The 115343-nt window shown below is 63.5% G+C and carries 102 protein-coding genes (1 of these 102 running past the window's edge); 47 read left to right on the top strand and 55 right to left on the bottom strand.

Annotated features, from left to right (window positions below):
- From AC0ZT5_RS13065 to AC0ZT5_RS13045, 5 genes are all read left to right on the top strand, one after another.
- Positions 1 to 880 carry the 3' portion of an ABC transporter substrate-binding protein gene (locus AC0ZT5_RS13065; protein ID WP_136618300.1) on the top strand. It extends 458 nt beyond the left edge of the window, so only the last 880 of its 1338 coding nucleotides appear in the window; its start codon lies off the left edge, out of view; it ends in the stop codon at positions 878 to 880.
- Between the two features lie 81 nt (positions 881 to 961).
- On the top strand, positions 962 to 1753 hold the full coding sequence (locus AC0ZT5_RS13060) for an ABC transporter ATP-binding protein (RefSeq protein WP_488496769.1): 792 nt from the start codon (positions 962 to 964) through the stop codon (positions 1751 to 1753).
- A gap of 24 nt (positions 1754 to 1777) precedes the next feature.
- Positions 1778 to 3025: an SfnB family sulfur acquisition oxidoreductase gene (locus AC0ZT5_RS13055; protein WP_488496768.1), complete on the top strand. Its 1248-nt coding sequence runs from the start codon at positions 1778 to 1780 to the stop codon at positions 3023 to 3025.
- Positions 3026 to 3086: 61 nt separating this feature from the next.
- On the top strand, positions 3087 to 3647 hold the full coding sequence (msuE, locus tag AC0ZT5_RS13050) for an FMN reductase (protein WP_488496767.1): 561 nt from the start codon (positions 3087 to 3089) through the stop codon (positions 3645 to 3647).
- 114 nt (positions 3648 to 3761) lie between these two features.
- Complete coding sequence (locus tag AC0ZT5_RS13045) at positions 3762 to 4247, top strand: hypothetical protein (protein WP_488496766.1); 486 nt, start codon at positions 3762 to 3764, stop codon at positions 4245 to 4247.
- Positions 4248 to 4267: 20 nt separating this feature from the next.
- Here the strand turns inward: AC0ZT5_RS13045 and AC0ZT5_RS13040 are convergent, their stop codons facing one another.
- The 6 genes from AC0ZT5_RS13040 to AC0ZT5_RS13015 form a co-directional block, all read right to left on the bottom strand.
- A complete protein-coding gene (locus AC0ZT5_RS13040; protein WP_488496765.1) occupies positions 4268 to 4807 on the bottom strand; it encodes a hypothetical protein in 540 nt (179 codons plus the stop codon).
- Positions 4800 to 7685, bottom strand: a complete 2886-nt coding sequence (locus tag AC0ZT5_RS13035) for a sarcosine oxidase subunit alpha family protein (protein ID WP_488496764.1) — start codon at positions 7683 to 7685, stop codon at positions 4800 to 4802. The genes AC0ZT5_RS13040 and AC0ZT5_RS13035 overlap by 8 nt, the downstream gene beginning before the upstream one ends.
- Positions 7682 to 7948 (bottom strand): sarcosine oxidase subunit delta, encoded by a 267-nt coding sequence (locus tag AC0ZT5_RS13030; RefSeq protein WP_488496763.1) that lies wholly within the window; start codon positions 7946 to 7948, stop codon positions 7682 to 7684. Before AC0ZT5_RS13030 ends, AC0ZT5_RS13035 begins: the two co-directional genes overlap by 4 nt.
- Before the next feature lie 9 nt (positions 7949 to 7957).
- Positions 7958 to 9211: a sarcosine oxidase subunit beta family protein gene (locus AC0ZT5_RS13025; RefSeq protein WP_488496762.1), complete on the bottom strand. Its 1254-nt coding sequence runs from the start codon at positions 9209 to 9211 to the stop codon at positions 7958 to 7960.
- Positions 9212 to 9292: 81 nt separating this feature from the next.
- Entirely contained in the window at positions 9293 to 11704 is a 2412-nt protein-coding gene (locus AC0ZT5_RS13020) for a GcvT family protein (protein ID WP_488496761.1), read from the bottom strand.
- A gap of 178 nt (positions 11705 to 11882) precedes the next feature.
- Positions 11883 to 12542, bottom strand: coding sequence for a TetR/AcrR family transcriptional regulator (locus AC0ZT5_RS13015; protein WP_488496760.1), 660 nt, complete (start codon positions 12540 to 12542; stop codon positions 11883 to 11885).
- Between the two features lie 272 nt (positions 12543 to 12814).
- Here AC0ZT5_RS13015 and AC0ZT5_RS13010 point away from each other — a divergent pair, with 272 nt between their 5' ends.
- Positions 12815 to 14254, top strand: a complete 1440-nt coding sequence (locus AC0ZT5_RS13010; protein ID WP_488496759.1) for an aldehyde dehydrogenase family protein — start codon at positions 12815 to 12817, stop codon at positions 14252 to 14254.
- Between the two features lie 94 nt (positions 14255 to 14348).
- Positions 14349 to 14924: a DUF1349 domain-containing protein gene (locus tag AC0ZT5_RS13005; RefSeq protein ID WP_477281722.1), complete on the top strand. Its 576-nt coding sequence runs from the start codon at positions 14349 to 14351 to the stop codon at positions 14922 to 14924.
- Between the two features lie 18 nt (positions 14925 to 14942).
- Here AC0ZT5_RS13005 and AC0ZT5_RS13000 read toward each other — a convergent pair whose 3' ends face one another.
- The 4 genes from AC0ZT5_RS13000 to AC0ZT5_RS12985 all read right to left on the bottom strand — a co-directional run bounded on the left by AC0ZT5_RS13000 (position 14943) and on the right by AC0ZT5_RS12985 (position 20153).
- Positions 14943 to 16160, bottom strand: coding sequence for a glycosyltransferase family 4 protein (locus AC0ZT5_RS13000; protein ID WP_488496758.1), 1218 nt, complete (start codon positions 16158 to 16160; stop codon positions 14943 to 14945).
- 119 nt (positions 16161 to 16279) lie between these two features.
- Entirely contained in the window at positions 16280 to 17803 is a 1524-nt protein-coding gene (locus AC0ZT5_RS12995) for a mercuric reductase (protein WP_488496757.1), read from the bottom strand.
- Complete coding sequence (locus tag AC0ZT5_RS12990; RefSeq protein WP_488496872.1) at positions 17793 to 19124, bottom strand: glucoamylase family protein; 1332 nt, start codon at positions 19122 to 19124, stop codon at positions 17793 to 17795. The genes AC0ZT5_RS12995 and AC0ZT5_RS12990 overlap by 11 nt, the downstream gene beginning before the upstream one ends.
- Before the next feature lie 249 nt (positions 19125 to 19373).
- Positions 19374 to 20153 (bottom strand): helix-turn-helix transcriptional regulator, encoded by a 780-nt coding sequence (locus AC0ZT5_RS12985; protein ID WP_488496756.1) that lies wholly within the window; start codon positions 20151 to 20153, stop codon positions 19374 to 19376.
- 160 nt (positions 20154 to 20313) lie between these two features.
- Here AC0ZT5_RS12985 and AC0ZT5_RS12980 point away from each other — a divergent pair, with 160 nt between their 5' ends.
- From AC0ZT5_RS12980 to AC0ZT5_RS12960, 5 genes are all read left to right on the top strand, one after another.
- The gene (locus AC0ZT5_RS12980; protein WP_488496871.1) at positions 20314 to 22443 is read left to right on the top strand and encodes a hydantoinase/oxoprolinase family protein; all 2130 of its coding nucleotides are present in this window, start codon (positions 20314 to 20316) and stop codon (positions 22441 to 22443) included.
- Between the two features lie 13 nt (positions 22444 to 22456).
- The gene (locus AC0ZT5_RS12975; protein WP_488496755.1) at positions 22457 to 24661 is read left to right on the top strand and encodes a hydantoinase B/oxoprolinase family protein; all 2205 of its coding nucleotides are present in this window, start codon (positions 22457 to 22459) and stop codon (positions 24659 to 24661) included.
- Positions 24658 to 25143: an acetone carboxylase subunit gamma gene (locus tag AC0ZT5_RS12970; RefSeq protein ID WP_488496754.1), complete on the top strand. Its 486-nt coding sequence runs from the start codon at positions 24658 to 24660 to the stop codon at positions 25141 to 25143. Before AC0ZT5_RS12975 ends, AC0ZT5_RS12970 begins: the two co-directional genes overlap by 4 nt.
- Before the next feature lie 78 nt (positions 25144 to 25221).
- Entirely contained in the window at positions 25222 to 26049 is an 828-nt protein-coding gene (locus AC0ZT5_RS12965; protein WP_488496753.1) for an SDR family NAD(P)-dependent oxidoreductase, read from the top strand.
- 216 nt (positions 26050 to 26265) lie between these two features.
- Complete coding sequence (locus tag AC0ZT5_RS12960) at positions 26266 to 27579, top strand: O-antigen ligase family protein (RefSeq protein WP_488496752.1); 1314 nt, start codon at positions 26266 to 26268, stop codon at positions 27577 to 27579.
- 371 nt (positions 27580 to 27950) lie between these two features.
- Here the strand turns inward: AC0ZT5_RS12960 and AC0ZT5_RS12955 are convergent, their stop codons facing one another.
- Complete coding sequence (locus tag AC0ZT5_RS12955; protein ID WP_477281739.1) at positions 27951 to 29216, bottom strand: polysaccharide biosynthesis/export family protein; 1266 nt, start codon at positions 29214 to 29216, stop codon at positions 27951 to 27953.
- 84 nt (positions 29217 to 29300) lie between these two features.
- On the bottom strand, positions 29301 to 29978 hold the full coding sequence (locus AC0ZT5_RS12950; RefSeq protein WP_184873244.1) for a sugar transferase: 678 nt from the start codon (positions 29976 to 29978) through the stop codon (positions 29301 to 29303).
- 600 nt (positions 29979 to 30578) lie between these two features.
- On the opposite strand from AC0ZT5_RS12950, the gene AC0ZT5_RS12945 reads away from it, so the two are divergent.
- On the top strand, positions 30579 to 30854 hold the full coding sequence (locus AC0ZT5_RS12945) for an exopolysaccharide production repressor protein (protein ID WP_095082865.1): 276 nt from the start codon (positions 30579 to 30581) through the stop codon (positions 30852 to 30854).
- A gap of 17 nt (positions 30855 to 30871) precedes the next feature.
- Here AC0ZT5_RS12945 and AC0ZT5_RS12940 read toward each other — a convergent pair whose 3' ends face one another.
- The 6 genes from AC0ZT5_RS12940 to AC0ZT5_RS12915 all read right to left on the bottom strand — a co-directional run bounded on the left by AC0ZT5_RS12940 (position 30872) and on the right by AC0ZT5_RS12915 (position 36757).
- A complete protein-coding gene (locus tag AC0ZT5_RS12940) occupies positions 30872 to 32716 on the bottom strand; it encodes an ABC transporter ATP-binding protein (RefSeq protein WP_488496751.1) in 1845 nt (614 codons plus the stop codon).
- 8 nt (positions 32717 to 32724) lie between these two features.
- On the bottom strand, positions 32725 to 33726 hold the full coding sequence (locus AC0ZT5_RS12935; RefSeq protein ID WP_488496750.1) for a phosphoenolpyruvate carboxykinase (ATP): 1002 nt from the start codon (positions 33724 to 33726) through the stop codon (positions 32725 to 32727).
- Positions 33723 to 35645 (bottom strand): lasso peptide isopeptide bond-forming cyclase, encoded by a 1923-nt coding sequence (locus tag AC0ZT5_RS12930; protein ID WP_488496749.1) that lies wholly within the window; start codon positions 35643 to 35645, stop codon positions 33723 to 33725. Before AC0ZT5_RS12930 ends, AC0ZT5_RS12935 begins: the two co-directional genes overlap by 4 nt.
- Entirely contained in the window at positions 35642 to 36019 is a 378-nt protein-coding gene (locus AC0ZT5_RS12925) for a lasso peptide biosynthesis B2 protein (RefSeq protein ID WP_477281748.1), read from the bottom strand. The genes AC0ZT5_RS12930 and AC0ZT5_RS12925 overlap by 4 nt, the downstream gene beginning before the upstream one ends.
- A gap of 124 nt (positions 36020 to 36143) precedes the next feature.
- Positions 36144 to 36473 carry a PqqD family protein gene (locus AC0ZT5_RS12920; RefSeq protein ID WP_488496748.1) on the bottom strand — a complete coding sequence of 110 codons (330 nt, stop codon included), beginning with the start codon at positions 36471 to 36473 and terminating at the stop codon, positions 36144 to 36146.
- Between the two features lie 131 nt (positions 36474 to 36604).
- Positions 36605 to 36757: a lasso peptide gene (locus AC0ZT5_RS12915; RefSeq protein WP_095082854.1), complete on the bottom strand. Its 153-nt coding sequence runs from the start codon at positions 36755 to 36757 to the stop codon at positions 36605 to 36607.
- A 517-nt stretch (positions 36758 to 37274) separates the two neighbouring features.
- Here AC0ZT5_RS12915 and AC0ZT5_RS12910 point away from each other — a divergent pair.
- The 8 genes from AC0ZT5_RS12910 (at position 37275) to AC0ZT5_RS12875 (ending at position 45737) form a co-directional block, all read left to right on the top strand.
- Positions 37275 to 38405: a nucleotidyltransferase family protein gene (locus AC0ZT5_RS12910; RefSeq protein WP_488496747.1), complete on the top strand. Its 1131-nt coding sequence runs from the start codon at positions 37275 to 37277 to the stop codon at positions 38403 to 38405.
- 90 nt (positions 38406 to 38495) lie between these two features.
- Positions 38496 to 39518, top strand: a complete 1023-nt coding sequence (locus AC0ZT5_RS12905) for a glycosyltransferase family 2 protein (RefSeq protein WP_488496746.1) — start codon at positions 38496 to 38498, stop codon at positions 39516 to 39518.
- Between the two features lie 289 nt (positions 39519 to 39807).
- Positions 39808 to 40209, top strand: coding sequence for a hypothetical protein (locus AC0ZT5_RS12900; RefSeq protein ID WP_488496745.1), 402 nt, complete (start codon positions 39808 to 39810; stop codon positions 40207 to 40209).
- A gap of 145 nt (positions 40210 to 40354) precedes the next feature.
- Entirely contained in the window at positions 40355 to 41218 is an 864-nt protein-coding gene (exoK, locus tag AC0ZT5_RS12895; RefSeq protein WP_488496744.1) for an endo-1,3-1,4-beta-glycanase ExoK, read from the top strand.
- Positions 41219 to 41285: 67 nt separating this feature from the next.
- Positions 41286 to 42617: a UDP-glucose dehydrogenase family protein gene (locus AC0ZT5_RS12890; protein WP_488496743.1), complete on the top strand. Its 1332-nt coding sequence runs from the start codon at positions 41286 to 41288 to the stop codon at positions 42615 to 42617.
- A gap of 67 nt (positions 42618 to 42684) precedes the next feature.
- Entirely contained in the window at positions 42685 to 44127 is a 1443-nt protein-coding gene (locus AC0ZT5_RS12885; protein WP_488496742.1) for a GMC oxidoreductase, read from the top strand.
- Between the two features lie 14 nt (positions 44128 to 44141).
- Positions 44142 to 44591, top strand: a complete 450-nt coding sequence (locus AC0ZT5_RS12880; RefSeq protein ID WP_488496741.1) for a hypothetical protein — start codon at positions 44142 to 44144, stop codon at positions 44589 to 44591.
- Between the two features lie 66 nt (positions 44592 to 44657).
- On the top strand, positions 44658 to 45737 hold the full coding sequence (locus AC0ZT5_RS12875) for a glycosyltransferase (RefSeq protein WP_477281766.1): 1080 nt from the start codon (positions 44658 to 44660) through the stop codon (positions 45735 to 45737).
- 60 nt (positions 45738 to 45797) lie between these two features.
- Here AC0ZT5_RS12875 and AC0ZT5_RS12870 read toward each other — a convergent pair whose 3' ends face one another.
- Positions 45798 to 46820: a phosphoribosyltransferase gene (locus tag AC0ZT5_RS12870; protein ID WP_488496740.1), complete on the bottom strand. Its 1023-nt coding sequence runs from the start codon at positions 46818 to 46820 to the stop codon at positions 45798 to 45800.
- Positions 46821 to 46873: 53 nt separating this feature from the next.
- On the bottom strand, positions 46874 to 48370 hold the full coding sequence (locus AC0ZT5_RS12865) for a lipopolysaccharide biosynthesis protein (protein WP_488496739.1): 1497 nt from the start codon (positions 48368 to 48370) through the stop codon (positions 46874 to 46876).
- Between the two features lie 185 nt (positions 48371 to 48555).
- Between AC0ZT5_RS12865 and AC0ZT5_RS12860 the strand changes: the two genes are divergently transcribed.
- The 6 genes from AC0ZT5_RS12860 (at position 48556) to AC0ZT5_RS12835 (ending at position 56257) form a co-directional block, all read left to right on the top strand.
- Positions 48556 to 49746, top strand: a complete 1191-nt coding sequence (locus AC0ZT5_RS12860; protein WP_488496738.1) for a glycosyltransferase — start codon at positions 48556 to 48558, stop codon at positions 49744 to 49746.
- Between the two features lie 25 nt (positions 49747 to 49771).
- On the top strand, positions 49772 to 50767 hold the full coding sequence (locus AC0ZT5_RS12855; protein WP_488496737.1) for a glycosyltransferase family 2 protein: 996 nt from the start codon (positions 49772 to 49774) through the stop codon (positions 50765 to 50767).
- Positions 50767 to 51717, top strand: coding sequence for a glycosyltransferase family 2 protein (locus AC0ZT5_RS12850; protein WP_488496736.1), 951 nt, complete (start codon positions 50767 to 50769; stop codon positions 51715 to 51717). Before AC0ZT5_RS12855 ends, AC0ZT5_RS12850 begins: the two co-directional genes overlap by 1 nt.
- Entirely contained in the window at positions 51707 to 52657 is a 951-nt protein-coding gene (locus AC0ZT5_RS12845) for a glycosyltransferase family 2 protein (protein WP_488496735.1), read from the top strand. Before AC0ZT5_RS12850 ends, AC0ZT5_RS12845 begins: the two co-directional genes overlap by 11 nt.
- Positions 52658 to 52731: 74 nt before the next feature.
- A complete protein-coding gene (locus AC0ZT5_RS12840; RefSeq protein WP_095082814.1) occupies positions 52732 to 53628 on the top strand; it encodes a UTP--glucose-1-phosphate uridylyltransferase in 897 nt (298 codons plus the stop codon).
- A gap of 235 nt (positions 53629 to 53863) precedes the next feature.
- Complete coding sequence (locus tag AC0ZT5_RS12835) at positions 53864 to 56257, top strand: polysaccharide biosynthesis tyrosine autokinase (RefSeq protein ID WP_488496734.1); 2394 nt, start codon at positions 53864 to 53866, stop codon at positions 56255 to 56257.
- A 357-nt stretch (positions 56258 to 56614) separates the two neighbouring features.
- Here AC0ZT5_RS12835 and AC0ZT5_RS12830 read toward each other — a convergent pair whose 3' ends face one another.
- A complete protein-coding gene (locus AC0ZT5_RS12830; protein WP_488496733.1) occupies positions 56615 to 57700 on the bottom strand; it encodes an acyltransferase family protein in 1086 nt (361 codons plus the stop codon).
- Positions 57701 to 57792: 92 nt separating this feature from the next.
- Positions 57793 to 59700 (bottom strand): propionyl-CoA synthetase, encoded by a 1908-nt coding sequence (locus AC0ZT5_RS12825; protein WP_488496732.1) that lies wholly within the window; start codon positions 59698 to 59700, stop codon positions 57793 to 57795.
- Positions 59701 to 59844: 144 nt separating this feature from the next.
- Here AC0ZT5_RS12825 and AC0ZT5_RS12820 point away from each other — a divergent pair, with 144 nt between their 5' ends.
- Positions 59845 to 60612 carry a DUF2259 domain-containing protein gene (locus tag AC0ZT5_RS12820; protein ID WP_488496731.1) on the top strand — a complete coding sequence of 256 codons (768 nt, stop codon included), beginning with the start codon at positions 59845 to 59847 and terminating at the stop codon, positions 60610 to 60612.
- A 301-nt stretch (positions 60613 to 60913) separates the two neighbouring features.
- Here the strand turns inward: AC0ZT5_RS12820 and dhaK are convergent, their stop codons facing one another.
- The 14 genes from dhaK to AC0ZT5_RS12750 form a co-directional block, all read right to left on the bottom strand.
- A complete protein-coding gene (gene dhaK / locus AC0ZT5_RS12815) occupies positions 60914 to 61900 on the bottom strand; it encodes a dihydroxyacetone kinase subunit DhaK (protein ID WP_488496730.1) in 987 nt (328 codons plus the stop codon).
- A 45-nt stretch (positions 61901 to 61945) separates the two neighbouring features.
- Positions 61946 to 62368: a hypothetical protein gene (locus AC0ZT5_RS12810; RefSeq protein ID WP_457150028.1), complete on the bottom strand. Its 423-nt coding sequence runs from the start codon at positions 62366 to 62368 to the stop codon at positions 61946 to 61948.
- Positions 62365 to 63981 (bottom strand): phosphoenolpyruvate--protein phosphotransferase, encoded by a 1617-nt coding sequence (gene ptsP, locus AC0ZT5_RS12805; protein WP_488496729.1) that lies wholly within the window; start codon positions 63979 to 63981, stop codon positions 62365 to 62367. Before ptsP ends, AC0ZT5_RS12810 begins: the two co-directional genes overlap by 4 nt.
- On the bottom strand, positions 63965 to 64267 hold the full coding sequence (locus AC0ZT5_RS12800; RefSeq protein ID WP_477281789.1) for an HPr family phosphocarrier protein: 303 nt from the start codon (positions 64265 to 64267) through the stop codon (positions 63965 to 63967). The genes ptsP and AC0ZT5_RS12800 overlap by 17 nt, the downstream gene beginning before the upstream one ends.
- Positions 64268 to 64288: 21 nt before the next feature.
- Positions 64289 to 64678 carry a dihydroxyacetone kinase phosphoryl donor subunit DhaM gene (gene dhaM / locus AC0ZT5_RS12795; protein ID WP_111544849.1) on the bottom strand — a complete coding sequence of 130 codons (390 nt, stop codon included), beginning with the start codon at positions 64676 to 64678 and terminating at the stop codon, positions 64289 to 64291.
- Positions 64675 to 65277 (bottom strand): dihydroxyacetone kinase subunit DhaL, encoded by a 603-nt coding sequence (dhaL, locus tag AC0ZT5_RS12790; RefSeq protein ID WP_488496728.1) that lies wholly within the window; start codon positions 65275 to 65277, stop codon positions 64675 to 64677. Before dhaL ends, dhaM begins: the two co-directional genes overlap by 4 nt.
- A gap of 72 nt (positions 65278 to 65349) precedes the next feature.
- The gene (locus tag AC0ZT5_RS12785; protein WP_488496727.1) at positions 65350 to 66993 is read right to left on the bottom strand and encodes a dihydroxyacetone kinase subunit DhaK; all 1644 of its coding nucleotides are present in this window, start codon (positions 66991 to 66993) and stop codon (positions 65350 to 65352) included.
- Positions 66994 to 67073: 80 nt separating this feature from the next.
- Positions 67074 to 68087, bottom strand: coding sequence for an ABC transporter ATP-binding protein (locus tag AC0ZT5_RS12780; RefSeq protein WP_488496726.1), 1014 nt, complete (start codon positions 68085 to 68087; stop codon positions 67074 to 67076).
- Entirely contained in the window at positions 68080 to 69192 is a 1113-nt protein-coding gene (locus AC0ZT5_RS12775) for an ABC transporter ATP-binding protein (protein ID WP_488496725.1), read from the bottom strand. The genes AC0ZT5_RS12780 and AC0ZT5_RS12775 overlap by 8 nt, the downstream gene beginning before the upstream one ends.
- Before the next feature lie 2 nt (positions 69193 to 69194).
- Complete coding sequence (locus tag AC0ZT5_RS12770; RefSeq protein ID WP_488496724.1) at positions 69195 to 69401, bottom strand: hypothetical protein; 207 nt, start codon at positions 69399 to 69401, stop codon at positions 69195 to 69197.
- On the bottom strand, positions 69398 to 70348 hold the full coding sequence (locus AC0ZT5_RS12765; protein ID WP_095082780.1) for a carbohydrate ABC transporter permease: 951 nt from the start codon (positions 70346 to 70348) through the stop codon (positions 69398 to 69400). The genes AC0ZT5_RS12770 and AC0ZT5_RS12765 overlap by 4 nt, the downstream gene beginning before the upstream one ends.
- The gene (locus AC0ZT5_RS12760; protein ID WP_184873362.1) at positions 70345 to 71292 is read right to left on the bottom strand and encodes a carbohydrate ABC transporter permease; all 948 of its coding nucleotides are present in this window, start codon (positions 71290 to 71292) and stop codon (positions 70345 to 70347) included. The genes AC0ZT5_RS12765 and AC0ZT5_RS12760 overlap by 4 nt, the downstream gene beginning before the upstream one ends.
- A 109-nt stretch (positions 71293 to 71401) precedes the next feature.
- Positions 71402 to 72733: an ABC transporter substrate-binding protein gene (locus tag AC0ZT5_RS12755; protein ID WP_184873281.1), complete on the bottom strand. Its 1332-nt coding sequence runs from the start codon at positions 72731 to 72733 to the stop codon at positions 71402 to 71404.
- Between the two features lie 276 nt (positions 72734 to 73009).
- The gene (locus tag AC0ZT5_RS12750) at positions 73010 to 73699 is read right to left on the bottom strand and encodes a PIG-L deacetylase family protein (RefSeq protein ID WP_488496723.1); all 690 of its coding nucleotides are present in this window, start codon (positions 73697 to 73699) and stop codon (positions 73010 to 73012) included.
- A gap of 28 nt (positions 73700 to 73727) precedes the next feature.
- Between AC0ZT5_RS12750 and AC0ZT5_RS12745 the strand changes: the two genes are divergently transcribed.
- The 5 genes from AC0ZT5_RS12745 (at position 73728) to nhaA (ending at position 80943) form a co-directional block, all read left to right on the top strand.
- Positions 73728 to 74618 (top strand): DMT family transporter, encoded by an 891-nt coding sequence (locus tag AC0ZT5_RS12745; RefSeq protein WP_488496722.1) that lies wholly within the window; start codon positions 73728 to 73730, stop codon positions 74616 to 74618.
- 46 nt (positions 74619 to 74664) lie between these two features.
- Positions 74665 to 77127 (top strand): ATP-dependent helicase HrpB, encoded by a 2463-nt coding sequence (hrpB, locus tag AC0ZT5_RS12740; RefSeq protein WP_488496721.1) that lies wholly within the window; start codon positions 74665 to 74667, stop codon positions 77125 to 77127.
- Between the two features lie 407 nt (positions 77128 to 77534).
- Entirely contained in the window at positions 77535 to 78860 is a 1326-nt protein-coding gene (locus AC0ZT5_RS12735; protein WP_488496720.1) for an ActS/PrrB/RegB family redox-sensitive histidine kinase, read from the top strand.
- Positions 78861 to 78945: 85 nt separating this feature from the next.
- A complete protein-coding gene (locus tag AC0ZT5_RS12730) occupies positions 78946 to 79509 on the top strand; it encodes an ActR/PrrA/RegA family redox response regulator transcription factor (RefSeq protein WP_184873286.1) in 564 nt (187 codons plus the stop codon).
- Positions 79510 to 79746: 237 nt separating this feature from the next.
- Positions 79747 to 80943 carry a Na+/H+ antiporter NhaA gene (gene nhaA, locus AC0ZT5_RS12725; protein ID WP_488496719.1) on the top strand — a complete coding sequence of 399 codons (1197 nt, stop codon included), beginning with the start codon at positions 79747 to 79749 and terminating at the stop codon, positions 80941 to 80943.
- Between the two features lie 31 nt (positions 80944 to 80974).
- Here the strand turns inward: nhaA and AC0ZT5_RS12720 are convergent, their stop codons facing one another.
- Positions 80975 to 81475 carry an MmcB family DNA repair protein gene (locus tag AC0ZT5_RS12720; RefSeq protein WP_477281816.1) on the bottom strand — a complete coding sequence of 167 codons (501 nt, stop codon included), beginning with the start codon at positions 81473 to 81475 and terminating at the stop codon, positions 80975 to 80977.
- Positions 81476 to 81831: 356 nt separating this feature from the next.
- On the opposite strand from AC0ZT5_RS12720, the gene AC0ZT5_RS12715 reads away from it, so the two are divergent.
- The 3 genes from AC0ZT5_RS12715 to AC0ZT5_RS12705 all read left to right on the top strand — a co-directional run bounded on the left by AC0ZT5_RS12715 (position 81832) and on the right by AC0ZT5_RS12705 (position 83095).
- A complete protein-coding gene (locus AC0ZT5_RS12715) occupies positions 81832 to 82398 on the top strand; it encodes an NADPH-dependent FMN reductase (RefSeq protein WP_488496718.1) in 567 nt (188 codons plus the stop codon).
- A gap of 97 nt (positions 82399 to 82495) precedes the next feature.
- The gene (locus tag AC0ZT5_RS12710) at positions 82496 to 82792 is read left to right on the top strand and encodes an immunity 53 family protein (protein ID WP_488496717.1); all 297 of its coding nucleotides are present in this window, start codon (positions 82496 to 82498) and stop codon (positions 82790 to 82792) included.
- Positions 82793 to 82909: 117 nt separating this feature from the next.
- Positions 82910 to 83095 carry a hypothetical protein gene (locus tag AC0ZT5_RS12705; RefSeq protein WP_488496716.1) on the top strand — a complete coding sequence of 62 codons (186 nt, stop codon included), beginning with the start codon at positions 82910 to 82912 and terminating at the stop codon, positions 83093 to 83095.
- Positions 83096 to 83233: 138 nt separating this feature from the next.
- Here AC0ZT5_RS12705 and AC0ZT5_RS12700 read toward each other — a convergent pair whose 3' ends face one another.
- Positions 83234 to 83611: a hypothetical protein gene (locus AC0ZT5_RS12700; protein WP_488496715.1), complete on the bottom strand. Its 378-nt coding sequence runs from the start codon at positions 83609 to 83611 to the stop codon at positions 83234 to 83236.
- A 99-nt stretch (positions 83612 to 83710) separates the two neighbouring features.
- A complete protein-coding gene (gene cueR / locus AC0ZT5_RS12695; RefSeq protein ID WP_488496714.1) occupies positions 83711 to 84133 on the bottom strand; it encodes a Cu(I)-responsive transcriptional regulator in 423 nt (140 codons plus the stop codon).
- A gap of 213 nt (positions 84134 to 84346) precedes the next feature.
- Here cueR and AC0ZT5_RS12690 point away from each other — a divergent pair, with 213 nt between their 5' ends.
- Positions 84347 to 84964, top strand: coding sequence for a L,D-transpeptidase (locus AC0ZT5_RS12690; protein ID WP_488496713.1), 618 nt, complete (start codon positions 84347 to 84349; stop codon positions 84962 to 84964).
- A 196-nt stretch (positions 84965 to 85160) separates the two neighbouring features.
- Here AC0ZT5_RS12690 and AC0ZT5_RS12685 read toward each other — a convergent pair whose 3' ends face one another.
- The 6 genes from AC0ZT5_RS12685 to AC0ZT5_RS12660 all read right to left on the bottom strand — a co-directional run bounded on the left by AC0ZT5_RS12685 (position 85161) and on the right by AC0ZT5_RS12660 (position 93162).
- Positions 85161 to 85730 (bottom strand): NifU family protein, encoded by a 570-nt coding sequence (locus AC0ZT5_RS12685; protein ID WP_477218388.1) that lies wholly within the window; start codon positions 85728 to 85730, stop codon positions 85161 to 85163.
- Between the two features lie 192 nt (positions 85731 to 85922).
- On the bottom strand, positions 85923 to 86414 hold the full coding sequence (locus AC0ZT5_RS12680; RefSeq protein WP_184877188.1) for a universal stress protein: 492 nt from the start codon (positions 86412 to 86414) through the stop codon (positions 85923 to 85925).
- Positions 86415 to 86518: 104 nt separating this feature from the next.
- Entirely contained in the window at positions 86519 to 87586 is a 1068-nt protein-coding gene (trpS, locus tag AC0ZT5_RS12675) for a tryptophan--tRNA ligase (protein WP_488496712.1), read from the bottom strand.
- Positions 87587 to 87704: 118 nt separating this feature from the next.
- Positions 87705 to 89312, bottom strand: a complete 1608-nt coding sequence (gene murJ, locus AC0ZT5_RS12670; protein ID WP_488496711.1) for a murein biosynthesis integral membrane protein MurJ — start codon at positions 89310 to 89312, stop codon at positions 87705 to 87707.
- Positions 89313 to 89358: 46 nt separating this feature from the next.
- A complete protein-coding gene (locus AC0ZT5_RS12665) occupies positions 89359 to 92160 on the bottom strand; it encodes a [protein-PII] uridylyltransferase (protein ID WP_488496710.1) in 2802 nt (933 codons plus the stop codon).
- A 33-nt stretch (positions 92161 to 92193) separates the two neighbouring features.
- On the bottom strand, positions 92194 to 93162 hold the full coding sequence (locus tag AC0ZT5_RS12660) for a glycosyltransferase family 25 protein (RefSeq protein ID WP_488496709.1): 969 nt from the start codon (positions 93160 to 93162) through the stop codon (positions 92194 to 92196).
- A gap of 84 nt (positions 93163 to 93246) precedes the next feature.
- Here AC0ZT5_RS12660 and AC0ZT5_RS12655 point away from each other — a divergent pair, with 84 nt between their 5' ends.
- The 3 genes from AC0ZT5_RS12655 (at position 93247) to AC0ZT5_RS12645 (ending at position 96981) form a co-directional block, all read left to right on the top strand.
- Positions 93247 to 95610, top strand: coding sequence for a heavy metal translocating P-type ATPase (locus tag AC0ZT5_RS12655; protein WP_488496708.1), 2364 nt, complete (start codon positions 93247 to 93249; stop codon positions 95608 to 95610).
- A 43-nt stretch (positions 95611 to 95653) separates the two neighbouring features.
- Entirely contained in the window at positions 95654 to 96046 is a 393-nt protein-coding gene (gene copM, locus AC0ZT5_RS12650) for a CopM family metallochaperone (protein WP_477281838.1), read from the top strand.
- Between the two features lie 89 nt (positions 96047 to 96135).
- A complete protein-coding gene (locus tag AC0ZT5_RS12645) occupies positions 96136 to 96981 on the top strand; it encodes an aldo/keto reductase (protein ID WP_488496707.1) in 846 nt (281 codons plus the stop codon).
- Here AC0ZT5_RS12645 and mutS read toward each other — a convergent pair whose 3' ends face one another.
- Entirely contained in the window at positions 96982 to 99711 is a 2730-nt protein-coding gene (gene mutS / locus AC0ZT5_RS12640; RefSeq protein ID WP_488496706.1) for a DNA mismatch repair protein MutS, read from the bottom strand.
- A gap of 213 nt (positions 99712 to 99924) precedes the next feature.
- Here mutS and AC0ZT5_RS12635 point away from each other — a divergent pair, with 213 nt between their 5' ends.
- Together AC0ZT5_RS12635 and AC0ZT5_RS12630 are read left to right on the top strand one after the other, a co-directional pair.
- Positions 99925 to 102204, top strand: a complete 2280-nt coding sequence (locus AC0ZT5_RS12635) for an NADP-dependent malic enzyme (protein ID WP_477225242.1) — start codon at positions 99925 to 99927, stop codon at positions 102202 to 102204.
- Positions 102205 to 102452: 248 nt separating this feature from the next.
- The gene (locus tag AC0ZT5_RS12630; RefSeq protein ID WP_488496705.1) at positions 102453 to 103544 is read left to right on the top strand and encodes a GGDEF domain-containing protein; all 1092 of its coding nucleotides are present in this window, start codon (positions 102453 to 102455) and stop codon (positions 103542 to 103544) included.
- An 11-nt stretch (positions 103545 to 103555) separates the two neighbouring features.
- On the opposite strand, the gene AC0ZT5_RS12625 is transcribed toward AC0ZT5_RS12630, so the two are convergent.
- On the bottom strand, positions 103556 to 104269 hold the full coding sequence (locus AC0ZT5_RS12625) for an antitoxin Xre/MbcA/ParS-like domain-containing protein (RefSeq protein ID WP_488496704.1): 714 nt from the start codon (positions 104267 to 104269) through the stop codon (positions 103556 to 103558).
- Between the two features lie 341 nt (positions 104270 to 104610).
- Complete coding sequence (locus AC0ZT5_RS12620) at positions 104611 to 105603, bottom strand: adenosine kinase (protein ID WP_488496703.1); 993 nt, start codon at positions 105601 to 105603, stop codon at positions 104611 to 104613.
- A gap of 310 nt (positions 105604 to 105913) precedes the next feature.
- Between AC0ZT5_RS12620 and AC0ZT5_RS12615 the strand changes: the two genes are divergently transcribed.
- Together AC0ZT5_RS12615 and AC0ZT5_RS12610 are read left to right on the top strand one after the other, a co-directional pair.
- Positions 105914 to 106822, top strand: a complete 909-nt coding sequence (locus AC0ZT5_RS12615) for a DMT family transporter (RefSeq protein WP_488496702.1) — start codon at positions 105914 to 105916, stop codon at positions 106820 to 106822.
- Positions 106823 to 106933: 111 nt separating this feature from the next.
- The gene (locus AC0ZT5_RS12610) at positions 106934 to 107644 is read left to right on the top strand and encodes a sulfate transporter family protein (RefSeq protein ID WP_488496701.1); all 711 of its coding nucleotides are present in this window, start codon (positions 106934 to 106936) and stop codon (positions 107642 to 107644) included.
- A gap of 7 nt (positions 107645 to 107651) precedes the next feature.
- Here AC0ZT5_RS12610 and AC0ZT5_RS12605 read toward each other — a convergent pair whose 3' ends face one another.
- From AC0ZT5_RS12605 to AC0ZT5_RS12580, 6 genes are all read right to left on the bottom strand, one after another.
- The gene (locus AC0ZT5_RS12605) at positions 107652 to 108650 is read right to left on the bottom strand and encodes a proline racemase family protein (RefSeq protein WP_488496700.1); all 999 of its coding nucleotides are present in this window, start codon (positions 108648 to 108650) and stop codon (positions 107652 to 107654) included.
- A 12-nt stretch (positions 108651 to 108662) separates the two neighbouring features.
- Complete coding sequence (locus tag AC0ZT5_RS12600; protein WP_488496699.1) at positions 108663 to 109466, bottom strand: isocitrate lyase/PEP mutase family protein; 804 nt, start codon at positions 109464 to 109466, stop codon at positions 108663 to 108665.
- 79 nt (positions 109467 to 109545) lie between these two features.
- Positions 109546 to 110400 (bottom strand): hypothetical protein, encoded by an 855-nt coding sequence (locus tag AC0ZT5_RS12595; RefSeq protein WP_488496698.1) that lies wholly within the window; start codon positions 110398 to 110400, stop codon positions 109546 to 109548.
- Between the two features lie 173 nt (positions 110401 to 110573).
- A complete protein-coding gene (locus AC0ZT5_RS12590) occupies positions 110574 to 111236 on the bottom strand; it encodes an HAD family hydrolase (RefSeq protein ID WP_488496697.1) in 663 nt (220 codons plus the stop codon).
- Positions 111236 to 111721, bottom strand: coding sequence for a dUTP diphosphatase (gene dut, locus AC0ZT5_RS12585; RefSeq protein ID WP_488496696.1), 486 nt, complete (start codon positions 111719 to 111721; stop codon positions 111236 to 111238). Before dut ends, AC0ZT5_RS12590 begins: the two co-directional genes overlap by 1 nt.
- Positions 111722 to 111811: 90 nt before the next feature.
- Positions 111812 to 112282, bottom strand: coding sequence for an Lrp/AsnC family transcriptional regulator (locus AC0ZT5_RS12580; RefSeq protein WP_488496695.1), 471 nt, complete (start codon positions 112280 to 112282; stop codon positions 111812 to 111814).
- A gap of 115 nt (positions 112283 to 112397) precedes the next feature.
- Between AC0ZT5_RS12580 and AC0ZT5_RS12575 the strand changes: the two genes are divergently transcribed.
- From AC0ZT5_RS12575 to AC0ZT5_RS12565, 3 genes are all read left to right on the top strand, one after another.
- Positions 112398 to 112646, top strand: coding sequence for a DUF6356 family protein (locus tag AC0ZT5_RS12575; RefSeq protein WP_477281865.1), 249 nt, complete (start codon positions 112398 to 112400; stop codon positions 112644 to 112646).
- Between the two features lie 15 nt (positions 112647 to 112661).
- Entirely contained in the window at positions 112662 to 113462 is an 801-nt protein-coding gene (locus AC0ZT5_RS12570) for a class II glutamine amidotransferase (protein WP_488496694.1), read from the top strand.
- A gap of 187 nt (positions 113463 to 113649) precedes the next feature.
- Positions 113650 to 115023: an amidase gene (locus AC0ZT5_RS12565; RefSeq protein ID WP_488496693.1), complete on the top strand. Its 1374-nt coding sequence runs from the start codon at positions 113650 to 113652 to the stop codon at positions 115021 to 115023.
- On the opposite strand, the gene AC0ZT5_RS12560 is transcribed toward AC0ZT5_RS12565, so the two are convergent.
- Positions 115017 to 115343 (bottom strand): FAD-dependent oxidoreductase (locus AC0ZT5_RS12560; RefSeq protein ID WP_488496692.1); only part of this gene is annotated, 327 nt, incomplete at its 5' end. The two genes, AC0ZT5_RS12565 and AC0ZT5_RS12560, sit on opposite strands and share 7 nt — an antisense overlap.

Genomic DNA, 115343 nt, shown 5'->3' with positions numbered 1-115343 from the left:
GACGTCCGGCATCGTGAACTACATCGCCTCCAAGGAAGGCGGCATCGACAAGCTCAAGGGCAAGAAGATCGTCGTGCTCTATCACGGCTCGCCCTACGGCAAGGAGACCATCCCGATCTACGAGCTGCTGGCGCAGAAATACGGCTTCACCGTGCAGCAGATCGAGGTGCCGCATCCCGGCAACGAGCAGCAGTCGCAGTGGCTGACCATCCGTCGTGCCAAGCCGGACTTCGTCGTCCTGCGCGGCTGGGGCGTGATGAACCCGGTGGCGTTGAAGACGGCAGTCAAGGTCGGTTATCCCGTCGACCATATCGTCGGCAATGTCTGGTCGAATTCGGAAGAGGACGTGATCCCGGCCGGCGACGCCGCCAAGGGCTACACCGCCATCACCACCCAGGCCTCCGGCAACAGCTACCCTGTGGTGCAGGAGATCGTGAAGACGGTCTACGATGCCGGCAAGGGCAATCTGGAAGACAAGTCGCGCATCGGCTCGGTCTACCACAACCTCGGCATCGTCAACGGCATCCTCAATGTCGAGGCGATCCGTGTTGCTCAGGAGAAATTCGGCCATCGCACGCTGACCGGCGACGAGGTCCGCTGGGGCTTCGAACATCTCAAGCTCGATCCGGCCAAGGTCGAGGCGCTCGGCGCCAAGGACCTGTTCCACTCTATCAATGTCAGCTGGGACAATCACGAGGGCGAAGGCTACGTGACCTTCCAGCAGTGGGACGGCAAGAAGTGGAATGTCGTCTCCGACTGGATCGCGCCGGACTGGGCTCTGCTGCGGCCCATCATCGAGAAGTCTGCCGAGGCCTATGCCGCCGAGAAGGGCATCAAGTTGCGCACAGCCGATGACGCCGATGCCGTGACCACCAACTGATCAATCCAACCCGGTCGTCACGGCGAGTTGTCCGCGACGCCCGCCCTTTCTCGGTTTTCGAACCACGGGAAATAAGAGCTCATGCCGAACGATGACGTCATTCTTGTCGTGGACGCCGTCCATGCGACCTACAACCACGCCATCACCGCGCTGCACGGCGTCAACTTCGAGATCAGGCGCGGCGAGATCCTGGCGCTGCTCGGCGCCAATGGCGCCGGCAAGACCACCACGCTGAAGGCCGTCTCCAACCTGCTGCCGGCGGAGCGCGGTCAGGTCAACGCCGGCACCATCCGCTATGACGGCAGCGATGTCTCGCGCCGCCAGCCGGGCGATCTGGTGCGCGCCGGACTGGTGCAGGTGCTGGAAGGGCGGCATTGCTTCAAGAGCCTCACCGTCGAGGAGAACCTGGTCGCCGGCGGCATTGGCCGCAGCGGCCGCCGCGCCGAGATCAACGGGGATCTCGATCGGATCTACGGCTATTTTCCCCGTCTCAAGGAGAAGCGCCGGACCTTGTCCGGCCTCACCTCCGGCGGCGAGCAGCAGATGACGGCCATCGGCCGCGCGTTGATGTCGCGGCCGCGTCTTCTGGTTCTCGACGAACCGTCGATGGGGCTCGCGCCGGTCATCGTCCAGGACATCTTCCAGACGCTCCGGAAACTCAACCGCGAGACCGGCCTGTCGATCCTCGTCGCCGAGCAGAACTCGGCGGTCGCGCTTGGATATGCCGACCACGCCACGGTGCTCGAAAACGGTGTCTCCGTTCTCTCTGGTGCGGCCGCCGAGCTTCGCCAGCGTGAGGATGTGCGGGCCTTCTACCTGGGGCAACAGGCATCGCCGGCCGCCAAACCAGCTCACCTCCATGCCGTTGCCTGAACCGAAATACGAAGGAGCAGTAAAATGACCGTCTCGACCGTCAAGACCGACCACGCTTCCGCCGCCGTGCCGCCAGTCGCAAGGCCAACCGCGTCGGCGCACATCATCAAGGACGACGCCGAGGCGATCGCCATCGCTCACGCACTCGCCGCCGAATTCGCCAGGGGTTCTTCCCGGCGCGACCGCGAGCGAATCTGGCCCGTTGCCGAACTCGATGCGTTTTCGCAAAGCGGCCTGTGGTCGATCAATGTGCCGAAGGCATTCGGTGGTCCCGAATTGTCCTATGCCACCCTCGCCAGGGTGATCGAGATCATCTCGGCGGCGGATTCTTCGATCGGGCAGGTTGCGCAGAACCATCTTGGTGTCGTCGCCGCCATTCGTACGGTGTCGGATGCGGATCAGCAGAAGCTGCTGTTCGCCGAAGTGCTGAAAGGCACGCGTTTCGGCAATGCCTTTTCCGAGTTCGGCTCCAAGCGCGCCGCCGATTTCGAGACCCGCTTCACCGATGCCGGCGATCATGTCGTCGTCAACGGCCGGAAATTCTATTCGTCCGGCGCGCTGCTTGCCCATCTGGTGCCGATCGTGGCGCTCGATGACGAGGGCCGCGCCTGGTATGCAATCGCCGACCGCGCCGCGCCCGGCCTGACGGTGATCGACGACTGGTCGAGCTTCGGCCAGCGCACGACGCTGTCCGGCACCGTCATCATCGACAACGTCAAGGTGCCGAAGACGCATCTGGTGCCCGGCTACAAGGGCTATGACAAGCCGACCGCCGACGGCGCCATCTTCCAGATCATCCAGGTGGCGGTGGACACCGGCATCGCCCAAGCGGCGATCGACGAGACGGTCGGTTTCGTCAGGACTAAGAGCCGCGCCTGGATCGACAGCGGCGTCGACAATGCCTGGGAGGACCCCTACACCATCCAGGCCATCGGCGACCTGACGCTGCGCCTGCATGCGGCGCAGGCGCTGCTGGAAAAGGCCGGCCTGGCGATAGACCGGGGAGTGGCCGAGCCGACCGCCGAGACGGTGGCGCATGCGCAGGTCGTCACCGCCGAGGCGAAGATCCTGTCGACCGAAATCGCCATCGCTGCCACCAACAAGCTGTTCGAACTGGCGGGGACCCGCTCTACGCTGGCCGAGCACAATCTCGACCGGCATTGGCGCAACGCCCGCACGCACACGCTGCACGATCCGGTGCGCTGGAAATACTCCATCCTCGGCAAGTATTTCCTCAACGGCGAAAATCCGCCGCTGCACGCCTGGAGCTGATTTTCCACCGGCGGGCACAGGTTCGCCGCATCAGACATCGATCATCAAGAGGCCCACTGCCATGTCAAATCCAACAGTCGTCGGCTTTTCCGGCAACATCACCCGGCCGTCAAAGACGCGCGCCTTCGTCGATCTGGTCACCAGGGACATCGCAGCCCGTCACGGCCTGTCGGCGAGCACCTATGATATCGAGGATCTCGGTCCGTCGCTGGGAACGGCAAGATGGGGCCGCGATCTCGACAGCCAGGCGCGCCCAATCCTCGAGGAAATCCTCGCTGCCGACGTGCTCGTCGTCGGGTCACCGACCTACAAGGGCAGCTATACCGGCCTGTTCAAGCATTTCTTCGACCTGATCGATCCGGCCGCCCTGCGGGGAAAGCCCATCCTGTTGACCGCGACCGGTGGTGGCGAGCGGCACGCTCTGATCGTCGAGCATCAGCTGCGGCCGCTGTTCGGCTTCTTCGAAGCTTTCACCTTGCCCACCGCCGTCTACGCCACCGACAAGGATTTTACCGACGGCGTGCTCCGCTCCGATGCGATCCTGAAACGTGCGGCCCAGGCGGTGGACGAGGTCGGCTTCGTGCTGGCCAGCCGCTCAGCTGGAAGGATCGCCGCCGAGTAGCATTCCGCCGGCGGATTGCGACGATAATTCCTGTGGGCGTTGGCCTCGCTTACGCGCAATTTACGACCGCCCGCTACATCTGTTCCTGTCTGATTCGTCTGGGACAGGAACGTCATGAGCAAAGCCCTCACATCCTTCGCACTGGTCGCGGTGCTGACCGCCTTGCTCATGGCGTTGAGCTTGGCAGTGGCCAGGCACGGCTATCCCTATGGCGCGATCGGCGTAAGGCGGCTCGATGGCATTGCCGATGCCGGAACCTTCATTCCGCTTGCTGCCGTCTATTTCTTCAGCGCGCTGTTGATGATGATCTTGCCGATCAGGGCGGCCAGCATCGTTCTCACCCATGCCGCCGATGCGGTCTTCTGGACCGTGATCGTGCTGTTTGCCGCCATCGTCGGCTGTCTCGCCGCCAGATGGGCCTTCGGCCAGGGCAGCGCCGTGTGGGCGCTGCTGAACTGGCGGTTCCTGTTTGCAGCAGTGATCGTCGGTTGCCACTTCGTCATGAACGAGCTGCGCCGCAATGTGCTGCTGCGCAGCCTGTTCTTCGTGGTTTTCGCCGCCGCGACACTGGCCTGCCTGTTCTGGTCGTTTTCGCTCTGACCAGCTCGGATAGTAGCAGGCTAATCCAGTGACCCAGCGGCGATGTTGCTGGCTGCCGTTTCCATCCATGTCCAGAGATAGGCGGCAAGCCCGCGATCGACATGAATGCGCAGCCTGCCCTGATGGCGATAGACGATGGCGCTGATACCGGCGAAGGAAAGTGCTGCGCTGGCACTCGCTTGCCTGGGATCGAGTGTCGTCCCGCGCGCGATGAAAGCGTCGAGCGACGAGCCCTCGACCTCGAACACCTCCAGCCCGGCGCTGATCGCCGTCACCGCGAAGCCTTCTCCGTGCCAGCCCGTCGCGACGGGGAGTGGGCCGTTCGACACGACGAGCAGCCGGTCGCGCGCCAGCCGCGCCGCATAGCGGTCGCCTTGCGCCGTGCCGAAGGCACCGACCCCATTTCCGTCCAGGCCGGACGCCCGCGTCCAGGCGTCGAGATCGCCACTGACCAGCAACTGATTGAGGCCGGCGACCACGCGCACCACAAGGCCGGGTGCCGTGATGACCGCCGACGGCCAGTCCGGCGCGACAGACCATTTTTCAGCGAGATCACGCATGCAGCCGCTCTCCTGCCGTGTCGAAGGCGCAAGGGGCGGCAATCGTCGCACTCCTGACCTTGCCGAGGTGCTGGATGTCGATCGTCTCGCCGTGACGTGCCGCGCCGCGTTCGATCAAGCCAAGCGCCACGGCGCGGCCAAGCGTCGGGCTCTGGTAGCTCGAGGTGACAAAGCCCTGGCTGCGCAATCTGCCGTCACTCCGCCTGACGCCATGCGCGCCGGTCGGCAGCGGTGCTTCGCCTTGAGGCAGCGTCAGTCCGACAAGCTGCATGCGGTCGCCGCGCGAAGCCTCGTCGGTGAACAGCGAGCGGCGGCCGACGAATTCGCCCTGGCGTTTGGCGCGCGGACCCTCGACACCGAGATCATGCGGCAGCGTGGTGCCGTCAGTGTCCTTGCCGATGACGATAAAGCCCTTTTCCGCCCGCAGGATCATCAGCGCCTCGAGGCCGATGACGACCGCGTCGAACGCCTGGCCGGCATGGCGCAGATGCGTCCATAGCGGCTCGGCGCGATCAGCCCGGATCGAGATTTCGTAGCTCCTGTCGCCGGTGAAGCTGACGCGGGCGACGCGGACCTCGTCTCCGCCATACGAGCCTTGGCCGACCGCCATATGCGGCAGGTCGGCATCGTCGAGCGAGAGGCCGAGATCCAGCGTTTCGAGCAGTTTCCGGGCGTTCGGGCCCGAAACGGTCAGCGTCGCCATCTCGGCGGTGGCGTTATGGATGTAGACGGCGCCGCGCCCGAAGCGGTCCTGGCGCCATTCCTCCAGCCGCGCATGTACGGCAGCGACATGCGAGGACGAGCACGACACGACGAAGCGATGCTCGTCGAGCCGAACCAGCACGCCGTCATCGAAGACTACGCCGTTCTCCGACAGCATGAAGCCATAGCGGCAGCGGCCTGGTTTCAGCGTCGACATGGTGTTGTAGTAGATGAAATCGACGAACTCGGCCGCCTTGGGTCCGATCACCTCGATCTTGCCGAGCGTGGAACCGTCGAACAGCGCGACCGACTGGCGGGCACGCCGCGCCTCGTCCGCGATAGAGCGTTCCGCATCAGTGTTGCCGCCATAGTGGGCCGGGCGCAGCCAGCCGCCATATTCCTGGAAGACGGCGCCGCTAGAACGATGCACGCTCTCCAGCGGCAATCGGCGCACCGGCACCATCAATTCGCCGCCGCGCGCGCCGGCAAAGCTTGCCAGCGGCACCGGCGTGAACGGCGGGCGATAGGTGGTCGTGCCGACCTCCGGCACCGTGCGGCCGGTGATCCCGGCCATCAGCGCGAGACCCGGCAAGTTGGAGGTCTTGCCCTGGTCGGTCGCCATGCCGAGTGTGGTGTAGCGCTTCAGATGTTCGACCGAGACGAAGTTTTCGCGTGCCGCCAGTTCGACGTCCTTCACCGTGACGTCGTTCTGGTAGTCGATCCAGATGCGTCCCTTCGAGCCGGGCATCGGCCATGCCGCGAGGATGCCGCCCGTCGCTTCAGGTCCGGTGCTGCGCGGCACCGCTGTCGTGATCTGGCCGAGCGATGCAATCGCCTTGCCGGCGCCCGCAAACACCTCCGACAGGGAAACCGCACCGGCTGCGGCGCCTGCCACGGCGATGCCATCGACCGGATCGCCCGGCAGAAAGGCGGCGCGCGCCTCGCTCCAGGCGAGCTTGCCCCTCGCCTGGCCGAAGAGATGAATGGTCGGCGTCCAGCCACCCGAAACCACCACGCAATCGGCATCCAGCCTGGTGCCGTCATCGAGCGTCACGGCTTGGACACGCAACCTGCCATGCGCGGCGGCGAGGCTACGTCCCGCGATCAGCCGGACATTGGCAGGCTCGGCGGGAGTGCTGTCGAGCCGCAGATCGACAAGCGTGACTTCGGCGCCGGCCGTGGCGAGCGCCTCCGCCACTTCATAGGCGCTGTCATTGTTCGTGGCGATGACGATCCTGCGGCCGACCAGCACCGCATGCCGCCTGAGATAGGCGAGTGCGGCATCCGCCGACATGATGCCCGGCAGGTCGTTGTTGGCGAAGGGCAGCGGCCGCTCGATGGCGCCGGTCGCCAGCACGATCTGGCGCGGCCTGGCCCGCCACAACGTGTCCGGCCGTCCGTCGCGATGGCGCTGGTTCAGGCCGACCAGATTGTGGTCGTAGACGCCGAAGGCGGTGGTCGAAGGAAGGATCAGGTGACCGGCCGCGGCAAGCTCCGCAACCGTCTCCTTGATCCAGTCGGCGACCGGCTTGCCGTCGATCTCACCAGCCCGGTGGCCGAGCGAGCCGCCTGGCCTCTGTTGGTCGTCGACCAGCGTGACGGACAGACCGGCGCCGGATGCCAGCCTTGCCGCCGCCAAGCCGGACGGCCCCGCGCCCACCACCAGCACGTCGCAATGGTGGTTGATCTGGTCGGCTGAGCCTAGCGATGTCCAGTCCGTATCGACCTTGCCCAGTCCCGCCATGGCGCGGATGCGTGGCTCGAACATGTGCCAGTCCGGCCACATGAAGGTCTTGTAGTAAAACGCCGCTGGAATGAAGCGAGAAAAGCGATCGAGGAAGGCGTTGCGGTCGGCCAATGCGGTTGGCGTGGCGTTGACGCTTTTCGCCACCAGCCCGTCGCGCGCCGCCTCGGTCGTGGCTCGCGTGTTCGGCGTCGCCGGCACGCTGCCACCGATATCGACCAGCGCGTTCGGCTCCTCGACGCCGGCGCCCCAGATGCCGCGCGGCCGGTGATATTTGAAGCTGCGACCGACGACCACAACATCGCTGGCGAGCAGCGCCGAAGCGATGGTGTCGCCGGCAAAGCTATTCACGGTGGCGCCGTCGAAGCTGAAGCGGATCGGCCGTGACCGGTCTATGGCGCTGCCACCGGTGGCGAGGCGCGAGGCGGTCACGCCGCGTGCTCCCCACCGAGAGCGGTTGAGGACACCACCGTGTGGGTGACGGTGTCACGTTCCATGACGAAGAACTCGCCACAGTTCATATGCACCCAGATTTCGCGCGCCGTGCCTTTCGGGTTGGTGCGCAGATAGAGGTAATCGGCCCAGTGCTCGATCGGCACATCGACGCCATCCGGCCGCGTGTTTCCCGCTTCGCCGCCATAGTGGAACTCGGTCTCGTCGCGCGGACCGCAGAACGGGCAAGGGAAGAGCTGCATGAAGTCCTCTTAATGCGCGATGCCGGAGCCGGCCGCTTCGTCGATCAGCCGCCCGCTGGCGAAGCGATCCAGATCGAACGGACGGCTGATGTCGTTGTGCTTGCCGGTTGCCAGCAATTGCGCCAGCAGCGTGCCGCCGGCGGGGATGGCCTTGAAGCCCCCCGTACCCCAGCCGCAATTGAGGAACAGGCCGGGCAAGGGCGATTCGCCGATGATCGGCGAGGAGTCCGGCACGACATCGACAATCCCTGCCCATTGCCGCATCAGCTTCAACTGGCCGAAGATCGGGAACATCTCCAGCAGGCCGGCAATCACCGTCTCCAGTGTCGGCAGATTGCCGCGCTGCGCATAGGAAGGGATGCGGTCGAGCCCGCCGCCGATGACAATCTCGCCCTTGTCCGACTGGCTGACATAGACGCCTGTGCCTGGCGACAGCACCACCGTGTCGAGGATAGGCTTGACCGGCTCGGAAACGCACGCCTGCAGCGCGTAGGAGTTGATCGGCAGGCGAAAACCGGCCTTGGCCGCCAGCACCGAGGAATGACCAGCCACCGCCATGCCTATACGGTCGGCACGGATCGCGCCACGCGTCGTCTGGACGCCGCGGCAACGGCCGCCCTCGACGATGAAATCGGTGATCTCGCAGTTCTGGATGATGTCGACGCCGAGCCGGTTCGCCGCCCGCGCGTAACCCCAGGCAACGGCGTCATGGCGCGCCGTGCCGGCCCGGCCTTGCCAGATGCCGCCGAACACCGGGAAGCGCGCATCGGCCGAGAAGTTGTAGATCGGCGCCACCCGGCGCACATCCTCTGGCGAAAACAGCTCCGCATCGATGCCGTTGATCTGCATGGCGTTGACGGTTCGCGCCCCAACCTCCATTTCGGCGGTGCTGTGACAAAGATTGACCATGCCGCGCTGCGACAGCATGACATTGTAGTTCAGGTGCGTGGACAACCCCTCGTAGAGCCGGTGCGCCAGCCCATAGAGCTCGACGCTTTCCGGATAATAGTAGTTGGAGCGCACCACGGTGGTGTTGCGGCCAGTGTTGCCGCCACCGATCCAGCCCTTTTCCAGCACTGCAACCCGGCTGATATTATGGTTCTTTGCCAGGTAGTAGGCCGTCGCCAACCCATGACCGCCGCCGCCGATGACGATCGCGTCATAGGACCGCTTCGGCTCGGGCGAGCGCCAGGCAGGCTGCCAGCCGGTCTGGCCAGCCAGCCCCTCCTTGAAGAGCGACAAAGCGGAATAGCGACGGGTCATGGCGTCCCGGGCAGGGCTGATTTTCGGAATAGGGCGGGGATCATTGCATGATCATTTGCGCGGATGCCATCGGTTCGATCGTCATGCCCGCATCGCTTTGCCCAGTGGATCGTATGGCGACGAAGCGATGATGCGCGCACCTCTTTCAACGCCGACGATGTGGGTTGTCAACTGCGTATCGACATCAGCCACCTCACGCTCGACCAGCGCCATGGCGAGGCTCTTGCCGACCGTATGGCCGTAGCCGCCGGAGGTGGCGAAGCCGGCCAGCCTGCCCTTGATCCAGACCGGTTCGTAGCCGCTGGCATCGGCATCCGCCGCGTCGATTTCGAGCGTAACCAGCGTCCGCCGGGATGGAGCCTCCTGCTCTTTGAGAGCCGCCTCGCGCCCGATGAAATCGCCCTTGTCGAAGGCGATCCAGCGGTCCATGCCGGTTTCATCAGGCGTATAATCCTGGGTGAACTCGCGCGACCAGATGCCAAAACTCTTTTCGAGCCGCAGCGAGTTCACAGCGCCGAACCCGTATTCGGTGACGCCGAGGTCGCTGCCTGCCGCCAGCAGCGCGCGGCGCAGCGCCGCGTGCTCATTGGCCTGGCAATGGATCTCGTAGCCAAGCTCGCCGACGACCGAAAGGCGTCCGACCTTCGCCCGCACCAGGCCGACATCCAGCGTCTTGCAGGCAAGGAAGCCGAACGCCTCGTGCGCGACATCCTGATGCGTCAGCCGTTCGAGCAGCCGGCGCGCTTGGGGACCGGCCAGCGAGAAGCCGACGACCGTATCCGAAATGTCGCGGACCGTGACGCCATCGCCCGAATGCTGTTCGAACCAGCGCATATGCCACTGGCGCAGATAATAGGATCCCATGATCCACCAGCTGCCGTCGCCCCAGTTGAAGACGGTAAGGTCGCCTTTGAGCTTGCCGTTTTCGCCCAGCATGGGCGCAAGTTTTGCGTGACCCGGCTTGGGCAGCGCACAGGCAAGCATCCGATCCAGCCAGGCCTCGGCCCGCGGCCCGGTGATCTCGTAGCGGGAGAAGGCCGTGATATCGAGCAAGCCGACGCCTTCGCGCACCTTGCGGCATTCCTGCGCGACGATGTCGAAGGCGTTGGAGCGCTTCAGCGTCGGTGTTTCGACGAACCCTTGCGGGGCGAAATAGAGCGGCACTTCCATGCCCCAGGAATTGCCCCAGCGCGCACCAGTGGCGTCCATGGCGTCATGCGCGCCGGCCGTCTTCAAAGGCCGTCCCGCCGGCAGTTGCTCATTGGGGTAGCTCATGACGAAGCGGCGCGAGTAGAACTGGCCGGTGGTCTGTCTGATGTATTCGCGGTTGGAAGCGAAGTCGCCGTAGCGGGCGATGTCCATGCCGTAGACATCGGCTTCCGGCTCGCCATGGATCATCCATTCGGCGAGCGACTTGCCGACGCCGCCGCCTTGCAGGAAGCCGGCCATGACGCCGCATGCCACCCAGTAGTTGGAAACGCCACGCACCGGGCCGACCAGCGGATTGCCGTCAGGCGAGAAGGTGAAGGCGCCGTTCACCCAGCGCTTGATGCCGGCATTCTCCAGGCAGGGGTAACGGCTGAAGCCGAGCGCCAGCTCGTCGGCAATGCGGTCGGTGTCCTCCTGGATCAGCTCGATGCCGTAGTCCCACGGTGCGCCGTCCATGTTCCAGTGCTTGTGGTTGATCTCGTAGATGCCGAGCAGCAGGCCTTTCTGCTCCTGGCGCATGTAGGTGAAGCCTTCGAGATCGACGATCAGCGGCAACTCTCTGTCCAGCGCCTGGATTTCGGGCAGCGCCTCTGTCACAAGATAATGATGCTCCATCGGCGAGACCGGCAGGTCGATGCCGGCCATCCGGCCGACCTGCTTTGCCCATAGGCCGCCGGCGTTGACGACATGCTCGGCAATCAGCGTGCCCTTCTCGGTGACAACGTCCCAACCGCCGTCGGCGCGACAGTTCAGTTCCAGCACGCGGTTGTGCTCGATGATGTCGGCGCCGCGCCGCTTCGCCGCCTTGGCATAGGCGTGGACGACGCCCGAGGGATCGATATGGCCCTCACGCGCAGCATAGAGGCCACCCAGCATGCCGTCGGTGTTGAGGATAGGGCAGCGCTGCCGGATCTCGTCGACGCCGACCAGATGGACATCGTCAATGCCCATGGTCTGGAAGATGCGGTAGGCGGCCTTGAGCCATTCCCAACGCTCCGGCGCCGAGGCGACCGAGATGCCGCCGGTCATGTGCATGCCGATGCTCTGGCCGGATTCTTTTTCGATCTCCGAAAGCAGGTCGATCGTGTAGGCCTGCAGAGCGGCAATGTTGGGATCGGCGTTCAGCGCATGGAAGCCGCCGGCCGCATGCCAGCTCGATCCGGCGGTCAGCACTTCGCGTTCGATTAGCGCGACGTCGCTCCAGCCGAGTTTCGCAAGGTGATAGAGCACCGAGGCCCCAACCACGCCGCCGCCGATGACGATCGCCCGGTATTGAGATTTCATCCTGTCGCACTCCGCCCGGTTCTCAGCAGCACAATCTACCGGCATTGTACATATGTGTCTAGTACCTATGCGACGTCGACGCACGGAGCCGTTCCGATGGCTCGGCAGGAGCCAAATGGGCTGGTTATTGAGGTGGCGCGCGAGTAGCGTTGTCAGGGCGCGGCGACCGATGGCTGTGTCACCGGTTGGCGGAAACAGTCTTCTCGACGTAGCGCGAGAACGCCTCGACATCCTCCGCCAAAGGCTCCTGGCCGGTGAAACTGCGCAGATAAGCGGCGACGTGAGGCAAACGGCTGCTCATCGGCTCGTTGAGTTCGAGCGAGTAATAGCCGATCTGCATGAAATACAGCACGCGGGCGCGCACGAACGCGTCTTCTTCCTCATAGCCATGGCGCATGAACATGTCGCGAATGGCATCGACGCGCTCCGCATCGGCCTCGTCGAGCGCACGCCTTATGGCAGGCGAGCGCCGGGCCCATGCCCTGATCGCGAAATCGAGCTGGGGATCGAACAGTCTTTCGTCCACCCAGCATTCGAAGATGCTCATCACCCCGCGGATCACGGTCGCGGAGGGCCGCCTGGCGCGTTCGACGATGAACCTGGTGTTGGTCTGCCGCCAGTAGTCCAGCAACTGGTCGAGCAGGTCCTGACGGCTCTTGAAATACCAGTAGAAACTGGAGCGCGAGACGTCGAGCTTCTGGCCAAGCGTCAGCACGCGAACGCGTTCGACACCATCCGAGATCAACGTTTCAAGCGCCAGCTTGAGCCAATCTTCGCGAGTGGCCTTGATGTTTCCGGTGGCGCCGGCGCGCTGGATCGTCGTATCGGTGGCTTCCATAGGCACGACGCATGACACGCTGTATCAGGCAAATCAAGGCTATGGACACATATGTCCAGATCAATTCGGCCTGCGCCGGATGATGCCTCATTGATGTTAGCCGGACTGGGGATCGTATGGCGCTAACGCCGCCGCGCCATCAGCATGATGCCAGGCGGGGGATTTTTGTCGCGGGCGGCTGGCCCACTGCATGCTTTCCCGCAAGGCAATTGTCTGGCAAATACCAATTCAGACAGATGCCGCCGGGCGGCCAACCAGCAGGAAGACAAGACATGACCCTGTTTCGACAGAACCTCATCGATGGCGAATGGGTCGGCGACGCCGGCTCCCGCAACATCAACCCTTCGGATACCGGCGATGTCGTCGGCGACTATGCCTCGGCGGGTGCCGCGCAGGCGGGGCAGGCAATCGCTGCCGCCAAGGCCGCGTTTCCGGCATGGTCCCGGTCCGGTCCGCTGGCGCGCCACGCAGTGCTGAAAAAGGCGTCGGACGAGATCATGGCGCGCAAGGACGAGATCGGCCGTAATCTGGCGCGTGAGGAAGGCAAGACACTGGCCGAAGGCATCGGCGAGACCATTCGCGCCGCCCAGATATTTGATTTCTTCGCCGGCGAAACATTGCGCCTGTCCGGTGAGGTCGTGCCAAGCGTGCGGCCGGGCGTCGGCGTCGAGATCACCCGGGAAGCCGTCGGCGTGGTCGGCATCATCACGCCGTGGAATTTCCCGATCGCCATTCCGGCCTGGAAAATCGCTCCGGCGCTCGCCCATGGCAACACCGTCGTCTTCAAGCCGGCGGAGCTGGTTCCCGAGAGCGCCTGGTCCATCGTCGACATCCTGCATCGCGCCGGCCTGCCGAAGGGCGTGCTCAATCTCGTCATGGGCAAGGGCTCGGTCGTTGGTCAGGCCATGCTCGACAGTCCCGATGTCAACGCCATCAGCTTCACCGGTTCGGTCGGCACCGGCAAGCGCGTCGCCGCCGCAAGCGTCGAGCACATGCGCAAGTTCCAGCTCGAAATGGGCGGCAAGAACCCGCTGGTCGTGCTTGACGATGCCGACCTTGCGGTCGCTGTCGATTGCGCGCTCAACGGTGCCTTCTTCTCGACCGGCCAGCGCTGCACGGCCTCGTCCAGGCTGATCGTGACCGACGCCATCCATGACCGTTTCGTCGATGCCCTCAAGGATCGTATGGGCAAACTGATCGTCGGCGACGCTCTCGACGCGCAGACCCAGATCGGCCCTGTCGTCGACGCGACCCAGTTGAAGCAGGACGAGGATTATATTGCCATCGGCGTCAGGGAAGGTGCCACGCTCGCCTTCGGCGGCGAACGGCTCGACCGCAAGACGCCCGGCTTCTATCTCAGCCCGGCCCTGCTGACCGAAGCCACCAATGCCATGCGCAGCTCGCGCGAGGAGATTTTCGGACCTGTCGCCAGCGTCATCCGCGTCAAGGACTATGACGAGGCGTTGGCTGTCGCCAACGACACGCCGTTCGGGCTGACCTCGGGCATCTGCACGTCGAGCCTCAAGCACGCCACGCACTTCAAGCGCAATTCGGAGGCCGGCATGGTGATGGTCAATCTGCCGACGGCAGGTGTCGACTTCCATGTCCCCTTCGGTGGGCGCAAGGGGTCGAGCTACGGCCCGCGCGAACAGGGCCGCTATGCCATGGAATTCTACACCACGGTGAAGACCGCCTATACGTTCGCAGGCTGATCGGCCAGTGCCGATCATGCCGGGCTGATCGGCCGCCCGGGCCGATCATGCCGGCGACACGGCAACATCAAGGACACCGGACCGGCGCGCGGCGATGACATTGCGAGACCTGACCTGGCTCAATCCGCCGCCGCACCATGCCATCGACGGCGATACAGTTCGTGTGCGCACCGGCAACGAGACCGATTTCTGGCGCGAAACCTTCTACGGTTTCTGGCGCGACAACGGCCACTTCCTCTACCGTAAGGTCGAGGGCGATTTCACCGCCGAGGTCACGGTCGAAGGGCGTTACGAGGTGCTCTACGACCAGGCGGGGTTGATGGTCCGGCTGAGCGAAACGCACTGGATCAAGGCCGGTATCGAATACACCGACGGCGTGATGTATTTTTCCGTCGTCGTCACCAACGATGCCTCGGACTGGTCGCTGGCCACCATTCCGGCCAGCCCGCACGGTGTGCGGATCCGCTTGACCCGTCATGCCGAGACGATCCGCATCCAGTATCTCGATGCTTCCGATGGTTACTGGAAGCCCGTGCGGCTTGCCTATTTTCCGATCTCGAAGGCGATCGATGTCGGCATGATGTGCTGTTCACCGCAACGCGAGGGTTTTGAGGTTACATTCTCGGGCTTTTCGGTCGGCCCGCCGATAGCGCGGGAACTGCACGACTGAAGCGGATGCTTCGGCGCCTCAATCACCACCAGCCTCGTCCAGCCCCAGCCCGTCGCGAACGGCGTTGCGGATGGCTCGCGGGCCGAACCTGGCCCAGACCGCCTGATGCGCGCGGATGCGTTGCTTTGCTCTGCGTTCAGCGTCCAGGCAAAGTCCCACCGCCATGTCGGCTAGCACCTCATCGCTGTCCGAGAGCAGCAACTCCTGGTTCTCGACAAAGCCAAGCCCCTCGGCGGCCAGCGGTGTCGCGATCACCGCCACGCCCCAGGCCATCGCCTCCAGGATCTTGATGCGCGTGCCGCCGCCAGCCGCAAGCGGGATGATGGTGAGATGCGCCCTGGACAGGAGTGGCGCCATGGTTTCGGGGTCTTCGATGAGCTCCACGCCTTGCAATCCGGCCAGCGCACGCACTGCAGGCTTCGGCCTACGCCCGGCAATAACCAGCGTCGCCGCCGGAAAAGCCGCCTGGATGCGAGGAAATATGATGCCGGCTAATCTCTTGGCGGCATCGACATTTGGCGGATAGTCGAGATGGCCGACGAACAGGATCACCGGAAAGCCATTGTCGGCCGCAGCCTCGGCGGGCAGCGTTTCGGGGATATCGCTAGCGTGGGGAATTCCGTTCGGAACGATATCGACCGGCACTCTGTGCGGGAAAAGGGTCATCAGCCTTTCGCGGTCCTCGTTCGAGCAGACCCAGACCCTGTCGACGAGGGAAAGCGCCTTTCCTTCGAGGCGCCTGATGGCAATGGCCGTGGCAAGCCTGGCCGCGGCGGATCGCGCCTTTTCGGCCCGATGCAATTGCCCCGCCAGGTCGGACTCGACATTATGCATGTCGAGGATGAGCTTTTTCGTCAGGGGTCTCAAAGGCTGCAGCAGCTTGTACAGGCCGATGCTCTCGACCACAATTGTGTCCGGGCGGAAGTCTCGAACGAGTGTCTCGAGCCGCGTCAGGGCAGAGCGCAAAATGCGATGTTCTGCCCTTATGCGCCACCAGCCGATCGAACCGGTGCGAGCTTCACCGTCGATCGACAGGGCCTCGATGCGGATCGGCGGATCGACGGCTTCCACAGCCTGCGGCCGCACCGATGCCAGGCAGACGGGTCCGAACGCCGCTGCCGCCACGGCATTGCGGTGGTTGCGCAGATCCGTGCCGGACTTCGGCGGAAAGGCCGGATCGTGCGACACAACCAGCACACGCCGTTCGGCGCTCCAAGGCTCTGTTCCAGACGGCATTCCAGACGGTTCCGCAATCACAAAAAGGGGTTCGACTAGTTTAGCTGAACGGCGCTTTCGTCAAGCGCATGATCCTCTGGGATGTCCGGTGCAAGCTTGATGCCGACGGCCCGCAAGGGTCAGCGCCTGGACCACGCCAGCCAGCGCGCCGACAACCGCTTCCACAGTGAGGTGAACCGGGTTCGCCGGTAGGCGTCGCCGGCCATCTTTATGCCTTGTGCCTGCGTCGGGAAGGGATGGATGACGTCGGCCAGCGCGTGCAGTCCCATACCGGATTTTATGGCGAGCGACACCGCATTGATCATCTCGCCGGCATGGCTGGCGACGACCGTGGCGCCCAGGATGCGATCCGACCCTTCCTTGACGTGGATTTTGACAAAGCCCTCCTCCTCGCCGTCCATGACCGCACGCGCGACGTCGTGCATCAGCACCGTATAGGTCTTGACCGGGATGCCATCCTGGCGCGCCTGTGCCGGATAGAGGCCGACATGGGCAATTTCCGGATCGGTATAGGTGCACCACGGCACGACCAACTGGCTCACCCTCTTGCGCCCGAGGAACAGGGCGTTCTGCACGACGATGCGGGCCGTTGCCTCCGCGATATGGGTGAATTTGTAGTCGAGGCAGACATCGCCCGCCGCATAGACGCGCGGATTTGTGGTCCTGAGATAATCGTCTACCTTGATGCCGTTGGCATCGTATGCCACCCCGGCGTTTTCCAGGTCGAGACCGTCGACATTGGGCGAACGGCCGATGCCGGTGATGATCTCGTCGACGGAAATCGTCGTCGTGTCGTCGTCCCGCAGCAGGTCGGCGAGCTTCTTGCCGCCTGCCGTCCGCACCGCCACGACCTCGGTGTTGAGCCGAACCTCGACCCCTTCGCGCGCCAGCGCATCCGAAAGGACCTGGGCGGCGTCGCGCTCCTCGCCGGGCAGGAACATCGGATCCCGCTGGGCCAGGATGACTTTCGCGCCCAGAAGGCAGAAGGCCTGCGCCGCCTCGCAACCGAGCGGTCCGCCGCCGATGACCAGAAGCCGTGGCGGGCAGGCCGTGAGGTTGAACACGGTCTCGTTGCTGAGATAACCGGCTTCGGCCAGCCCCGGAATTGTCGGCAGGCTCGCACGGGCACCCGTCGCGACCAGCGCCTTCTTGAAACGCAGCGTCTTTCCGGCGACCATGACCGCGTCCGGTCCGGCAAACCGCGCTTCGCCGAAAAAGACATCGATGCCTTCCGAGGCGATGGTCGCGGCCGAATCGGCGCGGCTTATCCGCTGCCGGATTTGCCGCATGCGCCGCATGGCCCGCTGGAAGTCGACGTGAAGACGCTCCGGCGTGTCGCCGCCAAAACTTTCGGCATCGCGCATATCGGCATAGAGCCTGGCCGTGCGGATGACTGACTTCGACGGGATGCAGCCGACATTGACGCAGGCGCCGCCGATCAGGTTGCGTTCGATCAGCGCGACCTTTGCGCCGAGGCCAGCCGCGTCGCGGGCGGCGGTCAGCCCGGCAGGCCCGGCGCCGATGACGACGAGGTTGTAGGGACCGTCCGGCTCCGGGTTCTTCCAGTGCGGTGGATGGGCGTACTGGATCAGCTCGATGTCATTGCGGTCGACAGGGAAGGCGGCAGTCCGGTCACGCGCCATCGCCGTCATCCCTCGACAGCCATCCACCCGTGAAGCCCGCCTTGCGCAAGCCTCGACGGATGTGCTGGTTGGACCGCATCAGTTTCCAGACCAGGCGCGAGCGGTGGTTCTCGATCATCATCACCACAATGCCCTGGTCCAGGCCGTAGTGGCCTTCCGACACCCAACCGTTGCGGCCGAATTTTCGCCGGTTCGCCAGTGTCGGGTTGAAGCCGCTCGGCAGCCGGAAATTGTCGACCACCTCGGGGTAGCGATCCCCGAGATGGCGCAACGCCGCCAGGCAGATCTCCGGCGCGAAAGGCAGTGACGCGGGGTAGGACCATGGTGCGATCGTCCCGTCATCCGGCCCGAACGGCGCGCCGCGCGCGGCATAGCCGGAAAACCGGCGACGCTGTCGCTCCACGCTGGTGCGAAAGCCGCCCGGCCCGTCGCCTGCCGAAAGTCCCCACAGGTTCTCGTCGTAACCCCCATAGCCATAGGGGTTGTGCCGCGCATAGTCGCGGTGGAGGTAGGTCGAGCGGCGGCTGTTTTCGAAATAGTCCGAATTCTTCTCGCGCATGAAAGCGTCGCGGATGCCGGCGAAATCGATCCAGGCATGCGAGAACTGGTGCATGAACAGCGGTCCGCCATAGAGCACATCGTAGCCGTAGATGTTTTCCCATTGGTAGGTCGCGGTCCAACCTTCGTAGCTGTCGTCGGAAGTCGGGCTGTCGGGCGAGGCCATCGACAGCACATAGAGGATCGTCGCTTCGTTGTAGCCTTCCCAGCCATAGTGGAGAAAGCCGCTCTTCGGCTTCCAGCCCTGCCGCAAGGTTGGACTGCTGCCTTGCGCCCATCGCCAGTCGACGCGCCGATAGAGCGCCTCGGCCAGTTGGCGAATTTCGGCTTCCTCGTCATTGTCACCGGAGTAATAGGCGCCGGCGACGAGAATGCCGGCGATCAGCAATGCCGTATCCACCATGGACAGCTCGCAGCGCCAGACGCGCAGGCCGGTTCGCATGTCGAGGAAGTGGTAGTAGAAGCCTCTGTGGCCGGTGACGTCGTCGCCATTGCCTTGCGTGGAGGTCGAGAAGAAGCGCAGTGCCGCAAGGGTCAGCTTCACCGCCGCCTCGCGTGTCATCCAGCCTCGCTCGACGCCGATCGGATAGCAGGACAGGGCGAAACCGACGACGGCGATGCTGGCCGGCGAATTCGGCCGCGACGTATCGGCGACCAGCCCGTTCTCCGCGTTCACATTCTCCAGGAAATAGTCGAAGGCCGCACGCTGGTAGCGATCCAGAAGCTCGTCATCGGACAGCGCTACGGGTTCGGCCCTAAGCAAACGATGCACACTCCACCCTGATGGCCGTAGCCTTCGCCGCTCGCATGGCAATGGCGAGCCCCTGGCAGGTTGTCGCGCATGCCGACCTGTCACTCGGTGTCATGGCTTTCCCATATCTTTCTTGCGTTCTCGTCGATTCGGGCGTTGGCAATCATACGCGTGCAGCGCTCCCTTCGTTGCCCCCGTCACGCAGAATTGTAGCTGCATCCGCCGACGCAGGGAATGTTCCTGCGAATGGGCGCAGCCGCCTCATCGGTCCACCTGGTACTGGAAGAACTGCAGGAACAGTTCCCGCTCGGTGGTGATGTCGAGTTTTTCGTAGATGCGGCGGCGATGGTTCTTGACGGTGCCGACGGTGATGCCGAGGCGCTCGGCGATGTTCGCCGTCGGGTGGCCGGCCAGGATCAGCTGGACCAGTTCCCGCTCGCGCAGCGACAGCTCCGGCCACAGGCTTGCCGGAATGGTCGGCTCCTGCCGGGGCGAGGCGCCGGGGCCGGTCGGCGCCGAGGTGCGGGAGAACTCGGTTCCGCGTGCCTTGATGTCGAGCGCATGCAACGCCACGAATACCGGCAGCCGTTCGTCCAGCAGGGCGATCTCGCTGTCCTTGAATACGGTGGCCGAGCGGTCGAGGAAAATGCCGAGGCACCAGTCGCCGCCATCGGCCAGCATGATGCCGACCTCGTCGCAGATTTCCGACTGCGCCAGGAAGCCGGCAATGTACTGGCCGCGCTTGGCCGCGTCGTCGGCAAGCCGTTTCAGCGGCATGATGCCGAGCCTTCGCTCGCGCCGCCACGACGCGTAGAAGGGGTCGAAGACATAGTAGCTGGCGAGGTAGCGCTGCACCATCTCGTCCGAAAAGCGCCGGTGCTTGACGAATTCAGGCGTCTGCGTCGCCGAATAGCGTGTCACGGTGACGAGGTCGTGCTCGATATCCGCGCCGATCAGGTCGATCAGGCAGTCGATATGCCTGTCCGTGCCGGTGGCGGCGATCGCTTTGGCGAGCGGCGCCCAGATGGTCCCCATGCGCATGCCCTTTTTTCGGCGATGTCGGTCAGCCCGTCATTGTGTCTTTAGGCATATGGCGCGAGGCCACCCGTCGAATCTAGCCTAGCGACAACTTAGACCAGATTCCGAGGCGACCGTGACCCAGCCCAACCTCACCGGCCCCATCGTTGGCAATTCGCCAATCATTGGCAATCCAATTGTCATCGGTATCGACGCTGGCGGCACCATGACCGACACGATCCTTGTCGATCAGGACGGCCACTTCAAGATCGGCAAGTCGGCGACGACACCGAAGAACGAAGCCGAAGGTTTCCTCGCTTCGGCCGAGGACGCGGCGGGCGCCTGGGGCATCTCGCTGGAGCAGCTGTTTTCCGGCGTCAACGTGGTCCTCTATTCCGGCACCGGCATGCTCAACACGCTGCTGTCGCGCACCGGGCGGCGGCTCGGCCTGATCACCACCAAGGGCCTGGAGGACATGATCCTGATGGGTCGCGGCCTGCAGGCCTGGGCCGACTATTCCTACGCCGACCGGCTGCATGCGGTCACCCATCATCATCCCGACCCGCTGGTGCCGCGCCGCCGCACCCATGGCGTCACCGAACGCATCGACCAGTTCGGCGACATCGTGCTGCCGCTCTACGAGCATGAGGTCGCGGTGGCGGCGAAAAAGCTGATCGCCGACAAGGTCGAGGGGATCTGCATCATGACGATCTTCTCGCATGTCAATCCGGTGCACGAGAAGCGCATCGCCGAGATCTGCCGCGAGGAGATCGAGAAGGCCGGCGCCGAGATCACCGTCTACACCAGCCACGAAGTCCGCCCTGTCATCCGCGAACAGTCGCGGCTGAACTCGGTGCTGATCGAGGCTTACGCCACCTCGCGTGGCCGCAAGCAGCTCAAGGGGATCGAAGACGTCTCGAAGAAATACGGCTTCAAATATGGCGTGCAGACGCTGCTCTCCTTCGGCGGCCTGACCTCGATCAATCATCCGCGCCTGCATGAAACCATGATTTCAGGCCCGATCGGCGGCATCCTGGGTGCGGCCTATGTCGGCAAGCTGATCGGCAATGACTCGCTGATCTGCTCGGACATGGGCGGCACCTCCTTTGACATGGGGGTAATCACGCGCGGCCAGACGCGGATCGAGAACGAGCCGCTGATGGACCGTTTCAAGCTCAACGTGCCGACGCTGCATCTCGACACCATAGGTGCTGGCGCCGGCATGATCCTCAAGGTCGATCCGCTGACCAAGAAAGTCAGTCTCGGACCGGAAAGCGCCGGCTCCGATCCCGGCCCGATTTGCTTCGCCAGGGGCGGTACCGAGCCGACCATCGCCGATTGCGACGCCATTCTCGGCCGCCTGAACCCGTATTACTTCCTCGGCGGCAAGGTCGTGCTGCAGGTCGAGAAGGCCCGCAAGGTTTTCGAGGAAAAGTGCGCCAACGTGCTCGGCGTTGGTGTCGAGGAGGCCGCCGAAGGCATGATCGACATGCTGGAGGCCGACGCCAACAACGCGCTGCGCCGCGTCATCTCGGGCCAGGGCATCCATCCGTCGGAATTCACGCTGCTGTCCTATGGCGGCTCTGGCCCGCTGCATCTGGCCGGCTGCTCCAGGGGAATCGGCTTCAAGGATATCATCACCTTCCAGTTTGCCGCCGCCTTCTCCGCCTTCGGCTGCACCACGGCCGATTTCATGCGCCGTCATTCGGTGTCGACGCAGCACGATATCCCCTCGCGCGCCGACGAGGCGACGCTTGCCGCTTTCGGCGCCAAGGTCACCACGGTCTGGAACGATCTGACCAAGGCGGCCGTCGACGAGATGATCGCCGACGGCCATGCGCGCGAGAAGATCAGGACAGTGCCGTTCCTGATGATGCGCTACACCGGCCAGCTCGAGGACGTCGAAGTGATGGCGCCGCTCGCCGAGATCAATTCGGCCGACGACATGCGCAAGGTGCTCGACGAGTTCGAGGCGGTCTATGCCAAGGTCAACCACCGCGTGTCACGCTATGGCGAGGCCGGCTTCACCATCACCGAGCTCGGCCTGATCGCAACCGCCGACAAGGTCAAGCCGGTGCTGCTCAAGCGGCCGCTCGGTGCCTCCAATCCGGCTGCCGCCCACAAGGGCGTGCGCGAGGCCTATATCGGTGGGCGCTGGCACAAGGCCAATCTCTACGAGATGGATCTCTTGCAGCCCGGCCATGAGGTGATCGGCCCGGCCATCATCGAACATCCCGCCACGACGCTCGTCGTTCATCCGCAGGACCGCGTCCATGTCGATGAATGGACGCTGCTGCACTACACCCACGCTTGAGAGGGCGACCGCCATGTTGGACAAACCTGCCTCGGCCCTGCGCCTTCGCGAAAGACTGCTCGATTCCGAGCGGCTGATGGAAGAGACCGGATGCTATGACGGCATCACGGAACTCACGCTGCGCAACCAGGATCCGCTGAAATTCGAGACGCTGCACACTAAGCTGCGCGCCTATTGCGTCTCGGCCCGCGAAATGGCCCGCCGCATCTCGGCTTCGCCCGGTGTGCGCGAGGTCGGCGAGATGGTGGTGGCGATCTACACGCCCGAGGGCGATGCCATCGCGCTCTCCAACGGCATCATGGTGCATGTCCACACGATGAGCCGCTTCATCAAGTGGATGATCAAGAACAACTACGAGGAAAACCCGCGCATCCGCGAAGGCGACATCTTCGCCAACAACGACGCCTTCATCGGCACCGTGCAGGTGCCCGACGTGATGGACGTGGTGCCGATCTTCCATGAAGGCACGTTGGTCGGCTGGGCCGGTGCGGTCTGCCACGAGCTCGAAGCCGGCGGCATCACGCCCGGCGGCGACGTCTGCCTGGCGCAGGAACGCTTCACCGAAGGCCTGTTCGTCTGCGCCGAAAAGATCGGCGAGAATGACGAGATCCGCCGCGACTATGTGATCCGCTGCGAGCGCAATCTGCGCATGCCGATCTACTGGGTGCTGGACGAGAAGGCCAAGGTCGCCTCCTGCATCGACATGCGCGAAAGCGTCAAGCAGCTGATTTCCGAGATCGGCCTCGACTACTGGATGAAGGTGTCGAAGGAGTTCATCGAGGAAGGCCGTCGTGCCCAGCTTGCCCGTACCCGCCAGCTCACCGTGCCCGGCATCTATCGCGGCCACACCTTCTATGGCCACGTCACCGCGGGCAAGCCCGGCTTCCAGCTGCTCGGCGATCCGGACTGGCTCTACAACATCCCGATCGAGATGGAGATCACCACCGACGGCAAGATCACCATGGACTTCGAGGGCACCCAGCCCTGGGGCTACCATTCGATGAACTGCACGCCGGCCGGCATGGATGGCGGCATGTTCGTCACCTTGACCCAGCACATGAATTTCGAAGGCCTGGTCAATGACGGCGCCTGGATGGCGACCGAGTTGAAACTGCCGCACGGCACCTGGACCAACCCCGACAACGAGATGGTGGCCACCGCCACATCATGGGCGCTGCTGCTGCCGGCCTATGGCGTGTTCCAACGGCTGCTGTCGCGCAGTTTCATTGCCCGTGGTTTCGTCGAGGAGGCGTTCGTCGGCCAGGTCAACAGCCCGATGATCGAGATGGGCGGCGAAAGCCAGTACGGCACGCCGTTCGGTATGGCGCATTTCGAATGCGCCGCCGCCGGCTCCGGCGCGCTCGCCATCAAGGACGGTCTCGACACCGCCTATGTCGGCTGGAACCCGGAATCCGACATGGGCAACATCGAGGTCTGGGAACAGTCGATGCCGATGGTCTATATCGGCCGTTCGATCGTGCCGAATTCCGGCGGTGCCGGCAAATATCGCGGCGGCTGTTCCTTCGTCTCGACCTGGCTGATCAACAAGACCTCGCATCTGCGGCTCCACACCTCGGAGCACTCTTCGCGTGTGTTCGACAATGGCGGCATGTGCGGCGGCTATCCGGCGCCGACCTGCCAGAAGCACCGCGCCGTGCGCAATTCCAACATCCATGAACTGGCGGCCAGGGGCGAACCGCTGGCGCATGCGCCAGGCATCGACCCGCATATGTCGGACTACGAGAAGAACATTGGCGGCGACCATGTCGTGGTCGAGGGCCCCTACATCACCTCGCCGCACAAGGAAGGCGATATCTTCAGCCATTCCTACAATGGCGGCGGCGGCTATGGCGACGTGCTGGAGCGCGATCCGCTCAAGACGGCCTCGGATGTCGAGAACGGTTTTCTCACCCGCGAAGCGGCGGACAGCGTGTTCGGCATCGTGCTGAAGGACGATGAAGACGGTTATCCCACGGCCGATATCGATGCGACCGTGACGCGTCGCGCCGCCATGCGCAAAGAGCGGCTGGCGAAAGCAATCCCGGTGGCGGACTGGATCGCCGCCGAGCGAGGCCGGGTCGAGAAAGCCGACTTCGCGCCGGAGGTGAAGAAAATGTATGCCAGCGCGATCAAGCTGTCGTCGCGCTTCACCAAGGATTTCAGTGATTTCTGGAACGTCGACGCCAGGTCGATCTTCACGCCGGGAGCAAAGCCATGACCTCGTACAGCAAGGAAGTCATCCGCGATCTGGCTGCCGGCCAGCTGCCCTGGCCGCAGACCCGGCGCATCATGAGCGCCTACAAGGACGATGACCGCTTCTTCAAAATGGTCGCCGTCTATCAGGACCGCGTCGCATGGAAAGATCCAATCCTGCTGCCGGTCTCGGACCACCTGTTCATCTGCCAGAGCGGCGATGAGCGCATCACCCGCTGCGAGTGCGGCCATTCCTTCGGCGACTACCGCAAGAACTGGAAGCTCAACGCCGCCATCAACGTGCGCAACAGCGAGCAATCCCTGCGCGAGATCTATCCGAACAGCGATCTTCCTGATCCCGAATGGATGGAAATCCGCGAATTCATCTGCCCACAGTGCGGCACGTTGCACGAGGTCGAGGCGGCGGCACCGGGCTATCCGATCGTGCATGATTTCGAACCCGATCTCGAAGGGTTTTATCGCGAATGGCTGGGAAAACCACTTTGACGACACTGATCTTGTGAGCCGCGTCGCAGGCAAGGTAGCCTGGTTGCCCGCACCGAATTGTCTTGGAGACCACGACTGATGACAAACCTTTCCGGCCGCAGCGCGATCATCACCGGCGGGTTTTCCGGAATGGGCTTTGCCATTGCCACGGCACTGGCTGAGGCTGGCGCCAATGTCGCCGTCGGCTCCTACATTGCGCCCGCCGGCGCCGACAAATCCGATGCCGCCTATTATCCCGGCGCGGACGAAATCGTGCGCGTGCGTTCGGCTCTTGCCGTCCATGGCACCAAGGTTCACGCCGCCCATCTCGACGTGCGCGACAGCGACGTCACCAACCAGTTCGTGGCGGAAGCCGAAGCAGCTATCGGCCCCGCCGACATATTGGTCAACGCCGCCGGCACCACCGCCGAGCAGCCGGTCTGCGGCCACTCCGACGCGCTGTGGGACAAGATCGTCGACACCAATCTGACCGGCGCCTTCCGCGTCACCCGTGCCGTGCTGCCCGGCATGATCGGGCGCGGCTGGGGCCGTATCGTCAACATAGGCTCGACCGCCGCCTCCGTCGGCTGGAAGGACAACCCGGCCTATTGCGCTTCCAAGGCCGGCCTGCTCGGCCTGACCCGCTGCGTGGCGCTGGAAGGGGCGGCGCATGGCGTCACCTGCGTCATGATCAGCCCGACCTGGGTCGAGACCGAACTGATGCGCCGCAACGTGGCGCAGGTCGTCGAGCGCGAAGGCAAGGGGCGCACGGCGGAGCAAGCCATGGCCGAAATCGCCAGCGGCAACCCGCAGCAGCGCCTTCTGCAGCCACAGGAGATCGCGGCTCTTGCCATCTTCCTGTGCTCGGATCTGGCCAAGGGCATCACCATGGAAAACATTCAGATCACCGGCGGAGCACTGTGGTAGCGCTGATCCAGGCAGCTGCGGCAGGACGAGGCGACGGCTGATCTCGGCAATCGCCTCGCTGTAAGACAAGGTGACCGGATTTGCCATTGAGCGCAGGGCGCGATAGGTTATATTGCACTGCACAATGGAGACGCCGTTTATTGCACGCCCTTGTTTGCGGATATGCCGGCTGGCCCACGGCCTGCCGGCCTTGGGTCGCGCCGGCGGGACTCTGAGATGAAGATTCCAAAGTCCCTGCTGGTCGATCCCGAGAAGAATTCGGTCTATGGCAGTTTTGCCGTTGCCGTCTCGATCTGGGCGTTTTCCTATTCGGTCATTTTCGGCCAGATCCTGATCCTCGCCTACTATGCGGTCTGGCTGCCGCTCATCCTGGTCGACTACCGGCGGTTCCTGCGGCACCTGTCCAGTGCCTGGCTGCCGCTACTGTTTGCCGCCTATGTCTGCTTCTCGGTCTTCTGGTCGCAGGCGCCCGGCATCACCGCGAGGACGTCGATCCAATATTTTTCCCATATTGCCTGCGCCTACGTCGCGGCGCGCACCGTCAGCGTGCGCACCTTGACCATAGGCGCCCTGATCGGGATATTTGTCGTCCTGCTCTATTCGTTGCGGGTCGGAAACTATTCCGAGGACGTTCTCGACGGTACCTACAACTTCGTCGGCGCTTTCGCCTCCAAGAACCAGATTGGCTTTGTCGCCTCGCTCGGCATCTATTTCTGCGTCGTTTTCATTGCCTTTTACAGGCGCGGCTGGCGGAGCGTCATCCTGGCGGTGCCTATCGTGCTGTTGTCGGCCTATCTGCTCGTCATTGCGCATTCCGCCACCTCGATGGCCTCGATACCGGCAGTCCTGGCACTGGTGGCGCTTCTTACCATGAGCAAGCTGCTGTCGCGGCGCTATCGCCGGGTGATCTTCCTGATCGGCGCCGGCCTTCTGGTCGTGGTCGCCTTCGTCGCCTTGAATCTCGGGCTGATGGACTTCGTCCTTGGCCTCTTCGGTAAGGATTCGACGCTCACCGGGCGAACCTATCTGTGGGAGCAGGGCTGGAACGCCGTGCAGAAAGCGCCGATTCTCGGCCTCGGCTATGCCGCCTATTGGGTGCAGGGCTTCGCCGAAGCCGAGCGGCTGTGGAACGAATTCTACATCACCACCCGCACCGGCTTCCATTTCCACAACACCTATATCGAAGCCCTCGTCGAACTCGGCTTCGTCGGAGCGACGCTGGTCTCGCTGATCATGCTGCGCACGCTCTACGGCCACGTCTCGGCGGTGATCTTCAAGGCATGGCAAGCGGATTCGGTAATTCTCTTCGGCGTGATGGTGCTGCTCCTGATCCGCTCCTTCGTCGAGGTCGAGATTCTCAACCCCTACATCATGGGCTCTTTCCTGATGTATTTCAGCTTCTTCAAGCTGGCGCGGCTGCCGGTCACCCGCACGCGGTGGAGCCCCGCCTTCGAGCAGGCTGAGGCGGCCAAGAGAGAGGCCCCCTGGCCCCGGCATGTGAATGGTCCGGCGGCCGCCAACCCGTCCTGAGTCGATGCATGGCGCTCAAAACTGCGCAGCGGTTTTGACATGCATCAAAACAAAGGCTTGAAGCGCGTCGCATGAATCCCTTCAAACGCGACGCGCTTTATCGTTTGGGAGGCGGAAGCAGGGCCAACGGCGGTTTCGCTCGGGAGCTTTCGCCCAAGCAGGCCTGCCCCAAGGCGGGATCCATCCCTGGCGGGATGGATCAAAACGCCGGATCGTGCTGGGGTTTCCGGGTCTGCTGGCTAGAACAATTCCAGGAAAGTATAAAACGGTTTTCCGGGAAAAGCGCGTAGCGCGTTCCCTTAGGGAATCGCGTCAAAGCAAAGAGTTAGAGCGGTTCGCCGTTTCCGTGAACGGTGAACTGCTCTAGGGGTCTACTGGCTGGTCAGCGGCGCCAGCTTGACCTTGATCACGTCGCCAGGCAGCACCGGCGTATCTTCCTTCGCCGAGATTTCGCTGCTCTTGCCGTCGACGACTCGCACCAATGCGTAGAGCAGGCTGGATTGCTGGTCGCTGTCGCTGGCGACTCTCATCGAGGGATCGCTGGCCTGGGCCATCAGGCCTTTCTGCATATTCACCTTGAGCGCGGCCTCGTTGAGGTCAGCTTCGGTCTGCTGCCGGTCGGTGGCGAGATTTGAACTCAAGGTGTTCTGGGCATCGATGGCGTCCTGCGTCGCCTTGCTGATCGCCTGCTTGGCGGTGAGGATGGCCGTTTCGTAGTCCAGGATCTTGCCCTGCAGGTCGGCGACGGACTGCCGCGAATCCAGCAGCCGGGCGTTGGCGATCAGGCCTTTCTGCGCCAGCGGGCCGATGCTCGTGAGCTGCTGCTGTGCCAGGTCGACCTGCTGCTGCTGGTTGACGATCTTCTTCTGCAGCGACTCGATTTCGGACTGCAGAACCCCCTTCAGATCGCTGAGCGCCTCAAGCTTCAGCTTCAGCGCCTTTTGGTCGGAGGTCAGGATCGTCATCTCGTCTGCGACGATGGCTGGCAGTCTGGGATCGCCCTCAGCCTCCTTCGGCACCTCGAAACTCGCCTTGCCGGCCATATCGGCGTCGATGCGGGCGCGCTTGACGAGCAGCCGAATGCGCTGGTCGTCAGAGATATCGAAATTGCCCTTGGCGGTGACTAGGTCCTTGCCGAGCTGCGGGCCATAGTCGGCGTTTCGCCTGATCCCACCGGCGACACTGATGGCCTTCAGCACTGTCAGCTCTGGCACATAGGGAAATTGGCCGGGGTTCTGGACTTCGCCCGAAATGTAGAATGGCCGGTACTGCGCCATTTCGACAGAGGCTTCCGGCTTGTCCGACAGAGCGAGCTTGCGCTGCAATGCCTGGCCGATCGCCGCTGCGATTTCGGAGGTGGTCTTGCCGGATGCCGGAAGCTCGCCGGCGAACGGCACCGACAGCGTGCCGGAAGGGCCAACCGTGTACTCGCCATTCACCGCCGACCAGTCACGGAATGTGCCTTCGACCGTCTGCCATTCGGCAACGCGGATGGTGAGCTTGTCCTGCGATCCGAGACGGTATTCGTCGGCGGCGGCGATGTGAGGGATGACCAGCGACATGGCAACGCATGTGGCCAGCAAACGCGCCCGCCGCAGCCGGCCGGAAACCGGGCCGCTGCGAAGGGCTTCAAACATATCTGTTTTCAACTGAACGTTCCGATCCGCTTTAGCCCCATCGCCCGATGATGCTTGCCGCCGAATGCCTGGTATCGCGGCCGGTCAGTAAGAACCGCGTGACATCCAGACGGCGGGGACTGTCTTGATGATGATGCGAACGTCCTCGAACAGCGACCAGTTCTCGACATAGTGGCGATCGAAGGCCACGCGGCTGTCATAGGAGACGTCGTTGCGGCCGCTCACCTGCCACAGGCCGGTCAGGCCCGGGCGGGATTTCAGATAGTAGACGGCGGAGGTGCCATAGATCTCGAGCTCGTCACGCACGACCGGACGCGGCCCGACAAGGCTCATGTCGCCCTGCAGGATGTTGATGATCTGCGGCAGCTCATCGAGGCTGAGTTTCCTCAAGACCGCTCCGACGCGGGTGACGCGCGGATCGTTCTTCAGCTTGCGGGTCGCCACCCATTCCGCGTTGGCGTCCGGGTTGGTTGCGAGATAAGCGGCCAGCACCTTGTCGCCATCGGGAACCATGGTGCGGAACTTCAGGCACGGAAAAATCCGTCCTCCGCGTCCGATTCGCCTGTGGCCGTAGAAAATCGATCCGCCGTCGGAAAGTTTGACGAGCAGAGCGATCATAACAAACAGCGGGCTGAGAGCAATCAAGCCAATCAGTGATCCGGTGATATCGAAGCTGCGTTTGAGCAGGCCGCCGATCGGCGGCGGAAAATCGATGTCGACCTGCGAAAAGCCCGCTGTGGCCGACTTGGCAACGTCCCTCATGCCGTAAACTCCATGCGTGAACGAATGGTTCGCCGCAAGATACCAAAAAAATGTTGCAGCGCAACACACAATTTACCAACCGGTTGAAATAGTCGCGTCATGAATTGACTAAATAATAAGCTAGCCATGCACAAATTTCGGGATATTTAGCACATTTGTGACAATAAATGGGCAAACCCTGAAAAATAAGGGCCTTTTTGGGGCGGTTCTTAGGCGGGCAGTCCTATGGGGTAAGGCACGGAGCACAATAGTGCTTTAGCAGAGCTCGATACTCAAGGCAAATCCCGTAAAATACTACTTAATATTGTTTCTTTTACTCAAGAATGGCGACCATTCGAGGTCGGTTCAAATCCCTTTGCGTGCATTGCAGCATGGCCGAATCGATCGCAAAAGCTCAATCAAAAATATCCGGAGTTGCCCTTGCCGCCTACTGCTCGCCTTAATAGAATTGCAAATTATACCTGTCAGAGTGGCGACAGGTAGAAAAGGCCGGAAGCAACCGGCCGAGAGCGGGCGCCTTAACAAGCCCGCATGACAAGGGACGGCGCTCGGGTGGGGCAATCGTTATATAGACCCGAGCCGGTTTATGGGCTGTTGGGTATGGCACTTCCAAAATTCATCGTCGGGATGATTTTCGCTCTTTCAATCGTCGTTGCCTGGTCCTGGCTAGGCGGCGCTTCGATCGGTACGACGCTGATCCGCGTCATCATCTGCGCAATTATCATTCAGGCGGGCTACTTCGTGCTCGTCTATGCCATGATCGCCAGAAGCCCGCCGACGCCGGCCGACATGGCTCGCGACGCGGAGAGAAAGCTGAATGCGCCCGAGGTGGCCGAAGGCGAGAAGCTGGGCAGCGCCAGGCGAAGCCTGCACTAACCAGAAGCCTGCCAGCCTCACGCAACGTTAGCGGGCTGGCTCTCGGACTGTTCGCCCAAAAGCATCCGCGACAATCGGCTGCCGGCTTTTTCCTTCAGCCGCTGATATTGCCCGACTTCGACGACGCGGCCGTTTTCCATCGCCACCACCCAGTCGGCGAAGGCGATCATCGACGGCCGGTGGGCGATGGTCAGGATCGTCATGGTACCGCGCAATCCGTCAATCGACTGGGCGATCAGCGACTGGTTCTGCCAGTCGAGCGCGCTGGTGGCCTCGTCCAGGATGAGCAGGGACGGCTTGCGCAGCAGCGCGCGCGCAAGCGCAATGCGCTGGCGTTCGCCGCCCGAAAGCCGCACGCCACGGTCGCCGACCACCGTCTCGAGCCTGATGTCGAGCCGTTCGACGAATTCGCCGGCGTGCGCTGAGCGCAGCGCGGTCCACAGATCGTCATCGCTGGCTTGCGGCGCGGCAAGGCGCAGGTTGGCCGCGATCGTGTCATGCAGCAGGAACACGTCCTGCGGCACATAGGCCACCTGATCGCGCCAGCGGCGGCGGTTGCCGCCATCGATCTCGACGCCATCGACGAGCATCGTGCCGGCGGTCGGCTCGAGCAGGCCGAGCAGCATGTCGGCGATCGTGCTCTTGCCCGAGCCGGAGGGGCCGATCAAGGCGGTGACCTTGCCGGCCGGCAGGCCGAAGGTGATGTCCTTGACGACCATCTTGGCCGGGTCGTCGCCATAGCCGAAACAGACGTCCCTGATGCTGAGGCCGGTTGCCAGAGACAGCTTGCCGCCTTCGCTGGTTTCGGCATCGCCCGGTTCGCGCTCAGCATCGAAACGCGCCTGCATGCCGCGCATCGCCGTATAGGCGGGCAGATTGATCAAGACCTGCTGGGCCTGCGTCTGCATGTCCATGAAGCGCGGCGCAATTCGCATGAAAACCAGCAGCAGGACGACGATCTCGGCCAGCGACAGGTTGAAGCGGACCAGTGCCACATAGATGAACAGGCTCAAGCCAACGACGCTCGCCACCTGGAACACCGCGGAGCCGATGGTGCTGTTGCGCACATAGTCGACATTGTCGGCCTTCATCTTTTCGAGCGTCGCTTGCAACTGTGCGAAATAGGTCGCCTCGACATTCAGGCTCTTGGCCACCTTGATGCCGCCGAGGAATTCCGAAACCGTCCGGTACTGATCCTGGCGATTGGCGGTCAGCACCCGGCCAAAGGCGGTGGCCCGCGATCGAAACGGCTGCAGCGCCACGAACATCACGATGCCGATAATGACGGCAAACAGCGTCATCACAGGCGAAATGAACACCGAAACCAGCAGGTAGCCGGCCAGAAGCACGGCGATCTGCACCAGCATCAACAGCGAGAAGGCAGCCCCCTGGACGCGGTCGATATCGCCGGTCAGGGCATGGTCGAGGTCCGAACTGCGCATGCGAGTGAAGACGCCCCAGCGTGCCTTGCCGATGCTTTCGAACAGGTTCATGCGCACGCGGTTGATGAAATCGAACAGCAGTTTAGCCATGTAGACCGACTTGAAGCGGTTGAACGCCGCCTGCACGGCAACAAGCCCGACCAGCAGGCAAAGCACCGTCGTCAGTTGCAGCGTTCCATCCGGCACCAGCCAGCGTATGAAATCATTGTTCGGCAGCTTGACCGCGAAGTCCTGTTCGGCGCGTCCCACCAGATGCAGCAGCGGCACCAGCAGCAGGATGGAGATGCCTTCGGTCAGGCTGCCCAGGATCAGGAAGAGCAGCGCCGTCCAGGTTCGCCGCCCGCCGATCTGGGCGATGACGGCGCCGAATGCGGCAACGTCTCGAAACAGCGACAGGCGAAGGACTGAGGACTTCGACATGATTGCGCTCACGACCGCCAACGACCTGCCGTCGGATCTCCAGCCGCCAGATCCCTTTCGATCAGGTCCACGGCCTCACCGATCCTGTCTAGACCCGCCGGGACTTCGAGGCGGCGAACGCCGACTTGGTCCGCCAGCCGCGCGCATTGGCGAAGATGCACTTCTGCAAGGTCGCTAGGCAGGGCCGCGCGGCCGAACCGCGTCACATAGGAGAATTTGATGATGGCTGGGAGGGCGGCGATGCCTGGCAACGGCGTGATGGCGGCCTTTTCGCCGCGCTCAAGGATATAGATCCGAGTCGCAGGCACATTGTCGCCGGAAAAGGCGCCATTCAGGCGATGCTGCATCTTGTCGATCGCCGGATGCACTTGCGGCCGCACCTCGGCTTCTCCGAGCGAGATCGCCGCCGCAGCGTCGGCCGCCAGCTTGATCTGCGGAAAACCCGGAACGATCATCGGCTCACCCGGATTGGCCAGGTCCAGCGCCACGACATCATCGGCAAGCAGGTCATGTCCGGCCCGGATCATCGCGCTTGCCGTCGTCGACTTGCCGGCGCCCTTGTCGCCCATGAAGATGGCGCTCGTGCCGGCGACTGCAATGGCACTGGCGTGCAGGACGAGCAGGCCGCGCCGGTGCAGCAGCAGCGCCATCACCGGACCCAGCAGCGGAAACGCGATCAGCGTGTCGTCGACACCGGGCGCCGGCTCGACGTCGATGCGGCAGCCATCGCTGATCAGGAATGCGCCGACGGCATGCCATGCGAGATATTGCCGCTCCGCCTCGAAGCGAAACTCGGTCGCGGCTTCCAAGCTGGGTTTCAGCAGGTCGATCGGGCCGACGGCGATCACGACGTCCGCCGCCCCAGGCGCCGCCGGCTCCAGTTCGGGCAACGTCACCTCTGACGCGATGGTCAGGCCATAGGCGCGGTAGAAGCGGCGCTCTCTCGTGATCCGGCCATGCGGACGGGGATGATCGCTGTATGAGGCGAGCGGCCCGTTGCGCGCCATCATGCGGGGCTCCCGCTGTGCTGGAGCTGCCGCAGCCAGAGCGACAGCGATGCCGAGCGCCAGACATACTGGACATCCAAAGGCGCCGGTCGATCGGGCTGGCGCAGCAGCCGCGCATAGGCAGCACTCACCTGGGGCAGATTGACGTAGGGCGCAATGCGGCTCGCATCCGAGATCAGCAGCTGTTCCAAGAGGTCGCGGTGGTTGCGCAGCATGCCGTTGACGAGATTGGCGGTGAAGTCGATCTTGTCGCGCCGCCATTGAACCGCTGCCGGCAGCACGCCTTCCATGGCACGGCGCAGCACATAGCGACCAAAGCCGTGGCTGAGCTTTTCCTCACCGGGTAGGCCCAGGCAGAACTCGACCAGCGGCTTGTCCCAGAACGGATAGCGCGGCTCGACGCCGAAATTGGCCGCGGCCTTGTCGAGAACCTCGAAAGCATGCGGGACATAACCGTTCGACAGGATCCAGCGATGGCTCAAGGCGTCGCTGGCCTGGACGCCGGGCGGCATATATCCGGCCCGGTGAAATCGGTCGACAAGCTCGGTGCGCCTGGCCAGATCCGGGTTGATCAAGTCGCGCCAGCCGCGGCCGCGCGGCGCCTGCGCCGGCTTGCGTAGCTTGTTCACGGCGCGGTTTGCCAGGTGTCTCAGCTTCGCGATCCGCCAGGCCGGCCCGTAGAGGGTCAGGAACTGGAGATACAGGCCCAGCGTGCTGTCGCCATAGGTGTCGGAGGCGCTGCGGACCTCACGCCACAAATCCATCCATCTGCCGGCATTGGCAAGTTCGTGCAGATGGCCATGACCTTGTGAAACGACCTCGTCGCCGCCGTGGCCGTCCAGCAGCACCTTGATGCCCTTGGCGCCGGCAGTCCGGTAGATGCCGCGGGTCAATGTCAGGCCCGGCGCCAGGAACGTCCCTTCCTGTTCTTCCAGCACCCGTTCGAATTCGGCGAATGGCGCATAGTTGCCGACTGGAATCAGCGTTCCGTCGACCTTCTGCTGATCCAGCACGGCATCGATGAACGGGCGCTCGTCCATCGACGAGCCCGTCTCGAAAATCAGCGAGAAGGTGGGCAGCCTCGGCTTGCGCCCGGCGGCGTTCTGCAGGCCGGCGACACAGGCGATCGATGAGGAATCAAGGCCACCGCTCAGCATCGCGCCGACCGCGGAGGTTCCGCGCATGCGGTTGCGCACCGATTGCGAGAACAGATGGGCGAATTCCTCAGGCGCATCCGAGCGCGTTTGTCGAGCCGACGGCTCGATCTGCCAGTAACGGCGCAGCGTCACCTGTTGGCCGGTGACGGTCAGGCTGTGGCGCGCCGGCAAGGCGAAGATGTCGGTGTAGGGTGTCGCTTGCGGATCATCGGGAAGTCCGGCCAGAAACCCCGAGATCTGGTGCTCGCTGACATGTCTGCCGACCCCCTCGACGCCAAGGATCGGCCCGATCTCCGAGGCAAAGGCAAAACGCCGATCCGCCGCATGATAGTAGAACGGCTTGACCCCGAAATGGTCGCGCGCGCAAAACAGCAGCTGCCGCTCGGCATCCCAAATGGCGAAGGCGAAATCGCCTTGCAGATGCACGGGGCAGCCTTCGCCCCAACGCAGATAGGCCCGCATCAGCAAGGTCGCATCGGCGACCGATCTGTAGCGGATGCCCAGCCTGGCCAGCAGTTCGTCGCGGTTGTCCAGCCGGCAATCGGCGGTGATGGCGAGCTTGCCGTCGGCCATCGTCAGCGGACCGGGGCCAGCTTCATCGGTGGTGTTGAGCCAGGCGTGGCCAAGCGCGATGCCGGTGTCCAGCCACCACGAATTTCCGTCCGGGCCGCGATGGCGCATGCGCGCCAGCATCTGCTGGATATCGGCCGCCGCGACCGCTGGGGCGGGCCCCTGTCGAAGCAGGATTCCGGCCACGCCGCTCATCGGCTGCCGTGGTCGACCAGATGGGCGAAACCGTCGATCGATCCGCCAAGCACGATATGATTGTCGCTGACCAGCCAGGCATGCGCCTTGAGTTGCTCGCCCGTGCCGCGTTCGATGCCGATGCGTATCTTCGAGGCGTTGCCCTGTCGAGCAAGCATGTATTGACCCGAAAGCGCCTGGGTCAGGCACGTGGCGTAAGGGACGAAACGGGCCGCGGCGGCAACCCCCCAGGCAACGCGCCGCAGTTCGCCCATGCTGGCGCACTGTCGCGCGTCAAGCCGCGTCACCAGGCTGCGAACACGGTTGTAGGACAACAGTGTCAGCCCCAGCCGAACCGCCGCGACCACCAGCAGGCAGCGGCCGAGGAAGATCATTTCCGAGCCGCTCAGGGAGAGAATCCCAAACAGGCTTCGCCGGCCTTGCCGGCGCTTTCTCTGTCTGGGGCTCCTTTCGGTCGCGGGTTCCTGCCGCAAAACCATGGCCTTATGCGGAACCTGCTTAGACAAGTTCCTCATGATCAAGCCTCGCAAGCCCGTTATCGGCCAGGCCCCTCAGCAGTGCCTCGACGTCGGCCTGGCAGCGCTCCGGGTCGACATTGTAGCGCGCAAGCACGGCGCTGCGGATCTCTGCCATCGACCTGGGCTCCTGAATCAAATCCCAGATGAAGGCGCCGACACCATTCAGGCTGTAGTAGATGTTGGATTTCAGATTGAGCAGCGCCAAGCCATCGCCGAACTCGCAAGCCACGGCATCCTTGGTCGCACTGACACGATTGTAATCGGCCAAAACTTGGTCGGCCAACTCCTGGCCGGCTTGCTTCCAGTTCATCCCAAAACCTCGCTTACACTACGCTTCGCAGTTCCAGGCAATGAAAGGGGAGTCGGAGGCAGTGCCCCCGACTCTCTTATTTTTTAAACCCAGAGACCCAACGTCATCACTCTGAGTAATTGCGATAGGCTTCAGGAAAACGTCAGGTCGCCGATCGGCGTATGCGCGGGGAAAGACGCGTCGATCGCCGTGCTGCCGCCGCCGCCCTGGGTGATGGTTTCGATCGAACCATGCACCGTCAGGCTTGGCGTCTCGTATTCTTGCTTTTCAACATTCTGTTCCATTTTACTCTCCAATAAGGACTGGAAACGGCTTGTCGAGTGCCGTCAGCACTTGCATGCTGCAGCGCAATAGCTGCATGGCAGTATTTATGAGTCAAGCCTGATTTACCAGGCATTAATCAATTACGGGTTGCGCGAGCACCTTATGTGTGGGTCATGCCTAAAATATGACGTCTTCTAGACCGATTCCCTATGTTTGGCGACCATGTCGATGCCAATTCTTTAAGCATTTGATTTTGCTTGAATAAAACATTTGCGAAGTGCCTTTATTTTAGGCATTCCTAATAGGGTGAACTCAGCCGGCAAATCCATGGTGAGGCCAGCTGAAAACGCCTTGGTAGGGGCGGTATTTCAACAGCCGTTGTGACCGTCTTTTCAGAAGTGTCGGTAAACGCTCAGGTTGTAAAATTCTGCACTGCAAAAGGAAAGGCTTTACGCCATCAAGGATTTTGGTGATGCTTGCTTCGCACTTGCAGCATACGCGCCGCGCAAATCGCTTTTTTGGGAGACTGTGCGCTAAATGGCCTTGCCGGATGGTTCCTATGAACGACTGCGCGCCGCCGACTGTGCCGACGAGGTTGCCTATGTGCGGGCCTGCCTGCGGTTGTATTTCGCCGGGGCAGGAGCCACCACGCGCGACGTATCGATGCCCGGCCCTGGCGGTGCCAATGTTGCCGACATCGCCAGGCTGAACAAGGTCGCGACGTTTGTCCTCAAGGCCCTGTCACGCGCGCCTGTCAGTGACAGACCGCCCGAGCTTTTCCATTGGCTGGACAGCTACCGCAGGAGGACGGTTTCGATGAACGCGTCCTGCATCATGGACTCCATAGCGATCCATGAGGTGCTGCGCGAAAGCCGGATCGATTTCGTCTTTCTGAAGGGTCCGTTCCAGCAGCAGCTTCTCTACGACGACCACTTCATGAAGCCCTCGGGCGATGTCGACATTCTGGTCTCGCCGGTCGGCTATTTCAAGGCGCGGGATGCGCTGCGCTCGATCGGCTATGAGGTCGCCGGCAAGTCGCGCTCCGTCTGGTGGGTTCGCTTCCTCGGCGAACAGCATATGACGCGCGGCGACGGACCGAGACCTTCCACTGTCGATCTCCACTACCGCCTCCAGCAGCCCGGCTCGCCCAGCCCGCGCGACGCGGACGGGTTTCTGCGGCGAAAGCGACAGGTCGAAATCGCCGGCGCGACGGTGCCGTTCACCTCGGCCCCCGATACGCTGCTTTTGTCCTGCATCAGCGTCGCCAAGGCGCTGTTCAACCGGGAACCCTGCGCGGGCTATGTCTGTGACGTGCGCGCCAGCGCCGGCCGCCTCGACGAGACGGACCAGCGGCTTGTGCTCGACGCCGCGGTGGCGCAGGGGCTGGACGATACGCTGCTGCTTGGTATACGCGCAGCCGATGTACTGCTCGGCGGTGCCGGCACGCTGCTGTCGGAGCGTGCGACGCGCATCCTGTCACGCATCGGCAACGAGGACCTGCTCAGCATGGTCATGGCGCCGTGGCTGTCGTCGCTTCGGTGGCCGCAGCGGCGAACGGTGCTGTGGGAACTGTGCGGTCGCGCGCCGGTCCGCTATCTGGCGGAAGCCGGCTGGGCGGCGTCCGCCGATATCAGCCGCCGCATCTTTGAACGGCCGGGCGGTCGTTGAATGAACACAGATCTGGCGCTGATGGCAATCGGGCATCGAATGGGTACGGGGCGAACACAAATCGGTATCACCTGTACGAGAGGCTAATCCATGTCGATGACGAAATCCCAGGTCTGCGTGATCATCGCGGCCAAGAACGCGGCCGCGACAATCGCCGTCGCCATCGCGTCCGCGTTGCGCGAACCGGAAGTGGCGGAAGTCGTCGTCGTCGACGACGCATCCACCGACGACACCGCGGCCGTCGCGCGATCCGCCGACGACGGCAGCGGCCGGCTTGCGGTGATGCGCCTCGATGTCAATCGCGGCCCCTCCTACGCCCGCAACGCCGCTATCGCCAGTTCGAGATCGCCGTTCATCAGCATTCTCGACGCCGACGATTTTTTCCTCGAAGGCCGGTTTCGCAACCTGTTTGCCGTCGCCGACTGGGATTTCGCGGCGGACAACATCATGCTCATCAGGGATGATGCAACCGGCGACGCGACGAAAATCGTCGCCCCGCAATTTGCCGCGGATCCGGAATTCCTCGATCTCGAGCGCTTCGTCGAAGGCAATATCTCCAGGCGCCGCGTGCAAAGGGGCGAACTGGGCTTCCTCAAGCCGGTGATCAGCCGCGCCTTCCTCGATCGCCATGGGTTGCGTTATGACGAGAACCTGCGGCTCGGCGAGGACTATGAACTCTATGCCCGCGCTGTCGCCTGCGGGGCGCGCTTCAAGGTCATCCGCTCGTGTGGCTACGGCGCCATCGTCCGCGCCGATTCGCTCAGCGGCCGCCACAAGACGCAGGACCTGAAGCGTCTGGCCGATGCCGATCTGGCACTGCTGGCGATCGACAGTCTGCCGGAAGGCTCGAAAGCGGTGCTGAGACGGCACGAGCGGCACGTGCGCGACAAATACCGGCTGCGCAATTTCCTCGACGTCAAGGCCGAGCACGGGCTGGCATCGGCAGCGGCCTACGCATTTGCCAGCCAATCCAACCTCGTCCCCATCGTCCAGGGCGTGGCGTCCGACAAGCTCGAGGCGCTGTTTCGCCGCGTCGGCCTCGTGTCCAGGCACAAGCACGTGCCGCCATTGCGTTTTTTGATGGCCGGCACCAGCACCGGCAAGGAGCGGTGAAACTGTCCGTTTCGTCCGGGTTGACCCGCCGGCGACAAGCTCATCGCGCAAACCATTTCGGTCGGATTTATGAGTTTACGAACTGGGTGGTTGCCTCGCGGCCCAGACGATGGCAGTCTATGTTGCGGTGCAGCAAATTGGACGACCAGCCGAACTGGCCCCCGATCGGATTGGTCTGATGTCTCTCCCTCAGGGGAGCAGGACAGAGCAGTATGAGTTTTTGAGCCCCGGCTGCGGGGATCGGCCAGAAGCCCGGCCCGTTGGCCGGCGATGACAGGAATCTAAGTTCATGGCTTCGATTTTCGGTTTCAGATCTAGGGATCCGGCCCGCGACCGCCAGACCGATGGTTCACGCCTTGATCGCCTGGCAAAGCTGTTTGAGCAGATCGCAGCCGAGATCGAGGCCGAGAGAGCCGGGTTGGAGAATCGCTATCGGACGAAGGCGACCAACGCCGCTTTCCTGGTCGAAGCGATGGAGAACGGCTCCACCTCCGACCGCCGGTCGTCCGAAGTCAGCGCGCTGACGAAGTCGATCCTGAATTGCGAACGCCGCATCGCGGAGCTGTCGCGCCAGAACGGCATGATGAAAGAACTCCGTCATTCGCTGGATACGGTCTTCGACGATAATACGGCGTCCGATTCGGCCATCACCGCCGAGTACACCAGACCTGCGGGCGCCGGCAGAGGTTGAACGTGAGGGTTCGGAATTGTTGCAACAGATTTGATGCGAGGCAGGACAGGGGAGGGTCAAGCAGGAGGTCAAGGTTGGCCCGTTCAGGTAGTGGTTCGAACGTCGACTTTGGGTTGGGGATGCACAGCACAAAGGTGAGTTTGGTATGAATTCGAATCCGAAGACTATGTCGACCATCGCAACCGGCGGAACGCCGTTCACACGCCAGGCCAGACAAGCCGGCCTCAGGCGGTTGAGTGCGATCAGCGCGTTGCTGCTCGCCGCTCTTGGGAGCTTGGTGACGGCCCCTGCCCATGCCCAGGATATTCCGACGTCGCCTTCATTCGTCGATGATTTCACCAGCTTCAATCGCGAACGCTGGTATGTTTCCGACGGTTGGTCGAATGGCAGTCATCAAAACTGCACCTGGTCGAAAGGCCTGGTCGCGCTGTCCGACGGCGTGCTGTCGCTCGGCTTCGAAAAGCAGAAGCTGAAGGACCGCGACTACGCCTGCGGCGAGATCCAGACCAAGCAGCGCTTCGGTTACGGCACCTATGAGGCGCGGATAAAGACCGACACCGGCTCCGGTCTCAATGCGGCGTTCTTCTCCTATATCGGTCCGTCCGACAAGCAGCCCTGGGATGAGATCGACTTCGAGGTCCTGACCAAGGACACCTCCAAGGTACAGGTCAACGCCTATATCGCCGGCAAGGGCAACAACGAGAAGCTGGTCGACGTGGCGGGCGGCACCGACAAGGCCTTCAACGACTATGCCTTCGTCTGGCAGAAGGATAGCTTGCGCTGGTATGTCAACGGCCAACTGGTCAACACGATCACCGATCCGGCGAAATTGCCGACGCATGCCCAGAAGATATTCTTCAGCCTTTGGGGCAGCGACAAGATGACCGGTTGGATGGGAGCGTTCGCCGATCCAGGCCGCAAGCTCACGATGCAGATCGATCGCGTGGCGTTCACGGCCTTGGGCGAGCCCTGTCAGTTTCCAGAATCGCTGGCATGCAGCATAAAGTAGTTGGGAAAGTCGATTTGAACTGGCCGGGCCGAGAGCGGTCCGCTGCCTTGCATGGGAATGAACTCGAATGAATTTGACGGTCTTTGGAATTGGCTATGTCGGTCTCGTGCAGGCAGCGGTGCTTGCCGAAGTCGGGCACCAGGTGGTGTGCGTCGACATCGACGCCAACAAGGTCGAGCGGCTCAACCAGGGGTTCGTTCCGATTTTCGAGCCGGGGCTCGAAAGCCTCGTCAAGGAGAACCATGCCGCTGGCCGCATCAAGTTCACCACCGACGCAGCGGCCGCGGTCAGGCACGGCGAAATCCAGATGATCGCGGTCGGCACGCCGCCGGGCGAGGACGGTTCGGCCGATCTCAAATATGTGCTGGCGGTCGCCGAGACCATCGGCCGTGAGATGGACACCCCCAAGATCATCGTTGGCAAGTCGACCGTGCCGGTCGGCACCTGCGAAAAGGTGAAGGCCAGGGTCGCCGAGACGCTGAAGAAAAGAGGGCGCGAGGACCTGTCCTTCGACGTCGCTTCGAATCCGGAATTCCTCAAGGAGGGTTCCGCGGTTGCCGATTGCATGAAGCCCGACCGCATCATCGTCGGCACCGACAGCGAGGGCACCGAAGCGGTGATGCGCGAGCTCTACGCTCCCTTCAACCGCAACCACGAGAAGATGATCGTGATGGACGTGCGCAGCGCCGAATTCACCAAATACGCCGCCAATTGCATGCTGGCGACCAAGATCAGCTTCATGAACGAGATGGCCAACCTGGCCGAGCAGCTCGGCGCCGACATCGAGGAGGTCCGAAAGGGCATCGGCAGCGATCCGCGCATCGGCTATCACTTCATCTATCCCGGGCTTGGCTATGGCGGCTCGTGCTTCCCCAAGGATGTGCGCGCGCTGATCAAGACCGCTGAAGGCGTCAAGTTCGACGCCAAGCTGCTGCGCGCTGTCGAGGAACGCAACAACGAGCAGAAATCCGTCCTGTTCGACAAGGTGAATCGTTATTTCAAGGGCAATCTCAAGGGCAAGACCTTTGCGCTGTGGGGGCTGGCCTTCAAGCCCAACACCGACGACATGCGCGAGGCGCCCGCCCGCACGCTGATGGAGGCGCTGTGGAACGCCGGCGCCAATGTGCAGGCCTATGACCCCGAGGCGATGCAGGAATGCCAGCACATCTACGGGCTGCGCGACGACCTGTTGTTGTGCGGCACCAAGGAAGCCGCGTTGCGCGGCGCCGATGCGCTGCTGATCGCCACCGAATGGAAGAGTTTCCGCGCGCCGTCTTTCGACGCGATGAAGGATGCGCTGACCACGCCGATCATCTTCGATGGCCGCAACCTCTATGACCCCAAGGTCATCGCCCGCCACGGCATCGAATATCACTCGATCGGCAGAATGGCGGCATGAGGCCGGGAGCGAACAGCCGGAATTGGAATCCGCCGGGCGCGCCCGGCGCGGCAAGGAGTTGTGGCTGATGGTGCTGGACGTAAAGCCCGAGCAAATCACCAGCGATCATTTCGATGTCGTCGCGATCGGTTCCGGCTTCGGCTCGGCCTTCTTCCTGCATGAGTTCGCCAAGCGCCGAAAGGCACGCGTCCTGGTGCTCGAATGGGGCCGGCACAACACCCATGAATGGCAGCTGCAGCAGAATGCCAACACCGACATCGACGACGAGACGACCTACAAGACCAATTCAGACAAGCCGTGGAATTACACCATCGGACTGGGTGGCGGAACGAACTGCTGGTTCGCGCAGACACCAAGGTTCCATCCCAACGACTTCAGGCTGAAAAGCACCTACGGCATCGGCAATGACTGGCCGATCGGCTATGACGATGTCGAGCCGTTCTACTGCGACGCCGAAGACATCATGTCGATCTCCGGCGATCCCGACATGGCGGCGATGCTGCCACGCTCGAAGCCGTTCCCGCAACCGCCGCATCGCATGTCGACGCCGGACCGGATGATGAAGGCGGCGCAGCCCGGCCAGCATTTCGTCATGCCGACGGCTCGGGCGCGTGTGCCGACCTCGCAGCGCACCTCGTGCTGTGCCAACCTGCGCTGCTGGCTGTGTCCGGTCGACGCTAAATTCACCGTCAACAACGGCTTGATGCATGTCTTCGAGCATCCCGACATTTCGGTCTGCCTCGGTGCGGAGGTGCGACGGCTCGATCACGTCGGTGGCACGGTCCGCTCGGTCACGTTCATGCGTGACGGCAAGGAATACCAGGTCAGCGGCGATCTTTTCATTCTCGGTGCCAATGCCATCCAGAGCGCGGCGATCATGCTGCGGTCCGGCCTGGGCGGCGAATTCGTCGGCCGCGGCCTGCACGAATCCTACGGCTGGAATTTCGAGGTCTATCTCGACGGTGTCGACAATTTCGACGGCAGCACCATCACCACCGGCCTGAACTTCGGCCTCTATGACGGTCCGCACAGATCCGAGCATGCGGCGGCACTGGTCTATTTCGAGAACCGCTGGCAGCACGGAATGCGTGCCGAAAAGGGGCGGCTGCGCCAGGCGCTGCCGCTCGTGGTGGTCACCGAAAACCTGCTCGACCACGAAAATTTCGTCACTCTCGACGAAGACGACAACGCCTTCGTCAGCTTTAAGGCGCCGTCGGACTACGCGGTCAAGGGCATGGCCCGCGCGCTGGAGAAATTGCCTGACCTTCTGGCTCCGCTGCCGGTCGAAAAGCTATTCGATCGCGGCATCCGGCCAACCGAATCGCACGTCCAGGGCACGTTGAGGATGGGAACCGGCCCGGCCGATTCGGTCATCGACAGCGACATGATCCACCACCAGTTGAGAAACCTGGTTGTCGTCGGCACCAGCACCTATCCGAGCTGTTCCTGCGCCAACCCGAGCCTGACCGCCGCGGCCCTCTCCCTGAGGGCGGCGAGCCGCATGGCGTAAGAGGAGGGCATCGGATGATGGAAGTTTCCAGACGCTCGGCCTTGGCCATCGTGGCCGGTGGGGTGGTGTCGACGGGCGTTGCCTTTGCCGCCGTCAGCTCGTTTTCCGATGAGGACCTGGTGCGCGTCACCCTCGAAAAATACCTCGGCAGGCTCAACATCCGCATCGAGCATCTGCAGCAGTTCGTGCTGGAGTTCCGCAACCGGAACCCGTGGATATTTCCCAGTGACAAGCTTAGCGACGCCGTCACCCTGGTCGAGGAGCTCAAATTGGGCGCCGTCCGCCGCCTCCTGCCCCAGGAGAAGCGGGAAGATCTGATCCAATTCGATCGCTGGGTCATCGCCGAATTCCATATGCTGACGGACTACGCATGGCGCAGTTCGCCCAATGACCCGATCCGATTTACCGGCTGGCAATCCTGTACCAATCCGTTCGCGAATCTGGAGCCGCCGAAACTCGCCTGACGTCGAAAGCGAGGCGCCGCCGGTGCCTCGAAACGAAATACGATATGCGACAAGGAGCCCGATCCCATGAAAGTCCTTTTTGCAGGTGGCAGCGGCTATCCACCCGAGTTCAGCGGCGGCGTTCAGTCGAGCACCCACCATCTGGCCGAACAGTTGATCGAACATGGCCATGAAGCCGCGGTGCTCGCCGCCCTGTTCGGCGACGGTGTCTTCGGCTTGAAGGCGCGCGCCAAGATGAAGCTGTTGCGGCAGCCGGCGGTCGTCGACAGCTACCCCGGCTATCCGGTGATGCGGGCCTGGTTTCCCTGGGAAGCGGCGGCCTTTGCCGTCGACAGGCTGAAGCCGGACGTGGCCGTCGTCCAGTGTCACAAATCGGTTCCGATCGGCAAGGCGCTGCAGGCGGAGGGCGTGCCTTTGGTCGTCTATCTCCGAAATGTCGAATTCCATGAACTGGGCGGCGATCTGCGCGAGCTGCGTTCCGCGCTTTACATCGCCAATTCCGAGTTCACCGCGCGCACCTATAAGAACGAGTTCGACATCAACGCGACGGTGATCCCGCCGACCATCAATCCGGCGCATTACAGCACGCCGACGACGGGCCAGTTTGTCACGCTGATCAATCCCTATGAGGAAAAGGGTTTTGAGCTTGCGGTGCGTATTGCAGGCGCCTGCCCCGAGATACCGTTCCTGTTCGTTGAAAGCTGGAAGCTGGAAGACGATCATCGGGCGCGGATCGAACAGACGATCGCGCCTTTGGGCAATGTCGTGCTGGAGAGCCGCACCAGCGACATGAAGACGGTCTACGGCCGCACCAAGATCCTGCTTGCTCCCAGCAAATGGGAGGAGGCCTGGGGCCGCGTCGCGTCGGAAGCCCATTGCAGCGGAATCCCGGTCGTCGGCTCGCGGCGCGGCGGTCTGCCCGAGGCGATCGGCTCAGGCGGTGTGGTGCTCGACTACGATGCACCGCTCGCCGACTGGGTCGCGGCCGTCAGGCGGCTGTGGAACGACAGCCAGGAATATGACCGGGTCTCGGGCCTCGCGCGCAGCTTCGCCGGGCGGCCCGAACTGGAACCCGACCGCCAGTTCATCACCTTCTTCTCGATAGTGGACAGGGCGATACAGCAGCGCGCGCGGCAAGCCGCTTAACCCAGGCTCGCGGCGCCAGCCGCGGAGCAACTCGCGGCAAGCCTCATAGCGTCGTGCGGATCAGGCCGGGCGTTTGACCCGGCTCTTCAGCGTCTCGTAACCGCGGGCGCCGAGCAGGGCGCGGGCAAGAGTCTTGGCGGCGCTCTTGCGGCCCTCTTGCGAGTTGATCTGGCGCAGCCTTGCCGGCAGGTTGCGGGCCGCCTGGCCAAGTGCCGGCAGCGACAGCGCGTCGGGAAAACTCACCATATGCGTTTCGACGCACAGCACCGGCTTACCGGACAGTTCGGTGATCCTCAGCGCCTGCTCGTGCTCGCTTTCGATGAACAGGATGGCATTGGATTTGCGGTAGAAATCGGCCTTGAAACTGCCATGCGCACCAAGCCTCTGCCGCTCCGCCTTGCTCGGCAGATCGAGCATGATCAACTGGTCGTATTTGATCTCGTGCTTGGCGAGCCAAGCCTCGGTCAGCGCGCGATATTTCTCCAGCCGGCTGGTGACCAGCCAGCCGATCTTGTGGGTCGCAACATGGAGAGGCCGCGCCTCGCTGAGGAATTTCTCATAGGCCGGGCCATCGTCGTTTTCGGCTTCGGTCGGATCGAGGCACAGCACGCCGTCAATGTCGACGCAGCATTGCGCCAGGAATTTGTGATGCATGAAGTTCCACTGGAACATGCGCGGATGCGGCACGACCTCGAAGACGACATCGGTCTCCTGGTGCTGCGGCTGCAGGCCGAACACTGCGGCAAAGGTGAAGTCGGCCTCGATGCCGGCAGCCTGTATACGGGAGCGCGCGTCGCGCATGGCGTTGCCGCCGGCGACGCTGTCGTCGATCACCAGCACCTTGCGCATTTCGGAGACCTTGCGGTCGAGTGCCGCCCGGCGCTTGGTGATGCCCGACGTGTAGATCCGCCCGGCCAGGAAACTGTCCAGATCGGTCATCGGAATGTTTGCCGCCAGGCTCACCAGCGTCGCCGCGAGCACACCGCTTCTGGGAACGCCGACGACCAGGTCGATGTCGCGCGGCAGCCGGTGCAGGCCCTTGACGATGGCGTCGTTCATGTCGGAAATCGATCGGTAGTGCATGGGGTCAGACCTGGTCCTGCATTGAGTGTCCGTACCTGTCGAGGTCGCGCCAACTATTGCGCCTCGCGTGGTGTTGCCGCGGGCAGCCTTGCCGGCAGCATCTTCAAGGCCTCGCGCAGGGCTTCGCGGCCGGATGCGAATGCCAAGGCGACGACGATGGTGATCAGATAGGCGAGAACGGCGCCGCTGGCCAAGCCAATGACATGCTGCTGCGGCAACAGCGGCTTCATGAACCAGATGGCGGCGAGCGCCAGATGAGCGCCAAGCACGAACGGCGTTGCCGCACGAAGCACGTGGTGCGCCTGCAGCGGACCGCTCTTGCCGACATAGAGCCACAGGAATGGCGTCCTCAGATACTCGCTGATCGCATAGGCAATCGCCACGCCCAGCGCGCCATAGGGCAGGCCGAGTGCGAAGGCCAGCACCGACGTCACGGCCGTTATGATGCCCCAGCGCATGAAATCGCCGGAGCGGCCCTGGCTGACGAAAAGCCATCCCGCCGGATTGTTCAGCGGCTGCAGCAGCCCGGCAAAGCCGAGCGCCAGAAAAATGTCGGCGCTCGCGCGCCACTGCTCGCCGAGCACGAAGGGGATCAGCACGTCCGACATCGCGGTGGCGAAGGCGACGCCGGGAAGTGCCACCAGCAGGATCAGCGGCATGACGCGCAGATAGGCGCTGCGGTAGCGGTCCGGCTCGTCTTTCAGCCTGGACAGCGCCGGAACCATCACCTTCGACAACGGATTGGTGATCTGGCTCAGCGGAAACAAAAGCAGCTTATAGGCGCGGTCATAAAGGCCGAGTTGGGCTTCGCCCCAGTATTTGCCGATCAGGACATTGTCGAGGTTGCGGGCAAAGAAATTGGCGAAGTTGAAGCCGGTGATGCCGGCGCCGAAATGGATCAATTCGCTGATTCCGGCGACCTTGCGCGGCAGGCCGGGACGCCAGCGCGAGCTTGCCCAGTAGCAGAGCGTCGGCAGCACGGAACCGGTCAGCGTGCCGGCAAACAGTGCCCAATAGGAGCGGTCGATGAAAGTCCAGGCGATCGATACCGCGAGCCCCGCAATGGCACTGACGACGTCGATGATGGCCAGCCGGCCGAATTGCATGCGGCGCGTCAAAAGCGCCAGGTGCTGGGCGCCCAGCCCATAGGCCATGATCTGCAGCCCGAACGCCGCCACCAGGCCGGCCACGCGCGGCTCGCCGTAGAAAGCGGCGACCAGAGGGGCGGCACCCGCGAGCACGCAGGCCAGAATCGCGCTGACGGCCACATTGATCCAGAAGAGGTAGTTCACCTCCTCATGCCGGATCCCGCTCTTCTGGATTGTCGCCTGGGTCAGGCCGAAATCCTGGAACAGCGCGATGAAGGCCAGCACCGGCGCGCACATCGCCACGACGCCGAAGTCCTGCGGCGACAAAAGCCGCGACAGCACGATGACGGATATGATCTGTGTCGCGACCCGCACCGATTGCGCCATGGCCGTGACAACCGCGCCGCGCCCAACGGATTTGCGCAGGGAGCCTTCCGGCGGATCGAATGCATTGGCTTCCAAATTCAGGATTCCTGACTTTTGTGCGGATTTCTGAGCCCGAAAAATCCACCACCGCCGCCAACGACAAACTACGGCAATAATTTTGCAGTGCAACAGAAAACGTGGATCGTCGCGCCAAAAATGTTGCGATGCAGCAAGAGCTGTACTAGGCTCTCCTTGGGTGGGCCAACAGCGGTCGAGTTTTCATGCTGCATGTCTTGTACCTTGTGCACGACGTCTCCGATCCGGCCGTGCGCCGGAGGATCATAATGCTCAGGGCAGGTGGGGCCGAGGTCACATTGGCCGGCTTCCGTCGCACCACAAATCCGATTGCGGATATCGAGGGATTGCGGCCGATCGACCTTGGCGCGACGCGTGACGGGCGATTCGGCCAGCGGCTCGCGGCGATCGCCAAGGCCGCGTTCTCGATCGGCTCCAGGCTTGGCGACACGCCCAGGCCCAATCTCATCATCGCGCGCAACCTGGAAATGCTGGCGCTTGCCCGTCGCGCCAGATCCGCCTTCGGTGCATCGGTTCCGATCGTATACGAGTGCCTCGACATTCATCGCCTTGTGCTTCGCAAAGATGTCCTGGGCAAGGCGTTGCGCGCCGTCGAACGCTTCCTGGCCAGGGACGTGAAGCTGCTGGTGACCAGTTCGCCTGCCTTCATCGCCAATTATTTCAAGCCATTCGGCCAGGTCGCGGCGCCGATCGAACTGGTCGAGAACAAGTATTTCGAGGCAGCCGCGATTTTGCCCGGCAGCCCTGAAGCGCCCGTTAGCCCTGAGGCGGTTGAGAGTCCCGTCGGACCGCCATGGCGAATCGGCTGGTTCGGCGCGCTGCGCTGCCGCCGCTCGCTCCAACTGCTGGCCGATTTCTCCCGCCGGATGGAGGGACGCTTCGAGGTCGTGCTGCGCGGCCGTCCGGCCCTGTCCGAATTCTCGGATTTCCATGCTTTCGTCGAATCAGAGCCGTGGCTCTCGTTTGGCGGGCCCTATCGCAATCCGGAGGACATGGCGTCGATCTATGGCGACGTCCATTTTTCCTGGGCGATCGATTTCTTCGAAGCGGGACAGAACTCCGAATGGCTCCTGCCCAACCGCCTCTACGAAGGCTGCCGCTTCGGCGCGGTGCCGATCTCGATGGGCGACACCGAAACCGGGCGGTTCCTCAGCAAACAGGATATCGGCATTCTCTTGCCGGAGGCTTCGCCCGAGGCGCTCGAAGCGACGCTTGGCAAGATGGATGAGCATCGTTTCGCCGGGTTGAAGGCGCATGTTCTTGCCCGCAACCCGAGGACCTGGAGCTACGACCGCAGCGATTGCCGGGCGCTTGTCGAGCGGCTGCGCAGCCTGACCGCCGTATCCGGTTCGTTTGCAGCCGAGGCATTGGCGTAGGATGACTGAACATGGACAGAGGCTGATGACGCAGACTAAAAAACCTTCATCCAGCCTGATCGTTATTCCGTGCCTGAACGAAGCGGCCCATATCGGTGTGCTGCTCGATCAACTGCGCCCCGCCGCGGCAAGGCTTGGCGCCAGGATCATCGTCGCCGACGGCGGCAGCACCGACGGCACGCTGGCTATCGTCAAGGACATCGCAAGCAAGGATCCTCGCGTTATCCTGCTTCACAACGAACGGCGCATCCAGAGCGCGGCGATAAATCTCGCCGTCGGCACCTTCGGCGAAGGTGCCGACTATCTCATCCGCATCGATGCGCATGGCGGCTATCCCGACGACTATTGCGACCGGCTGGTCGAGGAGGCATTGGCCACCGGAGCGGATTCGGTTGTCGTTTCGATGCTGACCAGCGGCAGCAGCACCGTGCAGAAGGCTGCCGCGGCGGCGCAGAATTCCAAGCTCGGCACCGGCGGCTCCAAGCACCGGCACCGCTCCGCCGGAGAGTGGGTCGATCACGGCCATCACGCGCTGATTAGGATATCGGCGTTCGGTTCTGTCGGCGGCTATGACGAGACGTTCAGCCACAACGAGGATGCCGAGCTCGACTACAGGCTGAGACAGGCCGGCTACAAGATCTGGATGAGCGGCAAGACTCATATGATCTACTACCCGCGCACCTCGCTCAGCGGCCTCTATTTCCAGTATCTCGGCTATGGTCGCGGCCGCGCCAAGAATGTGCTGAAGCACCGCGTCATCCCGAAGGTCCGGCAGATGGTGCCGCTCCTGGTGTTTCCGGTCGTGCTGCTGGCGGCGCTCTCATTCCTGCACTGGCTGGCGGCGGTGCCGCTGCTGCTGTGGGCCTCGGTGTGCCAGGGTTACGGCCTGTGGACGGCCATCCGCCAACGCAATGCCGACATCGCGCTTGCCGGCGTCTCGGCGATGGTCATGCATCTTGGCTGGTCGATCGGCTTCTGGCTGCAGCTTCTCGGCCTCGGGTCGCGGCGCAGGGTGGCATGATGGTGAAGCCGGCTAAGAACCTCAGCATCGACATCGGCGTCTGCACGTTCCGGCGGCCGGAACTGGCGGACACGCTGCGCTCGCTCGACGCCATGCAGATGCCGGCCGGGTTCGCTATCAGCATCATCGTCGCCGACAATGACGACACGCCGACCGCCCGGGAACTGGTGACGGTGCTGTCGCGGGAATTGACGGTGCCAGTCCGCTATCAGCATTGCCCGGCGCGCAACATTTCGATTGCCCGCAACGCTTGCCTCGACGCCAGCACGGCGGATTTCGTCGCTTTCATCGACGACGACGAGACGGCCACGCCGCGCTGGCTCGCCGAACTGGTCGCGACGGCGCAAGCGAGCGGTGCAGCCGCCGTGCTCGGCCCGGTCAGGGCGCGTTATCGTCCGGATGCGCCGGACTGGATGCGGCGCGGCGATTTCCATTCGACCTTGCCCGTCTGGGTGCGCGGCGAGATCCAGACCGGCTACACCTGCAACGTTCTGCTCCGCATGGGATCGGAAAGCCTGCGTGGCCGCCGCTTCAGCCTGGCGCGCGGCCAGACCGGCGGCGAGGACACCGAGTTCTTCGACCAGATGCACAAAGCGGGCGGCCGCATCGTCTTTTCGCCCGAGGCCTGGGTTGACGAGGTGGTGCCGCGCTCGAGGGCGGCATTCGACTGGCTCGGGCGCCGACGCTTCCGCGTCGGGCAGACGCACGGGCATCTTCTGGGGCGCAACGCGCGCGGCATCGCCCTGGTCAAGCAGGTCGGCCTGGCGTCGGCAAAGGCCATCTATTGCTTCGCCTCTGCGCTTCCGGTCGTCATCAGTCCGGTTCGACGGAACCGCAGCGTGCTGCGCGGCATTATGCACGTCGGTGTCGTCAGCGGCCTTGTCGGCATCCGCGAAATCCGCCTCTACGGCCAGCCTTCGCCGCAGGAAGGGGGCAAGCGTGCAGCCTGACGTCAGCTTTGTCATCGCCGCCTACAATGCCGAGGCGACCCTTGATCGGGCGATCGCCAGCGCCATCGCGCAGAAAAACGTCAGCGTCGAAATCATCGTCGTCGACGACAAGTCGCGCGACGCGACGCTCGATGTGGCGCGGGCCTGTCCGCAGGATATCGTTCGCGTCGTCGCCCTGGCCAACAATCGCGGTCCCGGCGGCGCCAGGAATGCCGGGCTCGATGTCGCCCGCGGCAGATGGATCGCGGTTCTCGATTCCGACGACGCCGTTTTTCCCGACCGCATCGCGGCCATGATCGCTCGTGCCGAAAAGGCGGGCGCCGAGATTGCCGTCGACAATTTGCAGGTCATTCGCGAGGACGGTGTCGTCGAGGACGCGATGTTTCCGACGCGCTATCTGGAGGATTTGAGCGAAATCTCGCTGGCCAGCTACATCGCCGGCAATGTCGTCTTCGAATCGAAGTTCAATCTCGGCTACCTCAAGCCGATCTTCCAGCGCGCGTTCCTGGACGAAAACGAGCTTCGCTATGATGAAAAACTGAGCATCGGCGAAGATTACATCCTGCTCGCCAACGCTTTGGCCAAGGGCGGCAAATGCGTGGTCGAGCCGACGATCGGGTATGCCTATCATATCCGCAGCGGCTCCATCTCCCGCGTGCTCGAGCTTCACCACGTCGAAGCGATGCGCAAGGCAGATGCCGTGTTCGCTCAAACCCATTCGATGGACGAGGCCGCGCAAGTCGCGTTCGCCCGGCGCAGCCGCAGCCTGCGCAAGGCCGCATCGTTCCTGTCTATGGTTCAGCACATCAAGGCGCGGTCCCCGCTAAAGGCGATCCGGACTGCGCTCAGCGACCCGGCGGCGGTCAGGCATATGGGCATGCCGATCGCCGAGCGGTTGCGAAGAGTAGCGGCACAGTTTGCCGTTGGGGTGGGGAGGTGAAGATGCAGGCACATGAAGGGATTTTTCGTGGCTTGTGAATGGACTGAAGTCGATCTCCTCAGAAGGAATTTGCGATGAAGAAAATCAGGAAGGCCGTGATACCGGTGGCAGGACTTGGAACAAGGTTCCTGCCGGCGACCAAGTCGATGCCGAAGGAAATGCTCCCCGTCGTCGACAGGCCTGTCGTGCAATATGCGGTGGACGAGGCCTTCGAGGCGGGCATCGAGCACATTGTGTTCGTCACCGGCCGCAACAAGGCGGTCATCGAGGACTATTTCGACCTGCATCCGGAATTGATCGGAACCCTGGAGCAGACCGGCAAGAAGACCCAGCTGGAGGCGCTCGAAAGCATGCTGCCGGTGGCCGGCGCCACCTCCTTCATCCGCCAGCAGTCGCCGCAAGGCCTTGGCCATGCCGTCTGGTGCGCGCGCGAAGTCATCGGCAACGAGCCCTTCGCCCTGCTCTTGCCGGACATGGTGTCGTTCGGTGGCCGCGGATGCCTGGCCGAGATCGTCGACCTTTATGCTGAAACCGGCGGCAACGTGATCGCCGTCGAGCGCTGCGATCCGACCGAGACCAACAAATACGGCATCGTCGGCCGTGGCGCCGATATCGGCGGCGGCTTCGAGGTGACGGCGATGGTCGAAAAGCCGGCGCCGGCCAACGCGCCGTCGAACTTCTACATCAACGGCCGCTACATCCTGCAGCCCGAGATTTTCGCGCTTCTGGGCAATCAACAGCGCGGCGCCGGCAACGAGATCCAGTTGACGGACGCCATGGTCCGGCTGTCGCGGGATCAGGCGTTCTTCGCCCAGCCTTTCAAGGGCCGCATGTTCGACTGCGGTTCCAAGGAAGGGTTCATCCAGGCCAACATCGCCTTCGCGCTGGCGCGCGACGACATGAAGGGCCCGATTTTCGAGATGCTTCAGGAGTTCGTCCGGTCGCATGAACGCCAGGAAGAAGCCGCATAATGCCCATGTTTCGGGAGCATTTACAGATGGCTGGCGACGCGGGGCGATAGCTCCCGCGCCGCCTGGCACGAAGTTTGCGTTTTATTGCGCAATGCTCCCGATCTTCGCGGCTGTGCAAGCCCCGGCATGATCCCGAAAAATGACTACCGGTTTTCGGAAAAGATCATGCTCAAACGCTGAAATGGATCCCCATCCCGATCATCGGGATGGAACAGGCTCTGGAATTGGATCGAAGATGAATTACGCCAACTTTCCTCTCGACAAGAGGATGCCATTGCCGAATTCGGACGCAGGAGACGGCGAAGACTTCATCGACATCGAGCGGCTGCTTGGCATGGCCGCACGGCAAGCCAAGGTGGTTGCCGTGTGCGCCGTCATCGGTCTCTTTTTGGGCCTGCTCTATCTGCAGACCACGCCGCCCCAATATCAGTCGGTCTCAAGCGTGCTGATCGACGAAGGCTTGAACAAGATCGTCGATGACATCTCGGCGGCGTCGACAACCATGCAGACCGATTCCGCCATCCTGAGCCAGATCGAGATCCTGACCTCGACGCGGCTTGCCGCCGTGGTCGTCGACAAGCTGAAGCTCGACCAGAACGATGCCTTCCTGAATCCGCCCGTATCGGCTCTGGCAAGGGGCGTCGGTCTGATCCGGGGCCTGATCCAGTATGTTCGCCCCAGCCCCGTCATGCCGGGCGTCGGTGACATCAGCAAGCTCGACCCCGCCACCCGCGATGCCCTGATCGCCACGTCCCGTCGCGACTACGCGATTCTCAAGCTGCAGAACGAGGTGCGGGCGGAGCGCACGGGGCGAAGCTACGTCATCGCCCTCGGCTATCAGTCGACGGATCCGGCGCTCGCCCATGCGATCACCAAAGCCTATGCCGATGCCTATCTCGCCGATCAGCTCGATGCCAGCTTCGACGCCACCGAGCGGGCGGCGGTCTGGCTGCAGGGACGATTGACGGAATTGCGCGAGAGCTCGCAGGCGGCATCGCTCGCGGTCGAGAAGTTCAGGGCCGAACATGGCCTGGCCGCCAACAGCGACGGCCAGCTGATGAGCGACAAGCAACTGTCCGATCTCAACGCCCAGCTCATCGTCGCGCAGGCCGACACCGCACGCGCCAGTGCCCGCTACCAGCAGTACAAGGCGATTGTCGAAAGCGGCTCCGACAACGCTTTCAAGGATGCCGCCATATCAAGCGACCAGCCGAGCAGCTCGGTCATCGCGGCGCTCAAGACCCGCTACCTCACGGTCTCCAAGCGGCTGCAGGACGTCGAGGCGAATTTTGGCGCCCAGCATCCGCAGGCGTTGGCGCTTGCCAAGGAGAAGGCCGACATATCGACGCAGATCTTCGGCGAACTGAAGCAGCTGACCGAAAGCTATCGCAACGAATATGAAGTGGCGCTGGCGCGCGAGACCGCGCTCAGGGCCAATGTCGCGGCCGCGCAAGGCAAGAGTTCCGTCGACAACCAGACGCAGGTCAAGCTGCGGGAACTCGATCAGCAGGCGACGGCGCTCACCACGCTCTATCAGACATTCCTCGGCCGCTACGAGGAAGCCGCGCAGCAGCAATCCTTCCCGGTCGGCAAGATCCGCATCATCTCGGACGCCTCGATGCCGCTCACCGCGTCAAGCCCACGCACGATCATCGTGATTGGACTTTCGCTGGTGCTTGGCACGCTGATGGGCGCCGGCTTCGGCGGCCTGAATGAATTCAACGAACGTTTCTTCAGGACCGGCGAGGAGGTGCGCGACCGTGTCGGGCTGAAATTCCTCGGCTATCTGCCGACGATCGGCGGCAAGCTGAGCAAGGAAGAAAAGCCGGGCGATACCCAGGTGGATGATAAGACCACCAGATCGCTGTCGTCCGCCGAAAGGCGGGCGCGCATGCGGGTGAGCATCGATTCGCCTGCGTCGATGTTCTCCGAAACGCTGCGCAGCGCCAAGATCGCCTTCGACGTCGTGATGGAAGGGCAAGGCAGCCGCGTTATCGGCATCGTCTCGGTGCTTCCCGGCGAGGGTAAGTCGACGGTCGCGGCAAATCTCGCCGGATTGCTTGCCGCCAACGGCGCCAAGACGCTGCTCATCGACGGCGACCTGCGCAACCCCGGCCTCAGCCGTGGTCTCGGCATGGAAGCCGAGCAAGGTTTGATGGAAGCCGTGGTCAACGGCCAGGCGTGGCAGTCCGTTGGCAAGATCGACCGGCAGACGAAGCTGGCCATCATCCCGGCCGTGTCGCGCGGTCACTTCTCGCACACCAGCGAACTTCTCTCCTCGGCCGGGATGCGGCGCTTCATCGATAACGCCAAGGAAACCTTCGAATACATCGTAGTCGATCTGCCGCCGCTCGGACCGGTGGTCGATGCCAAGGCATTCGCGCCGCTGGTTGACGGGTTTGTGCTCGTCACCGAATGGGGGCGCACGCCCCGCGCGATGGTGAGGTCGATGCTGGAATCCGAACCCTATGTCGCCAACAAGATCATCGGGGCGGTGCTGAACAAGGTCGATCTGAAGAAGCTGGCCAAATACGGATCGTTCGGCGGCTCCGAGAAATTCTTCGACAAATATTCAAGCTACTATCTGGAAAAGTCGGAAGTGCGCAGCAAGGCAAAGGCAACGGTCTGACGGGAGTCCAATAGGCCCTTTCGAAAGCGCATTGCGTTGAAACAGGGGCCGGTCGACGCGGCCTGAATCTCCGCTTTATGCATCCCCCAAACGCCGTGCGCTTTGGGCGATGCATTAGAGTAATTCCAGGAAAAGTGTGAAACGGTTTTCCGTCCGGAATTGCGTCAAAACAAAGAGTTAGAGCCGTTCGCCGTTTCCGTGAAACGGTGAACTGCTCTAGCAGCAGTCAGCCTCCTGAAGTGCCTGAATCAGCCTGCTTCGCGGGTCGGTCGATTCCCGTGGCAGTCGGCCGCCCGCTCTGGAAGGCCGCAGTGCCGAGCCGGGCCTCGGAGCCATGCGGACGACGAACAGTCGCGGCTACGCGGCCTTGAGCCGATAGCGGAAAACGGTGCGATCGAGCAGCAGCCGGATGCGTGGTTCGGCCTCGGTCGCCACCAGCCAGCTTGCCGCGATCATTGTCGCGCCGACGATCACCATCGAGAAGAGATGCGGCAGACCCACGCGGACCAGGACACCGAGCAGGGCCGCGCCGACGACGTCATGCAGGAGGTAGAGCGGATAGGTCATCAGGCCGATCCGGCGCCAGCCGCTCCAGGCGAGGTCGAGCCGAAGCGACCACGCCATCAGTGCGACCCCGGCGAGGAAGATGAGGATCGGCGGCGCGAACGGCATCTCTCGCCCGACCTTCAGGATGTGAACGTCGACCGAACTGGCGATCTGCAGCACGCCGCCGCCCAGGAACAGGGCGCAGAAGGCAAGGCGAGCCGTCGTCACCGCCTTGAAGCGCATCAGCCACAACATGACGCCGGTCGCGAAGAAAACGCCGTGATGCACCAGCAAAAGGTCGAGCGTGCGTGTCTCGGCAAGGTCGGCCCAGCCGAGCGGGTAATAGAGGCACCAGAAAAGCGTGCTGACCATGCCGATGGCAATCGCCACCCATTCCATCTGATGGAAGCGGCCAAGCCGCAGCAAGGTCCAGACGATGGCATAGAAGGCGATCTCGATGCCGAGCGTCCAGTAGACGCTGTCCACCCAGGGTGCGTAGGGAACGAACAGGCCGGTGCGAACCAGCCTGTCGACCGCATCGGTCGGCCAGCTCAGGCCGACGATCAAAAGCACGACCGCGGTGACGGGCGCGCAGATCCAGACCGCCGGCGCCAGTCGCTTCACCCTTGCTTCGAAAAACCGCAGCGGCGTCGATGTCTCGGCGCTGAAGGCGATGACGAAGCCGCTGATGACGAAGAAGATCTGAACGCCGACCCAGCCGGATTCGACCCAGGCGCCTATCGCCGGCTGCGCGGCAATGCCGCCCGTGGCGCGTGCCGAAACACCGTCCGGAAACGCCCACACCCAGAAGCCATAGTGGTAGACCATGACCATGACGGCGGCGAGGAACCGCAGGATGTCTACGCCGCCAAATGTGATTTTCTTCTGCTGAGCCATACCGCCTCGCCGGATGGCCCCCCGGTCAAGGATGTAAGGTGGATTGCTGCATCGCACAACAAAAGATTGCGGCGCCGACCGCGACGATTTTGCTAGACGCCGATCCCGCGCTCCTTCAGGGCGGCGGTGATTTCGTCGAGAATCAGCGGATCGTCGATGGTCGCCGGCATCGTCCATTCTTCCTTGTCGGCGATCTTCTGCATGGTTCCGCGCAGGATCTTGCCCGAACGTGTCTTGGGCAGGCGCTTGATCGTCACCACCGTCTTGAAGGCGGCGACCGGGCCGATGCGTTCGCGCACCAGGCCGACCACTTCGCTCTCGATGACACCGGTTTCGCGCGAAACGCCGGCATTCAGAACCACGAAGCCAAGCGGCACCTGGCCCTTCATGGTATCGGCGATGCCGATGACGGCGCATTCGGCGACATCGGGATGGGCGGAAAGCACTTCCTCCATGGCGCCGGTCGACAACCGGTGGCCGGCGACATTGATGATGTCGTCGGTGCGGGCCATGACGTAGAGATAGCCGTCTTCGTCGACCATGCCGGCATCCGCCGTCTTGTAGAAGCCGGGGAACTCGTCGAGATAGGCTTGGCGGAACCGCGCATCGGCATTCCATAGCGTCGGCAGGCAGCCGGCCGGCAGCGGCAGCTTGACCACCACATTGCCCAGCGTGCCGCGCGGCACTTCGTGGCCGGCATCGTCAAGCACGCGAATGTCGTAGCCGGGCATCGGCACGCCGGGCGAGCCATATTTCACTGGCAACAGGCCGAGGCCGGCGGGGTTGATCGTCATCGGCGAGCCGGTCTCGGTCTGCCACCAATGGTCGACCACCGGCACGTTGAGCTTCTGCTCCGCCCATTTGATGGTTTCGGGGTCGGCGCGCTCGCCGGCGAGGAACAGCGTGCGGAATTTCGACAGGTCGTATTTCGGAATGAACCCGCCCTTCGGATCCTGTCCCTTGATGGCCCGAAAAGCGGTCGGCGCGGTGAACAGCGCGACGACGCCATGCTCTGATATCACCCGCCAGTAGGTGCCGGCATCCGGCGTACCGATCGGCTTGCCTTCGAACAGCACGCTGGTGCAGCCATGCAGCAGCGGCCCATAGACGATGTACGAATGGCCGACCACCCAGCCGACATCCGACGCTGCCCAGAACACCTCGCCCGGCTTGACGCCGAACTCGTTTTCCATCGTCCATTTCAGCGCGACCATGTGGCCGCCATTGTCGCGCACGATGCCCTTGGGCTGGCCGGTCGTGCCCGATGTGTAGATGATGTAGAGCGGGTCGGTGGCAAGCACGGGAACGCAGTCGACATTGGCGCCGGCTGCCCGTTCGCGGGCGACGGCATCGGCGTAGTCGATGTCGAAATGCTCTTTCAATTCGCAGCGCAGCTGGTCGCGCTGCAGGATCAGGCAGCCGTCCGGCTTGTGGCGGGAAATCTCGATCGCTCTGTCAAGCAGTGGCTTGTAGGCAACGACGCGGCCCGGCTCGAGCCCGCAGGAGGCCGAAATGATCAGCTTCGGCTTGGCGTCGTCGATGCGGGTGGCAAGCTCATGCGAGGCAAAGCCGCCGAAGACGACCGAATGCATGGCGCCAATGCGGGCGCAGGCCAGCATGGCAAAGGCAGCCTCCGGCACCATCGGCATGTAGATGATGACGCGGTCGCCCTTGCCGATGCCGCGGTTCTTCAGCACCGAGGTCAGCGCAACCACCTCGCGCTTCAGCTCGGCATAGGTGAACTTCTTGATCGTTCCGGTGATGGCGCTGTCATGGATCAGCGCGATCTGCTCGGCACGTCCGCCGGCGACGTGACGATCGACGGCATTGTAGCAGGTGTTGCAGGTGGCGCCGGTAAACCAGCGGCCGTAGACGCCGGCATCGGCATCGAACACCTTGTCATAAGGCGAATACCAGTCGATGGCATCGGCCGCCTCGGCCCAGAACTTTTCCGGATCGCCTTTCCAGCCGTCATAGACCTCGTGATAACGTGAAGCCATCCGACACCTCCCCAGGAATGTTTTTCTTCCCACCAGATAGCGCGCTCTAACCTTGGCCGCAAATGTGCGCCATTGTGCGGCCGGCATCGATCTGGCGCTTGGGGGCAAGCTGCGATGAAATTGCGATATCGGATTGGAGCGTCCGTGCTGGCGTCACTGTCATTGACGGTCGCGTCCGCCGCCTGGGCTGGCGATGCCGCGGCACGGCGCATCATCGGTTTTTCGCCCGACGGCAACTATTTCGCCTTCGAGCAATTTGGAACGCTCGACGCCGGCGCTTCGAACTCCGGCTTTTCGCAGATCGACATCATCGACACCCGTACCGACGCCTTCGTTGGCGGCAAGCCGATCCTCGTCGTCGACGAGTCCGAGGAGGCGACACTGACCCTCGAACAGGCAAGGGCACAGGCCGCCGCTAAGGCGGCGCCCATCCTTGCCAAATATGCCATCGCATCGCGCGGCGAGCAGACGGCTTCCGACAAGTTCACCTTTCCCGATGAGATGGTTGCCTACAATGACATTTCCCGCCTCGAGCAGGTGTCGCAGAAATGGCTTTCGCCGCTCTATGACCAACTCGACATTTCGACCATCCAGCTCGACCAGATCCTGGCCAGCAGCACCACAGACTGTTCAGCGAGTTTCGATGCCACGCAGCAAGGCGACATATCGGGCAAGGCGCTCGGCTTCCGGCTGACGCTACAAGGGCAGGACGGCAAGCCGTTCAAGGTCCTGCACGAGGACAAGGCCGTGCCGGGTTCGAGGAACTGCCCGACTTCCTACAGCCTTTCAGAATCCTACGAATTCACCCCTGCCGGCAAGCCGGCCGTCATTGTTGTGCTGGTGCAGCGCTTCAGCCAGGGCTTCGAGGGCCACGACCGCCGCTTCATTGCGGTGACCGGCCAGCCGCGCTGACAAAGTCGATTGCTCTAGATCGGCAAAGCCACAAGCATGAGGCCGATGCCACCGAAGATCAAAATGGCTGTCGCCAGGGCTTTTCTGTGACGTTCGAAGCTCGTCGGAGCCCGTTCCCAATTGTAACGCATACGCTCTCTCCACAACTCCCGAGGTGTCTTTACCTTACTTAGGGGAAGAAAAGCAACGGTCCGGCCCGGACGGGTCGGGCGCTCCCGCATCGCGAAGAAGACTATTTCTGGGACGATACCTGTTGGAAGCCGGCGGCGGGCGCGTTCCCGCTGCCGGCCTGGCAGCAAGACTACATGCCCCAGCGCAGCGCAGCGGTGTGCACCGGCGCATCCCAGAACGCGGTCGTTTCCGCGTCGAGCATGGTCAGCGTGATCGAGCAGCCGGCCATGTCGAGTGAGGTGACATAGGAGCCGACCAGCGAACGGGTCACCGTCACGCCATGCCTGCCGAAAATCCGCCGCGCGCTGTTGTACATGAGATAGAGCTCCATCAACGGCGTGCCGCCAAAACCGTTGACGAACAGCAGCGCCGGGCCCTTGGCTCCGTCGCTGAGATCGCCAAGGATCGCGGTACAAATCTCTTGTGCGATCGCATCGGCGCTTTTCAAGGTGTCGCGTCGCCTTCCAGGCTCGCCATGGATGCCGACGCCGAACTCCATCTCGCCGTCGCCGATGTCGAAAGTCGGCTTGCCGGCGGCCGGCACGGTGCAACTGGTCAGCGCCACGCCCATCGAACGGGTAGCAGCGTTGACGCGTTCGCCCAACGCCTTCAGCGGCGCCAGCGCCAGGCCATGCTCGGCCGCCGCGCCGACGATCTTTTCGACCACCAGCGTGCCGGCGACGCCGCGCCGGCCAGTCGTGTAGGACGAATTCTCGACGGCGACATCGTCATTGGTGACGATTTGCATGACGCCTTCCGACATTTCAGCCGCCATCTCGAAGTTCATCACATCGCCCTCATAATTCTTGACGATGAACAGGCAGCCGGCGCCGGTGTCGACGGCCTCCGCCGCCGCCAGCATCTGGTCCGGCGTCGGCGAGGTGAACACCTGGCCGGGGCAGGCGGCGTCGAGCATGCCGTGACCGACAAAGCCGCCGTGCAGCGGCTCGTGGCCGGAGCCACCGCCGGAGATCAGCGCCACTTTGCCCGGCCGCAAGGTCTTGCGGCGGACGAATTTATGCTCCTCGCCAAGCACCAGAATGTCGGCATGGGCGGCAACGAAGCCGTCGAGGCTTTCGGTCAGCACCGTGTCCACCGAATTCATAAATTTCTTCACGGCCGTCTCCTCCCGAAATGGGCCTTGTTGAACCGCTCTGACGGATCAGCCACCCTTGCCGGTGATGCTGGTGATCTTCTGGATAAAATCATTCACTGCCCGATCGAGCGCTGCGTTCTGCTTGTCGTCGCCGAAATCGGGCACGATGAGTGAAACATGCCGTGTCTTGCGCATGCCTGCCGCGACAGACATTTTTCCCGGATGCGCCTGATGGTAGGCGGCAAGAAACTGATCGCGCTCGGCCGGGCTGAAATGGCAGACCGAAAAGATCGAAGGCAAATGCTTTGACGGAATCGGGATCGAATAGGCCGGGCTGGAGATCTGCGTGACGAAGCTGCGGTGCTTGCCAAGCGCATCGGCAAGCCGCTGGCGCATGCCGGACGGCCGCTGGTCGATGACATGCGACAGGATCGTCTTATAAGCGCGGATCGCCTCTTCGGAACCGGCTTCAGGTATCTTGTCGATCATGCCGGCTGCGCCTGGATTGAAACATCCGCGATCGCCGCCTTGGCCATGGCGAGTTGCGCCGGAGCGACGGACAGATCGCGCAGGCCGGCCTCGAGCAGCGACGGGATCGCAGCGGGGTCACCGCCGGCGTCACCGCACAGGCTGGCCGGGATTTCTTCGCGCAGGCCAAACGCGGTCACCGCAGCGATCAGCCGCAGCACGGCTGGATGACGGACCGAATTCAGGTGCGCCACCAGGGCGTTGTCGCGGGCGGCTGCCATGACATACTGGGTCAGGTCGTTGGAGCCGATCGAGAAGAAGGCAACCTCGGTAAAGGCCTCGGGCGCGATCGCCACCGACGGCACCTCGACCATGATGCCGAGCGGCGGCATCTTTTGCGCAATGCCGCGCGCGGCAAGCTCTGCCTGCTCTTCGGCGAACATCGCCGCTGCCTGTCTGTATTCCTCCACAATGGCGATCATCGGGAACATCACTTTCAGACTGCCGTGGACGGCGGCGCGCAGCAGTGCCCGGATTTGTACACGAAACACTTCCGGCCGCGCCAGCGACAGCCTGATGCCGCGCAGCCCGAGGAACGGATTGCCTTCCTCGACGGTGAAGCCGGGCACTGGCTTGTCGCCGCCGGCATCGACGGTGCGGATCGTCACCGGCTTGTCGCCGGCCCATTCCAGCACCTTGCGATAGGCGCGATACTGCGTTTCCTCATCGGGCAACGTCTTGCCGAACAGGAATTCGGTGCGCATCAGGCCGACGCCGTCGCAGGTGGCGATGTCGATGCCGTCGACGTCGGACGGGTCAGCGATGTTGACCTGCACCCGCACCGCTATGCCGGTCCTGGTCACCGCCGGCCGTACCAGAAAAATCCCGGCCCGGTCGCGGCGCGCCGAGAACAACGACGACGATTGGCGAAAGGCGTCGATTTCGGCCTTGGAAGGCGACAGCACGATGCCGCCATGTTCGGCATCGAGCAGCGCGATGCCGGCAAGATTGGCGGGCGCGTTGCCAAGATCCACCTCCCCAAGCCCCACAACCATGGGTACGCCGCGCGAGCGCGCCAGCATGGCGACATGGCTCGCCGTGCTGCCCGCCTTCAGCGCGATGCCGCCACCGCTACTCCAGTCGGTTTCGAGGAAACGCGTCGGCGCGATGTCCTCGCCGTAGAGGATGGCGCCGGATGGTGCTTGAACCCCACCATCCTCGGTCAGCGCGCGCAGCACCTGGTCCTTGATGTCGCGTATGTCGGCCGAACGGGCGCGGAAATACTCTTGATCTGAGGTCTCGTAGCCAGCGATTTCCACATCCAGCGCCTGTCGCCATGCCGTATCGGCGGGGTGTCCAGAGGCAATCGCAGCAAAAGCCGGGCCGCTCAACGCGTCGTCCTCCAGCATGGCGATCTGAAATTCGAGGATGTCGGCGGCGTCACCGTCAGCGATTTTGATCAATCCAGCGAGACGGCCCGTCGCGACATCGATTGCGGTCTCGAGCGCAGCCTTCTCGTCGGCAGCATTTTCCTTGCAGGCGTAGGAAATGGCAATCTGGTCGAGGTCAAACAGCGGTCCCTCGGCATACCCGGCCGAGGCCGAAATGCCTTGCATCCTAAGCGGTTCGGACATGGTCCGCGCCTTCGTCGAAATCGCGCCGCACCAGTTCGACCAGCGCGTCGACCGCATCATTGGCGCCGTCGCCGCTGGCGCGGATGTGCAGCACCGTGCCCTTCGGCGCCTTGGTGGCCATCACCTTGACGATGCTCTTGGCGTCGAACCATGGCCCGTTGGCGGCCAGTGCTATTTCCACCTCGGCGGCGAAGGTCTTGGCCAGCTTGGTGAACTTCACCGAAGGACGCGCATGCAGACCCACCTCGTGGGTGATCAGAACGGTCGCTTCGGCGGCTGCGGACATGTCTTTAAAGTTCCCGTTCGTTCACGACGGCGACAATTCGTGCGCCGTCGCCACCACTTCCTTGAGCGAGGCGCCGCCGGACGCCTCGGTCGCCGCCATCACCGCGCCTTCGACGATCGGCGCGTTGCAGACGATAATCTTCTGCGCACGCGGCTCGCCGATCATCTCCACCGCCATTTCGCTGTTGGTCTCGGCGCCGCCGAGATCGACCAGGATGGCGACGCCGGCTTCCGACCAGGCCCTGTCTATGGCGCTCATGATCGCCTCGACATTGGTGCCGAGACCGCCATGGCCGTTTCCGCCGCACCATGCAAGCGGCACTTCGTCGCCCACCATCTGCCGCACCATGTCGGCCGTACCCTCGGCGACCAGCGGCGAATGCGAAACGATGACGATGCCGACATTGCTCATGCGCTTTCCCCGACGGTTTCGGCCACTGTCCGCACCAGAAGCGCGGTCGAACGCGCACCGGCATCCATATGGCCGATCGAGCGGTCGCCAAGGAACGAGGCGCGGCCTCGCAGGGCCTTCATCGGCACGGTCGCTTCGGCGGCCGCGTCGGCGCTATCGGCGATTTCCGCCGCCGTCTTTCCCTGCAGCAGCGCCTCATGCACAGGCTGCAGCACGTCGAGCATCGTCTTCTGCCCGACCTGTGATTTGCCCCGCGCCGCCACGGCTTCGATGGCCTTGCCGAACGCCAGGGTCAGATTGGCGCGATCGGGCGCGGCGGAAATCTCCTTGCCGAGCGCCATGAACAAGGTGCCGAACAGCGGGCCCGAAGCGCCGCCGACCGTCATCACCAGCTTGGTGCCGATCGCCTTGAGCGCCTCGGGCAGCGGCTTGGCAACAAACGCCTCGGCCTCGCTGCGCACGGCCTCGAAGCCGCGCTTCATGTTCAGCCCATGGTCGCCGTCGCCGATCGCCTGGTCCAGCGCCGTCAACTCCTCGGCGTGCGTGGCAATCGTATCCGCGGCCGCCACGATCAGCCTGGAAAGGTTCAACGCCGCCATGTCAGCCAAATTCCTGGTTCCCACCCTGCCGGCAGTAGCGAAAGAATTTCCATTCGACAACTGAAGCATGCGTCAGGCCGCTGCAAGCAGCGCGGCTGCGGCCGCAAAGGCCTCGGCCACCGCATAGGCGCCGGGGTCGACCACGCCCTGCAGCTTGCTGCCGACATAGGCGGACCGCCCGGCTTTCGCCCGGTCCATGGCGGACGTGGCCTCGGCACCGCGTCGAGCCGCTGTTGCCGCTTCCTCCAGGCCACCGGCGTCGAGCGCTTTCAGGGCAGGCTCGAGGGCATCGATCATGGTGCGGTCGCCGACCTCCGCGCCGCCATAGAAAGTCATCCGTTCGAGACCGGCAAGCAGCGCCTTGGCCACGCTGGCGCCGCCGTCCAGGGCCTGCGCTGCCGCGGTGAAGAAGATCGACAGCAGCACCCCGCTGGAGCCGCCCATGGACGTACTCAGAATGTTGCCAAACGCGCCAAGGGTTGCCGCGGGTTCGGCAAGCGGCAGCGTATCAAGCTGCTCGAGCACACTGCGCGCGCCTGTCGCCACCGTCGAACCGGTGTCGCCGTCTCCCGCCTTGGCGTCCAGCCCGTTCAACGTGCCTTCGAGCGCGATCAGCCTTTCGCAGATGCTGACGACAAGGCGCCGGGTGCGGGCATCCTGGCTGGGTTTACGCACCGCGCCTTCAGCGGCTGGTTTGGCGATGGGCACGACGGAGGGTGGAACAACAGGCTTTGCCGGAATCCAGGCGTGCGGACCAACCGGCGCCAGCAGGGCCTTCTCACGCATGGCGTCGAGCCGGATCAGCGACAGCGAGAAGCCGTTCATGTTGAGCGCTGTCATCAACGGTGCGGGGCCGATCGTCAGCTTGATGGTCTTGGCCAGCGGCGAGGCAAGCACCGCATTGGCGACAAGCGACATTTCGAGCGGCGGCACGGAGCCGAGATTGTTGATCAGCAAGGCATAGCTGGCCGCAGGATCGAGCCGCGCCGCAAGCCGCTCCACCATGATCGCGACCAGCCTGTCGGCGCTTTGCACGACGATCCGCTCGACGCCCGGCTCACCATGAATGCCAAGGCCGAGCTCGCCGTCGTTTTCGCCAAATCTGTCTTCGTGCGGCTGGCCCGGGATCGAGCAGGACGACAGCGACATGCCGAGTGAAACAATGTCCTTCGCCGCGGCTCGTGCAGCTGTCGCGACGGCTGTAAGATCGTGGCCTGATTCCGACAGATGGCCGGCGAGCTTGTGCACGAACAAGGTGCCGGCAACGCCGCGCGGCTGGGCAATGTCGGGGAGCGCGATATCGTCGGCGACGATCACCATCTCGACGCGAAAGCCTTCGGCGCGCGCCTTCTCGGCCGCCAGACCGAAATTGAGGCGGTCGCCGGTGTAGTTCTTGACGATCAGCAGGCAGCCGGCCGGGCCGGTGACGGCGCGAATGGCCGCCAGCACCGCTTCGACGCTTGGCGAGGCAAAGATCTCGCCCGAAACCGCCGCTGTCAGCATGCCCTTGCCGACGAAGCCGGCATGTGACGGCTCGTGCCCGGCGCCGCCGCCGGAGACGACGCTTACATTCGTCTTGTCCCAGTCGGCGCGCAAGACGACCTTGATCTCGGGATAGCCGTCGAGGCGCGCGAGGTCGCCGGCGCCAATGGTCCGCAAGAGGCCGTCCAGCGCCTCGGTGACGATCGTTTCCCTGCGATTGAAAAAGTGCTTCATCGAATTCGTCCAGTCCTGTATTCGCAATCGTCAATCAGAAGTTGGTGTCGAACCCTTGGCAGGGAAACCCCGAAAACCGTTCACATCAGCCTTTGTCCGTCGGCACCAAAATAGAGCGGCGAGCGGTAGCGGATCACCACCCTGTCGCCTTGCCCCAGATCCGTTTCGGGATCGGTCAGCGTCACCAGCTTCCGGGTCCCCACCGTCACATGAAGGTGGTTCTGGTCGCCGAGATGCTCGACCCAGTCGACGACGCCGTCGGCATGGCCGTTCGCGGCCTTCTCGATCGACAGATGTTCGGTGCGTGCGCCGATGGTCTTGGTGCCGGCCGGTGCGCCGCCATCGGGCAGCAGCCCGGTCGGCAATAGATTGATCGCCGGCTGGCCGAGCCTAGCCGCGACATGCAGGTTTGCCGGCTCCGAATAGATCGTACGGGGCGAGCCGATCTGCACCAGCACGCCGTCGGCAAGGATGCCGATGCGGTCGGCCATCGTCATCGCCTCGATCTGGTCATGCGTGACATAGAGCATGGTAGCGCCGAGTTCGGCCTGGATGCGTTTCAGTTCGAGCCTGAGATCCGCCCGCAACTTGGCATCGAGCGACGACAGCGGCTCGTCCATCAGATAGATGGAAGGCTTGCGCACCAGCGCGCGGCCGATGGCGACGCGCTGCATTTCGCCGCCCGACAGCTTGGTCGAGCGGTTGGCGAGCTTGTGGTGGATGCGCACCATTTTCGCCACTTCCTCGACCCGGCGCCGGATCTGCTCTTCCGGCATCCTTCGCGCCGGCGAGCGCAGCGGGAAGGCGAGGTTGTCGAACACCGAAAGGTGCGGATAGAGCGAATATTGCTGGAACACGAAGGCGGTGTCGCGCTCGGCCGGCGACAACGTCGTGGCATTGTGGCCGCCGATTTCGATGGTGCCGGCATCCGGCCGCTCCAGCCCGGCGATCAGCCGCAGCGTCGTCGTCTTGCCGGCGCCGGTCGGCCCGAGCAGCACGACGAACTCACCGTCGGCGATGGAGAGGTCGAGACCGTTGACAGCGACATGGTCGCCAAAAGTCTTGCTCACATTCTTGATGTGCACGTCAGCCATGCTGTGCCCTCCGCTCCGAGGCGGCATCGTGGATCGCGGTTCTCACCGCGCGGCCCGATCCTTTCTCGAACAGCGACAGCCGCGCGCTGCTCAGCGTCAGGCCGACATGGTCGCCGGTCGAGAGCCGGATTTCGGCCGGCACCCGGGCCTTGATGATGCCGTCCGCCGTCTCCACCGCGACGATCTGCGTGGTGCCGAGATATTCGGTGCCGTAGATTGCGCCACGCAGCTTGGAGTTGTCGTCGAAGCGGATATGTTCCGGACGGATGCCGAGCGCCATGTCGGCCGGCGCGATATCCTCGCGCACTTCCGGCACCGCGACCTTCGCACCCTGGACGGTGATTTCCTTGGCGCCCTTTGACAGCCCGCCGCCGAAGCCCAGGAAATTCATCGGCGGCGAGCCGATGAAGTCGGCGACGAACATGGTCGCCGGCCGGTCGTAGATCTCGCGCGGCGTGCCGAACTGTTCGATGACGCCATGGTTCATCACCGCGATCTTGTCGGCCATCGACATCGCTTCCATCTGGTCGTGCGTGACATAGACGGTGGTGGCTTGGATGCGGTTGTGCAGTTCGCGCAATTCATGGACCATCAAATCGCGGAACTCGGTGTCAAGGGTCCCCAGCGGCTCGTCCATCAGGAAGCATTTTGGCCGCCGCACGATGGCGCGGCCGAGCGCCACCCGCTGGCGGTCGCCGCCGGCAAGGCCGGAGACGGATTTGTTGAGCAGATGGTCGATGCGCAGAAGCTTGGCCGTCTCTTCGACGCGCTGGCGGATCTCGGCTGACGGCATGCCTTGCGCCAGCAGCGGGAAGCCGATGTTCTTGCGCACGTTCATGTGCGGATAGAGCGCGAACAGCTGGAAGACGAACGCAATGTCGCGCTCGCGTGCCCGCAGCATGGTGACGTCGTCGCCGCCGAGCAGGATCTGGCCGCCGGTTGGCAGTTCGAGCCCGGCGATCATGCGCAGGGTTGTCGTCTTGCCGCAGCCCGACGGTCCGAGCATGACGAAGAACTCGCCATCCTCGACGACGAAGTTGGAATCCTGCACGGCGACGAAATCGCCGAAGGCCTTTCTCAAGTGCTGAACGCGAATTTCGGCCATGGCTATTCCGGGAACTTCGAGACGATGATGAACATCACGGTGCCGGCGAGCATGGTGATGAAGGAATAGGTGTAGAGCGACAGCGCGAAAGGCTGGAACAGCATCAGGAAGCCGAGGGCGATCAGCACCGTGGCGATGTTTTCCATCAGCCCGCGCCTGGCCCAGACCGGCCAGCGCGATTTGCGTTTCTGAAGGCTGGTCAGGCTCATTTGCGCACCGCGCCGAAGGTAATGCCGCGCAGCAATTGCTTGCGAAGCAGGATGGTGAAGACCAGGATCGGCACCAGGAAGATGGTCGTGCCGGCCGCCACCGCCGGCCAGTCCTGGCCGCCCTCGCCGATGATGGTCGGGATGAAGGGCGGCGCGGTCTGCGCCGTGCCCGAGGTCAAAAGGGCAGCGAACGCATATTCGTTCCAGGCAAAGATCAGGCAGAAGATGGCGGTGGCGGCAATGCCGGTGGTCGCTTGCGGCAGCACGGTGCGCCAGAAGGCCTGCAGCCGCGTGTAGCCGTCGATCATCGCCGCCTCCTCGTATTCGCGCGGGATCTCGTCGATGAAGCCTTTCAGGAGCCAGACGGCCAGTGAGACATTGACCGCCGTATAGAGCAGGATCATGCCGAGCGCCGTGTCGGACAGGCCTAGCTCGCGGTACATCAGGTAGATCGGAATCGCGACGGCGATCGGCGGCATCATGCGCGTCGACAGGATGAAGAACAGGAGATCGTCGGCGAGCGGCACCTTGAAGCGCGAGAAACCATAGGCCGACAGCGTTCCGAGGAAGACAGCGCAGAAGGTCGAGCCGAAGGCGATGATCAGCGAGTTGACGAAACGCGGCAGGAAGTTGGACGGGCCGGCGATCACCATGTTGCGCTTGCGCGTGGTCTCGTCGCAGAAGCCGGTCGCCGGTCCCAGCGAGTTGATGTATTCCGGCGTCTGCCGGGTCCGCGTCGTGAACAGGTTGCAGTAGCCCTCGAGGCTTGGCTGGAACAGCAGCTTCGGCGGATAGGCGATCGAATCCGGCGGCGTCTTGAAGCTGGTGGCGAAGATCCACAGCAGCGGCACGATCGAGATCAGCGCGTAGGCGATGATGATCGCGCCGGCGATGCGCTTCGAATTTGCCGAGGGTGCGACGACCGAGTGGGCAGTGGTCAGGCTCATCTCTGCTTCACCTTGTTGAGCGCCTTGACGTAGATGTTGGCCAGACCGAACACCGCGACGAACAGGATGATGGCGAAGGCCGAGGAATAGCCCGTCCGCCAGCTTTCGAAGGCCTGACGCTTGAGCGTGATCGAGGCGACCTCGGTGGTCGAGCCCGGCCCGCCGCCGGTGAGCAGATTGACCATGTCGAACATCTTGAAGTTCTCGATGCCGCGAAACAGCACCGCAAGCATGATGAAGGGCAGTGCCATCGGCAGCGTGATCGACCAGAACTGCCGCCAGTTGGAGGCGCGGTCGACCTCGGCCGCCTCATAGATATATTCGGGGATCGAGCGCAGCCCGGCGAGGCAGATCAGCATCACGTAGGGCGTCCACATCCAGGTGTCGACGATGATGATCGACCATGGCGCCAGCGACACGTTGGAGAGCATCTGGATGTTCGTTGGCGGGATGCCGGTGACGAAGGAAATAGCATAGGCGAACAAGCCGATCTGCGGCTCGTAGAGGAAGCGCCAGAAATTGCCGACCACCGCCGGCGACAGCATCATCGGAACCAGGATGAGCGTCGTCCAGAACGCGTGGCCACGGAACTTCCTGTCGATCAGCCACGCCAGCGTGAAGCCGATCAGCGTCTGCAGCAGGATGGTCCAGAACACGAAATGGGCCGTCGTCTGCATGGCGATCCAGATGTCCTTGTCGGCGAGGATGCGCTGGTAATTGGCAAAGCCGAGATTCTTCACCACCTCGTTCGGGCGGTTGGCCCGAAAATTGGTGAACGACAGATAGATCGCCCAGAACAGCGGGAAGATGTTGATGGCGAGCAGCAACAGGATCGTCGGCGAGATGAACAGCCAGGCGAGGCCCTTGTCGCTGATGCCCCGAACCTTGCGGGCCAACGGTTCCGGGGTCGCCCGGGCAACGTTCTCCGCAGTCCGATTGAGCATGGTCAGTCCTGCTTCGGTCACTTGGGTCGTCTCTGTCATGGAATTTATCTGAACTGCGTCCCGTGCCAAGGTGGCACGGGACGCCTGGGCCTAGCTCGGGAGGAGCCGGTTACATCTTGCCGTCGTCCTGGAAGACCTGTGTCCAGTCCTTGACCAGGCCGTCGAGGGCATCCTTGGCCGAACCCTGGCCGGCGACGACATAGTCATGGAAGCGCTTCTGCGACGCCTGCAGCAGAGGGGCATAGCTAGGCTCGGCCCAGAAGTCCTTCACGATGGCCATCGAGTCCAGGAAGGTCTGCGCATAGGGCTGGCTGGCCGGGAACTTCGGGTCCTTGACCACCGCGTTGAGGCAGGAGTAGCCGCCGAGCGACCACCACTTGGCCTGGACATCCTTGTTGGCGAACCACTTGATGTATTTCAGCGCCGATTCCTGCTTGTCGGAATAGGACACCACCGAGATGCCCTGGCCGCCGAGCTGGGCGAACTGGTCGCCATCAGGCCCCTTGGGGTTGACGAAGTAACCGATCTTGTCGCCGCCGACATTCTCGTCCTTCTGCAGGCCCGGCCAAGTGAAGGCGAAGTTCATGTGCATCGCCACTTGGCCGGATTTGAAGGCATCGACGCCTTCGCCCATGTAGCTGTTCGAGGCGCCCGGAGGGGTGCAGCAATCATAGAGCGCCTTGTAGAACTCCAGCCCCTTCACCGACTTGTCGGAATTGACGAAGCCTTCCATCTCGTAGGGCTTCTTCGGGTTCTCGTACTGGAAGCCGTAGCTGTAGAGCACGTCCATGGCGCCCATGGTGATGCCTTCCGAGCCGCGCTCGGTATAGATCGAGGCGCCATAGACGGTCTTGCCGTCGATCTGCCGCTTCTGGAAGAACTCGGCGATCTGCTTCAGCTGGTCGAAGGTGGTGGGCGGGCCGAGATCCCAGCCGTACTTCTCCTTGAATTCCTTCTGCAACTCCGGCTTGGAGAACCAGTCCTTACGGTAGGTCCAGCCGACGACGTCGCCCATGGCCGGCAGCGCCCAGTAATTCGGCGTGTTCTTCGGCCATTCCGAATAGCCGACGACGGTTGCCGGCACGAAGTCGTCCATGCTGATCTTCTCCTTGTCGAAGAAGTCGTTCAGCTTGACATAGTGGCCGTTCTCGGCGGCGCCGCCGATCCACTGGCTGTCGCCGATGATCAGGTCGCACAGCTTGCCGTGCGAGTTCAACTCGTTGAGGAAACGATCGGCATAGTTGGTCCACGGCACGAACTCGAATTTCATGCCGATGCCGGTTTCCTTGGTAAAATCCTTGGACAGTTCGACAAGTGCATTCGCCGGGTCCCAGGCGGCCCAGCACAGCGTCAGGTCTTCAGCGTGCGCGACATTCGAGACGGCTGTCGACGCTGTAATCGCCGAGGCTAGTCCCAACGCCAGTTTCAAGCTCGATTTCATGCCTTCCTCCCATTTGCGAAACGCGTCCGGATGACGGTTTCAAGAGCTCCAAACCCCTCTCCTCAGGGGCCCAAACATGGCGGCGCGGCAGCGCTGCAGATGTTTAGTAATTTGTTTAGTGATGCAATTTTTACTAAACAACGCAAGCGAATTCGTTGCTGCGCCGCAGCATACTCGCGGCGATGTCTGAAAACGTTGGGAAAAGCGTGGATCGCGGATCGGATGGTCGAGGCCGTGCAGGCCAAATCTAGCCAGACCTAAAGGTCGTCTCGACGCTCAGTCGATCCGTTTGGTGCTCACCACGACCGGCCGGATCGCCGGTGCCAGCGGCAGCAGCGCGCGGATGTCGGCGAAGGGAAACACAGGCTCGAAGCGGAAGGCTTCGGCCAGTGAACCCTGCGCACCGTTGCACTGGCCTGAACGAAAGAGGTTCTGCGTTCGCGCCCCGTCGACGAAGCGCTCGGGATCCTGCGACTGATGCATGCGGATCGCCTTGGCCTTGATGTCGGCATGCGCGGAAATATCGACATAATGCGTCGGCGAAAACCCGGTGCCCCCGAGGGTGTCGGCATGCAGCACCGGCACCGCGAAAGAAGCCGCGATGCGCACGCCGTCCGACAGCGCGCGGTGGTCGCCATGATAGTCGTTCGGCGCATGGGTGATCGCCAGGTCCGGGCCGACCTCGCCGATCAGCGTTTTCAGTGCCGCGATCAGTGCGGCATCGGCCACCAGCGCGCCATCCGGGAAGTCGAGAAAGCGCGGCGTGGCCCCAAGCAGGCCTGCCGCTTGGCTCGCCTCCTTGCGCCGCGCCCGGGCAAGCGCGCCGGGATCGCCCTTGCCGCCCTTGGCCCCATCGGTGGCTATGGCAAAAGTGAGTTCTGCGCCTTGTGCGGCATAGGCGGCCATCGTACCGAACATGAAGATCTCGATGTCGTCCGGATGCGCACCGAGCGCCAATATCTTCAAGCCACTCTCTCCCCGGAAATCAAAAAACGTGACGAACGGTATCCTGCTCGCCCTGATCGCCTATGCAAGCTATTCGGGCAGCGATGCCGTTGTCAAAAGCCTCGGCGGCCAGTTCACGGTCTTCGAGATCGGATTTTTCACGACGCTGTTTGCCGGCTTCTTTCTCTTCTTCACGCGGCCGGCGGGCGAGCGCTGGCGTGATTTCTGGCGCACCAGGCGGCCCTGGGCGGTGCAGGCGCGCGCCTGGGCGGGCATCGCGTCCGGCGTGCTCAGCGTCTACGCCTTCACCACCATTCCGCTCGCGGAAGTCTATGCGCTGGTCTTTCTGGCGCCGCTTTGCGTCACCATCCTCTCCACCGTCGTGCTCCAGGAGAAGGTCGGTCCATGGCGATGGCTGGCGGTGGTCGCCGGTTTTGCCGGCGTCATGCTGGTGGTGCGACCGGGGTTTCGCGAGCTCAATCTCGGCCACCTTGCCGCCTTCGGCGTTGCCTTCCTCGCCGCCGCCAGCGTCATCCTGATGCGCTCGCTGGCACAGCAGGAAAAGCGCACGACCATGCTGGGTGTCCTGATCGGCTACGGTCTGTTGTTCAATGGCGTTGGGGCCGCCGCCACCTCATTCACCGTTCCGGACGGCAAGCAACTGGTGTGGGTGGTGATGGCGGGTGCTTTCACCGCTTGCGGGCAGTTGCTGCAGTTGCTGGCGGTCAAGTATGCGCCTGCCAACCGGATCGCGCCGACGCATTATTCGCAGATCGTCTGGGCCGTGATCCTCGGTGCGCTGTTCTTCCAGGAATATCCCGACTGGCTGTCGCTTATCGGCCTCGCGGTTGTCGGCGGGTCCGGCCTGCTGACCATGGTGCGCGAAGAAGCGCGGCTCGGCACCGTGCGCTGGAACCCGTTTTCCCGCACCCGGCTTTGAACCGTCCCGGTTGCACGGCGACCGCGACCGCTGATATGCGGACGCGATGACGACAAAACCCTTGCCGGAGCTTCCCGTATCCGCCGTGCTGCCGGCGCTGAGTGAAGCGCTGGCCGAACGCAACAGCGCCGTGCTGGTGGCGCCGCCCGGCGCCGGCAAGACGACGCTGGTGCCGCTGGCGCTGCTCGATGCGCCCTGGCTGGGGGCCGGCAAGATCGTTCTGCTCGAACCGCGGCGGCTTGCCGCCCGCGCCGCCGCCCGCCGCATGGCCGAATTGCTCAGCGAGGAGCCCGGCGCCACCGTCGGCTACGCCATGCGCATGGAGAACCGCACCTCGGCCAAGACCAGGATATTGGTCGTCACTGAAGGCGTGCTGGCGCGCATGATCCTCGACGATCCCGAACTGCCCGGCGTCTCGGCGGTGATCTTCGACGAATTCCACGAGCGTTCGCTCGACGCCGATTTCGGCCTGGCACTGGCGCTCGACGTTCAGGGCGCGCTGCGGCCGGATCTGCGGTTGCTGGTGATGTCGGCGACGCTCGACGGCGCGCGCGTCGCGAAACTACTTTCGGGCGCGCAGGTCATCGAGAGCCAGGGCCGCGCCTTCCCCGTCGACATCCGCTATGACGAGCGTCCGGCAGGCACCACCATCGAGGACGCCACGGCCAAGGCGATCCGTTCGGCGCTTGCCGACGAGAGCGGCAGCGTGCTGGCCTTCCTGCCTGGCCAGCGCGAGATCGAGCGCACTGCCGAGCGGCTGGCCGGCAAGGTCGGCGCCGACACCGATATCGTGCCGCTCTACGGCATGCTCGACGGCAAGGCGCAGGACGCGGCGATCAAGCCCGCCCCTTCCGGCCGCCGCAAGGTGGTGCTGGCCACCTCCATCGCCGAGACTTCCATCACCATCGACGGCGTGCGCGTCGTCATCGATTCCGGCCTGTCGCGGCTGCCACGCTACGAGCCGGCCAGCGGCCTCACCCGGCTGGAAACCGTGCGTGTCAGCAAGGCTTCCGCCGACCAGCGCGCCGGCCGTGCCGGGCGCACGCAGCCGGGCGTCGCCATGCGGTTGTGGCGTGCCGAGCAGACGGCGGCGCTCCCCGCCTTCACGCCACCGGAAATCCTTGAAGCCGATCTGTCCGGCCTGTTGCTCGACTGCGCCGCCTTCGGTGTCGCCGATCCCATGAGCCTGGCCTTCCTTGATCCGCCGCCCGCTCCGGCGCTCAACGAGGCGAGGCTGCTGCTGCGGGCGCTGGATGCCGTCGACGAGGCCGGCCGCCTGACGGACGCGGGCATGGCGATGCGCAAGCTCGCTCTGCCGGTGCGGCTGGCGCATATGGTCGCCGAGGCCGCCAGGAGCGGCCATGCCGACGAGGCGGCCATGCTTGCCGTGCTGCTGACGGAACGTGGACTTGGCGGCGACGGCGCCGATCTGGAGCGACGGCTGATGCGCTTTCGCTCTGAGCGATCGCCGCGCGCAACGGCCGCGCGCCAGCTTGCGGAGAGGTTGGCGAGGCAGGCCGGCGGCGCGAGAAACGGCGGGACTGTTTCCGCCGGTGCGCTTCTGATCCACGCCTGGCCCGACCGCGTCGCCAAGGCGCGCGGCGAGCGCGGCCGTTTCGTGCTGGCCAACGGTTCCGGCGCCATGCTCGACGCTGCCGACCCGCTGGCGGGCGAGCCGTTTCTGGTCGTTGCCGACCTGCAAGGCAAGGCGCAGAATGCTCGCATCACGGCGGCGGCGGCAATCGGCGAGGACGATGTCCGCGCTGCCCTTGCCGACAGGATCGAAACAGGCAGGCAAACGAGCTTCGACCGCGACAAGCGCGCCGTGCGTGTGCGCGAGACCGTGCGCCTTTGCGCCATCACGCTTTCCGAGCGCATGCTGCCGCCGCCAACCGGCGCCGACGCCGATCGCGCCATCCTCGATGCCGTGCGAGAGCATGGGCTGTCGCTGCTGATCTGGAACAAGGAGGCGCAAACGCTGCGGGCGCGGCTCTCCTGGCTGCATCGCGGCCTCGGCGCATCGTGGCCTGACATGGCGGATGCCGCCCTCATCGAACGCCTAGACGACTGGCTGCTGCCGTTCCTGTCCGGCGCGGCCTCCTTTGCCGCCATCGATCCGGGCGTGGTTTTGGCCGGGCTGGCCACGCTCGTCCCGCACGACTTGCAGCGCAGGATTGACACGCTGGCGCCGACCCATTTCGACGCCCCGTCGGGCAGCCATGTGCCGATCCGCTATGACGGCGAATGGCCGGTGCTGGCGGTGCGCGTGCAGGAACTGTTCGGCCTCGACCGCCATCCTGCCATCGCCAATGGCACCGTTCCGCTGACGCTCGAACTCCTGTCGCCGGCGCACCGGCCAATCCAGACGACGCGCGACCTGCCCGGCTTCTGGCGGGGCTCCTGGGCCGATGTGCGCGCCGACATGCGCGGCCGCTATCCCAAGCATGTCTGGCCGGAAAATCCGCTGCTCGCCGCCGCCACCAGCCGCGCCAAGCCGCGCGGGACGTAGGTCCTCGACGCAGCACTTTTGATGAAACGCGTGCGGCGACGGACTGCATGCCTTGGCGATTGGCACAAACGCCCATCGCTTCGTCATCCACGGGCGGAGCAAGGAGCGTAGCGACGCAGCGCAGACCCGAGGATCCATGCCGCGACGTTCGAGCGCTGCCGCGGTGCAGAATTCTGCCCCGCTTCGCCCTCTGGCCAAGACCCCGGCGGATCCTCGGGTCTCCGCGTCCGCTTCGCTCCCGCTCCGCCCGTGGATGACGAAGTTGAGAAGCTTCGGCCAATCCCGAATGCTTATGACAGTCCACTGAAACGAACCATGAAATCTCGGCGGTCAACAGGCCTCCAACCCGTGAATGCGCCGATGCAGCGCTACTAGCGTTCACCGGCCAGCGGCTGTAATCCATCACCATGATCAACTTTTTTCGTTCGCCCGATTTCCAGCAGAGCCAGAGACTGCGCCTCAACACGCTGATCAGGCTGCGCTGGCTTGCCATCGTCGGTCAGAGTGTGACGGTGCTCGTCGTCGCCTATGGCCTGAAGTTTCCGCTGCCGGTCAGCCTCTGCTTCGCCCTGATCGCCTGTTCGGCCTGGATGAACCTGTTTCTCGCCTTTCGCTTTCCCGCCGCGCATCGCCTCACCCCGCTCGCGGCCTTCGGCATCCTCATCTTCGACAGCCTGCAGCTTGCCGGCCTGCTTTACATGACCGGCGGCCTCACCAACCCGTTTTCGCTGCTGATGACCGTGCCCGTCGTCATTTCGGCGACGTCGCTGCCCCTGCGCCTGACCGCGATCCTCGGCGGACTGGTGATGACGGCGGCGACCTTGCTGGTCTTTGTCCATCTGCCGCTGCCCTGGCATGAAGGCGCGCCGTTGGAGATGCCGTTCATCTACGTCGCCGGCATCTGGATGGCGGTGCTGTCCTCGATTGCCTTCACCGCCATATACGCCTTCCGGGTGGCCGCCGAAGCGCGGCTTCTGGCCAATGCGCTTGCCGCCACCGAACTGGTGCTGCAGCGCGAGCAGCACCTGTCGGCGCTCGACGGGCTGGCGGCGGCCGCCGCGCACGAGCTTGGCACGCCGCTCGCCACCATCACCCTTGTCGTCAAGGAGATGGAAAAGGCGCTCGGCAACGATCCGAAATACGGCGAAGACGTCAGGCTGCTGCGCTCGCAGAGCGAGCGTTGCCGCGAGATCCTCAAGCGCCTGACCAGCCTGTCGTCCGAGGGCGAGGCGCATCTTTCCCGGCTGCCTTTGACCTCGCTGGTCGAGGAGGTCACCGCGCCGCACCGCGACTTCGGCATCTCGATCAAGCTTCGCCCCGGCGAGCGCATCGGGCCCGAACCGGTCGGGCGCCGCAATCCGGGCGTCATCTACGGCCTTGGCAACCTGGTCGAGAACGCCGTCGATTTCGCCCGCAAGAGCGTCACCGTGAGCTGGAACTGGGACGACACCGCTGTGGCCTTCTCGATCATCGATGACGGGCCGGGCTTTCCGGCCGAGATCATCGACCGTATCGGCGAGCCCTATATGTCGACGCGCCAGGGCACGGAAGCCGGCGGCGGCCTGGGCCTGGGACTTTTCATCGCCAAGACTTTGCTCGAACGCTCCGGCGCGACGCTTGATTTCCGCAATTCGAGCGGCCTTGGCGAGGGCGCCGTGGTACAGATATCGTGGCCGCGCGGGGTGTTCCTCAATCCGGAAATCACCTCGGCCAGTATGTTCGACACCGCCTGAGCGCCTTGCAAGGGTTCGAAGAATTGGACAATGAGGCTCAGGAACTATATCTGCGTAAAATTAAGGCAGCAGGAATTTTGAGACCATGACAGGCGACGAAAACATTGGCGCAATGGTTGAAGGCGAGGACACCTCGCTGCTCATCGTCGATGACGACAAGCCGTTCCTCACCCGACTGGCCCGCGCCATGGAAACCAGGGGCTTCATGGTCGAGACGGCCGAGAGCGTCGAGGAGGCGGTCGGCAAGGCGCGCGCCAACCCGCCCGCCTATGCCGTGGTCGACATGCGGCTCGGCGACGGCAACGGTCTCGACGTGGTTGCAGCGATCCGCGAGAAGCGCGACGATTCCCGCACCATCATTCTGACCGGCTACGGCAACATCGCCACCGCGGTGACAGCGGTGAAGCTCGGCGCCGTCGATTATCTCTCCAAGCCGGCCGATGCCGACGACATCTTCGCCGCGCTCACCCGCACGGCCGGCGAGCGTGCGGCGCCTCCGGAAAACCCGATGTCGGCCGATCGCGTGCGCTGGGAGCATATCCAGCGCGTCTATGAAATGTGCGAGCGCAATGTCTCCGAGACGGCGCGCCGGCTCAACATGCATCGCCGCACCTTGCAGCGGATTCTGGCCAAGCGCGCGCCGCGCTGAGAGACTGTTTGGAAATCCGCTCTGGCGGCCGTCTGATGGCGTTTTCTGCGCTTCCGTTGCTCACGGACCAATGTCCGCTGCGCTACGGTTCTCGAAACCACCATCATATGACTCACCAGAACGAATTTCGAAACAGTCTCTGAGACGCTGAGACAGAGTTCGATGCTTGCCCGGCAGCTGCAGTTTGAGCATCATCACGAACAATGCCTGGCGGGCGGGCGGCATGACGGAGGCGACATGCAGGATTTGAAGCAGCGGCCGGTTTCCGTCTTTCGCGAATTTCTCGACAGCGAGGCGGCCGGCGGCATCGTCCTGATGGCGGCGGCCGCACTGGCTCTGATCGTCGCCAACTCGCCGCTCTCCGAGACCTATTTCTCCGCTCTCCACGCCTATCTCGGCCCGCTCAGCGTCTCGCACTGGGTCAATGACGGGCTGATGGCGGTGTTCTTCCTGCTCGTCGGCCTGGAGATCAAGCGCGAGGTGCTGGACGGCCAGCTCTCGACCTGGCCACGCCGCGTCCTGCCCGGCATCGCCGCAGCCGGCGGCATGGTGGTTCCAGCACTCGTCTACGTCGCGATCAACCGCAACAGCGCGGCAGCCCTGTCCGGCTGGGCGATCCCGACCGCCACCGACATCGCCTTCGCGCTCGGCGTGCTGTCGCTGCTCGGCAGCCGTGTGCCGGCCTCGCTGAAGGTGTTCCTCACCGCGCTTGCCATCATCGATGATCTCGGCGCCGTCATCATCATCGCCATCTTCTACACCAGCGGCCTGTCATCAGCTTATCTTGGTGCCGCCTTCGCCGTCATTGCCGTGCTCGTCGTGCTCAACCGCATGCGGGTGATGACGCTTCTGCCCTATCTCGTGCTCGGCGCCATTCTGTGGGTGCTGGTGCTGAAATCGGGCGTCCATGCCACGCTTGCCGGCGTGGCGCTGGCGCTGACCATTCCGCTCGAACGCTCCGCCGGGATCGGCCACGATCTCGACCATTCGCCGCTGCACCGGCTCGAGCACGGCCTGCACAGGATCGTGCCCTTTGTCGTCATCCCGATCTTCGGCTTTGCCAATGCCGGCGTTTCGCTCGCCGGCCTGAGCTTTGGCGCGCTGGTCGAGCCGTTGACGCTCGGTGTCGCCGCGGGCCTCGTCGTCGGCAAGCTGGTCGGCGTCTTCGGCTCCTCGGCACTCGCCATCCGCTTTGGCCTTGCCGACCTGCCGGCCCGTGCCGGCTGGTCGCACTTGATCGGCATCTCGCTGCTGTGCGGCATCGGCTTCACCATGAGCCTGTTCATCGGCCTGCTCGCCTTCGCCAGCGACGCAGCACTCCAGGACGCGGTCAAGGTCGGCATCCTCGCCGGCTCCTTCATCGCCGCCCTCCTCGGCGCCGCCGTGTTGTTGATGGCGCCGGCCGCGGGTGGGGTGGACGAGAGCGAAGAGTAGCGCTGGCCGTCTGCTCTTGGGTTTCTGCGAACTACTCGCTCTCCCCCTCCAGCGCCGGCACCGACACCCCGGCAAGCTCGGCCGCCAGCAGCCGGGAGGCACCGGCTCGCGCGATCCGCAGCATCAGCGCCTTGCGCGTTGCCGCCGCCATGCGGTGCTCCGGCGCATCGCGCAGGATTTCGGCGCCGTAGCCGTCGGAGAGGATGAAGCCGCACTCCTCGGGAAAGATCTCCGAGGGCACGCCGGGATGGGTGGCGAAGAAGAAGCGGTCGGAATGCAGCCGGTAGTCCGGCCATTTGCGGTCGACCCGGAAATCCTCGACCGAGGACTTGATCTCGATGATCCAGATGTCGCCCTGCCGGGTCAGCGCGACGAGGTCGGCACGGCGGCCGGTGGCCAGCGACAGTTCGGGCAGCACATGCGCGCCCATCTCCATCAAAAGCCGCTGCACGCCGCGCCGCACCAGCATCGCGCGCTCAGACTGGCGGCCGTCGACAAGCGGATTTTGCAGAATCGGCGAGATAATTGGCATGGCGGCACCATGCCAGATTTTGTTCACGGTTTGAACCTGTTTTCACATGGCGATTATATGGTTGACAAACCTAATGCGCTTTAGGGGCGAATGGGTGGCCGGTACGGTCGGGGTGCTTGGTGTTGGGGTAGGCCGTACCGGCCACTGCGGGATCAGGCTTTTGGGATCGTCCCCCGCGCTGCCCAAGTTATAGGCACATTAGCGACAGCTCAACTAAGACTGAAGTCCCAGGCACGCCCTACCCAGCCATAGGGCCGTCGCTGCCCACGATATGCGTGCATTGATCGGCCTGGGGGTGTACCCTTCAGGACTGCGCTACCAGCCGCATACTGGCTTTCTCCCGAGGAGGCATTCCCATGACCGCGTACAAAGTCGGTTATCTCATTGGCAGCCTCGCCAAGGGCTCAATCAACCGGAAGCTGGCCAAGGCGCTCGTGAACTTGGCGCCAGCCGACCTCTCGATGGCCGAAATCCCGTTCAAGGATCTGCCGCTGTACAGCTACGACTACGACGCTGATTTCCCTCCGCCGGCAAAGGCATTCAAGGAAGCGCTCGCCGGGATCGAAGCCGTGTTGTTCGTCACGCCCGAATACAACCGCTCAATCCCAGGTGGGCTGAAGAACGCGATCGACTGGGCGAGCCGACCCTACGGCCATAACTCGTTCACCCGAAAACCGTCGGCGGTCATCGGCACCTCGCCGGGTTCGATCGGCACCGCGCTGGCGCAGCAAAGCCTTCGCGGCGTTCTTGGCTTCTGCAACTCCCCGCAGATGAACTCGATCGAGGCTTACATCCAGTTCAAACCCGGCCTGATCACCGATGAAGGTGAGGTCACCGACGCCGGGACCGAGGAGTTCCTGCGCGACTACATGATGCAATTCCACGGCTTCATTACTCGGGTCTATACCGCCCTGGCCACATAGGTCACAGGACACCGCGGCCAGAAGCCCTAGGCTGCGAATCCATAGATTGGAGAATGCCCACCTTTCCATGCCGATACCGGTCCGGTAGCTTATCTGGATGGACGTTCTGGATTGGTTGGCCCGCTGGTATGAAGCACAATGCAATGGGGATTGGGAGCATGAGTTTGGTCCTTCGATCAGCACCATCGACAACCCAGGCTGGTCATTAGAGATCGACCTTGCAGGGACGGACTGTGACGGGCGGACCCTTGATCCGATCACGCACAACTACGAGCACGAGACCGACTGGTGGGCCTGCTGGACGAAGGACAACGTGTTTCAGGGCGTTGGCGGCCCGCTCCACCTTCGTTCGCTTCTTGAGACGTTCCGCGACTGGGCAATGAACGTCCGCTAGGCTAGGGGGCGTCCAATGAGCGAGAACGCCGATCTTGTGATCCAACCCGGATGCACCCAAAAGAAGTCAGGCATCGGTCCTTGAAAGCCTGAACTTGTGGAGCTTATCGTCGCTTCCATGGGTACGGGTGACGCGACATCGAACAGCAACGAAAGCGAACAGCTGTGGGCCTTCGACCTTGACGCTCTGCGCGAGGCTTTCGGAAAGTCTGTTCAGGAACATAAGATCACGGCGGACGATTGGGCGGAACACGCCAATCAGTTCCTCGAAAACCAAAGAGATCGTCCGCGCGAACCGACTTGATACGCCGGATGGCCGGAGCGATGTTGGGAATGCCCAGCCGCCCGTCTCCATCAAAAGCCGTTGCACGCCGCGCCGCATCAGGATGGCGCGCTCGGACGTCTGACAGGCGGGCTCTGTGGGCCAATTTTGAAACAGGTCTCAATCATCCAGCCAGTATGCTCGAAAACAGCCAGATTGGGGCGCGATCCCAAGCCGCCGCCTGGCGTCGAATTCCATCTCGGACAGCGCCCTGGCTGAGTTGTTCCCGGCCACATCGGGCACGATGGTGTACCCCTCGGCGACCAACTGCAGTCGCATTTCCTCGTAGTGCCTTTTGAAGCCGTTCTTGATCTTGTTCCGCGGATATCGGCGCCCGTGCATGCATTCCTGGCCCAGGATATCGGAATACCGCAGCGCGCTGGCCATTCTCACTTTTTCTTCGAAGATCGGCCTGTAAGGCAACTTGTCCTTGGACCAGCATCGTCCTGCCGACGCGACCAGCGTCGCGGCCAACAGGCCTGCCAGGAACTTCCCCACTCAGGTCCCTTCCGACCAAGGAGATGTGCATTAGCCTCAGTTAATATTACGGCAAACCCTCCCGGTTTCCAAACGATGCTCCCGTTGAACGGGTAGCGCCTATACGGATGTCGAAGCATCCTTGCCGCCGGGCAGCGTAGCCCCCGCCATATCATCCAGGATCGGGCAGTCCGGCCGTTCGTCGCCGTGGCAGGCGTGGATCAGCGTCTGCAGGGTCGAACGCATCGACTGCAACTCGCGCACCTTTTCCTCGATAGCCCTGACATGGGCGGCAGCGATCTCGCGCACGTCATGGCTGGCGCGGCTTCGATCCTTGTAGAGCGCCATCAACTGGCGGCAATCGTCGATGGAAAAGCCGAGGTTGCGCGCGCGGCGCAGAAAGGCCAGCCGGTGGATGTCGTCGCCGGAATAGTCGCGGTAGCCGTTGGCGGCACGCGCAGGGGCGATCAGGCCGATCTCTTCATAGTAGCGGATGGTTTTGGCCGGCAGGCCTGAATGGTGGGCGGCGTCACCGACATTCATGACGATTTTCCTTGATTTTTAAGGGGCTTACGGACGGGGCCATTGATTTTGCTTCACAATCCTGTGAGGCCTGTTGCCGAAATGCCATAGTAATGCGCCTACCAGCATGTAAGCCCCTGCATATAGGCATCGGGCGCTTGGCAAGCAAAGAAAATGCCAGCATGAATGATGCAAGGAAAGCGGCCGACTCGTGCCGCTGAGTTGGGGCGTCTTATGCGCATGAAGTCGTTTGCAATCGCCGCCGCATTGGCGCTTTCCACTGCTATCGCCGGTTGCAGCAGCATCGGCATGCAGATTTTCTCCAACGACTATGGTGCGGTGACCGATGCCGGTTACCAGCTGCCGCGCGTCCCGATCGAGAAGGTGCCGATGAGGTATCATCGGCAAGAGGTGAACTACGACAGCTCGGAAAGGCCGGGCACCATCATCGTCGATACGCAGAACAAGTTCCTCTATTTCATCGAGGGTGACGGCCGGGCTATTCGCTACGGCATCGGCGTCGGCCGCGAGGGCTTCGAATGGCACGGCACCGCCCATATTGCGCTGAAGCGCGAATGGCCGACCTGGACGCCGCCTTCGCAGATGATCCGCCGCCAGCCGGAGCTGGCGAAGTTCGCCGGTGGCATGGAGCCGGGCCTGAAGAACCCGCTCGGCGCCCGCGCCATGTACCTGTTCAACAAGGGCGGTGACTCGGGCTATCGCCTGCATGGCAGCCCGGAATGGAATTCGATCGGTAAGGCAATGTCGTCGGGCTGCATCCGCCTGATGAACCAGGACATTATCGACCTTTACGACCGCACTTCGGTGGGCGCCAAGGTCATTGTTCTTTAGGCCATGATCCCGAAAACCGGTACCGGTTTTCGGCAAAATCATGGTCAGATACAGACGCCATTCATGCGCGGACCGTCTAGGCAACAACGGACGTCCCAAACAGAAAACCGGGCAATTCGGCCCGGTTTTTTGTTTTTTGCGCCCGTTTTTTGCGCTTTATCGAATCTGTTTGCCGGCAAAGAAGCCAGCGGGGCGATCAGGAAACCTGCTCGACCTGCTGCACTTCCGGCACGAAGTGGCGCAGAAGATTCTGGATACCGTGCTTCAGCGTCGCCGTCGAAGACGGGCAGCCGGCGCAGGCGCCCTTCATGTGCAGGAACACCGTGCCGTTCTCGAAGCCGCGGAAGGTGATGTCGCCGCCGTCCTGGGCGACCGCCGGACGCACCCGCGTGTCGAGCAGTTCCTTGATGGTGATGACGAGTTCCTCGTCGGCCTTGTCGTAGAACTCACCCGTCAGGCTGGTCTCGGCCGCGGGGCCGGCCTTGGCCATGACCGGCGCGCCGGACATGAAATGCTCCATGATGGCGCCCAGAATCGCCGGCTTCAAATGCTGCCAGTCGGGGCCGTCCTTGGTCACGGTGATGAAATCGTAGCCGAAGAAAACACCGGTAACGCCGGGAATCTCGAACAACCGGCCAGCCAGCGGCGACGCGGTGGCTGCGCTGTCGGCATCGCGGAAATCGGCGGTGCCTTCCAGAAGCACTTCCTTGCCGGGCAGGAATTTCAGCGTCGCCGGATTTGGCGTCGATTCGGTCTGGATGAACATGGCCGTCTCCGTGCCCGTTTCGGGCAACCAGTTTGGAATAGTTCTAAATAGGCTCTATTGGCTGGACATTCAAGCGAAACGCATCGCCGGAACGGCTGGCTGGCGGAATGTTTTTGCGACCTGCGATGCGCTTTGAGGTGCTATTCAGGTCTGGCCGTTTGCAGGCCGGCATCACCCGAATACCAGCACACCTCAGGCGAGGCTGTCGATCTCCTCGTCCGACAGGTTCTGCGGCACCACGGTCACCGGGATCGGGAAGGCGGCACCCTTGCCGGCCACGGCGCCGACCAGCGGTCCGGGACCTTCCTTGCCGGCGCCGGCGGCCAGCACCAGGATGGCGATGTCCTGGTCCTCCTCGATCAGCTTGTGGATCTCTTCGGTCGGCTTGCCTTCGCGCACCACCATCTCCGGCTCGATGCCAAGCTTCTGGCGTACCTTGTTGGCATAACCGTCGAGCGCGGCGCGCGCCGTGGCATTTGCCTCCTCGCGCATGATCTTCTCGACACCCAGCCAGTGCTGGAAATCGTCCGGCTCGATGACATAGAGCAGCACCAGCGTGCCGCTTGTGCTCTGCGCCCGCTTCGAGGCGTAGGCGACGGCGCGCTCGCATTCCGGCGTGTCGTCGATGATCGCCAGGAACTTGCGGCGATGGCCGGCTTCGCGGCTGAGGCGTTTGGAGACCATGTCTACTTACTCGGTGTCATTGCGGCCGCAATCTGCCACTGCCGCAGACCGGCGGCAAGTCGCCGGCCTTATGCCAGTGTGGTGCAGTGCACCCGATGTTGGGATCAGCCCTGCAGCAGCCCGATGATGTCGCGCACCGTCTTCATCGTCGCTTCGGCCAGTACGCCGGCGCGCTCGCCGCCATCCCTCAGCACCGCGTCGACATAGACGCGATCGTCGGAAATGCGGCGCATCTCGCTGGCGATCGGCGCCAGCTTCTCCACCGCAAGGTCGGCCAGCGCCGGCTTGAACACCGAAAACTGCTGGCCGGCGAACTCTTTCAGCACGTCTGCCTTCGACATATCGGCGAGACCCGCATAGATGCCGACCAGGTTTTCCGCCTCGGGCCGGCTGGCCAGACCGTCCAGTTCGCTAGGCAACGCTTCCGGGTCGGTCTTGGCCTTGCGGATCTTCTTCGAGATCGCATCGGCATCGTCGGTCAGGTTGATGCGCGACAGGTCCGACGGATCCGACTTCGACATCTTCTTCGAGCCGTCGCGCAGCGACATGATGCGCGCCGCCGGCCCGCCGATCACCGGCTCGGTCAGCGGGAAATAGCCGTTGACGGTCTCCTCGCCGACCTGCATCTCGACGCCGACGCCAAGGGCTGCGATGCGATCCGAAAAGTCGTTGTTGAACTTTTGTGCGATGTCGCGGGTCAGCTCCAGGTGCTGCTTCTGGTCCTCGCCCACCGGGACGTGGGTGGCGCGATAGAGCAGGATGTCGGCAGCCATCAGGCTCGGATAGGCAAGCAGGCCGAGCGAAGCGTTCTCGCGGTCCTTGCCGGCCTTGTCCTTGAACTGCGTCATGCGGTTCATCCAGCCGATGCGCGCCACGCAATTGAAGATCCAGGCGAGCTCTGCATGCTGCATGACCCGCGACTGGTTGAAGACGATGTGCTTCTTCGGGTCGATGCCCGAGGCCAGGAACGCGGCGGTGATCGACCGCGTCTGGTCGGCGAGGTCGTCATAGACGAGTTGTGCAGTCAGCGAATGCAGGTCGACGACGCAATAGATGCAGTCGGAGGTTTCCTGCAGGGCGACGAATTTCTTGATGGCGCCGAGATAGTTGCCGAGATGCAGATTGCCGGTCGGCTGGACGCCGGAAAAGACGAGTGGCTTGAAGGCGGTCATCGTTGTTCCCTTGGCTTGTGGAGGGCCGTTTCGCGCGCGGCGAAAGTCTTGCGACGGCGCGCTTATGGACGAACATGACGATCCGATCAAGACCGGTTTTGCCGTCGAGTTATCCGGTCTACTCGTCCGGGTCGGTCTTCGCCACCGGTGGCGTCGCCTTCCCCGATCCCCGCTTGACGTTGCGCCGGATCATGCCGAAATCGGCGCCGCCGGTGGCGAAGGCGGTGATGAAGTAGAGCAGCGCCCCGCCGGCGACGAGCGCCAGAAGCGTCGTCGCCTTGACGACCAGCGGCGCACCCCGGCCGAGCCTGACGGCGAACCAGTGTTCGGCGAAATAGAGTGCCGCCCCCATCACGATCGCCGACAGCACCAGCCGCGGAATGCGCTTCATCAACGGTACGTCGCGGCCCCAATGGCCACGCCTGATCAAGACGCCGAGCAGCATCAGCGCGTTGACCCAGCCGGCGACGGCCGAGGCGACGGCGATGCCGGGCGCGCCCATTTCCGGAAACAGCGTCAGCGCCGTGGTGACGTTCACCGCCACCGAGATGGCGGCGAACATCATCGGCGTGCGGGTGTCCTCGCGGGCGAAATAGCCGGGGGTGAACGCCTTGATCAGCACGAAGGCGGGCAGGCCGAGGCCGAAGATCGCCAGGATCGCCGCCACCGTCGGCGTCGAGTTGTTGGCGGCAAAGGCGCCGCGCTCATAGACCAGCCGCACGATCGGCTCCGACATCACCCAAAGGGCAGCGGCTGCCGGCAAGGTGAGGAACAGCGTGAACTCGACCGAGCGGTTCTGCAGATTGGCCGCCTCGATCAGGTTGCCCGACTTCAGCGCCCGCGACAATTCGGGCAACAGCACGATCGCGACCGCCACGCCGACCACGCCGAGCGGCAGCTGGTAGATGCGGTCGGCATAGGCGAGCGAGGATACCGCGCTGTTCTGCGCCGAGGCGATCGCCGTGCCGATAAGCTGGTTGATCTGGGTGATGCCGCCGGTGATCGCCGCCGGCAGCGCCAGGATCAGCAGCCGCTTGACCGCGGGCGTCATTTTCGGACGGCGGAAGCCGATCGAGATGCCGGCATGGCGCACCGCCACCCAGACGATCGCCAGTTGCACCAGTCCGGCGGCCAGCACGCCCCAGGATAGTCCGTAGCCGACGGTGAGCGCGTCGGAGCCCTTGTACCAGGCGTAGGCGAGCACGCCGATCAGGATGATGTTGAGAAACACCGGCGCCACCGCCGCTGCGAAATAGCGGCGCAGTGAATTCAGCATCCCCGCCATCATGGCGCCCAGCGACATGCAGATCAGGTAGGGGAACATGATCGTCGCCAACGTCACCGTGGTGTCGAATTTTCCCGGTATGCCGGCAAAACCCGGCGCCACCAGGTAACGCACGATCAGCGGCATCGACAGTTCCATGACGATGGTCAGCGCCAGAAGCGCCGTGAACAAGACTCCGAACACCTCCTCCGAGAAGCGCTTGGCGCCTTCGGTGCCGTGCGTCTCGATCTCCTTGGCGAACAGCGGCACGAAGGCGGCGTTGAAGGCGCCCTCGGCGAACAGCCGGCGAAAGGTGTTGGGAAACTGGAAGGCGGCGTTGAAGGCGTCGGCGACCGGTCCGGTGCCCAGCGCTGCCGCCATCAGCATCTCACGCCCGAAGCCGAGCGCGCGGCTCATCAGCGTGCCGGAAGCGACCGTTGCGAATTTCTTGACGAGGCTCATGCTTTTGGGAACTGCCTGCGGAATTGGGACAAAGTGATGGTCGCTGTCACTCGGCGGCGGCCTTGGCCTTGCCGCCACGCTCCGGCGCGACGCCTTCAAGAGCCGCCATCAGCCGGTTGCGGATGGTGGCGATGCGGGTCGGGTTGTCGATCTTCTGGCCGGTGAGGTCGGTGACGTAGAAGGTGTCGATGACCTTCTCGCCGAAGGTGGTGATGTGGGCCGATGCGATGTCGAGCGACAGGTCGGATAGCGTTCCGGTGATCTCCGACAGCAGGCCCGGCCGATCCAGCCCCTCGACCTCGATGACCGAAAAACGGTTCGACAGTGCGTTGCGGATTTCGGCGCGCGGGGGGATCTTGAACACCTTGGCGCCGCGCCGCGGCTTGGTCCGCTTCTCGATCATCTCCGGCAGCCAGCTCTTGCCCGACAGCACGTCCTCGATCAGCCGGCCGACGCGCTCGGCGCGCCGGCGCTCGTCCTCGTCGCGGTCGAATTCCCTTGAGATCAGGATGGTGTCCAGGGCGCGGCCGTCCGACGTGGTGAAGATCTGTGCGTCGACGATGTTGCCGCCAGCTCCGGCGCAGGCTCCGGCGATGACCGAGAGCAGGCGGGGATGGTCCTGCGCCAGCACGGTGATTTCGGTCACCGCCTCGAACTGGTGGGTCTTGACCATGGTGGCGAGCTTGTTGCCCGAAGCGTCCGCTTCGCGGATGAATTCGGCATGGCGCAGCTGATCGGCGAGATCGACGGTCAAAAGGTAATTCTCGTAGTGCAGGGCGACATAGCGCTTGCGGGCCTTGTCCGGCCAGTTGGCGAGCGCCTCGGCCAGACGCTCGCGCGCCGCCGCCGTCCGCTGCGCGCGCGACACTTCCGAAAAGCCGCCGGTCAAAAGCAGTTCGGTCTCGTAGTAGAGCGTGCGCAGCAGCTGGCCCTTCCAGCCGTTCCATACACCGGGTCCGACGCCCCTGATGTCGCAGACGGTGAGGATCAAAAGCAGCTTCAGCCGCTCGACCGATTGCACGATCGCGGCGAAATCCTCGATGGTCTTGCGGTCGTTGAGGTCTCGGGTCTGTGCCGTCATCGACATCACGAGGTGGTTCTCGACCAGCCAGGCGACGGTTTCGGTATCGGCTGGTGACAGCCCCATATGCGGGCAGATGCGCCGGGCGATCCTGGCCCCAGCCTCGGAATGATCCTCCGGCCTGCCTTTGGCGATGTCGTGCAGCAGCACGGCGACATAGAGCGCCTCGCGGCTCTTCTTCAGGCCCGGCATCAGCGTGTGCGACAGGGGATGGACCTTCTCGCCATCGCCGCGCTCGATCTCGGCCAGCACGCCGATGCAGCGAATCAGGTGCTCGTCCACCGTATAGTGGTGGTACATCGAGAACTGCATCATGGCGACGATCTTGCCGAAATCCGGGATCAGCTTGCCGAGCAGCCCCGCTTCGTTCATGCGCCGCAGATTGAGTTCGGCATTGCGGTCCGAGGTCAGGATGTCGAGGAACAGCCGGTTGGCCTCCTCGTCTCGCCGCAGCGACTTATTGACCAGGCCGAGCGAGCGGGTCAGCAGCTTCAGCGCATCGGGATGGAACTCCAGCCCGTGCTTGTCGGCGAACCAGAACAACCGCAAGAGATTGACCGGATCGCGCTCGAACACCTGGTCGTCGGCGACGTTGATACGGTGGTTGTCGACGATGAAATCCGAGGTGCCGGCAAGCTTGCGCTTGCGCCGCGAGAAGGTGAGGAAGATGCGGTTGAAGCCCGGCACGTGCTTGGCCTGTTCTTCCTCGAGCGCGGCGCAGAAGATGCGGGTCAGGTCGCCGACATCCTTGGCGACGAGGAAGTAGTGCTTCATGAAGCGCTCGACCGCCGACAGGCCGGGATGGCTGGTGTAGCCGAGCCGCTCGGCGATCTCGCGCTGGATGTCGAAATGCAGCCGTTCCTCGGCCTTGCCGGTGAGGAAATGCATGTGGCAGCGCACCGCCCACAGGAAATCCTCGGCCTTCTGGAACTCGCGATATTCGCCCTCGGTGAACACGCCCTTGTCGACCAGCTCCTCGCCGGTGCGCACGCGGTAGAAATATTTGCCGATCCAGAACAGCGTCTGCAGGTCGCGCAGGCCGCCCTTGCCGTCCTTGACGTTGGGCTCGACGAGATAGCGGCTTTCGCCGGCCTTGGCATGGCGGTCGTCGCGCTCGGCAAGCTTGGCCTGGACATATTCGGGGCCGGTCGTGCGCACCACCTCATGGTCGAAGCGCAGCATCAGCTCGTCATAGAGCTTGAGCTCGCCCCACAGGAAACGCGCCTCGAGGATCGACGTCCGGATGGTGACGTCGGTGCGCGACAGGCGCAGGCATTCGTCGATGTTGCGGGTGGCGTGGCCAACCTTCAACCCGAGATCCCACAGCATGTAGAGCATGTACTCGACGGTCTGCTCGCCCCATGGCGTCTGCTTGTAGGGCAACAGGAACAGGAGGTCGATGTCGGAGCCAGGCGCCAGCGTGCCGCGGCCATAGCCGCCGACGGCGATGACGGCCATGCGCTCCGCCGAGGATGGATTCTTGACCCGGTAGACATGCGTGACGGCGAAATCGTAAAGCGCCCGGATGATCTCGTCCATGAGGTGAGACAGCCGCGCCGCACAGGCACGGCCGCCGCCGTCGTCCCTCAGCATGCGTTCGGCAATGGCGCGTCCGTCCGCCAACCGTCCCTTGAGAAGCTGAAGCACACCACTGCGCGCGGCCTGTCCGGAGCCGTCCCCGGCGGTGGCCGCGGTCAGCGCCGTCATCTCGCGGCGCAAGGCTTCGCCGTCGATCAGTTCGTCGAGCTTCAGGGAGATTTTCGCCATAGGGTCCGGTTGGTCTCGCCTTTTCGGCGGCGTCTATAGCGCCTTTTCGCGGTTGTGGGTATGGGCAGGACGGACACGTTCGCCGTGGCGATAGAACGCTATGAACCTGTTTCTCTGCTTAAGGAGGCAGAAGTCGACGATCCTGCTCAGCAGTTTCCTGGCCTCGGCCCCGATTCTCATCGGCAGCGTCTTGGTCCTGCGCGATCCGGATTGGATGCCGGCAAGCCACTGGTCCCGACGTTCCTCAAGAAGCAGGCTCGGCAGTGCGGCGGACCGCAAGAAGCGTTCCTGCGCGCACAGAGCCGGAATCAGCTGAAAGATCGCCTTGCCGGGTGAGGGGGCGAATCTTGGATTGAAGATGACCTGGTCGACGGGACTGCTGAGCTCCGCGGTGCCGTCGATGAGATCGCGTGCCGCCTGCCTCGAGAGTATGTAGCCGGCTGCGCCGACGTGAGCTCCGTGCAGTCTGGACGTGGAAAAGCCATGCCCGGCCGGAGAGCGCCGCCATGCCAGCCGGGTCTTCTTGAAGAACGTCTCCAGCTTGACGATCTCGGCATCAGCCGGGATCCAACTGGCGTCGGCAAGCATCGCGCCGGCATTTTCTGAAAAGACGACATCGTCTTCAAAAATCACGCCATAGGCATCGTCGCCATCGGCGATCTTTGCCCAGCAGGCCTTGTGGCTGAGGAAACAGGCGATCTCGGTATTGGTCAGATGCAACTGCGTCAGCGGATTGAGCCGCATCGGTGTTTGCGGGAGGTCGGATCGGTCCTGGGCGTCGACCGCCGCGACGCGTTCGAAGTCAATGCCGATGCGGGCAAACTCCGACGTCATATGCGCGAGCCGGCCCTGGGACCGGTCGAGGTTTATGACCAGGCACTTCATTGGAAATGGAATCGATGCATTTGGATGCGTTTGGATTGTCAATCGGCGGCTCCATAGCACAAGAAGCCGCCGCGCATCCGACTTTCTTTGATGGTGGCCCGGCGCCGGCGACGACACACGGAAAAAGAAAATTATTCCCTTGACCTTCCAGTTACTGGAAGCACTACCTCCGCATCGAGACGAGGCATCGAGGCATTTTGAATGACGCATTCAGACCATCATCATCACGCGAATGACGGCTGCTGCACAGCGAAAGCTGCAGCCGGGGAGGCGGCCGTGGTGCGGGATCCTGTCTGCGGCATGACCGTCGACCCTGCGACGGCCAAGCATTCCGTCCGTCATCAAGGTCGGGACTTCTACTTCTGCTCTGCCGGCTGCAAGGCGAAATTCGAGGCGGAACCGCAGAGATATCTTGGCGATAGGGCCGCACCGCAGCCGATGCCCAAGGGCACGCAATACACCTGCCCGATGCATCCCGAAATCATCCGCGACAAGCCCGGCTCCTGCCCGATATGCGGCATGGCGCTGGAGCCGATGGGCGTGCCCACTGGCGACGAGGGCCCAAATCCCGAGCTGGTCGATTTCACCAGGCGATTCTGGGTCAGTGCCGCGCTGTCGCTGCCGTTGCTGTTCATCGCCATGGCGCCGATGCTCGGCCTGACGTTCGAGGCCGTTGTCGACCAACGCACAATGGTCTGGCTGGAACTGGCATTGGCCAGCCCCGTCGTGTTGTGGGCGGCGCTGCCCTTCTTCCATCGCGGCTGGGATTCGCTCGTGAACCGCAGCCCCAACATGTGGACGTTGATCTCGCTCGGCGTCGGCGCGGCCTATCTCTACAGCGTCGCAGCCACGCTGTTCCCGGACATTTTTCCGCATCAGTTCCGCAGCCATGGCGGTGCGGTGCCGGTCTATTTCGAGGCCGCCGCCGTCATCGTCGCGCTGGTCTTCCTCGGCCAGGTGCTGGAGCTGCGCGCCCGTGAAAAGACCGGGTCGGCAATCCGCGCTTTGCTTGATCTCGCGCCGAAGACCGCGCGGCTGATCGGTTCCGACGGCTCCGAAGGCGACGTGCCGCTCGACGCGGTCAAGGTGGGTGACCGCCTGCGCATCCGTCCCGGTGACGCCGTGCCGGTCGACGGCACCGTGCTGGAAGGCCGTTCCTCCCTCGACGAATCGATGATCACAGGCGAACCGTTGCCGGTCGAAAAGGCCGAGGGCGACACTCTCACAGCCGGCACGCTCAACAAAAACGGCTCGCTGATCCTGCGCGCCGAGCGGATCGGCGTCGAGACCACGCTGGCGCGCATCGTCGAACTCGTCGCCAAGGCGCAGCGCTCGCGCGCCCCGATCCAGGGACTGGCCGATCGCGTTTCCTTCTACTTTGTCCCGGCAGTGGTGCTGGTCGCGATCGCGGCCTTCGTCGGCTGGGCTGTCGTTGGCCCCGAACCCAGCCTGATCTTCGCCATCGTCTCGGCGGTGTCGGTGCTGATCATAGCTTGCCCCTGCGCACTCGGCCTCGCCACGCCGATGTCGATCATGACCGCCACCGGTCGGGGTGCCCATGCCGGCGTGCTGATCAAGGAAGCCGCCGCGCTCGAACGCTTCGCCTCCGTCGACACGCTGATCGTCGACAAGACGGGCACGCTGACCGAAGGCCGGCCGAAACTGACCGATGTCGTTGCCGCAAACGGCTTTTCCGAAGACGAATTGCTGGCCCTTGCCGCCGGCCTGGAAAAGGGCTCGGAGCATCCGCTCGCCGAAGCCATCGTCGAAGGCGCCAATACGCGCGGCCTAGAGATCGCCGACGCCAGCGGCTTCGAGGCCGTCACCGGCAAGGGCGTTTCCGGCACCCTGTCGGGAAACAAGGTCGCGCTCGGCAATGCGGCGATGATGACCGATCTCGGCATCGACACCGCGTCCATCTCGGCCAAGGCCGAAACGCTGCAGACAGAAGGCAGGACCGTGATGTTCGTTGCCGTCGGCGACAAACTGGCCGGCATCGTCGCTGTCGCCGATCCGGTCAAGGCAACCACCGCCGAGGCGATCCGGGCGCTGCATGACAGCGGCCTGAGGATCGTCATGGCGACCGGTGACAATGAACGCACGGCAAAAGCGATCGCCAGGAGCCTCGGCATCGACGAAGTTCGCGCCGGTCTGCTGCCGGAACAGAAGGCAGCTCTCGTCGAGGAGTTGCGCGCCAGGAGCAAAGGTGTCGCCATGGCCGGCGACGGCGTCAACGACGCCCCCGCCCTTGCCGCCGCCGATGTCGGCATCGCCATGGGCACCGGCGCCGATGTCGCCGTCGAAAGTGCTGGCATCACGCTGGTCAAGGGCGACCTCAACGGCATCGTGCGGGCGCGTACCCTGGCGCAGGCGACGATCCGCAACATCCGCCAGAACCTGTTCTTCGCCTTCCTCTACAACGTGCTCGGCGTACCCGTTGCCGCAGGCGTGCTCTATCCGCTCACCGGTACGCTTTTGTCGCCGATGCTGGCGGCGGCGGCAATGAGCCTATCCTCGGTGTCGGTGATATCGAACGCATTGCGGCTGCGGGCGTTGAAACTCTGAGCAAAGCCCCCAAATACGAAACCCACTCAACAGGAGACCATGAATGACCTTGGCTAAAAAACTCGTGCTTTTGCTGATGGCTGCCGGAATGCTGCTTGCCGTCTTCCTCGAAAGCGTTCCGGCGCAGAGTGAAGAGATGAAACACGACATGGCTGGCATGTCGACGGATGCGACTGGCCCTTCGAGCGAAGGCTACAAGGCGGCGATGGACAAGATGCATGCCGACATGATGGCGTTGCAATATACCGGCAATGCCGATGCCGATTTCGTCCGTGGCATGATCCCGCACCATCAGGGCGCCATCGACATGGCCAAGGTCGAGCTTGCCAACGGCAAGGACCCGGAGATTCGCAAGCTGGCCGAGGGGGTCATCGCCGCGCAGGAAGCCGAGATCAAGCAGATGCAGGGCTGGCTCGCAGCCCATCCGGTGAAGTAAGCCTTTTCGCGAAGCAGGATCCGGCGAGAAATCTCTTCTGGATTCCCGCCGAGCCTGTCAAGCGATCAGGACCTCAACTGGAGCCCGCCATGCCATCGACGATCAGAACCGCCACGCTGCCTTCCGGCGAAGCCGTTCAGGTGCTTGGTCAGGGCACGTGGAAAATGGGCGAGGATATCCGTCGCCGCGCCGATGAGGTCAGCGCCCTCAAGCTCGGCCTCGACCTTGGCATGACGCTGATCGACACCGCCGAAATGTATGCCAGCGGCGGTGCCGAGGAGGTGGTAGCCGAGGCTATCGCCGGGCGCCGCGACGAAACCTTCCTGGTTTCGAAAGTGCTACCGTCAAACGCTTCGCGCGCCGGCGTACAGCGCGCCTGCGAGAACAGCCTGAAGCGCCTGCGCACCGACCGCATCGATCTCTATCTGCTGCATTGGCCGGGCAGCGTGCCGCTGGCCGAAACCGTCGCGGCCTTCGAGGCGCTGAAGGCGGCCGGCAAGATCCGCCACTGGGGCGTCAGCAATTTCGACACCGACGAGATGGAAGAACTGGTCGGCTTGCCCGACGGCGGCAACGTCCAGACCAACCAGGTGCTCTATAACCTGGTCCGGCGTGGCCTCGAATTTGACCTGGCACCCTGGAGCCGCCAACTCGGCATCCCCTTGATGGCCTATTCGCCGGTCGAGCAAGGCTCGCTGGCGCGCAATACCAGGCTTGACGCCATTGCCGCTCGCCACAATGCGACGCCGGCGCAGATAGCCCTGGCCTGGGTCATGCACCAGGAGGGTGTCATCGCCATTCCCAAGGCCAGCAGCCAGCAGCATGTCCGCCAGAATTTTGCAGCGCTCGACATCGAACTGACGACGCAGGACATCGCCGAACTCGACCGCGCCTTTCCGCCTCCGACCCGTAAGCGCGGTCTGGAGATGATTTGACTACCTTCCCGCCAGCACCTTCAGCCGATACAGCGCCTCAAGCGCCTCGCGTGGCGTCATCTCGTCGGGGTTGATGTCGCCGAGAGCGGCGCCCAGCACGTCGCTCTTCACCGGCTTAGGCGCCTCGCGCTTCACCGCCACCGAAAACAGCGGCAGGTCGTCGACCAGACGGTTGGTCTTGCCCGAAACCTCGCCCTCTTCGAGCTGGTGCAGCACTTCCTTGGCCCGGTCGACCACCGCTTCCGGCAATCCGGCGAGCCGCGCCACCTGCACGCCATAGGAACGGTCGGCGGCACCCTTGCCGACCTCGTGCAGGAAGACGACGTCGTTTTCCCATTCCTTGACCCGCATGGTGACGTTGTGCAGCCGCGCCAGCTTCCCGGCCAGCGAGGTCATTTCGTGGAAATGGGTGGCGAAGATCGCCCGGCAGCGGTTCTTCTCGTGCAGGTATTCCACCGCCGCCCAGGCGATCGACAGACCGTCGAAAGTGGCGGTGCCGCGGCCGATCTCGTCAAGGATCACCAGCGCCCGCTCGCCGGCTTGGTTGAGGATCGCCGCCGTCTCGACCATCTCGACCATGAAGGTCGAGCGGCCGCGCGCCAGATCATCCGAGGCGCCGACACGCGAGAACAGCCGGTCGACGACGCCGATATGGGCTGACGCCGCCGGCACGAACGAGCCGGTTTGCGCCAGGATGGCGATCAGCGCGTTCTGCCGCAGGAACGTCGACTTACCGCCCATGTTGGGGCCGGTCAAAAGCCAGATCGCGCCATTCTTGGCACTGCCCTCCGGCGACAGGTCGCAATCATTGGCAACGAACGGGCCTTCGCCGGAGCGGCGCAGCGCCTGCTCGACCACCGGATGCCGGCCGCCCGAAATTTCGAAGGCGAGGCTCGAATCCACCACCGGCCGGCACCAGGCTTCGCTTTCGGACAACAGAGCGAGCGCCGCCGACACGTCGAGCACGGCCAGCGCATCGGCGCCGGCGCGGATCTTTTCCGCTTCGCCGACCGCTTCCGCCGTCAGCGCATCGAAGGCGGCAAGCTCAATGCCGAGTGCCCGGTCGGCGGCATTGGCGATCTTGGTCTCCAGTTCGGCGAGTTCGGTCGTCGTGAAGCGCATGGCATTGGCCATGGTCTGGCGATGGATGAAGCGCGCCTTGGCGCCGTCGCTGCCGGTCATCACCGCATGGTGATTGGCGGTCACTTCGATGTAATAGCCAAGCACATTGTTGTGCCGGATCTTCAGCGAGCGGATGCCGGTCTCGTCGATCAGCGAGCGCTCCAGCCCGGCGATGACTTTTCGCGATTCGTCGCGCAACGCCCGCATCTCGTCGAGCTCGGCATGGTAGCCGCCGCGAACGAAGCCGCCGTCACGCTTGAGCAGCGGCAGTTCGTCGCCAAGCGCCTGCGTCAGGTGCTGGGAAAGCGCCCTGGGCAGCGCCTGGATGGCGCCCAGCGCCGCCGTGAGTTCCTGGGGCAGGGCGGTCTCGCCGAAGATCCCGGCGATCGCACCGGCCGCTTCGAAACCGGCGCGTAGCGCGCCGAGGTCGCGCGGGCCGCCACGGTTCAGCGCCAGCCGGGACAGAGCGCGCGGCATGTCGGCGACGCTCTTCAGGCTTGCCCGCACCGCCTGGCAGACCCGCGTTTCAGCGCGGAAGAAGGACACCGAGTCCAGCCTGGCGCCGATCGCCGCCGGATCGGTCAACGGCGCCATCAGCCGGTCGGCCAGCAGCCTTGCGCCGCCGCCGGTCACCGTGCGGTCGATCGCCTTGAACAACGAACCTTCGCGGCTGCCGGACAGCGTGCGTAGCAGTTCCAGATTGCCGCGCGTCGCCGGATCGATGAACAGCGTCGAGCCCTGCTCCTCGCGCTCCGGCCGCGACAGCGGCGGACGCTCGGCCTTCTGCGTCTTCTCGACATAGGCGATGGCGCCTGATATCGCCGACAATTCGGCGCGCGAAAACGCCCCAAAACTGTCCGGCGTCGCCACGTCGAAGAAGCGGGCGATGCGCCCCGTGGCCGAGGCCGAATCGAACAGCGAGGGCGGCTGCGGGTTGGCAACGCGGCCGAGCACGTCGAACACCGGTTTCAGTTCCGCATCGTAGAACACCGGCTCGGCAACGATCAGCTCGCGCGGATCGACACGGAAGATGTCGGCGAGCAGCCGGTCGGCGGTGGTCTCGGCGACGCGGAACGCCCCGGTCGAAATGTCGATCCAGGCCAAAGCAAAGGAGTGGTCCGCCCCACCTTTCACCCTTCCCAGCGCCATCAGGAAACTCGATTCCGACGGCGCCAGCAATTTGTCCTCGGTGATGGTGCCCGGCGTCACCAGCCGCACCACGTCGCGGCGTACCACCGATTTGCCGCCGCGTTTCTTGGCTTCGGCCGGATCCTCGATCTGCTCGCAGACGGCGACGCGAAAACCCTGGCCGATCAGCTTCTGCAGATAGTCGTCGGCGGCATGCACAGGCACGCCGCACATTGGGATGTCGTGGCCCTGGTGCTTGCCGCGCTTGGTCAGGACGATGCCCAGCGCCCGGCTCGCCTTCTCGGCGTCGTCGAAGAACAGCTCGTAGAAATCGCCCATGCGGTAGAACAGCAGCGAATCCGGGTTCGCCGCTTTGATCTCGATGAACTGCTCCATCATCGGCGTGACGGCGGCAGTTGCTGTCGGCAAGGGCGTGATCGCCTCGGGGGCGTCCGGCTCGTTCGGGCTATGCATGTTCATGCGCGGCACGCTAGCAGATGTGGTCGCGCGGTTTAATGCCGGCGCCTCGAAAAACAGGGGACGACCGATCCGGCCAGATGCCCGCAATCGCCAGCACCAGCGCGATTCCCGAACTCTGGCGGTTTACACGCGGCAGTGCGTGGTCTTAATTCGGAACCTCACAAAGCACCCGCCCTAACGAGGTGCTGCACCGGCGAGGAAATCAAAAGCATCATGGCCAAAAAAACCGAGAACAACGGTCCGTCCGTCAGTGCGCAGGAAGCGCTCGAATTCCACGCCATGGGCCGCCCCGGCAAGCTGGAGGTTGTCGCCACCAAGCCAATGGCGACGCAGCGCGATCTGAGCCTCGCCTATTCGCCGGGCGTCGCCGTACCTGTTCTGGCCATCGCCGAGGACCCCAGCCGCGCCTTCGACTACACGACGCGCGGCAACATGGTCGCCGTCATCTCCAACGGCACCGCCATCCTTGGCCTCGGCAATCTCGGCGCGCTGGCCTCCAAGCCGGTCATGGAAGGCAAGGCGGTGCTGTTCAAGCGCTTCGCCGATGTCGATTCCATCGACCTCGAGGTCGACACCGAGGATGCCGACGAGTTCATCAACTGCGTGCGCTTCCTCGGCCCCTCCTTCGGCGGCATCAACCTTGAAGACATCAAGGCGCCGGAGTGCTTCATCATCGAGCAGCGGCTGCGCGAACTGATGGACATTCCGGTCTTCCATGACGACCAGCACGGCACCGCCATCATCTCGGCCGCCGGCCTGATAAACGCGCTGGAGATCACCGGCCGCGACATGAAGACGACGAAAATGGTCTGCAACGGCGCCGGGGCCGCCGGCATCGCCTGCATCGAGCTGATGAAGGCGATGGGCTTCGCGCCCGAAAACATCATCCTGTGCGACACCAAGGGCGTCGTCTTCCAGGGCCGTACCGAAGGCATGAACCAGTGGAAGTCGGGACATGCGGTGAAAACCGAGGCGCGCAGCCTCGCCGAGGCGCTCGACGGTGCCGACGTCTTCCTCGGCCTCTCGGCCAAGGGCGCGCTGACCACCGCCATGGTGCAGTCGATGGCCAAGAACCCGATCATCTTCGCCATGGCAAATCCCGACCCGGAAATCACGCCGGAGGAAGTCGCCGAAATCCGCACCGACGCCATCATGGCCACGGGCCGGTCGGACTATCCGAACCAGGTCAACAATGTGCTCGGCTTTCCCTACATCTTTCGTGGCGCGCTGGATGTGCGGGCCACCACCATCAATGACGACATGAAGATCGCCGCCGCCCAGGCGCTTGCAGCACTAGCGCGCCAGGACGTGCCCGACGACGTCGCTGCCGCCTATCAAGGCAACCGGCCGAAATTCGGCCCCAACTACATCATCCCGGTGCCGTTCGACCCACGCCTGATCTCGGCCATCCCGATCGCGGTCGCAAAGGCGGCGATGGATTCCGGCGTTGCCCGCAAGCCGATCCTCGATCTCGACCGCTATGCGCAGGAGCTGTCCGCCCGCCGCGACCCGATCGCCTCGACCCTGCAGCGCATCTACGACCGTGTGCGCCGCCAGCCCAAGCGCATCGTCTTTGCCGAGGGCGAGGAGGAGCAGGTGATGCGCGCCGCCGTCTCCTATGTGAACCAGCGGCTCGGCACCGCCATCCTGCTCGGCCGCGACGACGTCATCAAGGAAAACGCCAAGCACGCCGGCATCGACCTCAACAAGCAAGGCATCGAGATCATCAATGCCCGGCTGTCGCGCCGCAACGGCATCTACACCGACTATCTCTACGAGCGTATGCAGCGGAAGGGTTTCCTGTTCCGTGACTGCCAGCGGCTGATCAACAATGACCGCAACCACTTTGCTGCCTGCATGGTGGCATTGGGCGATGCCGACGGCATCGTCACGGGTGTAACCCGCAACTATTCGACGGCACTCGACGACATCCGCCGCGTCATCGACGCCAAGCCCGGCCACCGCGTCATCGGCGTCTCGATCGTGCTCGCGCGCGGCAGGACCGTGCTGGTCGCCGACACCGCCGTGCACGACATGCCGAACGCCGAGCAGATCGCCGACATCGCCGAGGAGGCAGCCGGCTTCGCCCGCCGCATGGGCTACGAGCCGAGGCTCGCCATGCTCGCCTATTCGACCTTCGGCCATCCGCAGGGCGAGCGCTCAGAGCGCGTCCAGGAGGCGGTGCGCATCCTCGACAAGCGCCGCGTCGATTTCGAATATGACGGCGAGATGGCCGCCGACGTCGCGCTCAATGCGCGGGCCATGTCGCAATATCCGTTTATCCGGCTGACCGGCCCGGCCAACGTGCTGATCATGCCGGCATTCCACTCGGCCTCGATCTCGACCAAGATGCTGCAGGAACTCGGCGGGTCCACCGTCATCGGTCCGCTGCTGGTCGGCCTCAACAAGCCGGTGCAGATCGTCTCGCTCAACGCCAAGGATTCAGACATCGTCAACATGGCGGCGATCGCGGCGTATACGGCGGGGGCTTGAGCGGCGGACGAAAGCCCCGCGAACGCCTTTCGAGTGATGCTAGGCCGAGGCCCTGGTCGAGGGCCGCGCCACTCCACCTGAATGCCTGCAATCGCAGGAACCCCGCGATTCAAGCCGAATTTATGGGAAAATCGCTGCGATCCATAAGATATTGATAATATCCGGTTGTTATACCAGGGAGCTGTCATCGATGTGCCAGAGGGGCATTTTGGACAGACCGGGGTGGTGACAATCATGGATTTGCAGCCGTGAAGCACGATACGATTCCCGCAACCGTGGTCGGCCAGGGGGCCTATCACGACGAGCGCCTGGACGCGCTGCTCAGCATCACCGGCCGGATGGACGGCTACCTCTACCGCTGCCGCAACGATGCGTCCTACACCATGCTCTACATCAGCGACGGCGTTCTCACCGTCAGCGGCTATCCGCCCACGGATTTCGTGCACAACGCCGTGCGCGACTACGTCTCGGCCATCCACCCGGACGACCTGGCCTCGGTCTATGCCGCCGTCGACGCCGCGCTCGAAGCGCGCTGCAACTGGAACGTTGACTATCGCATCGTGCCGAGGGTCGGCGAGCCGCTTTGGGTCCGCGAGATCGGCGGCGGTGTCTGGGATGACGCCGGCGAACTCGAATTCCTGGAAGGTTTCGTCGTCGACATCAGCGACCGCAAGGTTGTCGAGGACCTCAATTCCCAGCTGTTGCTGGATCTGAAGACCGCCAACGAGGAGCTGTCCGCGCAAAAGCGCGAGATCGAACTGGCCAAGCAGCACAGCGACCATTCGGCCAACCACGATCTGTTGACGGACCTGCCCAACCGGCGTGCCTTCCACAACGAACTCAAATCGGTGGTCGCCCGCTGCGGCGCCACCGGCGAGGCGGCCGGTCTTCTGTTCATCGACCTCGACCGGTTCAAGGAGGTCAATGACACGCTCGGGCATGAGGCCGGCGATGCGCTGCTGCAGCGCGTCTCGAGCCAGCTTCGCTCAATCCTTCGCAGTGCCGATTTCGTCGCCCGCCTTGGCGGTGACGAGTTCGCCTTCGTGTTTTCGGGCGCCGCCGACCTGGCACAGCACAAGGCCGTGCGCGTTGCCGAACGCATCCTGGAAAGGCTGCAGATCAAGGTTCCCACGCCGAATGGCGCCATCCAGGTCGGCTGCACCGTTGGCGTGGCCATGTATCCGGCGGAAGCCGCTGATTCCGAAGCGCTGGTCGCGCTCGCCGACCGGCTGATGTACATCGGAAAAAAGAGTGGCCGCAACCGGTTGGTCACCGCCAACGAGATGGTGCCGCAACAGCCCTCGTCCGGGCCTCGTCCCTCAATCCGCAAGACTGCCTAGGCTGAAAGGCATCAACCCGGAGCGAAAACGCGCGCGGCCTCGACGACCTCCTCGATCTGATCCTGCCGCAGCAGGTCGATCGGAATGCGGCCGTCGAGCTGCGCCGAGGAGCGAGTAAGCCACAACCAGGCCAGCCTGGGATTGCTGATCAGGGACAGCACGTCACGGATGCCCGGGACCGGCCTGCCATCGACGAACTGCGCCAGCGGGAAGACATGCTTGCGGCCGCCCTTGCGCAGGGCGATGACCTCACCCCGCCTTTGCCAGCGATGCAGGGTCGAGCGGGCGATGCGCATGTTCTCTTCCAGATACGTCGATCCGGCGACGCGCCCGGCCCAGTCCTCGATCAGCATCGATTCGAGGTCGTCGGCTCGCGACGACGGGGAAGCAGGTCCATTGATATCCACGGGGGATGCCGGCGGCAGCCCCGTCGCGCCGCCAGTGCCCGCCTCGCTGCGGCGCGCGGCTTCCGCCGCCAGCGCGCGTACGAATTTCGATGCAAGGCCGGGAAGGTCGGCATGGATGGCGTCGATGGCACGCTGATGCTTCGGCGACAGCAAGGTGACGGCGGAAGCTATACTGCCGGCGATCTTGCCGACCGAGACCATGGTGGGTCTGTTGATGGCCTCGTCATAGTGGGCAAGCGCACGTTCCACGTCCTCCGCGACCATCTCCGCGAAGTCGTCCTGTTTGATGCCGGTTGCCTGGATTTGAAATCTGTTCATGCATCTGTCTCTTGGGCCGGGCGCTCCTCCCACAGCTGCGGCCGGTTGTTGAACGGCTAGAGCGGAGAGCGGAGTTCGCGGCGGCAACAGATGCAGCGGCCCGACAGCATGCTGTCTTGCATTTTATGACACCCCAACTGACTGCAGGCGTCCCGAAATGTCAGTCCCAGGTCGCCTCGATTGCGTGTAGGAGGGATGTATGACAACCGCGCGACGGTGAGAAGCGGTCCGCGCAGCGGACGAAAAGCCAATTGCTTGGCTTTTCGAGCTTCGAACGCCCTGAGCCTGCGAAGGGCCGGAGCTCGACCCGGCTACTTGCAGTACAAGCGCGACTTTCAGCCCTACAGCAACCCAGCCTGTTCAGCCTCGCGGCGCAGGTTCTGGCGCGGGCGCGGGCCGATCTGCTGGATCACCAATCCGGCCGCCAGGGAGCCAAGGTCGCCGCAGGCCTTGAGGTCGCGGCCTTGCGTGTAGCCATGCAGGAAACCGGCCGCATAGAGATCGCCGGCGCCTGTCGTGTCGACCAGTTCCTTGATCGCGGTCGCCTGGATGACCACGGTCTCGTCGCCGCGCACGATGACCGAGCCTTTTTCCGAGCGGGTCACGGCGGCGATCCGGCAATCCTTGCGAATCTGCGCCAGCGCCTCGTCGAATGACGATGTCTGGTAGAGCGACTTGATCTCGTGGCTGTTGGCAAAGACGATGTCGACGGTGCCCGACCGCATCAGGTCGAGGAACTCGTCGCGGTAGCGGTCGACGCAGAACGAATCCGAGAGTGTCATCGATACTTCGCGGCCTGCCGCGTGCGCCAGCTTGGCCGTCTGCCGGATCGCTTCCTTGGCCCGCGGCGGGTCCCACAGATAGCCCTCGAAATAGGTGACCTTGGCGCCGGAAGCCTTGTCGGCCTCGACATCCTCCGGCCCGAGTTCGACGGCGGCGCCGAGATAAGTGTTCATCGAACGCTCGCCGTCGGGGGTGACGAAGATCATCGAGCGCGCTGTCGGTGGCTCGCCCTTGAGCGGCCTGGTGTCGAAGGCGACGCCTTGCGCATGGATGTCGTGCGCGTAGATTTGGCCCAGCGCATCGTTCGAAACCTTGCCGAAGAAGGCGGCGCGGCCGCCGAAGCTGGCGACACCGGCCGCCGTGTTGCCGGCGCTGCCGCCGGACGCTTCGATGGCCGGGCCCATGCGGCTGTAGAGCAGTTCGGCGCGCTGGGTGTCGATGAGGTTCATCGCGCCCTTGATGATGCCGTTGGTCTCGAGGAAGTCCTCGTCACACTGGGCGATGATGTCGACAATGGCATTGCCGATGCAAAGCACGTCATAATCCGGCATCAATGTCTCCGCCAAAAACCCGAGCCGGCTTCTTGCCATGCCCGGGCGGGTCTACAGCAAGACTCCGAAAATTGGCAACCGATTTTCTGTCGTTGCCGGCGTGGCGGCGATGACCATTCCCGTGTCGAGGAAGGCGTGGAGCCGCGGTTCTTGCAAATCAGAGGCGCATCCGCGACGAGGCGCTATGACAATTCGACCGTGGCCGAAGCATTTCATCGCGCGGCCGCTTACAAGCCTGGCTCAGCCGATCATTTTTCGAAGGCGAGCCAGACCCCAAATGCCGACAACGAACAAGCCGACTAGCAACGATATGAGCACCGACCTGGCGCTGCTCGCCGTGCTGGCGGTGCTTTGGGGCGCCTCCTATACCTTCATCAAGATCGGCGTCGAGACGATCCCGCCGGTCACGTTCATTGCCGCGCGCACCCTGATTGCCGGCGGCATCCTCTTCGCCATCATCCGCTGGCGCGGGCTTGCCATGCCGGGCGATGCGGCAAGCTGGCGCCGCTTCGCCTTCCAGGCTTGCCTCAACAGCGTCGTGCCGTTCACCCTGATCGCAGCCGCCGAGCGCTCGGTTGATGCCGGTCTCGCCACCATCCTCAACGCGACCTCGCCGATCTTCACCTTCCTGCTGACCGCGCTCATCACCCGCCACGAGCCGGTCACGTTGCGCAAACTGATTGGTGTCGGCGCCGGCATTGCCGGCATCTGCCTCATTATCGGCACCGAGGCGCTGGGTGGTCTCGGTCATGAGCTCTGGGCCCAGTTGGCAATCGTCGCGGCGACGATCTGCTACGCCGGTGCGGCGATCTTCGGCCGTGGCTTCAAGGGCCTCGACCCGATGCTGCCCACCGCCGGTTCGATGCTGTGCGGCGCCATCATCCTGCTGCCGCTCAGCCTGATGGTCGACCGGCCATGGACGCTCGCGCCATCGACGGCGTCGATCCTGGCCTTGCTCGGCCTGTCGGTGTTTTCGACCGCGCTGGCCTTCGTCATCTATTTCCGCCTCATCCACACGCTGGGCTCGGTCGGCACCACCTCGCAAGCCTATCTGCGCGTGCCGATCGGCGTCGGCATCGGCGCCGTCTTCCTCGGCGAAAGCCTCGGCCCGACGGCATGGCTGGGAATGGGTTTCGTCGTCGCAGGCGTCGCAGCCATGACCATCCCGGTTCGAAAGCCGGCGCTCGCGCGGATAAAGCAGCTCCAAGGAAAAGTGTGAAGCGGTTTTCCGCCCGGAACTTGCCTCAAAACAAAGGGAGACCCCTGCGCTTGTGACAAGCGGGCGCGTCGCCTATCTCCGAAGACCCGTTCGAGGTGAGGTTGAAGCACGGTGATTTTCGACGCTGCCCGCTCCGCAGCCATTGAGCTGCTTTCGCCTCCGTTCCGTTCGGTGTTCATCAAGACGCTCGGGCTGACCTTGCTGGCGCTGGTCGCCTTGTGGTTCGGCCTCACCAGCCTCGTCGAGTGGCTGGCCCTGCCGTGGCTCCACACGCTGTTGCCCGGCATGCCGTCCTGGGCCGGCTGGCTGGGCGGCATCATCGCCGCCATCGCTCTCGCCTTTGGCATGGCGTTGCTCATTGCCCCGGTGACGGCGATTGTCGCCGGCCTGTTCCTCGACGACGTCGCCGAAGTCGTCGAACGCACCGACTATCCCGGCGACCCGGCCGGACGCGCCATGCCGGCGCTGCGCTCGCTGGTCTTGTCAGCCAGGTTCCTGGGCGTCGTCATCCTCGGCAACATCGTCGCCCTGCTGCTTCTCCTGGTGCCGGGCGTCAACATTGCCGCCTTCTTCATCGTCAACGGCTATCTGCTCGGGCGTGAGTTCTTCGAATTCGCCGCCATGCGCTTTCGCCCGGAAGAAGAGGCCAGGGCCTTGCGCAGGCACTATGCCGGCACGGTGTTCCTCGCCGGGCTGGTCATATCAGCCTTCCTCGCCGTGCCGCTGCTCAACCTGGTGACGCCGCTTTTTGCCGCCGCCATGATGGTGCATCTGCACAAGGCGATCAGCGGACGGGAAGCGGCTCGCGTCTCGCGAGGCTGAGTTCCGTTCAGCGCAACAGGAATCCGCGCCCCAACTCATCATCGGCTTCGACGACAAATTCTGCTCGCCCGGAATAGTAGGCGCGGCCGCCGACGCGCGCGATGATGGCCTCATGCGGGCCGGCCTTCGCCGTCCGCGCCACGGCCCCGGAAAAGCGCGAGCCGGCGATGCTTTCGAATGTGCGCGTCTGCCCGATGTCGATCTCGCCCTTGGCATGCATGGCCGCCAGCCGGGCGGTGACGCCGGAGCCGGTCGGCGAGCGGTCAACCTCGGCCTCGGCAAAGACGCAGACGTTCTTGGTCGCGTCGCCGGAAAACGCGTCGCGGCCATCGGTCAGGATGGTGCCGTAAAGGAAAGCAAGGTCGGCATGGTCGGGATGCGACAGCGGCAATTCGGCCTTGAGCCTGTTGGTCAGCGCCGTCGCCGCATCGACGAAATCGCGCACCCGGTCGCGGCCGAATTCCAGACCGAACTGGTGACAGTCGGCCAGTGCGTAGAAGGCGCCGCCATAGGCGATGTCGAAGCCGATCGTGCCATAGCCCGGCAACTCGATCGTCTGCCGGCCGGCGAACAGGAATGCCGGAACGCTTTCGAACGACACCGCACCGGCTTTGCCATCCGTGACCTCCACCGCAGCGACAATCAATCCGCATGGCGCCTCGATGTTGACGGTCGTCACTGGCTCGCGTTTCGTCACCAGCCCTTCGTCGACGGCGTAGCGGCCGAGCGCGACGATGGCGTGGCCGCACATGGTCGAATAGCCTTCATTGTGCATGAACAGCACGGCGAGATCGGCGCTGGACAGGTCCGGCTCGACCAGCAAGGCGCCATACATGTCATAATGGCCGCGCGGCTCGAACATCAAAATCTTGCGCAAATGATCGAGATGGTCGCGCACATAGGCGCGCTTTTCCAGGATGGTGCCCTTCGGGATATCCGGATAGCCGCCAGTGACGATCCTGAGCGGCTCGCCGCCCGTATGCATGTCGACGACAGTCAGCGTCATGCGACAGGCCTCTTAATCTGGGGATTTGCCGAACAAGGCCTGCAATTTGCCGAACGGCATGGCGGCGCGGGTGAAGCCGAACGTGCCGTCCTGCTGGATCTCGCGTGCCGCCGTCTCCAGCATGCCATAAGCGAAATTGGTCAGCCATGGCCCAAGCGAAATGCGTTTGACGCCGGCAGTGGCGAGATCGGCGATGGTGAAGCCAGGCCTCGCCATGACGTTGACCGGCTTGCTGACCGCCGAGCAGATCGTGCGGACCGTCTCGATATCGGCGATGCCTGGCGCATAGAGCACGTCGGCGCCGGCCTTCTCGAAGGCCTGCAGCCGCTTGATGGTGTCGTCGAGATCGGACTTGCCCCACAGAAAGTTCTCGGCCCGAGCGGTGAAGACGAAATCGCGCTTCAACGCCCGCGCCGCCTCCACGGCCGCCGCGACGCGTTCGACGGCGTGCGAGAAATCATAGATCGGCTTGTCCGGATCGCCAGTGTGGTCCTCGATCGAGCAGCCGGCAAGGCCTGCCGCTTCCGCCGCGAAGATAGTTTCGGCGGCACGCTCTGCACTGTCGCCCTTGCCTCTCTCGAGGTCGGCCGAGACAGGCAGGCTGGTCGCCGCCGTCACGTCGCGGCAATGGTGGATCATCGCCTCGAAGGTCACGGCGCCATCTGGCAGGCCGCGCGAAAAGGCAAAGCCGGCGCTGGTCGTCGCCAGCGCCTTGAAGCCGAAAGAATCCAGCAGCTTCGTCGTGCCGACATCCCAGGGATTGGGCATGACGAAGGTCGAGGCATGCAGGTCACGAAAGATCTTGCCCTTGTCCATGGTAGTTCCCCCATCTGTGCAGCGTGGCGGAGAGGATTTTATCCTGCCCTCCCTGGCCGGGCAAACGAATGCCATTGGTTCAGAAGCGTTTGGCGTTCTCTCCTGCCAATTTGTCCAGCGCGTCGGAGTCCTTGGCATAGTGCGAGGCCTTAGTGTCCCAGTGATAGGTGACGGAAATGTCCTGCGACGCAGCCGCTGGCGGCACGTCATCGCAGCTTTCACCGTTCGGCACCGTCGCATCGGTCACCGTCACCTTGATGGCGGCATAGGGCTGGCCGTCGGCGATGGACTGGAAAGCCACATCCTGCTTGCGGCTGTAGCTGCACAGGTTTTCATCGAACGTATAGATCATGTCGATCAGTTCGAATTTGTCGCCGCGGACCATGATCAGCGGCGTGGCCACATAGTTCTGGTTCGAATTGAAATGCGCGCTCATGGTGATGAGGATGTCATCGCTGGCGCTGACGGAAAGCTTGCCTGGTTCGCGGAAATAGGTACCACGGTCGACCGCGACATTGACGGCGTCGAGCAGCTTTGGCTTGGCCGAAGTATCGTACAGCGCCAGCACCGCATAGCCTTCGGCACTGTCAGGAGAATCGCCGAGGTCGAACAACATCGTCAGCCGGTCGTTGCCGCCAGCCTTGATGGCAAGCACCGCGGCATTTGAAAAGCCCGATGTCTCGGGCGGCGAACCGCCGCTGTCAGGTCCCTCGATGTGGCGCATGTCGATCGGCAGCCCACCCTTGTAGAAGCCGTCCTTGTCTTCGGCGAGATCCGGGATCACCATCCTCGCCAGGTCGAGATAGGTGACGTCCTTGTCGCCGGGCAGCGCGCTGCCGAGCTCCGGGAAGCTGACGGCTTGCGCGCCGGCGGCGGTCCAGAGAAATGGCAGCAGTGTCAAGGCGAGGATGAAGCGAAGCAGAGGGAATTTCATGCGTGGCTCCGAATTGGCGGCGCCACGCTAGAGTATGATCCCGAAAAGTGGAACCCGGTTTTCGGCAAAGATCATGCTCAAACAAACAGATAGAGCCCCATCCCGACTCTATCGGGATGGAACAGGCTCTAGCACGACCAATCGAGGCGTACAGCCGTGCCCTGAAGATCAGGTCAGTGGATCGGCACCAGCCCGGCCAGCTCGCGCATGTCGTTGAACAGGATGCCGCCGGCCCGGATCAGGCCGTCGCGGTCGGAATAGGGGTCGCCATGATAGGAAAACACCCGCATGCCGGCGGCAATGCCGGCTTGCGTGCCGGCGACGCTGTCCTCGATGACGACGCAGTCGGCGGGCGCGAAGCCCATCGTCCTGGCCGCATGCAGGAACAGGTCGGGGAATGGCTTGCCGCGCGTGACCATCGTCGAGCTGAACATCGCGTGTTCGAACAGCGGCAACAGCCCGGTCTGGCCGAGCGTGATGTGCATCTTCGACACCCGGGCCGAGGTGGCGACGCAATAGGCGATGCCGGCTGAGCGCACGGCTTCGACAAACTCGCGGACGTAAGGGATCGCCTCGACCCCGTGGGCGAACAGGTCCGGCAGGCCGGCATTCCAGCGGTCGACGAAATCGGCGCCGAGTCTGACGCTGGTTTCCTCTTCGATCTGTTTTTGCACCGACGCCATGCTGCGGCCGGAGAAATTCTTGCGGCAATATTCGAAGCTCGTCGGATAGCCGGCAGCATTCAGCCATTCGGCGAGGCGTCGATTGGCGAGGTTCTCTGTATCGACCAGGATCCCGTCGCAGTCGAAGATAACGAGTTTCGGCAGTTCGGGCATCAGGCGGTGCCGGTCGATCCGAACCCGCCCGAGCCACGCGCCGTGCCGCCAGCCAGGCCGCGCTCTTCCACGGCCGCCTGCGTCACCGCCGCGAAAACGATCTGGGCGATGCGCATGCCGCGCGTCACCGCGAAATCCTCGTCGCCGAGATTGATCAGCAGCACCTTCACCTCGCCGCGATAGTCGCTGTCGATGGTGCCGGGCGTGTTGAGGACGGTAAGACCATGTTTGAAAGCAAGGCCGGAGCGTGGCCGGACCTGGCCTTCCATGCCTTCGGGAATTTCCAGGATCAGCCCGGTCGGCACCAGTGCGCGTTTTCCAGGCAGGATCAGCAGCGGCCGATCGTCGGGCACCGCGGCGCGCAGATCCATGCCGGCCGCGCCGGGGCTTTCATAGGCGGGGAGGGGAAGTCCTTCACCATGCGGCAACCTGACGAAGCCGACGGTCGGACCGATGACGGAGGGATTTTGAAGGGCTGCGCGCATAAAATCGATCCTATCGGCGCGAACGGCGATTCAGTCAACTCAGGTCGAGCGCTATCAACGGCTTTCTTTCGGGCATCACTGTGACAGGACCTAGCGCAGTTCCATTGGAACCACGGTGGTCTCCTTGATCTCCTCCATCACGAAGGAGGCCGAAACGTCCGACAGCGCCACCTTGGCGATCAGCCGCTGGTAGAGCCGGTCATAGGCCTTCACGTCGGCGACCCGGGCGCGCAGCACATAGTCGAGATCGCCCGACATGCGATAGACGCCGGTGATCTCGGGAAAGCCGGTCACCGCCGCCCGGAACTTCTGCAGCCAGTCCGGGTCGTGGTTGGACGTGCGGATCAGGATGAACACCGAGAGGCCAAGCCCGAGCTTTTCGGCATCGACCAGCGCCACGCGGCCGATGATGACGCCATCCTCCTCAAGCCGCTTCACCCGACGCCAGCAGGCATTGCGCGACAAGGCCACCCGTTCCGACAGCTGGTCGACCGACAGCGTGCCGTCGCGTTGCAGTTCGGTGAGCAATTTTCGGTCGATTTCGTCGATTTCCAGCGTCATGTGGGATATTTGTCCCATGGAGTGGCCAAATACAAGGACATTTTGAGACCGATGAACCAGCGAAGCGTGTCAAGATACTCACATCAGGAACACCAAGCGCTGAAAGGGGAACAGCATGTCGCTCGCAAAGATATTCACCTCTCATCCGTCCAAGGTCGGCGAAACCTATTTCGGACATATGGCCTTTGCCGCCTGGTTCTCGTCGCGGTTGCTGATGGCGGCGGGTGCCGCGCTCGTTCACGCTTTCTTGCCATTTCTGTTCGAGACTACCGCCAGCCGAATCGTCCGCGAGCTTTACGAGCGGACACACAACAGGGGCTCGCACGGGACCAAGGAGCCAGCGGCTCTCATGGATCGTGCCTAGAGGACGACACAAGCGATGTGCCGGTGGGCGGCCTATCTCGGTGAAGCGGTCTTTCTCGAAGACATCCTCACGGCGCCCTGTCACTCGCTGATTGCCCAGAGCCATTGCGCCCAGGAAGCGAAATCGCCGACCAATGGCGACGGCTTCGGCCTTGCCTGGTATGGCGACCGGCCGGAGCCGGGTCACTACCGTGACATCTTGCCGGCCTGGTCCGACCCCAATCTGAAGAGCCTGTGCCGGCAGATCAAGTCGGGCCTGTTCCTTGCCCATGTGCGGGCCTCGACCGGCGGCGCCACCAGCCGCATGAACTGCCATCCGTTCATTTCGGAGCGCTGGTCGTTCATGCACAACGGCCAGATCGGCGGCTTCGAGAAGATCCGCCGGGCGCTGGAAAACTCGCTGTCCGACGCCGTCTTCGACCTGCGCGAAGGCACCACCGATTCCGAATTGTTTTTCCTGCTGATGATCGACGAAGGATTGGCCGCCGATCCGCAAGGCGCCGTCTCGCGTGCCACCAGCCGCGTGCTTGAAGCCTCGCGCCGGGCCGGCCTCGAGCCGGCGCTGAAACTCACCGCCGCCTTCTCCGACGGCCAGGCGCTGCACGCGGTGCGCTATGCAACCGACGCCCACGCCCCGACGCTCTACACCTCCGTTTTCCGCAAAGGCGGCGGCCGCTGCATTGTTTCCGAGCCGTTCGATCGCGAGGGCGGCGACTGGCAGGCGATCCCGCCATCGAGCTTCGTCACCATGACCAGGGATGGTATCGCCATCCGTCCGTTTGCTCCGGCCAACGCGAAGCTGGCACTGGCCGTGTAGGCTTTCGGCTTTCCAATTTTGCGGCAACCTCGCGTTCCTTGGCGCCCCCTCTGACCTGCCGGACATCTCCCCTCGCCGCGCAATTTCGATCAAGTCCTAGCGAGTTTCAAATGCTCAACTCAGCTTGAAGTCGTGCGGCTGTCCGCCATCTAGACCGGACACGCGCAGCCAAGCCGGAGCAGTGATCATGGACATCGTCTTTTCCTCAACCGTCGCACTGGCCGCCGCGATCGCCACTCGAAAAGTCTCCGCAGTGGAGGCGCTCGACGCCCATCTGGCGCAGATCGAAAGCCACAATGGGGCGGTCAACGCCGTCATCTCGCTCGACCAGGAGTGCGCCCGCCAGTGCGCAAAAAAAGCCGACGCAGCACTGGCGCGCGGCGAGGCGCTTGGGCCGCTGCATGGCGTCCCGTTCACACTGAAGGACATGCACAAAACGGCAGGCATGAAGACCACAGTCGGCTTTCCCGCCTTCGCCGATTATGTCGCTAAGCGGGACAGCCCGGTCGTTGCCAGGCTGAAGGCAGCCGGCGGCGTGCTGATGGCCAAGACCAATGTCGCGACCATGCTGGGAGACTGGCAGTCGGACAATCCGTTGTTCGGCTGCACCGGCAATCCGTGGAACCTACAGCGCACCGCGGGCGGCTCCAGCGGCGGCGCGGCGGCAGCGCTTTGTTCAGGGATGACGCCGTTCGAGGTCGGCTCCGACATGCAGGATTCGATCCGGCTGCCAGCCGCTTTCTGCGGTGTCTATGGACTCAAACCGACCGAGCACCGCGTCTCGCTGGCCGGCGCCTTCCCCGATCCGGGAGGTGGCGCGCGCAGCGTGCGGCTGATATCCTGCCTCGGCCCGCTGGCGCGCAGCGCGGACGATCTGGCCTTGATCTACCAAATCATTGCCGGCCCCGATGGAAGCAACACCGATCTTGCGGCGGTGCCGGTCGAGGGCATGCCGAAGCTCGACCCCAAGACATTGCGCATTGCCTTCGCACCGTCCTTTCCAGGGTTTCCGGTGGCCGGCGAGATCAGCGCCGCTGTCGAAAGTCTCGCAAGGCAGCTGCAATCGGCAGGGGCGATCGTCGAGGAACCGAAACTGCCCAAGCTCGATCTGCACGACGATCTCGCGCAAGGCGGCGCACTGATCGGCATGATGATGGAGGCTGCGCAGCCGGAGCCGCCGGAAGAACCGACACCGGTCTCGCGCTGGTTCGAGGCGCTCGCCCGCCGCGAAAAATCCATTCTCGCCTGGGACCAGTTCTTCGAAAACTGGGATGCGCTGCTTTGCCCGGTCGCGATGACGACGGCCTTCCCGCATTGCACGCCAGGCTCGCCGATTCAGGTCGACGGCAAGCAGCAGAGCTACTGGATGCTGCCGGCCTATGGCGCCCTGTTCAACTACAGCAGCCATCCGGCACTTTCGCTGCCATGCGGACAGGATAGCGACGGCTTGCCGATCGGCTTGCAACTGGTCGGCAAGCGCTGGTCGGAGTCGCGGCTGCTCGGCGTCGCCAAGGCAATCGAGCCATTGACCGGCGGCTTTCGCCGTCCGCCCGGCTATTGAGCGAAGCGCGACAACCTGTAGGGCGCCAGCGTGATGCCTGAATGCATGACGGCGACATAGAGGCCGTCCATGCCCTCGCTGCGGCCGATGATCGGAAAACCGTCGATCGGCGTCGGCCGGTAGCCGACGGTGTGGAAATCCAGCTCCAGTCCGTCACCGCCGCGCAGCATGGCTTTCAGGGCCGCAAACAGGTCGCGGGCGGTGACTTCGGCATCCATGCCCGGGTCGGCGCCGCCAAAATCCGAGCCGGCGATGATGCGGCCCTCCGCCGTCTGGCGCATGTGCAGCCGCTCGGCCAGCACCAGCCCGTTGAGCAGTTT

The sequence above is a fragment of the Mesorhizobium sp. CNPSo 4670 genome (assembly GCF_057784235.1).
The sequence above is the reverse complement of the archived record's forward strand: the minus strand, read 5'-3'. Positions and strand labels throughout refer to the sequence as shown.

Coding starts and splice junctions, on each gene's coding strand:
- AC0ZT5_RS13060 (WP_488496769.1), top strand. CDS start 962: ATGCCGAACGATGACGTCATTCTTGTCGTGGACGCCGTCCATGCGACC.
- AC0ZT5_RS13055 (WP_488496768.1), top strand. CDS start 1,778: ATGACCGTCTCGACCGTCAAGACCGACCACGCTTCCGCCGCCGTGCCG.
- msuE (WP_488496767.1), top strand. CDS start 3,087: ATGTCAAATCCAACAGTCGTCGGCTTTTCCGGCAACATCACCCGGCCG.
- AC0ZT5_RS13045 (WP_488496766.1), top strand. CDS start 3,762: ATGAGCAAAGCCCTCACATCCTTCGCACTGGTCGCGGTGCTGACCGCC.
- AC0ZT5_RS13040 (WP_488496765.1), bottom strand. CDS start 4,807: ATGCGTGATCTCGCTGAAAAATGGTCTGTCGCGCCGGACTGGCCGTCG.
- AC0ZT5_RS13030 (WP_488496763.1), bottom strand. CDS start 7,948: ATGCAGCTCTTCCCTTGCCCGTTCTGCGGTCCGCGCGACGAGACCGAG.
- AC0ZT5_RS13025 (WP_488496762.1), bottom strand. CDS start 9,211: ATGACCCGTCGCTATTCCGCTTTGTCGCTCTTCAAGGAGGGGCTGGCT.
- AC0ZT5_RS13020 (WP_488496761.1), bottom strand. CDS start 11,704: ATGAAATCTCAATACCGGGCGATCGTCATCGGCGGCGGCGTGGTTGGG.
- AC0ZT5_RS13015 (WP_488496760.1), bottom strand. CDS start 12,542: ATGGAAGCCACCGATACGACGATCCAGCGCGCCGGCGCCACCGGAAAC.
- AC0ZT5_RS13010 (WP_488496759.1), top strand. CDS start 12,815: ATGACCCTGTTTCGACAGAACCTCATCGATGGCGAATGGGTCGGCGAC.
- AC0ZT5_RS13005 (WP_477281722.1), top strand. CDS start 14,349: ATGACATTGCGAGACCTGACCTGGCTCAATCCGCCGCCGCACCATGCC.
- AC0ZT5_RS13000 (WP_488496758.1), bottom strand. CDS start 16,160: ATGCCGTCTGGAACAGAGCCTTGGAGCGCCGAACGGCGTGTGCTGGTT.
- AC0ZT5_RS12995 (WP_488496757.1), bottom strand. CDS start 17,803: ATGGCGCGTGACCGGACTGCCGCCTTCCCTGTCGACCGCAATGACATC.
- AC0ZT5_RS12985 (WP_488496756.1), bottom strand. CDS start 20,153: ATGCGCATGGGGACCATCTGGGCGCCGCTCGCCAAAGCGATCGCCGCC.
- AC0ZT5_RS12975 (WP_488496755.1), top strand. CDS start 22,457: ATGTTGGACAAACCTGCCTCGGCCCTGCGCCTTCGCGAAAGACTGCTC.
- AC0ZT5_RS12970 (WP_488496754.1), top strand. CDS start 24,658: ATGACCTCGTACAGCAAGGAAGTCATCCGCGATCTGGCTGCCGGCCAG.
- AC0ZT5_RS12965 (WP_488496753.1), top strand. CDS start 25,222: ATGACAAACCTTTCCGGCCGCAGCGCGATCATCACCGGCGGGTTTTCC.
- AC0ZT5_RS12960 (WP_488496752.1), top strand. CDS start 26,266: ATGAAGATTCCAAAGTCCCTGCTGGTCGATCCCGAGAAGAATTCGGTC.
- AC0ZT5_RS12955 (WP_477281739.1), bottom strand. CDS start 29,216: ATGTTTGAAGCCCTTCGCAGCGGCCCGGTTTCCGGCCGGCTGCGGCGG.
- AC0ZT5_RS12950 (WP_184873244.1), bottom strand. CDS start 29,978: ATGAGGGACGTTGCCAAGTCGGCCACAGCGGGCTTTTCGCAGGTCGAC.
- AC0ZT5_RS12945 (WP_095082865.1), top strand. CDS start 30,579: ATGGCACTTCCAAAATTCATCGTCGGGATGATTTTCGCTCTTTCAATC.
- AC0ZT5_RS12940 (WP_488496751.1), bottom strand. CDS start 32,716: ATGTCGAAGTCCTCAGTCCTTCGCCTGTCGCTGTTTCGAGACGTTGCC.
- AC0ZT5_RS12935 (WP_488496750.1), bottom strand. CDS start 33,726: ATGATGGCGCGCAACGGGCCGCTCGCCTCATACAGCGATCATCCCCGT.
- AC0ZT5_RS12930 (WP_488496749.1), bottom strand. CDS start 35,645: ATGAGCGGCGTGGCCGGAATCCTGCTTCGACAGGGGCCCGCCCCAGCG.
- AC0ZT5_RS12925 (WP_477281748.1), bottom strand. CDS start 36,019: ATGATCTTCCTCGGCCGCTGCCTGCTGGTGGTCGCGGCGGTTCGGCTG.
- AC0ZT5_RS12920 (WP_488496748.1), bottom strand. CDS start 36,473: ATGAACTGGAAGCAAGCCGGCCAGGAGTTGGCCGACCAAGTTTTGGCC.
- AC0ZT5_RS12915 (WP_095082854.1), bottom strand. CDS start 36,757: ATGGAACAGAATGTTGAAAAGCAAGAATACGAGACGCCAAGCCTGACG.
- AC0ZT5_RS12910 (WP_488496747.1), top strand. CDS start 37,275: ATGGCCTTGCCGGATGGTTCCTATGAACGACTGCGCGCCGCCGACTGT.
- AC0ZT5_RS12905 (WP_488496746.1), top strand. CDS start 38,496: ATGTCGATGACGAAATCCCAGGTCTGCGTGATCATCGCGGCCAAGAAC.
- AC0ZT5_RS12900 (WP_488496745.1), top strand. CDS start 39,808: ATGGCTTCGATTTTCGGTTTCAGATCTAGGGATCCGGCCCGCGACCGC.
- exoK (WP_488496744.1), top strand. CDS start 40,355: ATGAATTCGAATCCGAAGACTATGTCGACCATCGCAACCGGCGGAACG.
- AC0ZT5_RS12890 (WP_488496743.1), top strand. CDS start 41,286: ATGAATTTGACGGTCTTTGGAATTGGCTATGTCGGTCTCGTGCAGGCA.
- AC0ZT5_RS12885 (WP_488496742.1), top strand. CDS start 42,685: ATGGTGCTGGACGTAAAGCCCGAGCAAATCACCAGCGATCATTTCGAT.
- AC0ZT5_RS12880 (WP_488496741.1), top strand. CDS start 44,142: ATGATGGAAGTTTCCAGACGCTCGGCCTTGGCCATCGTGGCCGGTGGG.
- AC0ZT5_RS12875 (WP_477281766.1), top strand. CDS start 44,658: ATGAAAGTCCTTTTTGCAGGTGGCAGCGGCTATCCACCCGAGTTCAGC.
- AC0ZT5_RS12870 (WP_488496740.1), bottom strand. CDS start 46,820: ATGCACTACCGATCGATTTCCGACATGAACGACGCCATCGTCAAGGGC.
- AC0ZT5_RS12860 (WP_488496738.1), top strand. CDS start 48,556: ATGCTGCATGTCTTGTACCTTGTGCACGACGTCTCCGATCCGGCCGTG.
- AC0ZT5_RS12855 (WP_488496737.1), top strand. CDS start 49,772: ATGACGCAGACTAAAAAACCTTCATCCAGCCTGATCGTTATTCCGTGC.
- AC0ZT5_RS12850 (WP_488496736.1), top strand. CDS start 50,767: ATGGTGAAGCCGGCTAAGAACCTCAGCATCGACATCGGCGTCTGCACG.
- AC0ZT5_RS12840 (WP_095082814.1), top strand. CDS start 52,732: ATGAAGAAAATCAGGAAGGCCGTGATACCGGTGGCAGGACTTGGAACA.
- AC0ZT5_RS12835 (WP_488496734.1), top strand. CDS start 53,864: ATGAATTACGCCAACTTTCCTCTCGACAAGAGGATGCCATTGCCGAAT.
- AC0ZT5_RS12830 (WP_488496733.1), bottom strand. CDS start 57,700: ATGGCTCAGCAGAAGAAAATCACATTTGGCGGCGTAGACATCCTGCGG.
- AC0ZT5_RS12825 (WP_488496732.1), bottom strand. CDS start 59,700: ATGGCTTCACGTTATCACGAGGTCTATGACGGCTGGAAAGGCGATCCG.
- AC0ZT5_RS12810 (WP_457150028.1), bottom strand. CDS start 62,368: ATGATCGACAAGATACCTGAAGCCGGTTCCGAAGAGGCGATCCGCGCT.
- ptsP (WP_488496729.1), bottom strand. CDS start 63,981: ATGTCCGAACCGCTTAGGATGCAAGGCATTTCGGCCTCGGCCGGGTAT.
- AC0ZT5_RS12800 (WP_477281789.1), bottom strand. CDS start 64,267: ATGTCCGCAGCCGCCGAAGCGACCGTTCTGATCACCCACGAGGTGGGT.
- dhaM (WP_111544849.1), bottom strand. CDS start 64,678: ATGAGCAATGTCGGCATCGTCATCGTTTCGCATTCGCCGCTGGTCGCC.
- dhaL (WP_488496728.1), bottom strand. CDS start 65,277: ATGGCGGCGTTGAACCTTTCCAGGCTGATCGTGGCGGCCGCGGATACG.
- AC0ZT5_RS12785 (WP_488496727.1), bottom strand. CDS start 66,993: ATGAAGCACTTTTTCAATCGCAGGGAAACGATCGTCACCGAGGCGCTG.
- AC0ZT5_RS12780 (WP_488496726.1), bottom strand. CDS start 68,087: ATGGCTGACGTGCACATCAAGAATGTGAGCAAGACTTTTGGCGACCAT.
- AC0ZT5_RS12775 (WP_488496725.1), bottom strand. CDS start 69,192: ATGGCCGAAATTCGCGTTCAGCACTTGAGAAAGGCCTTCGGCGATTTC.
- AC0ZT5_RS12770 (WP_488496724.1), bottom strand. CDS start 69,401: ATGAGCCTGACCAGCCTTCAGAAACGCAAATCGCGCTGGCCGGTCTGG.
- AC0ZT5_RS12765 (WP_095082780.1), bottom strand. CDS start 70,348: ATGAGCCTGACCACTGCCCACTCGGTCGTCGCACCCTCGGCAAATTCG.
- AC0ZT5_RS12760 (WP_184873362.1), bottom strand. CDS start 71,292: ATGCTCAATCGGACTGCGGAGAACGTTGCCCGGGCGACCCCGGAACCG.
- AC0ZT5_RS12755 (WP_184873281.1), bottom strand. CDS start 72,733: ATGAAATCGAGCTTGAAACTGGCGTTGGGACTAGCCTCGGCGATTACA.
- hrpB (WP_488496721.1), top strand. CDS start 74,665: ATGACGACAAAACCCTTGCCGGAGCTTCCCGTATCCGCCGTGCTGCCG.
- AC0ZT5_RS12735 (WP_488496720.1), top strand. CDS start 77,535: ATGATCAACTTTTTTCGTTCGCCCGATTTCCAGCAGAGCCAGAGACTG.
- AC0ZT5_RS12730 (WP_184873286.1), top strand. CDS start 78,946: ATGACAGGCGACGAAAACATTGGCGCAATGGTTGAAGGCGAGGACACC.
- nhaA (WP_488496719.1), top strand. CDS start 79,747: ATGCAGGATTTGAAGCAGCGGCCGGTTTCCGTCTTTCGCGAATTTCTC.
- AC0ZT5_RS12720 (WP_477281816.1), bottom strand. CDS start 81,475: ATGCCAATTATCTCGCCGATTCTGCAAAATCCGCTTGTCGACGGCCGC.
- AC0ZT5_RS12715 (WP_488496718.1), top strand. CDS start 81,832: ATGACCGCGTACAAAGTCGGTTATCTCATTGGCAGCCTCGCCAAGGGC.
- AC0ZT5_RS12710 (WP_488496717.1), top strand. CDS start 82,496: ATGGACGTTCTGGATTGGTTGGCCCGCTGGTATGAAGCACAATGCAAT.
- AC0ZT5_RS12705 (WP_488496716.1), top strand. CDS start 82,910: ATGGGTACGGGTGACGCGACATCGAACAGCAACGAAAGCGAACAGCTG.
- cueR (WP_488496714.1), bottom strand. CDS start 84,133: ATGAATGTCGGTGACGCCGCCCACCATTCAGGCCTGCCGGCCAAAACC.
- AC0ZT5_RS12690 (WP_488496713.1), top strand. CDS start 84,347: ATGCGCATGAAGTCGTTTGCAATCGCCGCCGCATTGGCGCTTTCCACT.
- AC0ZT5_RS12685 (WP_477218388.1), bottom strand. CDS start 85,730: ATGTTCATCCAGACCGAATCGACGCCAAATCCGGCGACGCTGAAATTC.
- AC0ZT5_RS12680 (WP_184877188.1), bottom strand. CDS start 86,414: ATGGTCTCCAAACGCCTCAGCCGCGAAGCCGGCCATCGCCGCAAGTTC.
- trpS (WP_488496712.1), bottom strand. CDS start 87,586: ATGACCGCCTTCAAGCCACTCGTCTTTTCCGGCGTCCAGCCGACCGGC.
- murJ (WP_488496711.1), bottom strand. CDS start 89,312: ATGAGCCTCGTCAAGAAATTCGCAACGGTCGCTTCCGGCACGCTGATG.
- AC0ZT5_RS12665 (WP_488496710.1), bottom strand. CDS start 92,160: ATGGCGAAAATCTCCCTGAAGCTCGACGAACTGATCGACGGCGAAGCC.
- AC0ZT5_RS12655 (WP_488496708.1), top strand. CDS start 93,247: ATGACGCATTCAGACCATCATCATCACGCGAATGACGGCTGCTGCACA.
- copM (WP_477281838.1), top strand. CDS start 95,654: ATGACCTTGGCTAAAAAACTCGTGCTTTTGCTGATGGCTGCCGGAATG.
- AC0ZT5_RS12645 (WP_488496707.1), top strand. CDS start 96,136: ATGCCATCGACGATCAGAACCGCCACGCTGCCTTCCGGCGAAGCCGTT.
- mutS (WP_488496706.1), bottom strand. CDS start 99,711: ATGAACATGCATAGCCCGAACGAGCCGGACGCCCCCGAGGCGATCACG.
- AC0ZT5_RS12635 (WP_477225242.1), top strand. CDS start 99,925: ATGGCCAAAAAAACCGAGAACAACGGTCCGTCCGTCAGTGCGCAGGAA.
- AC0ZT5_RS12625 (WP_488496704.1), bottom strand. CDS start 104,269: ATGAACAGATTTCAAATCCAGGCAACCGGCATCAAACAGGACGACTTC.
- AC0ZT5_RS12620 (WP_488496703.1), bottom strand. CDS start 105,603: ATGCCGGATTATGACGTGCTTTGCATCGGCAATGCCATTGTCGACATC.
- AC0ZT5_RS12615 (WP_488496702.1), top strand. CDS start 105,914: ATGAGCACCGACCTGGCGCTGCTCGCCGTGCTGGCGGTGCTTTGGGGC.
- AC0ZT5_RS12605 (WP_488496700.1), bottom strand. CDS start 108,650: ATGACGCTGACTGTCGTCGACATGCATACGGGCGGCGAGCCGCTCAGG.
- AC0ZT5_RS12600 (WP_488496699.1), bottom strand. CDS start 109,466: ATGGACAAGGGCAAGATCTTTCGTGACCTGCATGCCTCGACCTTCGTC.
- AC0ZT5_RS12595 (WP_488496698.1), bottom strand. CDS start 110,400: ATGAAATTCCCTCTGCTTCGCTTCATCCTCGCCTTGACACTGCTGCCA.
- AC0ZT5_RS12590 (WP_488496697.1), bottom strand. CDS start 111,236: ATGCCCGAACTGCCGAAACTCGTTATCTTCGACTGCGACGGGATCCTG.
- dut (WP_488496696.1), bottom strand. CDS start 111,721: ATGCGCGCAGCCCTTCAAAATCCCTCCGTCATCGGTCCGACCGTCGGC.
- AC0ZT5_RS12580 (WP_488496695.1), bottom strand. CDS start 112,282: ATGACGCTGGAAATCGACGAAATCGACCGAAAATTGCTCACCGAACTG.
- AC0ZT5_RS12575 (WP_477281865.1), top strand. CDS start 112,398: ATGTCGCTCGCAAAGATATTCACCTCTCATCCGTCCAAGGTCGGCGAA.
- AC0ZT5_RS12570 (WP_488496694.1), top strand. CDS start 112,662: ATGTGCCGGTGGGCGGCCTATCTCGGTGAAGCGGTCTTTCTCGAAGAC.
- AC0ZT5_RS12565 (WP_488496693.1), top strand. CDS start 113,650: ATGGACATCGTCTTTTCCTCAACCGTCGCACTGGCCGCCGCGATCGCC.